The organism is Flavobacterium sp. LB2P53 (genome assembly GCF_003970305.1).
Classification (GTDB): Bacteria; Bacteroidota; Bacteroidia; order Flavobacteriales; family Flavobacteriaceae; genus Flavobacterium.
Window position 1 is genome coordinate 115,344 of record NZ_RYDG01000004.1, and the last position, 115,343, is coordinate 230,686.

At 35.4% G+C, this 115,343-nt stretch carries 103 protein-coding genes, 3 tRNA genes and 2 pseudogenes (2 of these 108 cut by a window edge); 53 read left to right on the plus strand and 55 right to left on the minus strand.

Going from position 1 to position 115,343, the window contains the following annotated elements; genetic code table 11:
• From gldM to EKL95_RS06720, 3 genes are all read left to right on the plus strand, one after another.
• Positions 1-899: the 3' portion of a gliding motility protein GldM gene (gldM, locus tag EKL95_RS06710; protein ID WP_126562703.1), read on the plus strand. 646 nt of this gene lie to the left of the window's left edge; the window shows 899 of its 1,545 coding nt (coding positions 647-1,545); the start codon falls outside the window, past its left edge; the stop codon is at positions 897-899.
• 50 nt (positions 900-949) lie between these two features.
• Complete coding sequence (gene gldN / locus EKL95_RS06715) at positions 950-1,840, plus strand: gliding motility protein GldN (protein WP_126563882.1); 891 nt, start codon at positions 950-952, stop codon at positions 1,838-1,840.
• 102 nt (positions 1,841-1,942) lie between these two features.
• Positions 1,943-2,995: an NAD(P)/FAD-dependent oxidoreductase gene (locus tag EKL95_RS06720; RefSeq protein WP_126562705.1), complete on the plus strand. Its 1,053-nt coding sequence runs from the start codon at positions 1,943-1,945 to the stop codon at positions 2,993-2,995.
• Positions 2,996-2,997: 2 nt separating this feature from the next.
• Here the strand turns inward: EKL95_RS06720 and EKL95_RS06725 are convergent, their stop codons facing one another.
• Complete coding sequence (locus EKL95_RS06725) at positions 2,998-3,381, minus strand: DUF983 domain-containing protein (protein WP_126461936.1); 384 nt, start codon at positions 3,379-3,381, stop codon at positions 2,998-3,000.
• A 73-nt stretch (positions 3,382-3,454) separates the two neighbouring features.
• Between EKL95_RS06725 and EKL95_RS06730 the strand changes: the two genes are divergently transcribed.
• Positions 3,455-5,362, plus strand: a complete 1,908-nt coding sequence (locus tag EKL95_RS06730) for an ABC-F family ATP-binding cassette domain-containing protein (protein ID WP_126461939.1) — start codon at positions 3,455-3,457, stop codon at positions 5,360-5,362.
• 32 nt (positions 5,363-5,394) lie between these two features.
• Here EKL95_RS06730 and EKL95_RS06735 read toward each other — a convergent pair whose 3' ends face one another.
• Positions 5,395-6,363 (minus strand): App1 family protein, encoded by a 969-nt coding sequence (locus EKL95_RS06735; protein WP_126563822.1) that lies wholly within the window; start codon positions 6,361-6,363, stop codon positions 5,395-5,397.
• Between the two features lie 64 nt (positions 6,364-6,427).
• Between EKL95_RS06735 and EKL95_RS06740 the strand changes: the two genes are divergently transcribed.
• On the plus strand, positions 6,428-7,327 hold the full coding sequence (locus tag EKL95_RS06740; RefSeq protein ID WP_126556103.1) for a diacylglycerol/lipid kinase family protein: 900 nt from the start codon (positions 6,428-6,430) through the stop codon (positions 7,325-7,327).
• Here EKL95_RS06740 and EKL95_RS06745 read toward each other — a convergent pair.
• On the minus strand, positions 7,320-8,468 hold the full coding sequence (locus EKL95_RS06745) for a GNAT family N-acetyltransferase (RefSeq protein ID WP_126461947.1): 1,149 nt from the start codon (positions 8,466-8,468) through the stop codon (positions 7,320-7,322). The genes EKL95_RS06740 and EKL95_RS06745 overlap by 8 nt on opposite strands.
• Positions 8,469-8,642: 174 nt before the next feature.
• Here EKL95_RS06745 and EKL95_RS06750 point away from each other — a divergent pair, with 174 nt between their 5' ends.
• A complete protein-coding gene (locus tag EKL95_RS06750; protein ID WP_126563823.1) occupies positions 8,643-8,918 on the plus strand; it encodes a 4a-hydroxytetrahydrobiopterin dehydratase in 276 nt (91 codons plus the stop codon).
• A gap of 375 nt (positions 8,919-9,293) precedes the next feature.
• Positions 9,294-10,148 carry a leucine-rich repeat domain-containing protein gene (locus EKL95_RS06755; RefSeq protein ID WP_126461956.1) on the plus strand — a complete coding sequence of 285 codons (855 nt, stop codon included), beginning with the start codon at positions 9,294-9,296 and terminating at the stop codon, positions 10,146-10,148.
• A gap of 766 nt (positions 10,149-10,914) precedes the next feature.
• Here EKL95_RS06755 and EKL95_RS06760 read toward each other — a convergent pair.
• Together EKL95_RS06760 and EKL95_RS06765 are read right to left on the minus strand one after the other, a co-directional pair.
• Positions 10,915-10,987, minus strand: a tRNA-Met gene (locus tag EKL95_RS06760).
• A 34-nt stretch (positions 10,988-11,021) separates the two neighbouring features.
• A tRNA-Met gene (locus EKL95_RS06765) sits at positions 11,022-11,094 on the minus strand.
• A gap of 118 nt (positions 11,095-11,212) precedes the next feature.
• Between EKL95_RS06765 and era the strand changes: the two genes are divergently transcribed.
• Entirely contained in the window at positions 11,213-12,094 is an 882-nt protein-coding gene (gene era, locus EKL95_RS06770; RefSeq protein ID WP_126452863.1) for a GTPase Era, read from the plus strand.
• 272 nt (positions 12,095-12,366) lie between these two features.
• Complete coding sequence (der, locus tag EKL95_RS06775) at positions 12,367-13,677, plus strand: ribosome biogenesis GTPase Der (RefSeq protein ID WP_126461959.1); 1,311 nt, start codon at positions 12,367-12,369, stop codon at positions 13,675-13,677.
• Positions 13,678-13,799: 122 nt separating this feature from the next.
• On the opposite strand, the gene EKL95_RS06780 is transcribed toward der, so the two are convergent.
• Both EKL95_RS06780 and EKL95_RS06785 read right to left on the minus strand, forming a co-directional pair.
• On the minus strand, positions 13,800-13,964 hold the full coding sequence (locus EKL95_RS06780) for a hypothetical protein (protein ID WP_233589391.1): 165 nt from the start codon (positions 13,962-13,964) through the stop codon (positions 13,800-13,802).
• Between the two features lie 113 nt (positions 13,965-14,077).
• Complete coding sequence (locus EKL95_RS06785; protein WP_126563824.1) at positions 14,078-14,830, minus strand: DUF2490 domain-containing protein; 753 nt, start codon at positions 14,828-14,830, stop codon at positions 14,078-14,080.
• 627 nt (positions 14,831-15,457) lie between these two features.
• Here EKL95_RS06785 and EKL95_RS06790 point away from each other — a divergent pair.
• The gene (locus tag EKL95_RS06790; protein WP_126563825.1) at positions 15,458-18,280 is read left to right on the plus strand and encodes a T9SS-dependent M36 family metallopeptidase; all 2,823 of its coding nucleotides are present in this window, start codon (positions 15,458-15,460) and stop codon (positions 18,278-18,280) included.
• 259 nt (positions 18,281-18,539) lie between these two features.
• Here the strand turns inward: EKL95_RS06790 and EKL95_RS06795 are convergent, their stop codons facing one another.
• The 7 genes from EKL95_RS06795 to EKL95_RS06825 form a co-directional block, all read right to left on the minus strand.
• Positions 18,540-21,083 carry a TonB-dependent receptor gene (locus tag EKL95_RS06795; protein ID WP_126461968.1) on the minus strand — a complete coding sequence of 848 codons (2,544 nt, stop codon included), beginning with the start codon at positions 21,081-21,083 and terminating at the stop codon, positions 18,540-18,542.
• A gap of 243 nt (positions 21,084-21,326) precedes the next feature.
• Positions 21,327-21,740, minus strand: a complete 414-nt coding sequence (locus EKL95_RS06800) for an RrF2 family transcriptional regulator (protein WP_126455363.1) — start codon at positions 21,738-21,740, stop codon at positions 21,327-21,329.
• A gap of 187 nt (positions 21,741-21,927) precedes the next feature.
• Positions 21,928-22,722 carry a TPM domain-containing protein gene (locus EKL95_RS06805; RefSeq protein ID WP_126461971.1) on the minus strand — a complete coding sequence of 265 codons (795 nt, stop codon included), beginning with the start codon at positions 22,720-22,722 and terminating at the stop codon, positions 21,928-21,930.
• Entirely contained in the window at positions 22,722-23,159 is a 438-nt protein-coding gene (locus EKL95_RS06810) for a TPM domain-containing protein (RefSeq protein ID WP_126455359.1), read from the minus strand. Before EKL95_RS06810 ends, EKL95_RS06805 begins: the two co-directional genes overlap by 1 nt.
• Before the next feature lie 149 nt (positions 23,160-23,308).
• Positions 23,309-23,896 (minus strand): LemA family protein, encoded by a 588-nt coding sequence (locus EKL95_RS06815; protein ID WP_126461974.1) that lies wholly within the window; start codon positions 23,894-23,896, stop codon positions 23,309-23,311.
• A 69-nt stretch (positions 23,897-23,965) separates the two neighbouring features.
• Entirely contained in the window at positions 23,966-24,298 is a 333-nt protein-coding gene (locus tag EKL95_RS06820; protein ID WP_126461977.1) for a MerR family transcriptional regulator, read from the minus strand.
• Positions 24,299-24,374: 76 nt separating this feature from the next.
• The gene (locus tag EKL95_RS06825; protein ID WP_126461980.1) at positions 24,375-25,352 is read right to left on the minus strand and encodes a M23 family metallopeptidase; all 978 of its coding nucleotides are present in this window, start codon (positions 25,350-25,352) and stop codon (positions 24,375-24,377) included.
• A 338-nt stretch (positions 25,353-25,690) separates the two neighbouring features.
• On the opposite strand from EKL95_RS06825, the gene alaS reads away from it, so the two are divergent.
• The 5 genes and pseudogenes from alaS (at position 25,691) to EKL95_RS06845 (ending at position 30,403) form a co-directional block, all read left to right on the plus strand.
• Positions 25,691-28,384 carry an alanine--tRNA ligase gene (gene alaS / locus EKL95_RS06830; protein WP_126461983.1) on the plus strand — a complete coding sequence of 898 codons (2,694 nt, stop codon included), beginning with the start codon at positions 25,691-25,693 and terminating at the stop codon, positions 28,382-28,384.
• Positions 28,385-28,474: 90 nt separating this feature from the next.
• A complete protein-coding gene (locus tag EKL95_RS15365) occupies positions 28,475-28,600 on the plus strand; it encodes a GxxExxY protein (protein ID WP_317125143.1) in 126 nt (41 codons plus the stop codon).
• Positions 28,601-28,656: 56 nt separating this feature from the next.
• A pseudogene (locus tag EKL95_RS15370) lies at positions 28,657-28,803 on the plus strand (GxxExxY protein).
• A gap of 26 nt (positions 28,804-28,829) precedes the next feature.
• Complete coding sequence (locus EKL95_RS06840; protein ID WP_126461986.1) at positions 28,830-29,780, plus strand: GSCFA domain-containing protein; 951 nt, start codon at positions 28,830-28,832, stop codon at positions 29,778-29,780.
• Positions 29,781-29,782: 2 nt separating this feature from the next.
• Positions 29,783-30,403, plus strand: a complete 621-nt coding sequence (locus tag EKL95_RS06845) for a DUF4230 domain-containing protein (protein WP_126455347.1) — start codon at positions 29,783-29,785, stop codon at positions 30,401-30,403.
• A gap of 104 nt (positions 30,404-30,507) precedes the next feature.
• Here EKL95_RS06845 and EKL95_RS06850 read toward each other — a convergent pair whose 3' ends face one another.
• The 7 genes from EKL95_RS06850 to EKL95_RS06880 form a co-directional block, all read right to left on the minus strand.
• Entirely contained in the window at positions 30,508-32,265 is a 1,758-nt protein-coding gene (locus EKL95_RS06850; RefSeq protein ID WP_126563826.1) for an aromatic amino acid hydroxylase, read from the minus strand.
• Between the two features lie 373 nt (positions 32,266-32,638).
• The gene (locus tag EKL95_RS06855; protein WP_126563827.1) at positions 32,639-33,136 is read right to left on the minus strand and encodes a hypothetical protein; all 498 of its coding nucleotides are present in this window, start codon (positions 33,134-33,136) and stop codon (positions 32,639-32,641) included.
• Positions 33,137-33,235: 99 nt separating this feature from the next.
• Complete coding sequence (locus tag EKL95_RS06860) at positions 33,236-34,372, minus strand: esterase-like activity of phytase family protein (protein ID WP_126563883.1); 1,137 nt, start codon at positions 34,370-34,372, stop codon at positions 33,236-33,238.
• Positions 34,373-34,432: 60 nt separating this feature from the next.
• Positions 34,433-34,834, minus strand: coding sequence for a group III truncated hemoglobin (locus EKL95_RS06865; protein WP_126462002.1), 402 nt, complete (start codon positions 34,832-34,834; stop codon positions 34,433-34,435).
• 59 nt (positions 34,835-34,893) lie between these two features.
• Positions 34,894-35,430: a DUF4136 domain-containing protein gene (locus EKL95_RS06870; RefSeq protein WP_126462005.1), complete on the minus strand. Its 537-nt coding sequence runs from the start codon at positions 35,428-35,430 to the stop codon at positions 34,894-34,896.
• Between the two features lie 49 nt (positions 35,431-35,479).
• The gene (locus tag EKL95_RS06875; RefSeq protein WP_126462008.1) at positions 35,480-37,516 is read right to left on the minus strand and encodes a urocanate hydratase; all 2,037 of its coding nucleotides are present in this window, start codon (positions 37,514-37,516) and stop codon (positions 35,480-35,482) included.
• A 17-nt stretch (positions 37,517-37,533) separates the two neighbouring features.
• Positions 37,534-37,722: a DUF5522 domain-containing protein gene (locus EKL95_RS06880; protein WP_126462011.1), complete on the minus strand. Its 189-nt coding sequence runs from the start codon at positions 37,720-37,722 to the stop codon at positions 37,534-37,536.
• Positions 37,723-37,847: 125 nt separating this feature from the next.
• Here EKL95_RS06880 and EKL95_RS06885 point away from each other — a divergent pair, with 125 nt between their 5' ends.
• The 4 genes from EKL95_RS06885 to hemL all read left to right on the plus strand — a co-directional run bounded on the left by EKL95_RS06885 (position 37,848) and on the right by hemL (position 41,459).
• The gene (locus EKL95_RS06885; protein ID WP_126462014.1) at positions 37,848-38,126 is read left to right on the plus strand and encodes a hypothetical protein; all 279 of its coding nucleotides are present in this window, start codon (positions 37,848-37,850) and stop codon (positions 38,124-38,126) included.
• Positions 38,127-38,327: 201 nt separating this feature from the next.
• Entirely contained in the window at positions 38,328-39,242 is a 915-nt protein-coding gene (locus EKL95_RS06890) for a 1-aminocyclopropane-1-carboxylate deaminase/D-cysteine desulfhydrase (protein WP_370274312.1), read from the plus strand.
• Positions 39,235-40,140, plus strand: a complete 906-nt coding sequence (locus tag EKL95_RS06895) for a glucosaminidase domain-containing protein (RefSeq protein ID WP_126462017.1) — start codon at positions 39,235-39,237, stop codon at positions 40,138-40,140. Before EKL95_RS06890 ends, EKL95_RS06895 begins: the two co-directional genes overlap by 8 nt.
• 32 nt (positions 40,141-40,172) lie before the next feature.
• A complete protein-coding gene (gene hemL / locus EKL95_RS06900; protein ID WP_126462019.1) occupies positions 40,173-41,459 on the plus strand; it encodes a glutamate-1-semialdehyde 2,1-aminomutase in 1,287 nt (428 codons plus the stop codon).
• 212 nt (positions 41,460-41,671) lie between these two features.
• Here hemL and EKL95_RS06905 read toward each other — a convergent pair whose 3' ends face one another.
• A complete protein-coding gene (locus EKL95_RS06905; RefSeq protein ID WP_126462022.1) occupies positions 41,672-42,115 on the minus strand; it encodes a hypothetical protein in 444 nt (147 codons plus the stop codon).
• Between the two features lie 510 nt (positions 42,116-42,625).
• Here EKL95_RS06905 and EKL95_RS06910 point away from each other — a divergent pair.
• Positions 42,626-43,480: a helix-turn-helix domain-containing protein gene (locus EKL95_RS06910; RefSeq protein ID WP_126462024.1), complete on the plus strand. Its 855-nt coding sequence runs from the start codon at positions 42,626-42,628 to the stop codon at positions 43,478-43,480.
• Between the two features lie 88 nt (positions 43,481-43,568).
• A complete protein-coding gene (locus EKL95_RS06915; RefSeq protein WP_126556148.1) occupies positions 43,569-44,120 on the plus strand; it encodes a carboxymuconolactone decarboxylase family protein in 552 nt (183 codons plus the stop codon).
• A 330-nt stretch (positions 44,121-44,450) separates the two neighbouring features.
• Here the strand turns inward: EKL95_RS06915 and lysS are convergent, their stop codons facing one another.
• Positions 44,451-46,160, minus strand: coding sequence for a lysine--tRNA ligase (gene lysS / locus EKL95_RS06920; RefSeq protein ID WP_126462030.1), 1,710 nt, complete (start codon positions 46,158-46,160; stop codon positions 44,451-44,453).
• 268 nt (positions 46,161-46,428) lie between these two features.
• Here lysS and EKL95_RS15290 point away from each other — a divergent pair, with 268 nt between their 5' ends.
• Together EKL95_RS15290 and lipB are read left to right on the plus strand one after the other, a co-directional pair.
• Positions 46,429-46,563, plus strand: a complete 135-nt coding sequence (locus EKL95_RS15290) for a hypothetical protein (RefSeq protein WP_255416231.1) — start codon at positions 46,429-46,431, stop codon at positions 46,561-46,563.
• A gap of 920 nt (positions 46,564-47,483) precedes the next feature.
• Positions 47,484-48,215 (plus strand): lipoyl(octanoyl) transferase LipB, encoded by a 732-nt coding sequence (gene lipB / locus EKL95_RS06930; protein ID WP_126462033.1) that lies wholly within the window; start codon positions 47,484-47,486, stop codon positions 48,213-48,215.
• 25 nt (positions 48,216-48,240) lie between these two features.
• Here lipB and EKL95_RS06935 read toward each other — a convergent pair whose 3' ends face one another.
• The gene (locus tag EKL95_RS06935; RefSeq protein WP_126462167.1) at positions 48,241-48,900 is read right to left on the minus strand and encodes a ribonuclease HII; all 660 of its coding nucleotides are present in this window, start codon (positions 48,898-48,900) and stop codon (positions 48,241-48,243) included.
• A gap of 199 nt (positions 48,901-49,099) precedes the next feature.
• Here EKL95_RS06935 and EKL95_RS06940 point away from each other — a divergent pair, with 199 nt between their 5' ends.
• The 4 genes from EKL95_RS06940 to EKL95_RS06955 all read left to right on the plus strand — a co-directional run bounded on the left by EKL95_RS06940 (position 49,100) and on the right by EKL95_RS06955 (position 59,075).
• Positions 49,100-52,204 carry a SusC/RagA family TonB-linked outer membrane protein gene (locus EKL95_RS06940; protein WP_126462036.1) on the plus strand — a complete coding sequence of 1,035 codons (3,105 nt, stop codon included), beginning with the start codon at positions 49,100-49,102 and terminating at the stop codon, positions 52,202-52,204.
• 4 nt (positions 52,205-52,208) lie between these two features.
• Positions 52,209-53,759, plus strand: coding sequence for a RagB/SusD family nutrient uptake outer membrane protein (locus EKL95_RS06945; protein WP_126462039.1), 1,551 nt, complete (start codon positions 52,209-52,211; stop codon positions 53,757-53,759).
• Between the two features lie 731 nt (positions 53,760-54,490).
• Positions 54,491-57,526 carry a SusC/RagA family TonB-linked outer membrane protein gene (locus EKL95_RS06950; RefSeq protein WP_126462042.1) on the plus strand — a complete coding sequence of 1,012 codons (3,036 nt, stop codon included), beginning with the start codon at positions 54,491-54,493 and terminating at the stop codon, positions 57,524-57,526.
• A gap of 19 nt (positions 57,527-57,545) precedes the next feature.
• The gene (locus EKL95_RS06955) at positions 57,546-59,075 is read left to right on the plus strand and encodes a RagB/SusD family nutrient uptake outer membrane protein (protein ID WP_158614847.1); all 1,530 of its coding nucleotides are present in this window, start codon (positions 57,546-57,548) and stop codon (positions 59,073-59,075) included.
• 527 nt (positions 59,076-59,602) lie between these two features.
• On the opposite strand, the gene EKL95_RS06960 is transcribed toward EKL95_RS06955, so the two are convergent.
• Positions 59,603-60,742, minus strand: coding sequence for a DUF4105 domain-containing protein (locus tag EKL95_RS06960; protein WP_126462048.1), 1,140 nt, complete (start codon positions 60,740-60,742; stop codon positions 59,603-59,605).
• A gap of 218 nt (positions 60,743-60,960) precedes the next feature.
• Entirely contained in the window at positions 60,961-61,947 is a 987-nt protein-coding gene (locus EKL95_RS06965; RefSeq protein ID WP_126462170.1) for a PorV/PorQ family protein, read from the minus strand.
• Positions 61,948-62,478: 531 nt separating this feature from the next.
• On the opposite strand from EKL95_RS06965, the gene EKL95_RS06970 reads away from it, so the two are divergent.
• Complete coding sequence (locus EKL95_RS06970; protein ID WP_126462173.1) at positions 62,479-63,195, plus strand: CDP-alcohol phosphatidyltransferase family protein; 717 nt, start codon at positions 62,479-62,481, stop codon at positions 63,193-63,195.
• A 7-nt stretch (positions 63,196-63,202) separates the two neighbouring features.
• Positions 63,203-64,066 carry a glycoside hydrolase family 25 protein gene (locus EKL95_RS06975; RefSeq protein WP_126563828.1) on the plus strand — a complete coding sequence of 288 codons (864 nt, stop codon included), beginning with the start codon at positions 63,203-63,205 and terminating at the stop codon, positions 64,064-64,066.
• On the opposite strand, the gene EKL95_RS06980 is transcribed toward EKL95_RS06975, so the two are convergent.
• The 5 genes from EKL95_RS06980 to EKL95_RS07000 all read right to left on the minus strand — a co-directional run bounded on the left by EKL95_RS06980 (position 64,067) and on the right by EKL95_RS07000 (position 67,321).
• Positions 64,067-64,303, minus strand: a complete 237-nt coding sequence (locus EKL95_RS06980; protein ID WP_126462054.1) for a DUF5808 domain-containing protein — start codon at positions 64,301-64,303, stop codon at positions 64,067-64,069.
• Positions 64,304-64,359: 56 nt separating this feature from the next.
• Positions 64,360-65,100, minus strand: a complete 741-nt coding sequence (gene lptB, locus EKL95_RS06985; RefSeq protein WP_126453458.1) for an LPS export ABC transporter ATP-binding protein — start codon at positions 65,098-65,100, stop codon at positions 64,360-64,362.
• A gap of 94 nt (positions 65,101-65,194) precedes the next feature.
• Positions 65,195-65,548 (minus strand): carboxymuconolactone decarboxylase family protein, encoded by a 354-nt coding sequence (locus EKL95_RS06990; protein WP_126563829.1) that lies wholly within the window; start codon positions 65,546-65,548, stop codon positions 65,195-65,197.
• Positions 65,541-66,356 (minus strand): twin-arginine translocase subunit TatC, encoded by an 816-nt coding sequence (gene tatC, locus EKL95_RS06995; RefSeq protein WP_126563830.1) that lies wholly within the window; start codon positions 66,354-66,356, stop codon positions 65,541-65,543. The genes EKL95_RS06990 and tatC overlap by 8 nt, the downstream gene beginning before the upstream one ends.
• On the minus strand, positions 66,356-67,321 hold the full coding sequence (locus EKL95_RS07000; protein WP_199736789.1) for an SIS domain-containing protein: 966 nt from the start codon (positions 67,319-67,321) through the stop codon (positions 66,356-66,358). The genes tatC and EKL95_RS07000 overlap by 1 nt, the downstream gene beginning before the upstream one ends.
• An 85-nt stretch (positions 67,322-67,406) precedes the next feature.
• Between EKL95_RS07000 and EKL95_RS07005 the strand changes: the two genes are divergently transcribed.
• Entirely contained in the window at positions 67,407-69,602 is a 2,196-nt protein-coding gene (locus EKL95_RS07005) for a RecQ family ATP-dependent DNA helicase (RefSeq protein ID WP_126563831.1), read from the plus strand.
• A 9-nt stretch (positions 69,603-69,611) separates the two neighbouring features.
• Entirely contained in the window at positions 69,612-70,007 is a 396-nt protein-coding gene (locus EKL95_RS07010) for a hypothetical protein (RefSeq protein WP_126462059.1), read from the plus strand.
• A gap of 95 nt (positions 70,008-70,102) precedes the next feature.
• Here EKL95_RS07010 and EKL95_RS07015 read toward each other — a convergent pair whose 3' ends face one another.
• A complete protein-coding gene (locus EKL95_RS07015; protein WP_126462062.1) occupies positions 70,103-70,342 on the minus strand; it encodes a hypothetical protein in 240 nt (79 codons plus the stop codon).
• 213 nt (positions 70,343-70,555) lie between these two features.
• On the opposite strand from EKL95_RS07015, the gene EKL95_RS07020 reads away from it, so the two are divergent.
• On the plus strand, positions 70,556-72,121 hold the full coding sequence (locus EKL95_RS07020) for an NAD(P)/FAD-dependent oxidoreductase (RefSeq protein WP_126563832.1): 1,566 nt from the start codon (positions 70,556-70,558) through the stop codon (positions 72,119-72,121).
• 307 nt (positions 72,122-72,428) lie between these two features.
• On the opposite strand, the gene EKL95_RS07025 is transcribed toward EKL95_RS07020, so the two are convergent.
• The 5 genes from EKL95_RS07025 to msrB all read right to left on the minus strand — a co-directional run bounded on the left by EKL95_RS07025 (position 72,429) and on the right by msrB (position 76,849).
• Entirely contained in the window at positions 72,429-73,517 is a 1,089-nt protein-coding gene (locus tag EKL95_RS07025; protein ID WP_126462068.1) for a glycoside hydrolase family 130 protein, read from the minus strand.
• A 220-nt stretch (positions 73,518-73,737) separates the two neighbouring features.
• The gene (locus EKL95_RS14910; RefSeq protein WP_156063255.1) at positions 73,738-73,902 is read right to left on the minus strand and encodes a hypothetical protein; all 165 of its coding nucleotides are present in this window, start codon (positions 73,900-73,902) and stop codon (positions 73,738-73,740) included.
• Positions 73,903-74,153: 251 nt separating this feature from the next.
• Positions 74,154-75,461: an amidohydrolase gene (locus EKL95_RS07030; protein WP_126462070.1), complete on the minus strand. Its 1,308-nt coding sequence runs from the start codon at positions 75,459-75,461 to the stop codon at positions 74,154-74,156.
• 211 nt (positions 75,462-75,672) lie between these two features.
• A complete protein-coding gene (gene msrA / locus EKL95_RS07035) occupies positions 75,673-76,287 on the minus strand; it encodes a peptide-methionine (S)-S-oxide reductase MsrA (RefSeq protein WP_126462073.1) in 615 nt (204 codons plus the stop codon).
• A gap of 1 nt (position 76,288) precedes the next feature.
• Positions 76,289-76,849 (minus strand): peptide-methionine (R)-S-oxide reductase MsrB, encoded by a 561-nt coding sequence (gene msrB / locus EKL95_RS07040; protein ID WP_126462076.1) that lies wholly within the window; start codon positions 76,847-76,849, stop codon positions 76,289-76,291.
• 289 nt (positions 76,850-77,138) lie between these two features.
• Between msrB and idi the strand changes: the two genes are divergently transcribed.
• From idi to EKL95_RS07075, 7 genes are all read left to right on the plus strand, one after another.
• Positions 77,139-77,699, plus strand: coding sequence for an isopentenyl-diphosphate Delta-isomerase (idi, locus tag EKL95_RS07045; RefSeq protein ID WP_126462079.1), 561 nt, complete (start codon positions 77,139-77,141; stop codon positions 77,697-77,699).
• 12 nt (positions 77,700-77,711) lie between these two features.
• The gene (locus EKL95_RS07050; protein ID WP_126462082.1) at positions 77,712-78,122 is read left to right on the plus strand and encodes a 6-pyruvoyl trahydropterin synthase family protein; all 411 of its coding nucleotides are present in this window, start codon (positions 77,712-77,714) and stop codon (positions 78,120-78,122) included.
• Positions 78,122-78,577 (plus strand): peroxiredoxin, encoded by a 456-nt coding sequence (locus EKL95_RS07055; RefSeq protein ID WP_126462085.1) that lies wholly within the window; start codon positions 78,122-78,124, stop codon positions 78,575-78,577. The genes EKL95_RS07050 and EKL95_RS07055 overlap by 1 nt, the downstream gene beginning before the upstream one ends.
• Before the next feature lie 148 nt (positions 78,578-78,725).
• Positions 78,726-79,688: a type I phosphomannose isomerase catalytic subunit gene (locus EKL95_RS07060; RefSeq protein WP_126563833.1), complete on the plus strand. Its 963-nt coding sequence runs from the start codon at positions 78,726-78,728 to the stop codon at positions 79,686-79,688.
• A 68-nt stretch (positions 79,689-79,756) separates the two neighbouring features.
• The gene (locus EKL95_RS07065) at positions 79,757-80,023 is read left to right on the plus strand and encodes a hypothetical protein (protein WP_126453511.1); all 267 of its coding nucleotides are present in this window, start codon (positions 79,757-79,759) and stop codon (positions 80,021-80,023) included.
• A 78-nt stretch (positions 80,024-80,101) separates the two neighbouring features.
• Positions 80,102-80,175: transfer RNA gene (locus EKL95_RS07070), tRNA-Thr, on the plus strand.
• Between the two features lie 130 nt (positions 80,176-80,305).
• The gene (locus EKL95_RS07075) at positions 80,306-80,770 is read left to right on the plus strand and encodes a hypothetical protein (RefSeq protein WP_126555133.1); all 465 of its coding nucleotides are present in this window, start codon (positions 80,306-80,308) and stop codon (positions 80,768-80,770) included.
• Between the two features lie 188 nt (positions 80,771-80,958).
• Here EKL95_RS07075 and EKL95_RS07080 read toward each other — a convergent pair whose 3' ends face one another.
• From EKL95_RS07080 to EKL95_RS07130, 11 genes are all read right to left on the minus strand, one after another.
• The gene (locus tag EKL95_RS07080; RefSeq protein WP_126563834.1) at positions 80,959-81,669 is read right to left on the minus strand and encodes a DUF4369 domain-containing protein; all 711 of its coding nucleotides are present in this window, start codon (positions 81,667-81,669) and stop codon (positions 80,959-80,961) included.
• Positions 81,670-81,882: 213 nt separating this feature from the next.
• Positions 81,883-83,751: a peptidase M61 gene (locus EKL95_RS07085; protein WP_126563835.1), complete on the minus strand. Its 1,869-nt coding sequence runs from the start codon at positions 83,749-83,751 to the stop codon at positions 81,883-81,885.
• A 55-nt stretch (positions 83,752-83,806) separates the two neighbouring features.
• A complete protein-coding gene (locus EKL95_RS07090) occupies positions 83,807-84,754 on the minus strand; it encodes an alpha/beta hydrolase (RefSeq protein WP_126563836.1) in 948 nt (315 codons plus the stop codon).
• Position 84,755: 1 nt separating this feature from the next.
• A complete protein-coding gene (locus EKL95_RS07095) occupies positions 84,756-85,100 on the minus strand; it encodes a hypothetical protein (RefSeq protein ID WP_126462104.1) in 345 nt (114 codons plus the stop codon).
• A gap of 62 nt (positions 85,101-85,162) precedes the next feature.
• A complete protein-coding gene (locus EKL95_RS07100) occupies positions 85,163-85,441 on the minus strand; it encodes a DUF2805 domain-containing protein (RefSeq protein ID WP_126462107.1) in 279 nt (92 codons plus the stop codon).
• 118 nt (positions 85,442-85,559) lie between these two features.
• Entirely contained in the window at positions 85,560-86,387 is an 828-nt protein-coding gene (locus tag EKL95_RS07105; RefSeq protein ID WP_126462110.1) for a sterol desaturase family protein, read from the minus strand.
• A gap of 45 nt (positions 86,388-86,432) precedes the next feature.
• Positions 86,433-87,041 carry an alpha-ketoglutarate-dependent dioxygenase AlkB family protein gene (locus EKL95_RS07110; RefSeq protein ID WP_126563837.1) on the minus strand — a complete coding sequence of 203 codons (609 nt, stop codon included), beginning with the start codon at positions 87,039-87,041 and terminating at the stop codon, positions 86,433-86,435.
• Positions 87,042-87,045: 4 nt separating this feature from the next.
• Positions 87,046-87,399, minus strand: a complete 354-nt coding sequence (locus EKL95_RS07115; protein WP_126462116.1) for a MauE/DoxX family redox-associated membrane protein — start codon at positions 87,397-87,399, stop codon at positions 87,046-87,048.
• A 68-nt stretch (positions 87,400-87,467) separates the two neighbouring features.
• Positions 87,468-88,364, minus strand: a complete 897-nt coding sequence (locus tag EKL95_RS07120) for a DMT family transporter (RefSeq protein ID WP_126562268.1) — start codon at positions 88,362-88,364, stop codon at positions 87,468-87,470.
• Between the two features lie 109 nt (positions 88,365-88,473).
• Positions 88,474-88,620, minus strand: a complete 147-nt coding sequence (locus EKL95_RS07125) for a DUF2721 domain-containing protein (protein ID WP_126563838.1) — start codon at positions 88,618-88,620, stop codon at positions 88,474-88,476.
• 99 nt (positions 88,621-88,719) lie between these two features.
• A complete protein-coding gene (locus EKL95_RS07130; protein ID WP_126555109.1) occupies positions 88,720-89,640 on the minus strand; it encodes a LysR family transcriptional regulator in 921 nt (306 codons plus the stop codon).
• 89 nt (positions 89,641-89,729) lie between these two features.
• Here EKL95_RS07130 and EKL95_RS07135 point away from each other — a divergent pair, with 89 nt between their 5' ends.
• From EKL95_RS07135 to EKL95_RS07160, 6 genes are all read left to right on the plus strand, one after another.
• Positions 89,730-91,166 carry an NADP-dependent isocitrate dehydrogenase gene (locus EKL95_RS07135; protein ID WP_126555107.1) on the plus strand — a complete coding sequence of 479 codons (1,437 nt, stop codon included), beginning with the start codon at positions 89,730-89,732 and terminating at the stop codon, positions 91,164-91,166.
• A gap of 301 nt (positions 91,167-91,467) precedes the next feature.
• Positions 91,468-91,770, plus strand: coding sequence for a hypothetical protein (locus EKL95_RS07140; RefSeq protein ID WP_126462128.1), 303 nt, complete (start codon positions 91,468-91,470; stop codon positions 91,768-91,770).
• A complete protein-coding gene (locus EKL95_RS07145) occupies positions 91,763-92,599 on the plus strand; it encodes a DUF6671 family protein (RefSeq protein ID WP_126555104.1) in 837 nt (278 codons plus the stop codon). Before EKL95_RS07140 ends, EKL95_RS07145 begins: the two co-directional genes overlap by 8 nt.
• A 3-nt stretch (positions 92,600-92,602) precedes the next feature.
• On the plus strand, positions 92,603-93,562 hold the full coding sequence (locus tag EKL95_RS07150; protein WP_126462134.1) for an L-threonylcarbamoyladenylate synthase: 960 nt from the start codon (positions 92,603-92,605) through the stop codon (positions 93,560-93,562).
• Positions 93,563-93,565: 3 nt separating this feature from the next.
• The gene (locus EKL95_RS07155) at positions 93,566-94,918 is read left to right on the plus strand and encodes a dihydroorotase (protein ID WP_126563839.1); all 1,353 of its coding nucleotides are present in this window, start codon (positions 93,566-93,568) and stop codon (positions 94,916-94,918) included.
• 36 nt (positions 94,919-94,954) lie between these two features.
• Positions 94,955-95,920, plus strand: a complete 966-nt coding sequence (locus EKL95_RS07160) for a sodium-dependent bicarbonate transport family permease (RefSeq protein WP_126563840.1) — start codon at positions 94,955-94,957, stop codon at positions 95,918-95,920.
• 212 nt (positions 95,921-96,132) lie between these two features.
• On the opposite strand, the gene EKL95_RS07165 is transcribed toward EKL95_RS07160, so the two are convergent.
• A complete protein-coding gene (locus EKL95_RS07165) occupies positions 96,133-96,687 on the minus strand; it encodes an REP-associated tyrosine transposase (protein WP_126563841.1) in 555 nt (184 codons plus the stop codon).
• 83 nt (positions 96,688-96,770) lie between these two features.
• Here EKL95_RS07165 and EKL95_RS07170 point away from each other — a divergent pair.
• Positions 96,771-96,977: pseudogene (locus EKL95_RS07170) on the plus strand (RNA pseudouridine synthase); the annotation flags it as partial.
• A 50-nt stretch (positions 96,978-97,027) separates the two neighbouring features.
• Here EKL95_RS07170 and EKL95_RS07175 read toward each other — a convergent pair.
• The 4 genes from EKL95_RS07175 to htpG form a co-directional block, all read right to left on the minus strand.
• On the minus strand, positions 97,028-97,444 hold the full coding sequence (locus EKL95_RS07175) for a YybH family protein (protein WP_126563842.1): 417 nt from the start codon (positions 97,442-97,444) through the stop codon (positions 97,028-97,030).
• Between the two features lie 416 nt (positions 97,445-97,860).
• Positions 97,861-98,427, minus strand: a complete 567-nt coding sequence (locus EKL95_RS07180; RefSeq protein WP_126563843.1) for a hypothetical protein — start codon at positions 98,425-98,427, stop codon at positions 97,861-97,863.
• Positions 98,428-98,840: 413 nt separating this feature from the next.
• On the minus strand, positions 98,841-100,139 hold the full coding sequence (locus EKL95_RS07185) for an erythromycin esterase family protein (protein ID WP_126563844.1): 1,299 nt from the start codon (positions 100,137-100,139) through the stop codon (positions 98,841-98,843).
• Between the two features lie 408 nt (positions 100,140-100,547).
• Positions 100,548-102,449: a molecular chaperone HtpG gene (gene htpG, locus EKL95_RS07190; RefSeq protein WP_126563845.1), complete on the minus strand. Its 1,902-nt coding sequence runs from the start codon at positions 102,447-102,449 to the stop codon at positions 100,548-100,550.
• A gap of 180 nt (positions 102,450-102,629) precedes the next feature.
• On the opposite strand from htpG, the gene EKL95_RS07195 reads away from it, so the two are divergent.
• The 3 genes from EKL95_RS07195 to EKL95_RS07205 all read left to right on the plus strand — a co-directional run bounded on the left by EKL95_RS07195 (position 102,630) and on the right by EKL95_RS07205 (position 104,870).
• Entirely contained in the window at positions 102,630-103,106 is a 477-nt protein-coding gene (locus tag EKL95_RS07195) for a lipocalin family protein (RefSeq protein ID WP_126461565.1), read from the plus strand.
• Between the two features lie 17 nt (positions 103,107-103,123).
• Positions 103,124-103,819, plus strand: coding sequence for an OmpA family protein (locus EKL95_RS07200; RefSeq protein WP_126563846.1), 696 nt, complete (start codon positions 103,124-103,126; stop codon positions 103,817-103,819).
• 103 nt (positions 103,820-103,922) lie between these two features.
• A complete protein-coding gene (locus tag EKL95_RS07205; RefSeq protein ID WP_126516102.1) occupies positions 103,923-104,870 on the plus strand; it encodes an ABC transporter ATP-binding protein in 948 nt (315 codons plus the stop codon).
• Between the two features lie 205 nt (positions 104,871-105,075).
• Here the strand turns inward: EKL95_RS07205 and EKL95_RS07210 are convergent, their stop codons facing one another.
• A complete protein-coding gene (locus tag EKL95_RS07210; protein WP_126563847.1) occupies positions 105,076-107,487 on the minus strand; it encodes a prolyl oligopeptidase family serine peptidase in 2,412 nt (803 codons plus the stop codon).
• 291 nt (positions 107,488-107,778) lie between these two features.
• Here EKL95_RS07210 and EKL95_RS07215 point away from each other — a divergent pair, with 291 nt between their 5' ends.
• The 3 genes from EKL95_RS07215 (at position 107,779) to EKL95_RS07225 (ending at position 110,614) form a co-directional block, all read left to right on the plus strand.
• Positions 107,779-108,786: a 3-oxoacyl-ACP synthase III family protein gene (locus tag EKL95_RS07215; RefSeq protein ID WP_126563848.1), complete on the plus strand. Its 1,008-nt coding sequence runs from the start codon at positions 107,779-107,781 to the stop codon at positions 108,784-108,786.
• Positions 108,787-108,937: 151 nt separating this feature from the next.
• Positions 108,938-109,933 (plus strand): isoaspartyl peptidase/L-asparaginase family protein, encoded by a 996-nt coding sequence (locus EKL95_RS07220; RefSeq protein WP_126461556.1) that lies wholly within the window; start codon positions 108,938-108,940, stop codon positions 109,931-109,933.
• On the plus strand, positions 109,934-110,614 hold the full coding sequence (locus tag EKL95_RS07225) for a copper homeostasis protein CutC (RefSeq protein ID WP_126461553.1): 681 nt from the start codon (positions 109,934-109,936) through the stop codon (positions 110,612-110,614). It abuts the gene before it with no gap.
• A gap of 197 nt (positions 110,615-110,811) precedes the next feature.
• Here EKL95_RS07225 and EKL95_RS07230 read toward each other — a convergent pair whose 3' ends face one another.
• Positions 110,812-115,098 (minus strand): T9SS type B sorting domain-containing protein, encoded by a 4,287-nt coding sequence (locus tag EKL95_RS07230; protein WP_158614848.1) that lies wholly within the window; start codon positions 115,096-115,098, stop codon positions 110,812-110,814.
• Between the two features lie 229 nt (positions 115,099-115,327).
• Between EKL95_RS07230 and argS the strand changes: the two genes are divergently transcribed.
• On the plus strand, positions 115,328-115,343 hold the beginning of the coding sequence (gene argS / locus EKL95_RS07235) for an arginine--tRNA ligase (RefSeq protein ID WP_126555075.1). 1,775 nt of this gene lie beyond the right edge of the window; only the first 16 of its 1,791 coding nucleotides appear in the window; the start codon lies at positions 115,328-115,330; its stop codon lies off the right edge, out of view.

The following is a 115,343-nucleotide window of genomic DNA, read 5'->3' on the forward strand; positions in this document are numbered from 1 at the left end:
AATCAGATGTGTACAGTACGGCATTAGGTAAAGCGGCGGTTGCAGCGGCATCTTACAGTAATTATCAAGCTATCGTTGTATTGGATAAAAATGCTTATTTCCAGGGCGAACAGGTTACAGGTAAAGTAGTTTTGGGACGTTATGACGAGAATACCAAACCAACAAGTGTTACTGGTGCTAGGTTAGATCCGGCTACGGGACAAGCTAAGATTGCTTTAACAGCTGGTGGTGTAGGTGAACAAAATATTGCAGGACAATTTACGTTTGTAGAGGATGGTAAAACAATCCCTTTAACATTCGCTGGAAAATATGTTGTTGTGCCAAGACCTAATTCTGCAACAATTTCAGCAGATAAGATGAATGTCGTTTATAGAGGCGTATCCAATCCTATGACTATTTCCTTTGCAGGTATTCCGGATAATGCTGTTAATGCTTCTGCTCCAGGTTTATCAAAGGTAGGCAACGGTAAATACGTTATGAATCCTGGTGGTGGTAATGAAGTTATTGTCAGCGTATCAGGAAAAATGTCGGATGGAAAAGTGGCTACTGATAAAAAAGTTTTCAGAATCAAAGGTATTCCGGGGCCAGCTGGAACTATTAGGGGAGAAACAGGTGTTGTAAAAGGACCAAAATCAAATCTTGAAATTGCAACTATTGGAGCTAAATTGGAAGATTTTGATTTTGAAGTTGGTTTAAATGTAGTTGGTTTTAATTTAAAAGTTACCGGACAGCCGACAGTAGTTGTATCAGGAAACAGATTAAATGCACAATGTAAGGCCGTATTATCAAAAGCAGGAAGAGGTGATCAAGTGACCATTTCTGAGATTAAAACCAAACTTGTTGGTGCAGGAAGCTACTTATTGCCAAGAACAGCTCCAGTAATTTTTGAAATACAATAATTAGTACGGTTTTATATAAACCTACTTCAATATCTTATAATGATACTATGATGAATGTAAGAAATTTTTTAATCGCTATAGTCTGTTCCACAGGAAGTCTTGCTTCGGTTGCACAATCTAATTTGCTTAATGCAAAAACTCCTGACGAAATAGGTCTAAAATCTGATGCACAATTAATTTCAGATAACGATAGGCCTTTGTCCTATGGATATGTGCATGATAGAGATGTTTTAATGGGAAAAACAACCTGGGAAATAATCGATTTAAACGAAAAGATTAATTTTTCATTGTATTTTCCTGTAGATACTGCAAATATTGGTTCGGATAGGCGTTCGTTATACGATGTGCTGACTAAAGCCATAAAAAGTGGTGAATTAACAGAAGTGTATACAGATAGTTATTTTAACACTAAAAAATCATTTAAAGACATCCAAGCTTCATTAACTCGAATAGATACTACAGACGCCGGTAGAGAACAAATAAATGCAGGGAATCAAATATCAGAAGAGTATATTCTGAGACAGGATCTTTCTGCTCAGGACGTAACACAGTATAAAATTAAGGGGTATTGGTATTTTGATAAAAGGCAGAGTGAATTAAAGTATCGTTTATTGGGTATTTGTCCAGTGACTCCGGATGTTTATACGATGAATAGTGATCAAAAAGATTATATTGAGTTGTTTTGGGTGTTTTTTCCAGCAGCAAGAGATGTGTTGAATGATGCCAAAGCATTCAATGATAAAAACTCAGCGATGCCGATTTCATTTGATCAAATCTTAAATTCAAGACGTTTTAATAGTTTTATTTACAAAGAAGAAAATGTTTATGGAGACAGATCCATTGAAGAGTATATGAAAGATAATGCCCAGAATCAGTTGTTAGAATCCGATCGAGTGAAAGAGAAAATTCGCAATTTCGAATCTGATATGTGGAATTATTAATTTCAGTTTTTTTACTATAAACACAAAACTCTTACTGTGATGGTAAGAGTTTTGTGTTTTAATGTATTTACTTTGTCTTTAGTTTAAATTATATTTCTTCAAATGATTGATTATTTAATAATTGGTTCAGGTTTAGCGGGTATTTCATTTGCAGAGGTTGCGCTGCGAAATGATAAAAGTATTTTAGTACTGGATAATAATTCTCAAAATTCTTCAAGAATCGCCGGGGGGTTGTATAACCCTGTTATTTTAAAACGATTCAGTGAGGTTTGGCAGGCACAAGAGCAATTAGTTTTGATGAATGAATTTTATGCGCTGTTGGAAAAAAAATTAGAATGTACCGTAGATTTTAAGAGACCTATTTTGAGAAAATTTTTCTCCGTAGAAGAACAGAATAATTGGTTTATAGCTTCGGATAAAATAAATCTTTCGCCATTTTTATCCACAAAATTGATTTTTGAGAAATTTTCTGGAATTGATTCTCCCTTTGGATACGGTGAGGTTTTGCAGACGGGTTATGTTGATACCGCATTGTTGTTGCGTAAATACAGAGACTATCTTATCCATAATAAGATGTTTCAGGAGGAGTCTTTTGATTATGAGGCGCTTCAGGTTGACTCAAATGGTATTCGGTACAAAGACATTCAAGCGAAACATATTGTTTTTGCCGAAGGCTTTGGAATGCATGGAAATCCTTATTTTAAACATTTGCCATTAGACGGTACAAAAGGGGAGCTTTTTGTCATTAGAGCACCTAATTTACGTTTAGATGTGATCGTCAATACAAGTGTCTTTATTTTGCCTCTTGGAAATGATTTGTTCAAGGTAGGAGCCACTTACAATTGGAAAGATAAAACAGATTTACCTACTCCAGAAGGAAAAACGGAATTAGTGGAAAGAATAAAAGAGATTATTACTTGTGATTTTGAAATTGTGGCTCATTTTGCTGGAGTTCGCCCCACGGTAAAAGATAGAAGACCACTCGTAGGAACACATCAAAATTATAATTCAGTACATATTTTGAATGGTTTGGGCACACGAGGAGTTATGTTAGGTCCTGCAATGGCAAAAGCTTTATTTGACACTATTGAAAATAAAATTCCTTTAGACACTGTAATTGACATCAATCGATTTGTATCTAAAGGAAAAAAATAGTGTTATTTTTTATTTAATTTGTGATCATACGAAACAAACATGTTGATGTAAATATTCCTTGCCCATCGCAAAACAAAAGGGAATAAAATAACCAGTGATACTATTATTGCAAGGAATGCAACTTTTAGACTGGATTCGAAGAGAACAAAAGAGATGACAAAAGCAGCAATTCCTATTGCTACATTTAATCCGTAACTAACGTACATAGCGCCATAAAAAAAAGAAGGTTCAATTTGATATCTTAAACCACAATGACTGCAATTTTCGTGCATTTTCAATATTTTGTTTAGATGTAACGGATTTTTATCTAAATACATACTCTCATTCTGACATTTAGGACAAGTTCCTGTTAAAATGCTATATAATTTGGATCCTTTTTTTAACATTTGCAAAAAATTTAATTTTTCCTTTTTTGGAGTTACAAATTTACGCATTCAAAAAGGAATAAAATCACAATACATGCTTAATATACACAATTTATCCGTTTCATTTGGTGGTTCCTATTTGTTTGAAGAAGTTACCTTTCGATTGGGTGCCGGAGACCGCGTGGGTCTTGTAGGAAAGAACGGAGCGGGGAAATCGACCATGCTTAAAATGTTAGCAAAAGATTTTGCTCCAGATTCAGGTGTTATTTCTCAAGAGAAAGACCTTCGTATGGGATTCTTGCGTCAGGATATTGACTTTGAACAAGGAAGAACGGTTCTGGAAGAAGCATATGAAGCGTTTACAGAGATTAAAATTGTAGAGAAAAAGCTCGAAGAAATCAATCACTTATTGGTTACCAGAACGGATTATGAAAGTGATGAATACAGTCAAATCATTGAAGACTTATCGGATTACACCCATCGTTTTGAATTATTGGGCGGTTATAATTATGTGGGGGACACGGAGAAAATTTTACTTGGTTTAGGATTTAAAAGAGATGTTTTTGATAATCAAACCGAAACTTTTTCTGGTGGATGGAGAATGCGTATCGAATTAGCCAAGTTATTATTGCAGGCCAATGATGTTTTGCTGCTGGATGAGCCCACGAATCACTTGGATATTGAGAGTATCATTTGGCTGGAAAGTTTTCTTCGCAATTATCCCGGTGTGGTGGTAATTGTTTCGCACGATAAAATGTTTTTAGATAATGTGACAAACAGAACAATCGAAATTTCCCTTGGTAAAGCCTATGATTTCAATAAACCATATTCTCAATATTTAGAATTGCGTCATGAGATTCGTGAAAAACAATTGGCTACGCAAAAAAATCAAGCAAAAAAAATAGAAGAAACAGAGAAATTAATCGAAAAATTTCGTGCCAAAGCCTCTAAAGCCTCCATGGCACAATCGATGATTAAAAAACTTGACAAAATAGAACGTATTGAAGTAGATGAAGATGACAATTCCGTTATGAATATTACTTTTCCAGTTTCGAAAGAACCGGGACGAGTAGTTATAGAAGCTGAAAATGTGACCAAAAGCTACGGGGACAAAACGATTTTGAAAGATATCAATCTATTAGTGGAGCGTGGAAGTAAAATAGCCTTCGTAGGGCAAAACGGGCAAGGAAAATCAACTTTTATTAAGGCTATTGTTGACGAATTCGAGTATAAAGGAAATATCAAGTTAGGACATAATGTACAATTGGGGTATTTTGCACAAAATCAGGCTGAATATCTGGATGGCGAAATCACTTTGTTGCAAACGATGGAAGATGCGGCGGCAGATACGAACCGAATGAAAGTACGCGATATGCTGGGTTCTTTCTTGTTTCGTGGTGACGATGTAGATAAAAAGGTAAAAGTCCTTTCCGGAGGCGAAAGAAACCGTTTGGCGTTGTGTAAATTATTGTTGCAACCTATTAATGTTTTATTGATGGATGAGCCTACTAATCACTTGGACATCAAATCGAAGAATGTGTTAAAAGCCGCTCTTCAAAAATTTGGCGGTACTTTATTACTGGTTTCTCACGATAGGGATTTCTTGCAGGGCATGTCAAATTTAGTATATGAATTTAAAGACCAAAAAATAAAAGAATATTTAGGGGATATCAACTATTTTTTAGAACAACGCAATATGGAAAACATGCGTGAAGTAGAAAAAAAAGAGGCTCAGAAAGTAGCATCACCTAAAGAAAGCAATAAAGCATCATACGAAGATCAGAAAAAAGGAAAAGCATTACAAAACAAGTTAAGCAAGATCGAAAGCCAAATCAAGCAATTAGAAAAAGACATTCAGCAAGATGATAAAATGCTGGCTTCTAATTATGATAAACATATTGAGGATGCTAAGTTTTTTATGGCGTACAATAAGAAAAAGGCTGAGTTAGACAAATTTCTTTTAGATTGGGAAGCTGTTCAGGAAGAAATTGATACTGTGTAAAAAAGAAGAGTTCCGGTTTTGGAGCTCTTTTTTTATTTAATAATCCCAATAGATTTTGAATGTGCAATAGCTTCACTACTGTTTTTGAAATAACAAATAGAAACTTTTAAGGTTTCTAAATTTTCCATAATTGTAATTATTTTTTCTTTTTTAGAAGTCCCAGTTTGTCGGATATAAACTGCTTTTACGGTAACTGGGAAAATTTTACAAATAGCTTCGTATAAATAGGGGTCATGTTGTGAATCATCCCCTAGAAGTACATACTCTAAATTGGGATAAAACTCTAGAATGTGTTTTATTTTGTCAAACTTGTGGTTGTGATCCCCACTTCCGGTGATGAAAAAATCAGCCAGGCTCGTCTTGATGTCTTTCAGTAATAAAACGGCTTTTGGAAGCTTATGAATTTCAGTGAATTGTATGATAAAACGATATAAATTCCATTCACTGCTGGAAACATAAAAGAACGCATTTAACTCGTGTTTGTTTGTTCTTCCTGCCGAACTCAAGGCTTGATAATGGGTAACTACATCATCAAAAGTTTTTCTTTTATATATGTTTTTAAACAATAAAACATATAATTTTTTTAAAGGATTCAGCGTGTGAGAAACTAAAAAAGTATCATCAATGTCAGAGATGATTCCCAGATTTCCTTTGTGTGGACGAATATAACTGTCTTTGGCTGTAATGGTTTCGTTATTATGAGTAATACTCACTTTATAATCAATCCAGCCATACTTAGAATCCTGATCTAGTGGCACGCAAAACTTAAAATAACCATCATTTAGTGTTCTGGTATGGATTTTGGAATTGTTTTGTTCTAAATACACATCAGCATTTGCTTGTGTCTTTATTTGAAACATTTTGATTACTGAAGTAGCATTTTTAAAGTTCTTTTTTTGAAAATTATATTCTTTAACTGTTGTTGGTTTGAACACATGCCCCATGACAATTAATTCTTGCTCATTAGCGTATCCACGATATAATTTTAAAATTGGTTTCATTTATTGTAGTACTTTTGATTGGAGATGAATTTAATTAATTTTAATTGATAAAAGAAGATAAAGTTTGAGAAATAACATTATTGTTGTTGTTAATCCTATTTCCGGTGACATTGATAAATCTGAATTTATTGATGCTGTGGCACTTTTTGCTGAAAAAGAAAATTTTAATCCGGTAATTTATAATACCTCGGGAGTAAATGATATTGATAAAATAAAGTTGCTGTATCAAACCTACAAACCACAACGAATTATTATTACAGGGGGTGACGGAACCATAAAAATGGTAGCCGAAGCAATGGAAAATCAAGATGTAATTTTAGGAATTTTACCCGCCGGATCAGCTAATGGATTGGCAGTAGACTTGAATTTACCTGCCACACTTGAGGAAAACTTAGAAATTGCTTTTCACAATGAGTACATGATGATTGATATGATTTCTATTAATGGAAAAAAAAGTGTTCATCTAAGTGATATTGGACTTAATGCAGAATTGATTAAGAACTATGAAAAAAGTACGATTCGGGGAAAACTGGGGTATGCTTTGCAAGCGGTGTCTACTCTGATTGATTTAGATGAGCCTTTTTTTGCCACAATAACAGGTGATTTTCCCACTATTGAATGTGTAGCGAGAATGATTGTTATTGCCAATTCAAAAAAATATGGAACAGGAGTTTCTATTAATCCTAACGGACTAATGGACGATGGGAAATTTGAATTAGTGATCTTGAAAAATTTAGATTTAGTAGTGCTTGGGAAAATTATTACCGGAAATATAACAACAGATGATGCAGAAGATATAGAAATAATATCAGTAAAAAATGCTTTAATCACGACTAGTGTGCCGGTTAGCTTTCAAGTTGACGGTGAATATTGTGGATCCGAAACTAAGCTAAATGTCGAAATTTTACCCAAACACATGAAAGTTGCCGTACCATATACTGATCCAGATTATGGATTTATTTGAACGGATTGCGTTCTTGCCATTTGATTTTAGGTTCTAAATATTTGAATATCTTTGGCATAAAATGATTGGCAACCCTATTGCTGTGGCCTATTAATCCATACATTTTTATGGGCTTAGCGCCAACAGAACTTTTGATTTCCAAAGCAGTTCTTGCAAAGATAATTTCCTGAAAGCCTTTATTAATTGAATAGGCAATCATGTCATATAACATATTCAGGTACAGCATTTTCTCGCGCTGAACACTTTCATCATATCCCAGAAAGTAGGTATCCATTATGGAACCGTTTTTAATCAAAGTATTGAAACCTATTAGTCTGTCCTTTGAAAAATAACCATAAAAAAGAAATTTGTCTTTGAAAATTTCTTTAAAAATCCTAAAATGATTTTTTGGAAGAAAAAAAGTATTAAAGGGAGCATTTTTAGCCACATGAAGGTACAAATCATAAATCGTTTCTTCCAAGGCAATGATGTCTTCCAGGTGTAATTTTCTTTTTTCAATCTGATCTGCCTTCTTTCTTGCTCTTTTATATTGATCCCGGTATTTTTTTGAAAGAGAGTCAATATAATTTTGTTCTGTTTTCCAGGCTTCATTAATGGTGAAAACCATATTAGGCTGTGTCGAAAACGGATATTCATTTTTGAATTCCGGAATACGGAAGGTTTTGATTTCCTCGCAATTGAAATCTTTGTAGGTGGTAATGTGAATTTTTTTGCCTTTGGATTTAAAGCGTTGTTTTAATTCAGTTACAGCAGTATTCAATACTTGTAAAGCTCTCTTTTTATCAATGGTGTCTAACAAAGCAAAAGAATTTTGTCCGGTTAACATATTGTTGCCAATAACCAGTACATGAGATCCAAAGTTCCTGAAAACAAAATTTCGTACCGCTGTCTTGATACACTTATCGCGTTCTCCAAAAGATTCCAGTTTGTTTAAATCCAGAAATTGGGAAAGCGCAATCCCTACTAAAGTGTCATTTTCAAAGAGTCCAATATAATGACAAATCATGTTCTCAGGGGATGATCTTTCTAAAACATCCAGATATTTTTTGGATAAAAAAACAGTCGAAATCGCCATGTCATCCCAGTTTGAATGGAGCTGCGCAGTAGTAGTATAAATTTTAAAGGAGTATGCTGAATTCAAATTAAAAAGAAATATTTTTCGCCAAAATTAGTTAATAAAGTTAAATTATTTTTCAATATATCAAAATTTACTAACTTTATATTCCTGAAATTTGGATCTTCATAATTGTTTTAATCTGAATATTGTTTTACATCAGCAAGTTACAGGCAGATCAACCCATAAATAAATAAAAGTATGAAAACGTACACCGAACAATCCATTCAATCAGAGTTGAAAAAATTGAAAGACTGGCAGTATATTAATAATGGAATTGAGAAAAAGTTTATGTTCCTGGATTTTACTCAAGCCTTAGGTTTTATAGTTCAAGTAGGAATAAAAGCGGAGAAAAAAAATCATCATCCGGAATTATGCAACGTGTATAATAAAGTAACCATTCGGCTGACTACTCATGATGCAGATGGTGTAACGGATAAGGATCTTGATTTGGCAAAAGCCATCGAAGAGCTTTAGGGAATGTAGTTTTATTGTTGTTGTTGTTGTTGTTGTTGTTGTTGTTGTTGTTGTTGTTGTTGTTGTTGTTGTTGTTGTTGTTGAATTTTGGGGCAAATTACTACTCTCATATTTGTGAAATATCCATCCAAAATATACTGCCAGTCAGGTGTTTTGTAATTTATTTTGTCCTGATGAAGCTAAATTTAATTAGAATTGTTCTAAGAAAAAGGAAGTTCAATCATTGACAGAGTAGTTATAGAACGCACTCTAAAAAATATTTTGCTGTAAGACATATCTCTATTTAAAATTATAAAACATGTATTTCATCGGTTTTATTTGCTGATTAACTAGAAACCATCTATTTTAGGAATGTAAAAGACTAAATTTAAAGGGATGAAAAGTGTAACTACTCTGTTTTTAATCATTTTTTTTTCATGTTCAATGTTGGCCGATGTATCTGATCAGGAGAAAGATGCCTTAGTAAAACTGTACCAGTCCACTAGTGGAAGTCAGTGGCATGTCAAGTGGGATTTATCATCACCTGTTACCACTTGGTATGGCATAAAAGTACAAGACGAAAAAGTGATTGCAGTACATCTAGCTGATAATAATTTAGTGGGTGAAATTCCAGCTGAAATTGTTAATCTCGTAGGTCTTCAAGAGTTGGATTTACACAAGAACCAAATATCAGGGTCGATTCCTTTTTTTATTGGAAAATTAAAAGAAATGAAAGTATTGAACCTTTCTTTTAATAAGTTGTCAGGAACAATTCCTTCCTCTATTTGTGAAATGAGTAATTTGAAAGACTTAGAGTTGTATATGAATGCGCTTTCAGGGGAATTGCCCATGCAAATAGGATCCTTGAAACAGTTAGAAATACTATCATTATTTAACAACGAAATTATAGGGGAAATTCCAAATTCTTTATATGATTTAAAAACGTTAAAAATATTGCTCTTAAATAGTAATAAACTTTCGGGAGTATTAAGTAGTGAAGTGGTAAACATGACAGCACTTGAAAATCTTAGTTTATTTGACAACAAAATGAACGGTCAAGTGCCAATAGAATTAGAAAAATTAGAAAATCTTAAAGAAATGAATATTTCATACAATAGATTTAATGGAGTAGTGTCTAAAGATTTAGCAGTTTTAGATGTGTTAAATATGACAATGTTGAATGACAAAGGCGTTGCAGTGCTATTAGAAGTTACGACCAATAGAAACTCAGCTATTGTTTCGGAGGATTAATTTTAAATAAAATAACCGCTTAGTATCTTTTAATAAATTGAATTTAGTTGATTTTGGATAGGTTGATTTTAGTAAACGTAGTTGGTAAAAAACCTGTGTGACTTATCACGCAGGTTTTTTTTAGTTTTAAAATGCTTTACGGATTCGTGTATTAGTTGTCTGTTTTGATCTATTCCTTTTAAATATTTGGGAAGTTTTTTGGATCTCTATTGTTTGAATTTCTTAGTTGTTTTTGGTTATTCTAATGAAAAAACAAATCGGTCAACACCTTTCTTGATGTTTCCATTTCAAAATGAGTTCTCCATTAGTTAGCTTAGACTTATTTCTTTAGTGGATAGGTTTCTTACTCCATGAGGTTCTGTTTTGAAGTTCAAAAAGTAGCATTCCGAAAAATAAATTAAAAACTAAAAAAAGCATATTCTTAAGACAAAAGCCAGTCTGTATTTTCAAATGACCTTTTTTAATTTTCCCCGTGTGTCTTTATCTAACAATTACCTGGCGCTCTTTATCCAGTAATTGTTCCTCGCCTTGTTCTAGTGATTTAAATAAGGAGTTCTCTAAATGCAAATTGACATTTACTTCATACCATCGACCAAGGAATAAAATCTCTTTATAATAGAGCCTTTCGTGCAAGGTCTGATTGCTGTCAATAGAGGAACTTTCCTTGTAGGGCTTGCCATATTTGAGTTAATCTCAGTGTTTGTAGGGGTTGAGGAAGGTAGTAAAAATCAAAAAACCCATCAAAATGTTGATGGGTTTTTCTTAGTAGCGGGAACTGGACTCGAACCAGTGACCTTCGGGTTATGAGCCCGACGAGCTGCCTACTGCTCTATCCCGCGATGTGCGTTTGTAATCTCAATACGATTAACTTAGTAGCGGGAACAGGACTCGAACCTGTGACCTTCGGGTTATGAGCCCGACGAGCTGCCTACTGCTCTATCCCGCGTTGTTTCGAGTGCAAATGTACAACCAAATTTAATAAATTCAAACATAAATTTTAAAAAATGTTTTATTTCGTCTATTGACTTGATATGTCTACCTTTGCACAATAAATTATATTAGAAATGTCACATAAAGCAGGTTTTGTAAACATCATAGGAAATCCAAATGTTGGGAAATCAACATTAATGAATGCCTTTGTTGGAGAACGATTGTCCATAATTACTTCAAAAGCACAAACAACACGCCATAGAATTCTTGGAATTGTAAACGGGGAAGATTTTCAATTGATCTTGTCAGATACGCCAGGAATTATAAAGCCTGCCTATGAAATGCAGGCATCTATGATGAATTTTGTGAAGTCTGCTTTTGAAGATGCTGATATCTTGATTTATATGGTCGAAATTGGAGAGCAGGATTTGAAAGATGAAGCTTTCTTTAATAAAATTATTCACGCCACAATCCCGGTTCTGCTTTTATTGAATAAAATTGATACTTCAAACCAAGTACAGCTAGAAGAGCAAGTTGCTTTTTGGGCAGCGAAAGTTCCAAACGCAGAAATTTTTCCAATATCTGCTTTGCAGAATTTTAATGTGCCGGAAGTTTTTGGACGTATCATTGAGTTATTACCGGAATCACCGGCGTATTACCCGAAAGATCAATTGACAGACAAACCAGAACGTTTCTTTGTGAATGAAACCATCCGGGAGAAAATATTATTGAATTATAGTAAAGAAATTCCATACGCTGTAGAAATTGTTACCGAAGAGTTTTTTGAGGATGAAAACATCATCAGAATCCGTTCTTTGATTATGGTGGAGCGCGAAACTCAAAAAGGAATCATCATCGGACATAAAGGAGCTGCTTTGAAGAAAGTAGGAATGGAAGCTCGTGCCGACTTGGAGAAGTTTTTCGGAAAACAAATCCATATTGAATTGTACGTAAAAGTCAACAAAAACTGGCGTAGCAACGTTAATATGTTGAAACGATTTGGGTATAATCAATAAGTTCAGTGTTCAGTTTATTAGCGCTCAGCTCTAAAAACTTTCCGATAAATAATATTAGAATTCGAAATGCCCTAGCCCAGATGGGAACGGTATCCTTTTATGTTTTTCTTTAAAACATAAAAGATAGAGTGGACAGCTGGAAATAGCTCCTAAAAAGGCATTGAAATTTAGTTTGAAGGCGTGCAGTTAGTGTGCTTTTTTGCTGAATACTCAAAACTAGTCACTACAAACTAAAAAAAGCATACCTTTGCAAAATATTTGAAAATAGGATTATGAATAACATTGTTGCGATAGTAGGAAGACCTAATGTAGGGAAATCAACCCTTTTTAATAGGCTGATACAAAGAAGAGAAGCTATTGTAGATTCTGTTTCGGGAGTGACCCGTGACAGAAACTACGGAAAAAGCGAATGGAACGGAAAAGAGTTTTCTGTAATTGATACCGGCGGATACGTGCGTGGTTCTGATGATGTTTTTGAAGGAGAAATCCGTAAACAAGTCGAACTTGCAATAGATGAGGCTGATGTTATCATTTTTGTGGTAGATGTAGAGGAAGGAATTACTCCAATGGATGATGCCGTTGCACGATTGTTGCGTAAGGTGACAAAACCAGTTTTACTGGCTGTAAACAAGGTAGATAATTCCATGCGTGAGAAAGATGCGATTGAGTTTTACAACCTTGGTTTAGGAGAATATTATACATTTGCCAGTATTTCAGGAAGTGGAACTGGTGATTTATTAGATGCATTAATTGATGCTTTTCCTATAAAACCAGAGCCTACGCAGGAAGAAGTTGTATTGCCTCGTTTTGCAGTGGTTGGACGTCCTAATGCTGGAAAATCAAGTTTTATAAATGCTTTAATTGGTAAAGACAGGTATATTGTTACAGATATTGCGGGAACAACTCGGGATGCAATTGATACAAAATTTGACCGTTTTGGTTTCGAATTTAACTTAGTGGATACTGCGGGTATTCGTCGTAAAGCGAAAGTGAAGGAAGATTTAGAGTTTTACTCAGTAATGCGTTCGGTTCGTGCGATTGAGCATGCGGATATTTGCATTTTGATTATTGATGCCACGCGTGGATTTGAAGGTCAGGATCAAAGTATATTCTGGTTGGCTGAGAAAAACCGTAAAGGAGTTGTAATATTAGTAAACAAATGGGATTTAGTCGAAAAAGAAACGATGTCAACTCGGGATTATGAAGCTAAAATCAGAGAAGAATTGATGCCATTTACGGATGTGCCTATTCTTTTTGTTTCGGCTTTGACCAAACAGCGTTTGTTAAAAGCATTAGAAGCAACCGTCAAAGTATTTGAAAACAGAAAACAGCATATTGCAACTTCAAAATTCAACGAATTTATGTTGAAAGTGATTGAAGCCTACCCGCCACCGGCAACAAAAGGGAAGTATGTAAAAATTAAATACTGCATGCAGTTGCCAACACCAACACCACAATTTGTATTTTTTGCTAATATGCCACAATATGTAAAAGAACCATACAAACGTTATCTGGAAAATAAAATTAGAGAAAACTGGGACTTTTCAGGCGTTCCAATCGATATTTATATTAGAGAAAAATAAAAAAAATCCCGATAAAATCGGGATTTTTTTTGCATAAAATGGATTTGAGCAATTAACGTTTTTCTTCTTCAAAAGTTTCCGTAGGATGGTCACTGTACCAATCTTTGAATGTTTTTGTAGTTTTAATCGTCAGTTAGAACGGTATAAACCATAAATAGGATTAATGGTATACTTACGCAATGTCGGATCATTAAAATTGGCAAAGGAATAGTGGTCTGACATAAACCGGCAAATACAAAAACGTAAATGGTGGTAAACCACACGAGTTTAATTGCGAAATTTTTCATGGCTATATCTTTTAATTAAAGACACATCTTAAATTCTAAATATTTAGTTAATATACTTATAATCAGTACTTAAAATATGATTATTTAGTATTTTTAGTAAAAATATATACGTACTAATAGTTCTTTCGGTTCTTTTTTTGGAGTCTTATTTTATGCAATATACTGAATCGGATAATATTTCTATTGAAATAATCAATTCCGTTGGATCGCTGCTGAAAACTGTTTAAATAGCCCAATTCTAAAGCAATATTCGGATTAAAACCATATTGCAGAGCGATGTAAATTCGGTTTTGGTCAAACGTATTTTTGATGATTTTTTTTCCAAAATTAACCATTACTTCATCAGATAATATTGCTTTGACAAAGTGTTTTTCTTTTTTCCAAAAGGTATAATCCCCTTGAAGTCTATATCTGAACCTCCATGAAAACGAGGTTCCCGGCGATAAAGCAGTCTTGCTAGCGTTATGAATAAAACGTTCTTCTAATTGAAAACGTTGATGGAAAGTTACTTTACCTATGATTTTTTTCCATGTAATGTCCTGTTGCCCTCTATATTCCGGGATTTCAAAATCAAAATTAATTTCAGGAACCTGCGTTTCAACAGAGAAATAAGCAAAACCGACTCCAGTTTCCAGATGATCATTAATTTTATAACGTCCTTGAACACGAATAACATATAAATTTTCAGCAATAGGCTTTACAAAAAGACGATTGTCAAATTCAGAATGCAGAGACCACTTCTCGTTTAACGATAATTGGTTGTAATAGCGTGTCCAAAGAATACTTTGATGATCCACTATTTTGCTGCTTTGTCCTTGGCAGCCCAGTGACACAAATAAAAACAAGATAATTCTAATGGTTTTCACTAAATTTTATTTCAATTAAGGCAAATTTAAACAAAGTCTAGTATTTCTATAGGAGATATTTTATTTTATTTTATGAAATATTTTAAAACTGGTATGCATTCAAAATAAGGTACTAACAATCTGGTTATAATTAAGTGCGTTAATGTTTTTGTAAGTAATTCATCAATACTTTTTTACTTCGTTATAGTGCAGGTAAAACTTATGAAAACTTGGGTGTAGAACCTAGTGGTTTTATGTCATTTGTACTCATTGAGGCCAAGTATATAGCTGTTTAACACTGTTGCATTAGATATGGATAGCATTTTGTAGTCTTCAAAACAGTATAAATCAGTTTGTTTTTAAAAGAAATAAAACGGATAGGTAAGTTTAGCCTTTAGTTTTAATCGCTAGAATTTTGAATAGCCTAAAATTGCCTTTTATAAACGTGTACAAATATGTTTTTGGGATTGCTGAAAAATATTTTTTTCTTTTATTTTAGTGTAATAAATTGCTATTTACCTGATTTTTTACGTTTAAATATAAATTATTAGTTTTTTATTTCAAATTATACGCTAAAATTTATTAAATCAAATTTCATAATTTACATTCGTTTTAGATTTGAATTAAGTAATTAAAAATCTGCTAATTATGAGAAACCTTTACTCTGTTTTTTTGTTTTGTTATTTTTTAACACTGAGCACCATAGGTCATGGTCAAGATAAAAAAGATATTATAAAAAACTATCTGCTTGTGAATTTTGCAAGTTTAAATTTATCTGCTACAGATGCCAATCAATTTACCATAACCAGTTATGGGACGCTTAAAAACTCGGATTATTTAATTGCGTATCTGCAACAAGAGGTAGGAGGGGTTAAAATTGCAAATACAGCAGCCACAGTGCTTTTAAAAAACAATGTGGTTACTAGTTTTAAGCATACTTTTGTGAAAAATATATACGGAAACATCAGTAGTAGCAATGCTAGTTTGACCGCAGCTCAGTCCGCACGAAAGGCGATCAGTGAGTTAGGATTGAGCAATACTGCCGGAGTTAGTGTAGTGAATTATGCTACTAAATCAGATCTTAAGCCTTCGGAGCTAGAGACAAGCAATTTTGAAGCTCCATTAAATTATTTTAAGAATTCTACCGGTACTTTCGTATTGTCCTATGAGATTATTGTTAAAGATCCAGCCTCGCATTGGTGGCAAACAAAGATCAATGCTTCTAATGGGACACTTTTAGAGAAATCCGATTTAATGATCAGTTGTAATTTTGATATACCTGTTGTAACTGATGAGAAACCTGTGAATCAAAGGAGTCACAAGAATCACAGCCATAGCTATGAAAAAGACAATCTTTTTTTTAATTTTAAAAAAGATAGTAAAAATGTTATTGTACTCGATTCGAAATCTAATGCAGCACTTTCTGCTACGGATGGATCTAAATACAATGCTTTTCCTTTGGGTGTTGAGACTCCCAATCATGGCAGCAGGACTATGATTAATAATCCAGCACGTATCGGTACACAAAAAACAGGAAGTGCTGTCCCTTCACCGGAAGGCTGGCATGAATTTGGTGGAAAAATAGAATCCAAGACGGTTGGTAATAACGTCCAGTCCTATGAAGATGGGGGCAAGATTAACGGGCCAGCGACCGAAGATTCTTTTGCTGCGCCCAGCAGTATAGGTACGCTGAGTTTTGACTACCCTTTAGATTTAGGCAAGGCTCCGATAGCCTATCAAAAAGCTGCAATTGTCAATTTATTTGTTTGGAACAACTACATGCATGATGTTTCCTATGCCTATGGTTTTGACGAAACGAATGGGAATTTCCAGGAGGGTGATTACGATCGTTTTGCTGGACCTACCAGCGCAACCATTAATGATTGGGATGGAGATGAAGTACAGGCTGAAGCTCAGGACGGTAGTGGGCTTAATAATGCTAATTTTGGTACTTTGATTGATGGATTTGAGCCAACAATGCAAATGTTTTTATGGGGCGCATCTCCTTTTGGGGAGTTTCTTGATGTCATTCCTCCAAGTGCAACTGAACTTCGGAAATCATATGCTTCCGTGCGCTTTCCATTTGTAGCTATTCCTAGAGAAGGGGATCCTTCTATTGACAGCAGATTAGTTCTTGTAGAAGATGACGGGACTCCATGGGTTTCAACTAACTCCACTCCCCCCGGTACACCAGCGCAGAGTCCTGATCCTAGGGATGGATGTACAGCTTATACAGCTGCTGGTGCGGTTGCAGTTAAAGGTAAAATTGCTGTTATCATCCGTGGTAATTGTCCATTTGTTGATAAAATTACAATAGCGCAGGACAATGGTGCTATTGGTGTCATAATCATTAACAACGCTCCAAACGCTGGTCCAGTAAATGGAGGCGGTGTACCATACAAAACGATTACAATCCCCACAGTAGGTTTGTCTTTTGAGGACGGAAAGATATTACTAGACAAAATGGCAACAGAACCTGTTTTCGGTCGGTTAGTTGACAGAGGTCCTCTTGCTAATTTGATCAATAGAGATGGTGATTTGGATCAAGGAATAATTGCTCATGAATATGGGCATGGAATATCAACACGGTTAGTTGGAGGTCGAAATCGTTTTGATTGTTTATTGAGTCAAGCTTATGAAGAGCAAATGGGAGAAGGTTGGTCTGACTTTTTTGGACTTATAATGACCCAAAAAATAAACGATACCCCCGAACAAAAAAGAGGGATTGGAACCTATGTACAGTTTCAGGGTATCGAAGGGCCTGGTATACGTCCTTCTCCATATTCTACTGATATGTCAATCAATGATTATACTTATGCTGATATTGCGAATCCTGCAATAAGCGTACCTCATGGTGTAGGATTTGTTTGGTCAACTATGATTTGGGATATGTATTGGGCTTTTATCGGTAAGTATGGTTTTGATCCGGATATTTATTATGGTACAGGTGGAAATAATATGGCTATCCAATTAGTAATGGATGGTTTAAAATTAATTACATGTGGTAATGTTGGATTTGTAGAGGGAAGAAATTCAATTATACAGGCTGATGCTGTGCTCTATGGTGGTGCAAATGAATGCTTGATACGTGCGGTATTTGCCCGACGAGGGGTTGGGGCTTTAGCGCAACAAGGAACCTCAGAAAGAAGGAATGATCAGGTGGAAGATTTTACTGTTAACGTTCCTTTAATAGGGGTTTGTGGTAATTTAACCCTTTTGGACAACACAGAAATTTTATTCAGCATTTATCCTAATCCAATGAGTTCTGAGCTGTTTATCAGATCAAATAAAAATGCGGGGAAGGCTGTAGTCTCTATATTTGATATGAACGGAAGACAATTAATAGAGTCTAAAATGGACTTAGGTTTCCAATCTAGGGTAGACACGGGTAATCTGGTTCAAGGGGTTTATATTGTCACTATAAAATTAGAAGATGGTACAAGCTACAGTCAGAAGTTAATTAAAAAATAAGAACCTTCAATGGTTTTTTCAATGAGCCTATGTATATTGAACTGCCCTCAAAAAGTTAGTCGCTTTTTTGGGGCAGTTTTTTTGTATTACAAATGCCGCACAAAAAAAACAGAGTATATGCTGCTTTAGAGGACAAAATAGTTCAACATTAAAGGTTTAAAAATGTAAAAGAATTAATACGGTTCGTTTTATTTGCATATCTAGCACAATCAAAACTCAGTTTTACTGGTGCTGTTATGCTTGTTTATATTTAGTGCTACTATAACGAATAACGAAGTGTAATACCATACGTTCTTTGATCGCCTAATACCCCTGCATATTGTCCTGAATTTCCACCCGCCGGTAATAGTTGTTCGTAGTACTCTTTGTCTAAAAGGTTACGTCCCCAGAATTGTACCGACAAACCATCTGTTGCCCGGAAACCTACACGAGCATTAAATAAGGCATAACCCTGAACGACTAAATATTTTGAAGCTGATGGACTAGAAGAGAATTCAGAACGGGCATAAGAATCGATTCCAAAGAATATTTTTCCTGTATTTCCAAAAAATTTGGCATTATCTGAAAGTTCACCTCCTAAAGATCCTGCCCATTTTGAAGCACCAGGTAAAGCAGTTCCGGAAACATCTTTAAAGGATACTGCTGCTCCTGTTTGTTCTAACGGAAGGGGTGCATTTATAAATTTGACATATTTACCGTCTGTATAGGTCGCTGCTCCATTGATGGTTAAATGTTTGTTGATTACAAAACTGGCGTCTAATTCTACCCCTTTTACCTCTACTTTATCTGCATTGGCAAGATAGCCACGGTTTATACCTAATTCAGCGGCCTGTACATTGGTTTGAAAATCTTTGATATCGGTATTAAAGAAGGTAAAATTGAATATTGAGTTTTTAAACGGTGCTGTTTTTACTCCAATTTCATAATGATTTACTTCTTCCGGTTTAATTACTGCAAGTTCAAGAATTGGTTGCCCGGCAAGAGTAGGTAATCCAGCTACGTTTACTCCAACGGGTTTGTAGCTTTTTGCAAAAGTCGCATACACATTAATCTTGTCAGTAGCTTTAAAAGAAACGGTTATATTTCCAGAAAAATTAATATTATTTGTATTAGATAAAAAAGACTGATCCGTATAAACTAATTTTTTCAAGGCAATTAAGGCTGGATCATTCGTTTGAAGTCCTCCATATGTGATACGGTTGTAAGTAGCGTCTTTTTTGTCAAAATTATAACGTAAACCTGGTAATACATGTAAACGTTCTGTTATTACCCAGTCTAACTGACTAAATACTGCCGCACTGGAAGCTCTAATGCGGGCATCGGTTTTGATCCCATATCCTTCAAATAGGCCAGGTGTCTTCCATAAATTACTGGTAGTACTTTGCGCAAATCGCCATTGTGCATTACCGGATTCTTCTGTACCATCTGTTTGTGATGTTTGGTCAATAAAAAATAAACCTACTACACCGCTTAATTTTGAGGTAAGCTGACCTGCATAGCGTACTTCTTGTGTTATTTGTGTCTGTCTGGTTGGGTTTTGCGATTTGGCTAATACTTGTAATCCTGTAAAATCCCTATCGTTTGATGGATCCCAATTCCAAAAACGCCAAGCTGTTGTTGCCGTAAGTGTCCCATTACCAATTTTTGTATCTATGTTAAGAGATATTCCTCCCATATCTTGTCCTGAACGCCATGGCGTATCGTGATCAATTTTACGATCAAACGCATTTAAACTTGGCAGTTGATAATTCAAATCAGCAATAATAGCATCAAATTGACGGTAAGCCGCTCTTTCTGTTGGTGCGACACCCGCAACTACCTGAGCATATCCATCTGGACGTTGTATTGTTATATCTGCAGCTAATATGATATTTGTTCTTTCAAAAGGAGTATAAAGTAATTGTCCTCTAATTCCTTGATTGTTTAATGTGTTTGTAGGTTTTTCAGTAACAACATTATGGATTAAACCGTCACGTTGCGTACCGGAAAATGAGATTCGACCGGCGATTTTTGAACTCAAAGCTCCAGTAACCGAAGCTTTAGCTTGCAAAAAGTTGTAATTTCCGTAGGTCACTTCAAAGGTAGCATCTGGAATAAAACTTGGTTTACGTGTAGTAATGTTAAAGGCACCCGAAGTGGTGTTTTTACCAAACAAAGATCCTTGTGGACCACGCAATACCTCAATTTGTTCGACATCGATAAAATCTAAAGTGGTTGCAGCTGGACGTGCATAATAAACGCCATCAACGTAGAAACCAACACCCGGATCGATTCCGTCATTTGTAAGTCCAAAAGGAGAACCTAGGCTTCGAATATTAATTCCGGTATTCCTGGGGTTTGATGAATACAATTGAACGGATGGGACAAGTTCTTTTATGCGATTAACGTTAAAAGCTCCAGATTGTTCTGCCTGTTTTCCCGTTATTACGGAGATTGCAATTGGCACATCTTGTACTTTCTCTATCCGGCGTCTTGAAGAAACGACCACCTCGACCAATACATTTTCTTCAGTAAGATTTATTTGTAATGTAGATATCGGTAAGGAAGTAATTTCTATTTCTGCGGTTTTATATCCCACATATTGAACTAAAAGAGTTAAAGGGAATTTTCCTTTCGAGTCAATCGTAAATTTTCCGCTAGAATCTGTAATTGTGTTAGAATCTGTTTCTTTTAGTACAATATTTGCGGCTTCTAATGGTATGTTTAGGTTTGTTGTAATTACACCTTCAATGTTTTGCGCAAATGATATTGAGAACGTTAAAACGGATAGTATTACAAGGGTATTATTTATATAATTTTTCATTTAAAGTAAGTATATGTAATTAGTAGAATTTAATTTAAATTTTTTTTACTAACACATACACATCATTTGAGAGCTCTTTTTTGTAATTATAATTAGTTGATTTTTGCGGGATTTTCTATTCAAAAAAGCAAACTTACTTCGGTACGTTTTCATACTTTTAAATTTGTATTGTTAATGATATATTAAATTCGAGGCAAATATATAATTAATTCTATAAAATTAGTAGAGTTTAAATGATGTTTTTTATTTTTTTACCAATGAAGCAATAGTGATGCCTTCCATAGCCTTTAAAGTTTCTTCTCTAATACTAATCAATCCGTGTCTTAGTAGGCATTCCGATTCATTAACGCAATCAGAACAACGTTCGTAAAAATTCAATGAGGCACAAGGTAGCAGGGCAATTGCACCATCAAAAAGCCTGTGAATATCGGCTAAAGTAATGTCATTTTTAGATTTTAAAAGATAATAACCGCCAAATTTCCCTTGTTTGCTCCCTACGAAATGGCCACGCTTTAAATCCAATAGAATCTGTTCCAAAAACTTTTTTGGAATAGAGGCTGCCTCGGCAATTTCGATAGTTCGAGAAATATGGGTTTCTTCTTGTTGCGCTAAAAACAGCAGTGCTTTTAGCGCATATTTGGCTTTATGTGAAAGCATGTAATGTCATTGATTGATTAATTTGGCTACTAATTTGGATTATTGCTATTCTGTAAATAGGTTTCAAAAAAATGAGCTAAATTATTGGTATTTAAAAAGAAATCTACTTTTTTGGGTTGGGTATTAATCACGGTTGTATTTGTTTAATAAACAAGGTTTTAATGCGGAAACACATCCCAGCCCTAAGTTACCAACTACCACTTGATCCGCCACCAGAGAATCCCCCGCCACCAAAACCGCCACCAAAACCACCTCCAGAAGAGCCTCCACCGCCAAAACCGCCGCCACCTCTGCCACCGGCAAGACTGCTTAAAATAATAACGTCGAGTAGACTTGGACCGCCGCCACCGGAATTTCCTGAATTTCCACCCCCTTTATTTCGGGATATTAATACCAGTATCACGATCACAATAACTATAATAGGAAGGATCGGGAATTCTTTTTCTTTTGGTGTTTGTTTGCGAACACCTTTGTATTTGCCTTTAAAAACATCAATTAAGGCATCTGTTCCTTTGTCTAATCCACTGTAATAGGTTCCTTTTTTAAATTCTGGAATGATTATATTCCGGATTATTTCTCCACCAGTTCCTGCGGTAAGCCTGTCTTCTAGACCATAACCAGGGTTTATTGCAATTTTTCTTTCGGTTTTAGAGAGTAAAATAATGACACCATTGTCTTCTTTTGCAGTTCCTCCAATTCCCCAATTTTGTGCCCACCGGGTAGCTAATTGACTTACATCTTCCCCTTTTAGGCTTTCTATAGTGATCACTACAATTTGAGTTGTGGTAGAATCAGAGTATTTAATCAGTTTTTCTTCTAATTGTGCTTTTTCTGTGGCACTTAAAACCTTGGCATAATCGTAAACAGAGGTTTGTAACGTTGGTTTTTCAGGTATGGTAAATTGCGCAAAACTAACTTGTGTAAATAACAGATAAACAAACAACTTTAGGCAAATTAGGGTATTCTTTTTTTGTAATAGCATTATCCTTTAGATATTTCGTTTGATAATTCATTCGTGTCTCCCTCTTGCCAAGGAAAATAACTTTGTAATTGTTCACCGGCTCTGGTGATTCCGTCAATAAGTCCTTGCTTGAAATTCCCGGTTTTAAACTGAACGACCATTAGATCCCGTGTACAATTCCAAAAGTCATCTTGAACAACATCATTGATGCCTTGGTCTCCACAAATTACAAATTGGTGATCATCAACAGCTAAATATATTAAAACACCATTTTTAAGTTCGGTTTCATCCATTTTAAGTTCATGAAAAACGTCTCTGGCTCGTTCATACGCATCCATGGAAGTTGTTTTTTCTATGTGAACTCTAATCTCACCAGAAGTGTTTTTTTCAGCCATGCGAATAGCTTCAACAATCTCCTGTTCGTTTTCCGGGGTTAATAATTCTGCTACTTTTGACATTGAAATATTTTTGAGTTAAGATTAACGATTTTTGATTTCAGAATTGTTGAACCTGAAATCAAAAATTGTTAATTTTTAAAGGTTTTTTCTTTAATTTAAATTTATTTTATTTTGACTTCTAAAAAGATAAAAAGTCTAATAATCTAACTTTAGAATTTTACTTCAACAGGTGCATCCGCTCCCTCAACAGCAGTAAAATATGCTTTGTCTTTGAATCCAAACATTCCTGCAAATAAGCTGTTTGGAAACGTTTTAATGTGTGAATTATAAGGTTTAACTGCTTCGTTAAAACGCGTTCTTGACGTTAAAATTTGATTTTCTGTGCTAGCTAATTCATCTTGTAATTTCAAGAAATTCTGGTTGGCTTTCAGCTCAGGATAGCGCTCTACTGATACTAACAATCGAGACAAAGAACTACTTACACCACTTTGTGCTTTGTTGAATTCAGCTAATTTTTCCGGTGTGATGTTCGTTGGGTCAATAGTAGTTGAGGTAGCTTTGGCACGTGCCTCAATAACAGCAGTCAAGGTACTTTTTTCAAAATCAGCAGCACCTTTTACAGTATTTACTAGATTTCCAATCAGGTCATTTCTTCTTTGGTACGCCGTTTGTACATCTCCCCACGATTGTTCTACTGTTTGGTTCATTGTTACCGCAGTATTATTGATCCCTTTAATCCAGCTGTACATACCAATAATAATAACTCCTACGATAATCCAAGGCAAAAATCTTTTCATCTTTGTTTAATTTAATGTTTGTTGTTTAATTTTAATTGTAAATAGTAGGATCCCTGTTTTGTTTTGGGATTACAATTCGTTTTTAATATTTGTTAATTGTGTGCGTATCGTTTCTAATTTCCTGATTATTTCAAACTTGTCCAAAGCCTTCTTTTGTCCTTCCTTCAAATGGGTTTTAGCCCCTTCCAGCGTAAAACCTCTTTCCTTGACTAAATGATAAATCAATTGCAAATTAGTGATATCCTCGGGTGTAAACATGCGATTGCCCTTGGCATTTTTTTTTGGTTTCAAAATATCAAATTCATTGTCCCAAAAACGTATCAGCGAGGCGTTCACGTCAAATGCTTTGGCTACTTCGCCAATGCTGTAATATCTTTTGTCTTTAGAAAGTTCAATGTGCATATTTTTTATTTTAATCTTTTCTGAACACTTCTTTTATAAACTGTTACGACTGAATACTGAACACTTTGTTAAAGCATTAATCTAACGATTGATTCTCTTGATTCGCTAATTGTGCTATAGCAACATACTCTACTGCCGAAATGTTTCCATAATAAAAATTAAGCGGATTTACCACTTTGTTATCTTTATGAACTTCATAATGCAAGTGCGGTGCTTCAGATCTTCCGGTACTTCCCACATATCCTATGACATCTCCGCGTTTTACACGCTGTCCAGCTCGTATTTTATATTTACTCAAATGCGCGTATAATGTTACGTATCCAAATCCATGCCGAATTACAATATGATTTCCATATCCAGAGGCCCTATTGTCGGCGGTTATTACAATTCCGTCTCCAGTGGCATAAATTGGAGTTCCTGTTTTGGCCGTAAAGTCCATTCCCTCATGCATTTTTCTTACTTTTGTAAACGGATCTGTTCGATAACCAAAACCAGATGCCAGTCGTTTTAAATTTTCATTTCGCACTGGCTGAATGGCAGGAATGGCAGACAAAAAATCACTTTTAGCATCTGCCATTTTCAAAATGACATCCAGTGATTTGGATTGAATGGCGAGTTCCTTACTTAATACATCAATTCTTTTGGTGGTATTCAGTACCAACTGGGAATTGTCATATCCCTCTAGTACTTTATACCTGTTTATTCCCGGTAATCCCGCTTTCCGGACAGAGTCAGGAATTGCTGTTTTATTGAAATATACCCGATACAAATTATTATCTCTGTCTTCAAGAGCCTCAACTACGCTATTTACCTGATCCATTTTTTTATTTAAAATCGCATAATTCAATCTTAAATTTTCAATTTCACGAGCCTGCAACCGATCTTTAGGCGTTTCAAAATAAGGGGTGTTCAATAATACAATAAAACTCAAAAAACCAAATAATATCGAGGCCAGCAAAAACAGAATGATAACACCAAATTTTCTTCTTTTTCGAGTTTTTATTTTCCTATACGCTAAATTTTCAGAATCGTAATAATATTTTACTTTCGACATATTTTAAAATACCCTATTTTTGCACACTGTAAAAGGTTAGACGAACAAATTTAAGAAATGTTTCATTTGTTACACCCTTTTTTCAATAATAAATAAAATAATGTGCCTATTCCAGCTATTTGTTGCAAGTTCTCGTTTATACATTTTTTTTCTAATGAGCTAGCAGGAGCTTCCTTCGGTCGCTCTGCCACCTCAAGAAAAAATAAATGTATAAATCTCGAAGCTTTTCACTACTATCTGGGGCAAAAGAAATTAAAAGATTTAATGATTAAAAGATTAAAAAATTCAATTCTAACTAATCTTTAAATTTTTGAATCTTTAAATATTTAAATAAAAAAATGAAATCACAAGACGTACGCAAACAATTTCTAGATTTTTTCGCATCAAAGGGACACTTAATCGTTCCATCGGCACCCATAGTTCTCAAGGATGATCCAACACTAATGTTCAACAATTCAGGGATGGCCCAGTTCAAAGAATATTTTCTAGGTAACGGAACTCCAAAAAGCAACAGAATTGCTGATACGCAAAAATGCCTTCGTGTTTCAGGAAAACATAATGATCTGGAAGATGTAGGTTTTGATACCTACCATCACACCATGTTTGAAATGCTGGGAAACTGGTCTTTTGGAGATTATTTCAAGAAAGAAGCTATCAACTGGGCATGGGAACTTTTGACAGAAGTCTATAAAATTCCAAAAGAAAACTTATACGTATCCGTTTTTGAAGGTAATCCAAGTGAAAACGTACCATTCGATCAGGAAGCTTGGGATATTTGGGCGGCATTAATTGACGAAGACCGTATCATTCTTGGAAACAAGAAAGACAATTTCTGGGAAATGGGAGACCAAGGACCTTGCGGGCCGTGTTCAGAAATTCACGTTGACATTCGTTCTGCAGCAGAAAAAGCCTTAGTTTCAGGAAAAAGTTTGGTTAACAATGATCATCCCCAAGTAGTGGAAATCTGGAACAATGTATTCATGGAGTTCAACCGTAAAGCCGATGGTTCTCTGGAAAAATTGCCAGCAAAACACGTTGATACCGGAATGGGATTTGAGCGTTTGTGTATGGCATTACAAGGAAAAACATCCAATTATGATACGGATGTGTTTATGCCACTTATCGAAAAAGTAGAGCAAATTACAGGATTAAAATACACATCAAATTCCGTAGGTACAAGTCGAGACTTGTCCGTACCGAATGCAGATGAGGAAAAAATAAATATCGCTATTCGGGTAGTAGTCGATCACGTTCGTGCGGTTGCTTTTGCTATTGCCGATGGACAATTGCCATCAAACACAGGTGCTGGTTACGTAATTCGTAGAATTTTGCGTCGTGCCATTCGGTACGGATTTACGTTTCTTAATATAAAAGAACCGTTCATCAATCAATTAGTTACTGTTTTAGCGAATCAAATGGGAGAGTTTTTCCCGGAAATCAAATCGCAACAACAATTGGTTACGAATGTAATTCGTGAAGAAGAATCTTCTTTCTTGAGAACATTAGACCAAGGATTGCAATTATTAGAAAATGTGGTTGCCGAAACTAAAGGTTCAACAGTTTCTGGAACAAAAGCGTTTGAATTGTATGATACGTTTGGATTTCCAATTGACTTGACCGCATTAATTCTTAGAGAAAAAGGATTCGAACTGGACGAAGCTGGTTTTAACGCCGCCATGCAAGAACAAAAAAAACGTTCCCGTGCCGCATCAGAAGTTTCTACCGAAGACTGGTTGCTATTAGTTCCAGGAAATGTAGAAACATTCGTAGGCTACGACCAATCAGAAAGTGACGTAAAAATCACTCGCATTCGTAAAGTAGACAGTAAAAAAGAGGGTGTTTTATACCAAATCGTTTTAGATAAGACCCCTTTCTATCCAGAGGGTGGAGGACAGGTGGGTGATAAAGGAACGTTAGTTTGCTCCGCCAGTTCGCTAACGCTCGGGTCTGCAAATGAAACTATCGAAATCATCGATACGAAAAAAGAAAACAACCTGATTTTACATCTTGCAAAAAAATTACCGGAAAATATAAATGCTGGTTTTGTAGCCAAAGTAAATCAAGATTTGAGAAGTTTGTCTTCCAGAAATCACTCGGCGACACATCTAATGCACCAAGCCTTGAGAAGTATTCTTGGAACGCATGTAGAACAAAAAGGTTCGCTAGTAAATCCAAACTACTTGCGTTTTGACTTTTCTCATTTTGCTAAAATGACGGAAACCGAATTGCAGCAAGTGGAAGATTTTGTAAATGCAAGAATTCAAGAGCAATTACCACTAATTGAAAGAAGAAATATTCCTTTCGCGCAAGCAGTTCAAGAAGGAGCGATGGCACTTTTTGGAGAGAAATATGGAGATGAGGTTCGTGCGATTAAATTTGGCGAAAGCATGGAATTATGCGGTGGAATCCACGTGAAAAATACAGCTGAAATCTGGCATTTCAAAATCGTTTCAGAAGGAGCGGTTGCTGCAGGAATTCGTCGTGTAGAAGCGATTACAAGTGATGCGGTAAAAGCACATTTTGCTTCGCATGAAAGCACATTGAATGAAGTAAAAATAGCCTTAAAAAATCCTCAGGATATTCTGAAAGCCGTTCATTCTATGCAAGAAGAAAATGTCAAATTGACTAAGCAAATTGAGTTTTTGGTAAAAGATAAAGTCAAAAATCTTAAAGCGAGTTTAATCGCTGAGATACAGGAAATTAATGGCGTTCAATTCTTGGCAAAACAAGTCGATTTGAATCCGGAGGGAGCAAAAGATTTGGCGTATGAATTAGGAAATTTAGGAAATAACTTATTTCTAGTTTTGGCTACAGTGAATCCCGAAGCTTCGGGAGAAAAACCAATGTTGACCTGTTATATTTCTAAAGAATTAGTTGCGGAGAAAAACCTAAATGCAGGACAAGTGGTTCGTGAATTGGGTAAATTTATCCAAGGTGGAGGCGGAGGACAGCCGTTTTTTGCAACAGCAGGAGGGAAGAATGTCGCAGGAATTCAGCAAGCTTTAGAAAAAGCAATTGAGTTTGTAAAGTAATTATATCGTAATTTTTTTAATATATTAGCGAGAAATAAAAAAATGACTGAAAACGAGATTTCAAAAATTGTTGTTGATGTTTGTTAAAAGATGCACACTAAGTTTGGTCCAGGGTTATTAAAATCAGTTTATGAAGTTGTTTTGTTTTATGAGTTAACGAAAAGAGGACTACTAGTTGAAAGTCAAAAACCACTTCCCGTTGTCTGGATTAAGTAAAATTAGATATTGGATTCAGAACTGACTTAATCATAGAAAATAAAGTTATTTTAGAAATAAAATCAGTTGAACAAATTGCTAATGTTCATCCAATACAACTTTAAACGTATCTGAAAATTACAGGAATGAAATTTGGCTTGTTAATTAATTTCAACGAACCACTAATTAAAACAGGAATTACAAGAATTGTAAATAACCTTTAACCTATGCGGCTTTGCGAGAAATAGATATGAATTTCAGAACCCAAGTTCCCATTCCTAAAAGTAAGTTTCCTATTGATTATACTTCTAAAATCATGTCTTTGGGTTCTTGTTTTGCGGTAAATATGGCGCAGAAACTGGACTATTTTAAATTTCAAAATAGTTGTAATCCATTTGGCATTTTGTTTCATCCTATAGCGATTGAAAAACTAGTTGATTTTGCTGTTTCCGGAAAGCAACTTACAGAAAGCGACATTTTTTTTTACAACGAACGCTGGCATTGTTTTGATGTGCATTCGGATTTGAGCAGTTCTAGTAAAGAGGAATTGTTAGCTTCTTTAAATGCAATACTGATAGCTACAAAACTGCAATTGCAGCATGTTTCCCATATTATTATTACTTACGGAACTTCGTGGGTATATCGAAATATAGAAAGCAATTGTGTTGTGGCTAATTGTCATAAAGTACCGCAAAAGCTGTTTCAGAAAGAATTACTTTCTGTTGAAGAAATAGAAGAAAGTATAGTAAAGACACTGAAATTAATTCATGTTGTAAATCCTAGTTGCACCATTATTTTTACCGTTTCTCCAGTGCGTCACATCAAAGATGGTTTTGTCGAAAATCAATGGAGCAAAGCCAATATAATTAGTGCGCTTCATGGGACTTTTGACTTTCGACTTTCGACTATAAATTACTTTCCCAGCTACGAAATCATGATGGATGAACTTCGGGATTACCGTTTTTATACTGAAGATATGTTGCATCCCAATCCAGTGGCAATCGATTATATTTGGAAACGTTTCAAGGAAACTATAATTTCTGAAACTGCTTTTGCTACAATGGATGAAGTTTCAACTATTCAAAAAAGTCTTTCGCACAAGCCTTTTAATCCGAAATCTGAAAGTCATTTAAAATTTGAGTCTAAAGTCAGAGAAAAAATCACTAAATTGGAATCAGAATATTCATTTATGAAATTTTAATTATGTTAAGAAGAATAGGTATTGCAATAGTAGTTATCGGGGGAATATTTTTATTATTCAAATACTGCGATTTTAAGAAAAACGACGATGAAGATATCCAGTACAACACAAATCTCATTCAACAACAAATTCTAAATGTTGGAAAATTAGTAGTTACTGAAGGCCATTTCTCCGAAGTGATTACCTATAAAAATCAGCAAAAATATTTGTTGGATATGCTTTCTTTTGAGAAAAAAGCATTGGTAATAGTCAATGCTGATGTTACAGTTGCTTATGATTTGCGCCAAATGAAATATGAAATAGATGAAAAAAATAAAACCATCACTATTGTTAGTATTCCAAAAGAAGAAATAAAAATAAGTCCAGATATTCAGTTTTATAACGTAGAACAAAGCAAGCTGAATCCGTTTACGGGAGATGATTATAATAAAATCAATAAATCGGTCAAAGCAAATCTCGCCAAGAAAATAGAAAAGTCTTCACTGAAAACCAATGCTCAAAACCGATTAATCAGCGAATTGTCCAAAATATTAATTTTGAGTAATTCAATGGGCTGGAAATTACAATACGAAGGAAAAGTAATCGAAAGCGAAAAAGATTTTGGACAAAAAATAAAATTATAATAGTTTTTTTGTCAGGTTTAGCGCAGTCGAAACCATTTTTATAGCTGTTTAAGCCTATTGAAAAATCTCGACTGCGCTCGATTTGATAAACCTAAATTGGAAAACTAAGCTTTCTCTTTGTCAAAGATTAAATCCAAACCACCAGTAATCAAATGTGCTACTTCAGGTCTTTTTTGTTTTAATTGATCGAGATAAACCAATATTTCCTGTAATAATTTCATTTCATTTCTTTCTTTTAGCAGCTCTGTGATTTCAACAGCTAATAACCAATCCTTTGGGTGATTGGTTTGTAAATTTTCGAATATAGGCTTCAAGGGAGTTTCTGTATCCCTGGTTTCTCTACTATTTCTAACAGTTTGGTACAAAACCTCTAAGTCATCACGTTCTGCGGTATGCGTCACTTTGATGGTTTTGCTCGAGGGAAGGTGCGAAATCAAATCAAAACTATTCACATCAGCAGGGCCTGAAAAAGCCGAAATCACTTTTTTGCCCACAGCCATATCATAAATGCCCCATTTTGGTTGAAACAAAATCGTTTCTCCGTGTGACACAGTACAGTTTTTAAAGCGAATCAAAATAATTTCGCCTTGTAAGTTTCTGGAGCCGGTTATGATTTCACCTTCAACAGTGATGCCACCTTCAAACTCCAGTTTGACCGTTTTAGATTCCAGTATATCGTAGGCATTCAAATCTTTTGGACTCATGTCTTCAATTGCCAGATTGATTCCTTCTAGCTTCCCAATAGGGCTCCCAAAACCCTCAGGATGTGTCAAAGTTCCATGACCAACCAGTTCTTTTTGGCGAGAAGCTAAAGCCGTTTTTCCGGTGGTTTGTATATAAATAGGCTTGCCTTCGTGTGCAATTACGGTACTAAAAACGCCCGAAATTTGCAAGCCTGTACTCAATTCAATTGTTCCCAGAGCATTTGAGTCTATCAGTTTTTCTATTCCGGATAAACCGCCTGTTCGGAGTGCCATTTTATTCGCAAATTCCTCTAAAACTAGGTTTAAATAAGCAAATGTTGGTGTGACATAAAGTTGCGGTTGCAATTTTGTGATGTCAAAACTCTGGTTTGCTGCTGATAGGTCATACGGAATTTTCTTGACCTCGTTTGTCATGCAGTGCGCACTTTCGCCTATTGAAGATAACAAACCGGCACCATAAATTTTAGGATTTTCTACGGTTCCAATGAGTCCGTATTCGACAGTCCACCAATGCAGGTTTCTAATTTGCGCCATTTCTGATAATTCACCCATATTGTTTTGCAAATCTTCTACCGCTTTTTCGGCAGCATCAATAACAGCTTGGGGAGTTCCCTCAGCTTCTTTTACGATCGAAAGCAGTCGGATGGCTTCATACATTTCATAATCCTTATGTGAAGAGAGCGCTTTACAGCCTATTTCGCCAAAACGGCGTAAATATTCCGCATATTCCGGATTAGCAATAATGGGAGCATGACCTGCACCTTCGTGAATAATATCCGGCGCAGGCGTGTATTCAATATGTTCGAGTTGTCGAATGTCAGATGCAATTACAAGCACATTATAGGCCTGAAATTCCATGAAAGCATTGGGCGGAATAAATCCATCCACCGCAACCGCTGCCCAACCTATTTCAGTCAGAATGCGGTTCATTCCATACATGCTCGGAATGTTGTCAATCTCGATTCCTGTTTTTTTCAATCCTTCCAAGTAGGAACTATGCGCCACTTTTGATAAATAAGCTACATTTTTGCGCATCACATAACGCCAAACCGCTTGATTTATGGGCGTATAATCGCTGTAATCCTGAGGTTTAATGAATTGTTTTAAGTGCTTTGGCAATCGGTCTAATAACGGATTGCTTTCTATAGTTGAGTTCATATCGAAAACCTTGTAGTTCAACTGCAAAAGTACAAATTTCAGGAGCTATTTCCCGCTTTTCATTGCAAGTTTTTGCAAACCCGTTTGTTTTTCTAATGTTCCGGCAGGAGAAATAAAAAGGGGGTATTCCTCTTTTCTCCCTTTCCTTTGGAGAGGGTTGGGGAGAGGAGTCGCTTTTTATAAACAAGAAAAATCAAAACGGCTTTCACAAAAAGCTTTTCATTGCAATCGGGGCTAGGGGAGTTGAGGTTTAATTTGAGATTAGATAATTCAACATAATTTAGTTGCGTTCAGTCATTGCGAGGAACGAAGCAATCTCATCAATACATTACACGTACAAAGTCTGCTCAGTTCGTCACACTCTCGCTTAAGCTTATAAAAATTTTAAAGCTGTCAGTACAACAATAGAAATTGCTATGAAAATCCAGTTTTTTATGGTTGGGCTGTATTTCCGTTTGAATTCTATATTATTTAATGCGAATACAATAGCTATAAAAACAAATGTAATTATTCCTATAATAAATATAGAAATTAAATCTAACTCATTAGGATTGCTTTGGTTTAATCGATAGGAGTTAATTATCAATGTTATTGTAAGCATAATCCAAGTTATAACACTCATCACCCAGCCTTTAGATAGGTTTTTGATTAAAAGTATTGCTGATGAAATAGCAATAAGTGATAGAATTACTAAAGTTATATTTTTTCTGACAGCCATTTGAACAATGCTATGATGGTCTATTAATGGATTTTTCCACAAAAAAGTATAATATTGATTGCAAGTTAAATAGACAAAAAACCATATTAAAATACCGAGGCAAATCTGAATTCCAGATAGTATAATTTCAAACATTCTCCAATTATGTTTCATTGACTTCCGCTAAATTAAACATTGTGCATTCTCATTTTTGTTGGTACTGAATATGTTCTTTGGCGAACTGGATAGAGGATTGATAGCTATTTTTTGGATTTACTTCTTCGCCAACTCAAACACCAAAACCTGCGTTTTTTGTTTATCTGAAAAATTATTATCTGAAATGAAAATAATAGATTGATTACCATTTGCCAATTTTGGACCAAAAGTAAGTCCTTCGATATTATCAATAAAAATTCCCAAATCATCCATGTTAAGTACCAGTTTTTTAGAAGCCAATTCGAATTTTTGATTTTGCAAAGAGCTGTAGTTTTTTATATTAGTTGCTTTTTTTAAATCACACATAAATACTTTAACCGTACAGGCTTGTGTCCCGGTAGAATAGGAGCGTTCCACAACCAGCAATTGGTTTTTACCATAATACTGAATTGCCGAAACGCCATTTACACCAAAAGCACCTTTCGGAACAGGTTCATGAGCAATAGGTTCCAGTTTATAGCCGTATTGAGCGGTGTTCTTTTTTGTTTTGGCATCAAATTGATACAGCCGAATCAAACCGCCTTTGCTAGTATTGGCTTGGTCGCCATCTTCAAATAATGGTTCTTCAATATTGGTATAGACATTTTTATAGTTTTTGTCAAAAGTAATTCCTTCTAAAGTGCCGTTGTTTCGCGGACCTTTTTCCAGTTTCTGCATTTTTAAATTTTCCGGTAAGGTGACATTGCCTAGAAAATCACCTTTTAAATCCATGAAATTTAGAGAAGGATCTTGTAAAACTTCCTTATCTGCTGTTAGCACTCGAGCGCCTTCGCTACTCCAAACCAAAGTGTTCGTTTTTGGATTGAATCGGATGTCTTCCGGGTCTGCTGAAGTAGTTGGCATGGTGTTCCAATTGCCAAACGCTTTCCCAGTTGCATTTTTTAAAGTGGTGACACTTTGGAAATCAATACGTTCAACTTTATTTTCGAGCAAATGAATTTTTGCCGTATAAAATCTTGAATTGTTAAACATGGATCTATCGTCACTGATCAAATAATACAAATCATTCTTGGCATCATAATCGATTCCGGACAATCCGCCCACTTTTGTGTTTTGAAACGTTTCCTCAAAAGGAATTTCAATGGAACTGATTAGTTTTAAACTTGGGGTTGACTTGTTGTCAGCTGTTTGCTTTAAATTGGAACAAGAAATGAGGAAAGCTTGTAAAACGACAAGTAATAATAAATTGCGCATATAATAATTTGTTGCTGTTTGCAAAAAGGAACATATTTTGGATTAAACCCACTTTAAAAACTATGAATTGTCCGTTTGACTTTTCTCAAGATTGCGGAAGTAGTCAATTTTGTAATTAAACATTTCAGCCATATTTTTTGCCCGAAGTTTAGCTTCGTCGGCTAATGGACCAGAAAATAAGTTGTCAGTTGTTTCAGTGAAAATTTGCATCCAGCGGTCAAAATGTTCTTTGGCGACCGGTAATTGTTTGTGTGGTGGAAATGGACTTCCGGAATAGGAATGCACTTCAAGTAAAATAGTTTGCCAAAAGCGATACATTTTTTCTAAATGTTCCGGCCAGCGATTGCCTATTTTTTCGTTGAATATGGGTCCGATAAATTCGTCTTTTTGAACTTTAGAATAAAAAGTATTCACTAGTAATTTGATATCTTCGAGCGTAGTAATGTCAGTTTGTAGTGTCATGATTGGGTATAAAAAAGCCTACGCAAAGGTAGGCTTTTATGTTGAAATGTGATGGTAAACTATTTTACTTTGGGCGGAAATTGTTCAAGAATTTTTGCCACAAATTCATTAATTTGTTTTTCTTTTTCACTTCGGGTTTCGGTCAAATAACCAACTCCTTCGCCTTGCCAAACCAATTCTTTTTTCTTGGCATCAATTAAATCAATATACAATGTCCCTTCCGTTGATGAGGAAACAAAACTGCTGCGGCCTCCCCAAAAGTAAGGATTCCATCCCCAACCCCATCCGTAACCCCATCCTGCGTTGAACTGATTTACGTCAATGCGTTCTCTTTCTTTAGTTAATATATTAATCAGCAAATCTGGATTTTCACTTTTGGTCATTCCTTTTTTACTTAATTCTCGATCTATGGCATTGAGTATTCTTTTTTTGTCCAATTCTGATATTTCAACTCGATCGATGCCTTTTTTATGAAAAGCGTACGTTTTGTATTGAATAAAGTCCACATTATTATCATAATCAGAATATACTTTTACGGAAGCGCAAGAGGCAAATACTAAAAGTAGAAATGCGAGAAGGAGTTTAATTGCTTTCATGACCTGTTTTTTTGATTACTAAATGTTTATTAAAGATACGTTCAAATTTTTAAAAATCCAACAAATTGTCAGCGACTATATTAGGGATGGTTACTTTCAATAAAGGTTCCGTTTGCATCGCTCTTTTTATTGCAAATACTGCTCCTTCATTTCTAGCCCAGCTTCTTCTGGAAATTCCGTTGTTGACATCCCAGAAAAGCATTGATGCTAAACGTCTTGACGCTTCCTTTGAACCATCAAGAACCATACCAAATCCGCCGTTTATTACCTCTCCCCAGCCCACGCCACCGCCATTGTGAATGGATACCCAAGTGGCTCCACGAAAGCTGTCTCCAATGACGTTTTGTATCGCCATATCGGCGGTAAATCTTGAGCCATCATAAACGTTAGAAGTCTCTCTGTATGGAGAATCGGTGCCGGAAACATCATGGTGATCGCGACCTAAAATTACGGTTTCTATTTCGCCATTGGCAATAGCCTGATTGAAAGCTTCGGCAATATTTACGCGTCCTTCAGCATCTGCATAAAGGATTCGTGCTTGTGAGCCTACAACCAATTTGTTTTCTTGTGCGCCTTTTATCCAATGAATATTGTCTTGTATTTGTTGCTGAATTTCTTCGGGAGCTGTTTTGGACATTTCTTCCAAAACCTGGCAAGCAATTACATCTGTTTTGGCTAAATCTTCTGGTTTTCCCGAAGCACAAACCCATCGGAAAGGGCCAAAACCGTAATCAAAACACATGGGTCCCATGATATCCTGTACATAACTCGGATATCTGAAATCGATGTGATTCTCTGCCATGACATCTGCACCGGCACGGGAAGCTTCCAGTAAGAAAGCATTTCCATAATCAAAGAAATACGTTCCTTTGGCAGTGTGTTTATTGATTGCTGTCGTATGACGTCGTAATGTTTCTTGTACTTTTGTTTTAAATAAATCAGGAGTTGATGCCATCATTTCATTGGCTTCTTCAAAGGAAATGTCAGCAGGATAATAGCCACCTGCCCAAGGATTGTGTAGCGAAGTTTGATCTGATCCTAAATCAATATGGATGTTTTCCTGGTCAAATTTTTCCCAAACCTCAACCACATTTCCAAGATATCCGATGGACACAATTTCATTATTGGCTTGCGCCAAAGCGACTCTTTTTACCAGCGCATCAATATTTTCAATCACTTCATTAATCCATCCTTGACTGTGGCGAATATGTGTAATTTTAGGGTTTACTTCGGCACAAACGGTGATACAACCGGCAATATTTCCGGCTTTAGGTTGTGCGCCAGACATTCCGCCCAAACCAGAAGTAACAAATAATCCGCCCTTTGGACTGCGTTTTATTTTACGAAAACCATTCAAAACCGTGATAGTTGTTCCGTGTACAATTCCTTGCGGGCCAATATACATGTAACTTCCGGCGGTCATTTGGCCGTATTGAGAAACGCCTAAAGCATTCATTTTTTCCCAATCATCCGGTTTAGAATAATTAGGGATTACCATGCCGTTTGTTACTACAACTCGTGGCGCTTCTTTATGCGAGGGAAATAATCCCATTGGATGCCCGGAATACATCGTCAATGTTTGCTCATCGGTCATTTCTGATAAGTATTGCATCGTCAATAAATACTGTGCCCAGTTTTGGAATACAGCTCCATTGCCACCATAGGTTATCAATTCGTGCGGATGTTGTGCCACGGCGTAATCCAGATTGTTTTGAATCATCAGCATAATTGCTTTGGCCTGTTGGCTTTTTCCAGGATATTCATTTATTGGACGCGCACGCATTTCATAATCGGGACGAAAGCGATACATATAAATACGGCCGTATATTTCTAATTCTTGTCGAAATTCTTTTATTAGCTCATTATGATGTTTTGGTTCAAAATAACGCAAAGCATTACGAAGGGCTAATTTTTTTTCTTCATTCGAAAGGATTTCTTTACGCTTTGGTGCGTGATTGATGTCTATATCGTATGGTTTTGGTTTTGGTAAAACCGATGGGATTCCTTGTTGTATTTGTTCTTGAAAAAGGGTCCTGGTTTCTGAAATCGGAATTGTGGTAGGAGTTATGTGAGGTGAATTAGTCATAGTAATGTAAGCTTTTATTATTCATAATCTCTTCTTTTTCCCCCTTTGGGGGTTAGCGGGCTTTTATACGGACAATGGCGACAGCCACTTTTACAGCAATAACCCCGTTTTAAATGGTGTTTTTCAGTAAAACATTTATAGCCTTCGGGTGTGTAATAGAAATCTTCCCCTTCTATTAATTTATTTTCAGTACTTTGGTCCATCATATTTGGTATTGTGCGATTGCAGGCGTCATTCGATTTCGTTCAATTGCTAAATTGGGATTCAAATGATTGCGCTTTTTCATTAAAAAGCACCATTTTAGTAGTACAAATTTATAATTTTATAGCGAATGTTTCTGATTGTTTCTAAATATTTAATTCCAAAAGGATATCATGGATTAGAGATGAAAAACGATTTCCATGAGTTGTCACTTCCAGCTGGTGTCAATAATACCCAGTTTGAAATTACCTTTAAAAACAATTCCCGTTTAGGAGTTGAAGAGGCAGTGCGTAAAAATTTTGTAATTTATCAAAATAATTCTGCAAAAGATCTAAAAATCAGTAATCTCTTGTTATTGGATCTTGTTGCTTGTGGTTTATATGATGTAGCCGGAAAATTGATTTTTTAAGAAAGAAAATTCGGGAGTTAATACCTGCTATGCGTTTTCTACTGCGGGTCTTCGCGATGGTATTTACATTGTAAAATTAGCTACAAAAGACAAAATAGAGGTGGTCAGAAAATTATAATTGAAAATTAAATCCACTTGAAAAGAATTAATACAAAATGCAATCTATAAAGGTTGTATTTTTTTATATATAAATTTACCTTTGTGTCAAAAGATATTCGTTTGAATCAAAAGGTAATTACAGCATTTCCGAACTCTATTTCAGTAACCATCAAACGAGAAGATTTGATTCATCCTTTTGTTTCCGGAAATAAGTTTAGAAAACTGAAATACAATTTGCTTGAAGCCAAAAAAAACGAGCAGACCACATTGCTTACTTTTGGAGGTGCTTTTTCCAATCATATAGCAGCTGTGGCTTATGCGGGAAAAGAAAAAGGATTTAAAACCATCGGGATTATCCGTGGTGAGGAATTAGAAAGTAAAATCTCAGAGAATCCAACATTAATTTTCGCTCAAAATTGTGGAATGCAACTGGAATTTATTTCAAGAGACGCGTATCGGTTAAAAAGTGATGACTCATTTTTGGAGAAATTAAAACAACAATTCGGTCGTTTTTATCTCCTGCCGGAAGGCGGGACTAATGATCTTGCTATCAAGGGATGTGAGGAAATTCTAACTCAGGAAGATGCTCAATTTGATTATATTTGTTGTGCGATAGGAACTGGCGGTACCATTTCCGGTATCATAAACAGTGCTTTGCCGCATCAAAAAGTTTTAGGGTTTCCGGCCTTAAAAGGCGACTTTTTGAAAGAAGAAATTCGTAGTTTTGTACAAAATGAAAACTGGGAGTTCATTACAGACTATCATTTTGGGGGCTACGGAAAAGTTAATGAAGCATTAATCGGGTTTATCAATTCATTTTATAAGCAAAATAAGATTCCTTTAGATCCAATTTACACGGGAAAGATGGTTTTTGGTGTTATAGATCTAATTCAAAAAAACTATTTTCCTGCCCAATCAAAAATTTTACTAATTCATACGGGCGGAATTCAGGGAATTCAGGGAATGAATATGAAACTTCGGAATAAACAATTACCAATAATTGAGATCAATGATTAAGAAAATCCTACTGCTATTTATACTAATAACTTTGGTGAGTTGTAATGCCACTAAACCAATTATTGTTACTACCAAAAAAGCGCCTTCAAAATCAAAAATTGCTACGACGGCTAAAAAGGGATATGAAAAGAAAACCAAAACAGTACGTGCCACCGCAGGAAAATCATCAAGTAAAGAGCTGAATAATAGTGAAACGGAAGAGATTGTTTCAACTTCAAAAACAATAGTTACAAATGATGTGATTGTAACCTACGTTTCCATATTCAAAGATATTGCAATGGGCAATATGAGGAATTATGGTATTCCTGCAAGTATTATTTTAGCGCAGGCCATTTTAGAGTCTGGTGCCGGGAAGGGTAATTTGGCTTTAAATGCGAACAATCATTTTGGAATAAAATGCCATGTAGGCTGGACAGGTGAAAGTATCAGGCATGATGACGATGCTGCACAGGAATGTTTTAGAAAATATGACAATCCATCAGAATCATTTAAAGATCACGCTTTATTTTTAACAGGAAGAAGCCGCTATGCTGGATTATTTGAATTCTCAAAAGGCGATTATAAAGCTTGGGCCAAAGGCTTAAAAGCCGCCGGATATGCCACAGATCCTAAATATCCGGATAAATTGATTTCGTATATTGAACGCTACAATTTGCATGAATATGACAATCAGGTTCTAGATATTAATTATGTGTCCAATGAAAAACAAATGATAACAGAATTAACGGTTGAATCCAGAAATACAATCCCTAAGGGGCTGGATTCCTATGTGGTTCAAAAAGGCGATACGCTATATTCTATTTCGAAAAAATTCGAATTAAAGATTGAGGATTTAAAACAAAAAAACAACCTCTCGGACAATGCCCTTTCTATTGGACAAAAACTGGTAGTAAAATAATTTTAAAATAACGATAATTCATAATTTCATACATGTTATATAAAAGAAGTAGTCAGCTTTTTGCTGAAGCAGAAAAAGTAATTCCTGGTGGCGTAAATTCACCTGTAAGAGCGTTTAAAGCAGTGGGAGGAACTCCTATTTTTGTCAAAAGTGCCAAAGGTGCTTATTTGTACGATGAAGATGGCAACCGTTTGATTGATTATATCAATTCATGGGGACCAATGATTTTAGGACACGCTTACGAACCGGTTGTGAACGCCGTGATAGAGAAAGCGAAGTTGGGAACCTCGTTTGGGATGCCCACAGAATTAGAAACACAAATTGCTGCTTTAGCCGTTGCTATGGTTCCAAATATCGATAAAATTAGATTTGTAAACTCTGGTACCGAAGCCTGTATGAGCGCTGTACGGCTGGCTCGTGGTTTTACAAAAAAAGATAAAATAATCAAATTTGCAGGTTGTTACCACGGACATTCGGATTCGTTTTTGATACAAGCCGGAAGCGGAGCCATTACTTTTGGTTCGCCAAACAGTCCTGGAGTTACAGCAGGGACGGCCAAAGATACTTTGCTGGCACGATACAATGATTTAGAAAACGTAGCCACTTTAATAGAAGCGAATAAAAATGAAATTGCTGCTATAATCGTGGAACCTGTTGCGGGGAATATGGGTTGTATTCCGCCTAATAAAGGCTTTCTGGAAGGCTTACGCCAATTGTGTACCGACAACGGAATTCTCTTGATTTTTGATGAGGTAATGACCGGTTTCAGACTCGCCGCTGGTGGTGTTCAGGAATTATTGCATGTAACGGCTGATATCGTTTGTTTTGGGAAAGTAATCGGTGGAGGATTGCCTGTTGGTGCATTTGCCGCCCGAGAAGAAATCATGAATTATCTTGCTCCGTTAGGCCCTGTGTATCAGGCAGGAACATTGTCTGGAAATCCATTGGCAATGGCCGCAGGATTAGCCATGTTACAAGCTTTAGACAGTGATCGTACTATTTTTAAAAGACTAGAAGAGAAAACAGCGTATTTGGCGGCAGGAATTGATAAAGTGCTGAAAACAAATAATGTTGCATTTACAATCAATACTATTGGCTCAATGATTTCGGTTCACTTTGATGCGGCTCCGGTTGTAGACTTTCAAACGGCTGCAAACGGCGACAACGAAACGTTCAAGAAATTCTTTCACGGATTATTGCAGGAAGGAATTTATATTGCGCCATCCGCTTATGAAACGTGGTTTATTACGGATGCATTAACGTATGCAGATTTAGATTTCACCATTCAAGCGATAGCTAAAGTTTCGAAAACATTTTAAATCAAAAAAGCCCCAAATTTTGGGGCTTTTTTATGAAGTAAGATGAAACAAGTAAGTCGAAAGTTTAAAAGGCGTAAAGTCAAAAGAATTAACTTTAAGTAAAATAGTTTTAAATCAGATTGTTATATAATTTTATCCTGATTTTAAAATACGACATTATACCATGGTTATTACTTAGTTTAAGTGAAAGGATTATTTTTTATTACCCGTTTCTACTGGTTTTTGTTTTTATGATGCATCATTCTTTTTTTCATTCCGTGATGTTTGTTCCCTTTCATTTCATCCCATTTTTTATATTGGTCTGCTGAAAGAATTTTTTTTATTCGTTTTTTCATCACAATTTGTTCATCTAACATTTGGCTTTTCTTAGCAAAAAGTTCGTCAGAAGTCGGTTGTTTTTTAGCTGAATCTTTAGTTGCTTTTCGTTCGGCCATTTTAGCTTCTCTTTTAGTACTTTGTTCCGCGATGATTGTACTCATTTCTTTTTGTTGTGAAGCATTCAAATCTAATTCCAGAGTCATCTTTTTTAACTGCAGTTGATTTCTTTGATCAGGAGTTAATTGCTCCATTTGAGCTCTTTCCGGTCTTGCTTCTTTTTCTTGTGCAAAGCTTGTCATTCCGACAACTAATAATGCAACGATAAATAATTTTTTCATTTGTTTTGTTTTAAGTTTTATGTATATAAGATAACAATAGACCTAAAAAGTTTAATCCTTAACAAAAAATTATCGTTTGATTTTAGGGTAGTAAAGGTTTAAATCATATTTAAAATCCTGATTTGGGATAGCTTTACTTATAATTAATGCGATAACTCAATCGTTAATTTGTTGTGAAATTCTAAAAAACTATCACTATGGTTTATTATTTGTTTTTTTGCACCCCTAAAACAGTAGTAATTTAACTCTAGACTCGATGGTAAAGACTATCAAAAAAAAGCTAAATATCGTAGTAAAAGAGTTAGATATGGTTTTGAAATCTAAATTTTATAGTACTTTAGCTAATTATAAAGCGACAAACAAAAACGAATAGCCATTGACGGAAATCGCTAAAAAAGTGGAAGCTGGAATTTATAAAGGGATTAACTCCATTTGACTCTAAAACTAGGTTTTTGTTTTTCGTCTCGGAAAAAATAAACGAGATGTTGGTTTGCTCTTAACACTATTCAAATGATTACAGAAAGAAAACAATACCAATTATTCGGAAATATAATTTTTGAAAAAGTGACAATAGAAGCACCATTCAAAATCCCAAATCCAGTGCCTAATGAAGCTTGTTTTCTATACATGCTCGAAGGGCAAGTAGACTACAAAATGCAGCATCAAAGTATATCAGTACCCGTAAACGAAGCGGTTTTGCTCAAATGTGGTACTTACTTCAGTCAAATGAAAGGCAATACTCTTTCTAAAAAAAGTCAGATCGTATTTGTCCATTTTCATCCTGAAATACTCAAGAAAATTTATGAGACCGATCTCCCTAAGATTTTTCAGCAACCAAAATTAGTCGATCAAACTATTGATATAACCCAAATCAATAACGATTTTCTAATCCAAAAATACATAGAAGGCTTGCTTTTTTATTTTGACAATCCCACACTTATTAACGAAGATTTGTTAGTCATTAAATTAAAAGAAATAATTCTGCTTTTATGTCAAACCAAAAATGCGCCTGTTATTCAACAAATTTTATCTCAACTTTTTTCTCCTACTAGTTATACTTTTAAGCAAATTATAGAAAATAGTTTATACAATCCTATAAGTTCGGAAGAGTTGGCTCAAATGACCAACCTAAGTCTTTCATCATTCAAGAGAGAATTCAAAAAAAATTATGACGATAGTCCAGCCAATTATATTAGAAATAAAAAATTAGAAAAAGCAGCTGAACTTTTATTAGTATCTGATGAACGCATTACAAACATTGCTTTCGATTGTGGTTTCAATGATTTAGCCAATTTTTCGACACTTTTTCACGAAAAATACAGTCAAACGCCATCGAATTTCCGTTTGAACCAATTATCCAAATAGTTGAACGAATTACAAAAGTCTAAGCTTCTTATTTGTTGCACTTTTGTAATGTTGAATAACAAATACTAATTAATATAAAACAAAAATTATGGCACATTTAAAATTAGAAAATAATCCAGTTTCTCCAATATCTCAAGCAATTTTTGACAACACTCAAAAAACATTAGGATTTGTACCTAATATGTACAAAGGCATGGGGCAAAATCCAGCGTTGTTAGATATCTATATTTATGGATACAACAGCTTTAGAGCCAATTCAGGTTTTAATTCTGTAGAACAAGAAGTTGTTTTTCTTTCGGTAGCTTATGAAAATAATTGTGAATATTGTACGGCTGCTCACAGTTTTATTGCCGATAAAATGTCAAAAGTACCCACTGAAGTAACCAATGCCATTCGCGATGGAAAAGAAGTGCCAGATCTAAAACTAGCCGCTTTATCAAAACTAACGCGTTCGCTTACTGCAAACCGCGGGAATGTTGCACAAGAAGAAGTTGATGCCTTTTTAGCCGCAGGATATACAGAAACGCATGTTTTAGGTATTATTGCCGGAATTGCGGTAAAAACAATTAGTAACTATTCTAATCACAACACAAATCCTGAATTAGATGATGCTTTTGCCGGAAGAGCTTGGAAAAAATAATCAGACATCTTTTTTAATTGTCAATGAAGTTACTCACTGTGTTGGCTTTTACCACAAGTCGTAAATGGATGGATTCCTTGTATAGTAACCATTAGTCCTATTTAAACTATATGACTATCCGTTACTTGTATCAATGGCAAAAAAGTATATATTTGGGTCTGAATCAAAAAAGTAACTGCTATGAAATCCGCGATATCGGGTTAGATTGATGATTACTGCTTTAGAAACAACTTGGTATCAGTTACGGACAGTCATAAAAAATAATATTCTTTATAAAAAAGGAGCTTCAATTTGAAGCTCCTTTTTTATAAATATAGCTCTATAATACACTTAGGCTTTCAATCGACACGCTTTGCTGTCGCCATTTACCACAACTTCGGTCAATCCTAAAGAAGATAAATTTTTCATGGCTTTATCCCATTTTTTACCGCTCAGTTCCGATTTGATTTTTAGTAAACCAAAATCCATTTGGTTTTCATTGACTTTCAAAAGGTCAATAATCAATTTTTCATCGTCTTCCAATTCAATTTTAACTTGAGTTTTTTCTGGGCGCATTTGCGGGAACAACAACACTTCCTGGATAGAAGCATTATTTGTCAAATACATAATCAATCGATCCATTCCAATTCCCATTCCGGATGTTGGAGGCATTCCGTATTCTAATGCTCTCAAGAAATCTTCGTCAATTATTCCTGTGGCTTCATCATCTCCTTTTTCAGCCAATCTCATTTGGTCTTCAAAACGGGCTCTTTGATCAATTGGGTCATTCAATTCAGAATAGGCGTTTGCCACTTCTTTTCCGCAAACCATCAATTCAAAACGTTCTGTCAATTCTGGATTGTCACGGTGTTGCTTGCAAAGCGGAGACATTTCCTTTGGGTAATCCGTGATGTAAGTAGGCTGAATGTAATTTCCTTCGCATTTCGCGCCAAAAATCTCATCAATCAGTTTCCCTTTCCCCATGGTTGCATCTACATCAATTCCCATTCCTCTGGCAGCATCAAATAACGCTGTTTCACTTTTTCCTGAAATATCAAATCCAGTAAAATGTTTGATAGAGTCCGTCATTGTCACTCTGGCGTAAGGCGCTTTAAAATTGATGGTATGTTCTCCAAAAGTAACTTCTGAGCTTCCATTTACGGCAATCGCGCAATGTTCTAAAAGGTCTTCGGCAAATTTCATCATCCAGTTGTAGTCTTTGTAGGCTACATATATTTCCATGGCAGTAAATTCTGGGTTGTGGGTACGGTCCATTCCTTCGTTACGAAAATTTTTCGAAAACTCATAAACCCCTTCAAAACCACCAACAATCAATCTTTTTAAGTATAATTCGTTCGCAATACGCATGTACAAAGGCATATCAAGCGAGTTGTGATGCGTGATAAAAGGACGCGCTGCAGCACCACCGGGAATTGGTTGCAAAACAGGCGTTTCTACTTCAAGATATCCTTTGTCATTAAAAAAAGAACGCATTGCATTGAACAATTTTGTTCTTTTGATAAACGTTTCTTTTACATGATCATTCACGGTCAAATCCACGTACCGACGACGGTATCTTTGTTCCGGATCAGCAAAAGCATCGTGTGTTTTACCATCAGCATCCGTTTTTACAACAGGAAGTGGTTTCAAGGCTTTGGCCAAAACCGTCAATCCATAAACATGAACCGAGATTTCTCCCACTTGCGTTTTGAAAACCGTTCCGCGAATCCCAATAAAATCGCCAATATCCAACAGTTTTTTGAAAACGACATTATACATGGTTTTCTCCTCATCTGTCGAAATATCATCTCTCGAAACATAGATTTGAATACGCCCTTCAGCATCTTTCAATTCGGCAAATGACGCCTTTCCCATGATACGCTTCCCCATCAAACGACCTGCTAAAACCACTTCCTTACCTTCGTATTTTGCAAAATCAGCTAGGATTTCGCTAGAATATGAGGTTGTAATAAATTCGGCTGCAGGATAAGGCTCAATACCTAAATTGCGTAATTCTGTAAGTGCTTCTCTACGTAATATTTCTTGTTCGGATAATGCCATTTTATGCTGATTTTAAGAGCGCAAAGATACTATATAAGTTTTAAAATTTAAAGTTTAAAATGTACCGTTTTTTGGAGCAGAATATTTTGTTTCTTCAAGACGATCCGTCCCGCTATTCGTTCTATCTTTTTTCCTTGTTCAAAAAAAAACAAGAAAAAAAGGATGCCACTGCTATCGGGGCTATGCTACGACTTTTATTTTTTTAAATCAACATGAAAAATAGTACAAATAACATATATAGAAACCAATAAGTATTTTAAATTACCAAATGGAAAAACACGATTTACTGCTTTTAGTATTATTTTTGATCAGTTGCCAAGTAACAGAAACCATTTGTCTAAACCAAGACGGAACCGGAGAAATTGAAACAGAATTACTCCGCGATGAACATCGTTGTATGTAATTTATAGCTGAAAATCACTCCAAAGAAGACGTTTTTCTTGATACAACTTATGTTTTTAAAGATCTGATAACCAAAAATTCCGAGACGTTTTCCAAATTACCAGCATCCGAAAAAGCCATTTTTAAAAAAATTACTACGGTAAAAGTCCATAGTAAGAAAAGTTCCTTCGAGAAAGAATTTTGCATAATAATCAGTCAAAAATTTAATACAATAGCCGAAGTTGCTGATTTATACAAAACCGAAGAATAGGCGGATGATATAGAAAATAATTATGCATTGGTTGCCGAAGAACATTATTATAGTGTTAGCTTTACTTTTGATGGAAGTACTTTTAAAAGAATTGTCAAAATTACAGACGCAGTAGAATTAAAAAAGCAACAAGAAGAAATTGAAAGATTAAAAATACGCTTCCATAAATTTAAAGCCGTTCAAAATTTTATTTTGAAATATCATTTTCCTCGAAAAATAAAATCGGGTTCAAATATAAATTCAAAAATAAGCGATGACAAAAAAGCAATGGAAATGCAATTTCTAATCACAGATTGTTTAAAAATCCGGTGAGTATAAATCTTGAAGTTGTTTTGGAATAATAATATTGAACTTAAATAATCGCCTTATGGTCAAGTCGAGCGCAGTCGAGACTCATTTGGTTAGTCTCGACTGCGCTCAACTTGACAGAAATATGAGTTAATCCTTCAATGGTTTTTTCAAATCTTGTAGGTGACTTTTTTGGCGCAATGATAAAACATCGAAATTAGTTCAAGTCCGAGACTAATTATTTTTGATTCATAATTTTATATCATACCTGCAAGGTTTGAAAAAAAACCTTATAGGAAAAAACAGTAAACTCAAAACGTTGTACCTTTGTCATTCAAAAATAAGTGAACGAAATAGGATTGCTTCGTTCCTCGCAATGACACATGAATAAAAACATCCAACTTCAAGATTTAGGAACTAAAGATTACAAAGAAACTTGGGAATACCAAGAAGAATTGTTCAAAGAAATAGTTGACTTAAAAATTAAAAATAGGAGAGAAGAAACGAGTTTACAAACACCCAATTATTTCCTTTTTGTAGTACATCCGCATGTATATACATTAGGCAAAAGTGGTGATTTAAGTAATTTACTTTTGTCTGAAAAACAATTGGAAGCTAAAGGAGCTACTTTTTATAAAATCAATCGTGGTGGCGATATTACCTATCACGGACCTGGACAAATCGTAGGGTACCCTATTATAGACTTAGAAAATTTCTTTACGGATATTCATAAATACCTACGGTTTCTGGAGGAAGCTATTATTCTTACCCTTGAAGAATATGGAATTGTTTGTGGCAGAAGCGAAGGCGAAACCGGTGTTTGGTTAGGCGCAGGAACACCATTTGCCAGAAAAATTTGTGCAATGGGCGTTCGCGCTTCCCGTTGGGTCACTATGCACGGATTTGCTTTAAACGTAAATGCTGATTTGGGTTATTTTGACAATATTATTCCCTGTGGGATTCGCGGTAAAGCCGTAACTTCTTTGAACGTAGAACTAGGCGTATCCAAAGTGAATGAACAAGAAGTCAAAGAAAAAATCCTGAAACATTTTGCCATTCTTTTTGATGCCACTTTTGAGAAACCTGCACTCAAAAATCGTTACACGAGCCTGTAAGGCGAACTGGCGAAGCAATCTAAATTCAAAAATCAAAACAATACTGTTCCGGCAACAAACGAAATGTCATTCGGTGGTGTTTTGTAACCCCATATTTCCGAATGGCTTCCCGGTGTTCTTTGGTAGGATATCCTTTATTTTGTTTCCAATTGTACATTGGGAATTCCTCATGAATCCGATTCATATATTCATCCCGATACGTTTTTGCTAATACGGAAGCGGCGGCAATACTCATAAATTTTGAATCTCCTTTTATGATACTGGCATTCGGAATCGAATGTAGGATTTCAATTTCAGCATCGGTAAAAATCTTTCCTCCTCGATTTTTAATCCCACCCTTAGGAATCAATGGAGTATTTCCGTCTACAATAATGGATTCAGGTCTTGGATTTAGTTTTAAAATACTTTCCTGCATTGCTTTTATGGAGGCGTTCAAAATATTTATTTGGTCAATAATCAACGGTTCCAGATGGGTTACGGCAAATGAAACACATTCTTGTTCTATAATAGGTTTTAATTTTTCTCTTATTTTCTCAGACAATTGTTTGCTGTCATTTAATAACTCATTTTGGAAATGCGCAGGTAGTATTACGGCTGCTGCAGTCACGGGGCCCGCCAGACAACCCCGACCGGCCTCATCAGTTCCGGTTTCTAAATATGGCGTTAAAAAAAAAGGACTTAACATTAAATTGATTTTGACAAAAATAAGATTTTTGAAGTGATTATCCGCAGTTTGTAGTGTCATAATAACTAAATTTCATTGGTATGTTTATTTTTTGAAGAGGAATGGTGTCAAAAACACAAAGTGTTAAATTTTATAAAAGCTTGTTTATTTAAAGAATTATTAAGATTTTTGTGAAATAACTAATTCAAAACAAATTAATATGAGATCAAAATTTAAATGGATTTTTACGTTGCTGTTGGCTTTGTCAATGCAATTTGTGTTCGCACAAGAAAAGACCGTTACAGGAGTAGTGTCTGATGCTACAGGACCTATTCCTGGAGTGAATGTTATTATTAAAGGAACAAATAGAAGCACACAAACAGATTTTGATGGTAAATATTCCATTAAAGGAAGTAATGGGGAAGTTTTAGTATTTTCATTTGTTGGTATGAAAGATATGACAGCAAATATTGGAGCTTCATCCACAGTTAACATTAAAATGTTACAAGCAGATAATACCCTAGAAGAGGTTATTGTTGTAGGTTATGGTGTTCAGAAAAAGAAAGACCTTACTAGTTCGATTTCCTCCATTAGTGGAGAAGCTATAAAAGGTCTAATTACACCTAGTTTTGAAAGTCAATTAGCAGGAAGAGCTGCAGGTGTGCAAGTTACTACACAAAACGGGATTTTGGGTGTAGCGCCGAGGGTTAGAATTAGAGGTGTGGCTACCATTAATAGTGGTACTCAACCTTTGTATGTAGTGGATGGTTTACCAATTTACTCTGGAGATATTGGAGGTTCTGCTGACACCAATGGTTTGGCCGATATTAATCCTAACGATATAGAGTCTTTCGAAGTCTTGAAAGATGGTGCTGCGACTGCAATTTATGGTTCTAGAGCTGCAAACGGTGTGATTTTAATTACTACTAAAAGAGGTAAAAAAGGAACAATGAAAGTTTCTTATAGTAATGTTACTGGATTTGCTTCAGCAACAAAAAGATTTGATTTACTTAAAACTGCTGATTTTCTAGTTATTAATAACGAAAAAAGATTAAATGCTGGTCAAGCGGCTTGGGCAGCTGGAAGTAATTTTGATACTGATTGGCAAAGTCAGGTTTTGAATAAAGGTGCTGTTCAAACAGATCATTCTCTATCTTTTAGTGGAGGTTCTGACAAGACTAGATATTTCATGTCTTTAGGTTACTCTACTCAAGATGGTATTGCGAAGTCAAACAGTTTAGATCGTTATTCTCTTAGGTCAAATCTAGAACATGAAGTGACGTCATGGTTAACAGCCGGAGCTAACATTGGGGTTACCAAAACTAATACTTACGGATTGAATACAGGAAGGAACTCTATTTCAGGAAATATCTTTAGTGCAATAAGACAGTTGCCTAATACTTCTCCTTTTGATGCAACAAACCCAACAGGTTTTAACCTTAATGCATCCGGAAATATTGGTCAAGGTACAAATCTTACACAAGCCACGGATAATTTATCCAATATTAGCTTTGTATTAGCAAACAACAAGTTTGAATCTAAGGTAACTAGGATTATATCCAGTGCTTTTTTATCCGCTGATATCCTTAAAGGTTTAAATTATCGTTTCCAAATTGGAGTTGATAACGCTTCAACAAACGGATTTTTATATTGGAATCCATTACATGGTGATGGACGTGGAACTAATGGACGATTAAGTAATAATAATAATACTTTAACTCGTTGGAATGTTCAAAATGTTTTGTCCTACAATAAAACATTTAGTGATGATCACAATTTATCTTTGACAGCAGTTTATGAAGCTCAAAAAGAGAGAAATGAAGGTTTTTTTGGTACTGGTACCAATATAACTGATCCATTTTTTAATGAAAATGTGGTAACAGGGGCTTTTGGTACTCAAGAATCAGGGGGTGGTGTCAGCGAAGAAGGTATTATTTCTTATATTGGAAGAGCAAGTTATAATTATAAAGAAAAATATTTTGTTCAAGGTACTATAAGACGTGATGGACTATCGAAATTTAATTCAGACATTCGCTACCAAAGTTTTCCTGGTGTTTCTGGAGGTTGGAATATTGCGAATGAAAGTTTTATGGAAAATTTTAAAAGTGTCATTTCTCAATTCAAAATCAGAGGGTCTTACTCTTTAACGGGTAACACAAATGTGGGAAGAAGTAATTATCCTTATTTGAGTACATATTCTCCTTCATTTTATGGACCAAACAATGGTATCGCATTTACAACTTTTGCAAACAGAAATTTAAAATGGGAAACAAGTACTAAAATTGATTATGGAGTAGATTTGTCTTTATTTAATAATCGTTTGACTTTAAACTTTGATTATTTCAAGAATACCTCTGAAGATGTAGTACTTCAGTTTCCGATAGATCCTTCATTAGGCGTTCCAGGAAATGCAATAGATAGAAATGCTGCAAATGTATTAAACAAAGGGTATGAATTTGGAGTAGATTATAGTGTTATAAACACTAAAGATTTCAAGTGGAATGTCAATGCAAATTTAACCTTACAGAAAAATAAAGTTTACAATTTGCCAAATAATGGTGCAGATATCATTGGTGGAAGCTCAGGAGATATAAATATTCAGCCAAATATCATTATTCGGGAAGGTGAATCATTAAACTCGCTTTATGGATTTACATATTGGGGTGTAAACGCTGCAAACGGTAATCCGGTCTATTATAAAGCTGATGGTAGCTTGGTTCAAGGAAATATCGCAACAGCTAATTACAAAGTATTTAATCCAGCCGATCCCACAAATGTATCCGTTGCATCGTCTTTAACACAAGCCGATAAAAAGATTCAGGGAAATTCACTTCCTACTTATTTTGGTGGATTTAATTCTAGAATGAGCTATAAGGATTTTGATTTTAGCTTCTTGATTCGTTTCAGTGGTGGAAACAAAGTTTTTAATGGTACTAGAAGAGATTTACTTAATTTAGGTTTAAGCAACAATAGCACAGAAATCCTTGGTAGATGGCAAAGTCCAACAAATCCTGGTGACGGAGTTACGCCTAGATTAGTTGCTAACCAAAATCCATTTATTAACCAAGCAAGTAATCTAACAACTCGTTTTGTAGAAGATGCAGACTTTATTAGTTTAGATAACATAAGTTTAGGGTATTCGTTTCCAAAAATTTTAACCGAAAAAATAAGCGTTGAAGGAGTGAGATTGTCAGCTCAGGTACAAAATTTATTTTTAATAACGAAATACAAAGGATTAGATCCAGAATTAGAAACTTCTGGAGTTGATTTAAACGGTACACCAAGAGCAAGAATTTTTTCAATTGGTATTAACGTAAATTTATAAAAAAATGAAAAAATACATAAAAATAGTAACTAGTGTAATGCTAGTAATGGGATTGTTTTCTTGTTCAGATGAGAAAATATTGGAACTAACTCCTATAAATGCGGTAGCGTCTGATGTTGCATTCACAACACCTACTTTGATAACGGCTTCAATGAACGGTATGTATAACGCGGCTTCGGTTGGTATTTTTAATAATACAGCAAACAATCCGAATAGTGGTCGAGGTTATATCTGGGGTGCAGCTTTTGTTCAGCAAGGAGATAATAGAGGAGAAGATGTAATTAATTTAGCCGGATTTTATCAGTTAACATATACAGGTACATACGATGCTGGTACGGCAAACAACACCTATTATTTTGTTGATGGTTACCGATTAATTAACAGATGTAATCTAATTATTGAAGGTGTAACTGATGCTGTAAGTAAAAATGTTATTACAGCTCAGCTTGGAAATAGTTACATAGCGGAGGCAAGATTTTTAAGAGCAATAACACATTTTGAAATGTTGAATTATTTCGCAAGGCCTTACAATTTTACTGTCGGTGCTAGTCACCCTGGTCTACCATACAGAGAGGTAGGTGTTGATACTGACGCGGAAGTAGAGAGCGAAAAAGCGCAAGGAAGAAATTCAGTAGCGGAGTGCTATGCTAAAGTTTTAGCTGATTTGAATTTTGCTGAGAGCAACCTCATTGGTACTAATAAATTTAGAGCAACAAAAGAAGCTGCTATCGCTTTTAAAACTAGAGTGTATCTGCAAAAAAGAGATTGGGATAATGTTGTAGTTGAAGGGTCGAAATTATCTGCTCTTTCTTTAGCTCCAACTCCAGCCGGTGCTTTTACGTTAGGTACGAATGTTGAAACTATTTTTTCAATTCAACATGGTGCCACAGCTGGTCAAAACCCTGGTGTCAACGGTTCACTTGCGTCAATGTATAAAAATAGAGCTTTAATTTGTATTAGTCCAATCATTTGGAGAGACGCGATGTGGTTAAATGATGATAAAAGAAGAGAGAATGGTGTGATGACAACGATCAATGCGGGTAATGTTTTAACAAACAAATATACTGATATTACAAATTCAACTGATCCCGCTCCAGTAATTCGTTTCGCAGAAGTACTTTTGAATATGGCAGAAGCTAATGCTAGAAAAACTTCGCCGGATTTAACATCAGCTTTGACACAGTTGAATAGAGTAAGAAATAGATCATTAGCTGTTCCATCTACTCAAACTTATACTACAGCAAGTTTTGCAACAGCAAAAGATTTAGTTGGTGCAATATTAAAAGAACGCAGAATAGAATTTATTTGTGAAGGAAGAAGATGGTCAGATATTCACAGATTACAAGGGGATGATTTGTTTCCAATTGATGGAATTCCTTCTAAATTAGCTAATGGTAATCCTCCTGCTGGTTCATTTACTTTGGGAACATCGTACACAGGTCCAAGAACAAATGCTGCTATCCCAGGAAGTGATTTTAGATTCTTATGGCCAATACCATTATTAGTAACAACAACTAATAAAATTTTAGCTGCTCAGCAAAATCCAGGCTGGTAATGTAGATTCATATTTTAACAAGAGAGAGCCTTCCCCAGTCATTTTGATTGTGGAAGGTTTTTTTATTTAATGATTTTTAGTATTTCAGCGTTATAAAGGTAAAAATTCATGGCTTATTTGATAAGAAAATTCATTGAGTTATACCAAACGAAAATATAATATAGAAATAGTACTAAATACGGTAGGTGATTTTAACTAAGTTAACTTATGTTTTCAAGATGAAGCTCGTTTTGGTTTGTTCACTCAAAATGAAAAATCTGTTACTGATATTAAAGTTTGACCAATTTGTCTTTTCAATAAGTTTTTAAATCAACTTTTCTGTTTGGTTTTTCTAATGGGTTGTCAAGTTTACTATGTCGAGTGTCTTGATGAAAAACCCTTGATTTGTTGTCTTTTGAACTGTTTCAGGCATACAAGATTCAAATAGTCTCATGTTTAAAGAATAGTTTCAGTTTTTGGACCTAATAATTGTTGATAATTAAATCCGCTCCAGTTTCTAAATATGGCGTTAAAAAAAAGGACTTAACATTAAATTAATTTTGACAAAAATAAGATTTTTGAAGTGATTATCCGCAGTTTGTAGTGTTATAATAACTAAATTTCATTGGTATGTTTATTTTTTGAAAAGGAATGGTGTCAAAAATATAATATGTTAAATTTTATAAAAGCTTGTTTCTTTAAGAAATTATTAAGAAATTTGTAAAATAACTAATTCAAAAAACAAATTTAATATGAGATCAAAATTCAAATGGATTTTTTCGTTGCTGTTGGCTTTGTCAATGCAATTTGTGTTCGCACAAGAGAAAACTGTTACAGGTGTAGTGTCTGATGCCACGGGATCCTTACCTGGGGCGAATGTCGTAGTCAAAGGAACTACAAGAGGAATACAAACGGATCTAGACGGGAAATATTCTATCAGAGTAAGTGCTGGAGAGGTATTAGTGTTTAGTTTTATAGGCATGGAAAATGTCTCAAGAACGGTAGGAACTGCTAATTCAATCAACGTTAGTATGATTGATGGCGGAAATACTTTAGAGGCTGTTGTTGTTCAAGGATACAGAACGGTAACAAAGAAAACAGCCGTAACTGCAGCTGCCACAGTAAACAGCGAAACAATTGAAAACCGACCAAATGCAAATGTTTTGAATACAATTCAAGGACAATTGGCAGGTGTTAATATTACCGCAAGTACAGGTCAGCCAGGAGCTAAATCTTCAGTTATTATTAGAGGAGCAGGAACAATCAATGGGAATACAGATCCTTTGTATGTAATTGACGGGTTTCCTTCAAATAGTGATAACTTTAGATCGATTAACCCAAATGATATTGCAAGCTTAGACGTTTTGAAAGATGCTGCTGCAATTTCTCAATACGGTTCTAGAGGGTCTAATGGTGTAATTGTTATTACAACAAGAAAAGGAAGTTACAGTGAACCAAAAACTACTTTTAGATATTCTTCACAATTTGGTATTAATGATTTACAAACTCCAAGATATTCTTATGCCAATTCAAAACAATTGTTGAAAATTGAGAAGAATTTCGGAGCGGGTCGTGGATCTACGTTAACAGATGCTCAGATTAATGCGTATAATATTAATACAAATTGGGTAGATTATTTTTTTAACCAAGGGACTTCTACAAACCACAATTTTAGTATTGAGAATAATGGTAAAAACATAAATTCGTTTACTTCGGCCAGTTTCTTTGATCAAGAGGGGGTTTTAGAATCTACAGGTCTTAAAAGGTTTACAGTAAGAAATAATTTGAATGGAAAGTCAGATGATGGGAAATTTAAATTCTCTGTAAATTCAGCTTTTGGACATTCAAGAAATAATGAAGCAACGAACTTAGGAGAAGGTGCTATTAATAGAAATTATGTAACTGGGGCTTATTTAGGTGCGCCTTATGTTTCTCCTAATGAATATCAAAATTCTGCACAATTATTCAGTTTGTATCAGGCTAATGGTACATTGTTGTATACGCCACTGATGTTGGTTGATAAATTGAAAACGTATCAAAATAGTACTCAGGAAACCAGAATTGATCTGGCAACGGAGCTTTCTTATGAGTTTGTTGATGGACTAACGGGTAGAGTACGAACTTCAGGACAATTGTTGCAAAATAGATTTCATCAAGCGGAATTTCCAGGATCATTTAATGCGTTGTTGTTTTTAGCTCCTAGTCAAGTTTTTGGTGGTTTTGAGGATATCAATGAACGAAGAGAGTTTTTATTCAATAATTTGTTTATGTTGGATTATAATAAAACGTTTGGGAAACATACGTTTAATGTTTCTGCAGCGTCTGAGTACAATCATTCAAGATTAACGTCGAATAATATTAGACAAAGAGGCTTGGATCCAAAACTTTTTGTACCTAATACAGGAGCGGGTTATATTTCGGATACTTCAGCAAATGATTTCTACGTGCCTACTATTTCAGCCTCTCAATTGAGAAATGATTTGATTTCTTATTTCACAACATTTGATTATGATTTCAATAGTAAATATGGACTTGTTGCTTCCTATAGAATTGATGGAAGCAGTCGATTTATTGAAGAAAATCAATTTAATAATTTCTGGTCTTTAGGTGGTAGATGGAATATAGATGAAGAAGAGTTCATGCAATCATTAGATTTTATTAATGTTTTGAAACTTAGAGGATCAATAGGAACTTCTGGAAATCAGAGAATTGTAGATGGTACTATTTTCGCAGGAATAAATCCTCCCGCATTTGCAGATATTTATCCAGGTTCAAATAACGCTTACAATAATGGTACTGGATATAATCTTAACCTTGGTTTTCCTGCGTTGAAATGGGAAACTACTGAACAGTATAACGTAGGTGTTGATTTTGAACTATTAAGAGGCAGAATTAGAGGGTCTTTTGATTATTATAATAAAAAAACAATTGACTTATTTATAAGTGAACCATTAGTGCCTTCAACAGGAGCAACATCGCTTACGAAAAATTCAGATGCTTTTATTGTTAACAAAGGATTTGAATTAAGTATTGGATATGATGTTGTTAGAACCAATGACTTACGATTAACAGTTCGTGCTAACGGATCTAGTAATGACAATAGCGTTGGTGGAATTATAGCAAATAATGGAAGAATTATTACGGGGAATTTGATTACTCAGAACGGAGGTAGCATCAGAGAACCTTTTGTGTATCATTATTTAGGAGTTAATCCAGTAAATGGTAATTTATTATTTCAAGACATAAATGGTAACCCAACAGAAACTCCAGTAGCAGCTGACAGAAAGCCATTAGGTAAAAACAATGTTCCAAAGTATCAAGGTGGTTTTGGGTTTGATTTTGACTATAAAGGGTTCTTCGTGTCATCAACTTTTACTTTTGCTCAAGATGTTGTGCGTTATGATTTCGATTTATCTAACTTGTACAGTCCAGGTAATATTGGTACATTTAATGTAACGGATGATTTGTTGAACGCTTGGACAACGACGAATACAGCTACTGATGTTCCTTCTTTAAGAGCTGGAAATATTTCAGCTCAAAATCTTTCAGATCGATTTATCAAAGATGCTTCTTATGTTAGGCTTAGAAATGCTCAAATCGGATACAGAGTGCCAAAAATATTTTTAGCTAAAACATTCTTGACTGATCTCTCTTTCACTTTGCAAGGTGAAAACTTATTTAACATCACACAATGGCAAGGTTTTGATCCTGAAAGTTCAAGAGCTAGTGATGTATACCAATACCCAACTGCCAGACAATTTACTTTTGGGGTAGATTTGAAATTTTAATTTATAAAATCTTATGAAAATGAAAAAAATATTTATTTTATCAATATTAGCGGGTACTCTTTTTGTATCGTGCAATAATGATTTATTAGACCCTTTTACTCCGGGATCGCTAACAGAAGAAGTTGCGTTCACTAGTTCTACGGATTTACAAAGGTTGATGAACTCCACTTATGGTTTATTAACCAACAGAGAGGATATTATTTTTAGTTCTGTTTTTACTGATGAAGTTGGTATTGGATTTGCTAACGGAGGTCAGGGAATTAATGATGATTATGTTTTCTTTTTGAACGTAAGTTCTGCATCACCTTCTAATATCTGGACCGCTTCTTATTTCACTCTTTCAAGAGCTAATCGTGTAATTGTATTTGCGGATCAATTATTGGCAACTACAACTGATGCAGCTGAAAAAGCAAATTTGAACAGGCTTAAAGCAGAAGCTTTAACGGTAAGAGCACTATCTCACATGAAGTTGCTTTCTTATTTTTCTCCGGATCTTAAGAGCAACGATGCGTTGGCTGCAGTTTTAATTACCAGAGTAGTTACTTCAGCTGAACCGGGGATGCAAAGATCTACAAATGGTGTTTTTTATGCGTCTATTCATAGTGACCTAGATGCTGCTTTGGTGTTGTTTAATGCCGCCACTTCAAGTCCGTACTCAGGAGCTACTGCGAAATTATATGCAGGTAAGAATTTAGTAAAAGCGTTAAAATCTAGAGCATTTGTTCTAAAAGGCGATTATACTAATGCTGAAATTTGGGCTAATGATGTGATCAGTACATCAGGTCTAGTGTTAGCGGATGTCTCTAATTACAACAGTGTTTTTCACACGGATTCAGAACCAGCCAATGTAGAAGTAATTTTTAGACTGAAAAGAACATTGCAACAATCTTCTCAAGCAGCTAACCTTGGTAATGGTTATGCCTCTGTAAATCCTACGAAGGATGGTTCTCCATTCTATGAAATAGGTAGATCGTTGTACAATGCTTTAAGTACAACCGACATAAGAAGATCAACTATAGTGCACCCAACATCAGTTCCAGATGCTAATTATGCAACTTCTACTGATTATAGAAACACGGATGTATTAGTTTTAGCTAAACATCCAGGTACTTCTACAGTAGGTAATTTAAATAGTGATTTTAAAATCGTTAGATTATCTGAGATGTATTTTATCAAGGCCGAAGCGAGAGTGGCTGCGGGTGATTTAGCAGGTGCTGCTTCAGCAATAAAATCTATTTTAGATAAACGTTATTCTACTGCACAAACTTTACCAGTATATGCTAATGCTACGGCAGCTTGGAAAGCTATTTTAGATCAAAGAAGACTAGAATTCGCTTTTGAAGGATACCGTTTCATAGATTTAAAAAGAATAGGTGTTTTAGCAGGTGCAGGTGTCAATAGAGATCCTGCGGACTATAGTTCAAGTTCAGCGAACTATCCGGCTGGAAATCCATCTAATTTACCATTGACTAGTCCTAAATTTGCATTGCCAATTCCTCAGGTTGAGTTGAATGCAAACCCTACTATTCAACAAAATGCAGGATATTAATTAAATTAATATTCCCTATAGAAACCGGCTTTATGCCGGTTTTTTTATGTCTTTTGGTTTTCTTGACGTTTGATTTTTATCTCTTTTTATAGGATGATTTAGTTGCGATTTCTGTAATATCAAGAAAAACCAGTGTACATTAGGTGCTATTATTAAAACCCGTACAATTATCCCACACAAAAGCATTTCTTTGGGAGCTTCAAAGAAATACAAACGATCAGGCATCTGGTACAAATGACAATAAAGGATTCTTTTTTTTTCAAAAAGAAGTATTGATAAATATATTTTAATGAATATTGTATCAAATGAACAGACCAATTTACAACGACTCTGTTTTTGCTAATAGATCCAAAATAGTGGCGTCAAAGGCGCATTGAGCTTAAACTATTCTTTTAAGGTACTTTTGTTTTTACATTTATTTCAGTGACGAATTACATGTTTTTTTAAAATTTTAAAAAACCATTAAATTGGTAGTTAAAAAATTTTAATATTTGTTTAGAATAATTCAGGTATAGTAAATTAAGATGTTACAATAGTGTAGGAATTCTTTTTTTATTTTTAATGGCCAGTCGCACTAAGATAATTCCGCTGGTTACCATTAAGGGTAAAACTATTATTAAATGTGCTTTGTTGATTATCAAAAAGAAATAGAGTACAACCGAGAGCAGATTAAATAAAACCAAATTATAGATCCCTTTTTGGCTCTTTTTCCAATAAAAATACAATAACCCTATTAAGGTTGGGTTAAACAACAAAATATTGTAGTTGTAACCCAGCTCAAGATGATCTGAATAAAACCCAATAAACGTAAAGAATAGTCCTATTGTTGCCATTAGAATAAGGTACAACAAATTGATACCCTTTTTGTTTATAAAAATGATTAGAGCAAGCAGTAAAAAATAGGTATACGGATTGTTCCACCAAGAGAAGGGAACTTCATTTTTGAATTCGATTATGGTTTTGTTTTCCGGTGCCAGCGGACGGTTTTGAAAAAAAACTTTTTTTAGGCTTTTTTGCAATTCAAAGGGAAGAAATAATTGCGTGCCTAATTGATCTACTTTTTTTCCAAAAATGATACTTGTTCCTAGTTTCTCATAAAAATGACCGTCAAAATACGGATACAAAATAGTTCTGTAGGTGAGGTCAGTATCAGCATTTTTTACAATAGCGGTTGTATCTAGTGTTTTGTTGATAATGGCAACAACCATCGAGGTGCAGTTTTTATCGATAAACTTATAGGTGTAATAACTTTCTCCTGATGCTAAGGATGTATTGAGGTTGTCAAACAGTTTTTGTTTTAAATGTTCAGGAATATTCAGCTCCTGCTCATAAACAGATCTTCTTTCGTACTGATATTGATTGATGAAATCTGGATAGGAATTTGCTACAGCAAAATACTGTAGGTCTCCTTTTATAAATTTCATCACGAAATTAGGGGTGTTAAAATCAAAAGCTCCATAATTATATACCACATCAATTGCATTTATTGTATCCTGAACGCGAATTGCCGTGTGGCCAAAAAGAGAATACGATTCATTGCCTGTTCCACAGGTTAGTACACTGACCTTCGTGTTTTTTGATAATTGGATGTTTTGTCCAAAACTACACGGTGCCGTTAAAAATAAAAACAGGAAGAAAATTATTTTTTTGAAAGAAGAGGTTTGCATTCGTTAGCTTTTAAAGGGTAATAGGGCGCTTATGTATTTAAAAAATAAATTTGCGTCCGCATTGATTGTATTTGTTTTCCAAAGATACTCAAAGAAACAAAAATGAAGCAGAAAGTTTGGTGGTTAAAATCAGAATTCATGTTTTCTAACGTATCGTGAACTTTTAAAAAATGGAATCATAATCCACAGCATTATTTGATTATAAAGGTTCTGTTAAATTAATTTCGGAACATTCCCAAATCTACTTTCACTGAAAAAATATTTGAGTATAAAGCGGTACTTTGATTGCCTAAATCGGTCAATGCATAGTCAATCTGAATGCCTTTGTATTTAAATCCCAAGCCAATATTAGGTTGGAAACCTACTCTTTCCGTCTGATCTAATTGCTGTACATTCTGAAAATTACCCACTCCGGCACGAACGAAGACCAAATCAGTGTAGCCAAATTCCAGTCCTAAAGCGGGATCAATACTTATAAAATTAGTTGCAATTAAATCATTGGTTCTGGCAAAGCGCATATTCACATTGGCTGCAGCCTGAATGCTGTAATCATACCGAATGATGAACCTTTTAGCAAGTCCCAATTGTGCTTTTGGGGCAGTAATTTCAGTGCTTTCCGGTAATTCTTGGTTTTCTTCAGGAATGGCACCAGCAATTTTTTTATATTCGTCTTCGTCAATATTCCACACGTTATACGTCGTTGTAATGTCGCGGAGCATTAGCCCAAATTGCCAGTTGTTTTTTTCGAATTGGATTCCAGCATCAAAACCAAATCCCCAAGAATTAGCAAATTTCCCGATGATTCGGCGAATCACTTTAGCGCTTATACCATATTGAAATCCGGGAACGGGTAGTTTTCTGGCATAGGAAAAGGTAAATCCATAATCAGCCGTAGAGAAAAGACTGATCCGGTTGTAGTCAATATTACCCTGACTATCGATTAATTCAGTGGTGTTTAATATATCATCAACTCCAAAACGTATTAATGAAATGCCCCAAGCACTGTGATCATCAATTGGGCTGGCGTAGGCCAAGTAATCGTATTGGGCAATATTTGCAAAATAATTAGCATGCATTACTGAAACCTGATGGTCTTCCAGATGAATCAAGCCAGCGGGATTCCAATATCCTGAATTGACATCTCTGGTTGAAGCCACGACAGTATTTGACATGCCCAATGCAGCCGCATCAACCCCGATATTCATGAATTCATTGGAGTATTTTCTAACCGCTTGGCCATACGTGAGGGTGCTTGCCAAGAGGATTGCTACTAAAAAGCTTTTTTTTAAGGGCATCATTTTTACGAACTAAAAGTCTGTTTAATTTTTATCAAAAATATAATTTTTTACTGAGGATATTTCATTTTGCTGTTGAATTTAGTATTGCGGATCAATTTAGTGTGGATTAGTCCTGAATTTATTGGATCTTCTAGTTCCTTGAGCTGAAAAATTTATGGGTAACAATGGTCGTAAAGAATTAAACTAACACGCGGATAGTACTTGAAAAGTTTGTTTTTATTCATTTTTTTAGAATCATAGTAAATTACAAAAGGAAGAATACCTTTTTTACAGCTGTAGTTTGAATTATTTGTACATAATTTAGAAATGGCTCTTTCAGAGTTTTGAGTCCTTAAAAAGCTACTTGGCTGTAGCGGTTTAAATCTCTATTACAAAACGTACTTTTCATTCACTTATTATGTTAAATTTGCCATCTTTGTGTACTTAAACTTTATTATGATGACTATTAAAAAGCATATCCCGAATTTAATTACGTTACTGAATCTTTTTTGTGGGTGCATTGCGCTGGTATTTGCTTTTAATAAAGATTTTGAAATGGCCTTTTATTTTGTTTGTCTGGGTATATTTTTGGACTTTTTTGATGGTTTTTTTGCCCGATTATTCAGGGTGTCAAGTCCGCTTGGCTTGCAGTTGGATTCTTTGGCAGATATGGTGACCAGCGGAGTTGTTCCGGGTTTAGTGATGTATCAAATGATGATTAGTCATGCAACAACAGCACCAGCAGGTTATTTGCAGTTTTTCCCTTATTTGGGTTTTGTAATTGCGTTGGGCTCTTGTTATCGTTTGGCTAATTTTAATATCGATACCCGTCAAACAGATTCTTTTATTGGTTTGCCAACGCCTGCCAATGCACTGTTTATTCTGAGTCTGCCGTTGGTTTTGAAATATACCGATTCTATATTTATTGTTGAACTATTGACCAACCCATGGTTTTTATTAGTGCTAACCGTATTGAGCGCCTTTATGCTAAATGCGGAAATTCCGTTATTTTCTCTGAAAATCAAGAAGTTCAGTTTCAAAGAAAACACCCTTCAAATTGTCTTTTTGATCTGTGCTTTTCTATTGTTGGTTTTCTTTCGCTATTTAGGAATTCCATTACTGATACTGTTTTATGTTTTACTGTCGGTTTTGAATAATAAAGTAGTCAAAAAGTAATTTTTGAATGAGAAAACAAACCGTACGAAGAAAAACTACCCTTGTCCGTAAACATAAGAAGAAAGCAACTGTTTTCTCCGGAAAGTTTTTACGCTATTCTATTGGTACTCTTTTAGTAGCACTGATGGCTGCTGTTGGATATCATTATAGAGATGGTTTAGCGTATTATTTTAGTTTTAAATCGGATAAAATTCTACAAGAAGAAACTGAAGCCAAGCGCATTTCTGATGTTCGAAATTTTCAGGTTTTAGAAAAGCACGAAGGAAAAAGTATCGGTTTAGATGTTTCAGAATACCAAGGTAAAATCAGATGGACTTATGTGGATACTTTAGAAAATAAATATCCACTACATTTTGTGTTTATTCGCGCTACGGTTGGGAAAGACCGGAAAGACAGAAATTTTGAGCGGAACTGGCTGGGTGCCAAAGAAAATAAAATGATTAGAGGCGCCTATCATTATTATCGTCCTAACGAAAATTCAATTGAACAAGCCCAACTTTTTATCAAAACCGTCACCCTTCAAAAGGGAGATTTACCGCCTGTTTTGGATATTGAAAAATTACCTAAAAACCAGTCGATTGAAAATCTTAAATTAGGCTTGAAAAGGTGGTTAAATACTGTAGAATCCCATTACGGAGTAAAGCCTATTATCTATACCGGCGAGCGCTATTACGATGATTTTTTGAAAGAGGAATTCGGCGATTATCTTTTTTGGATAGCCAATTATAATTTTTACAGGGAGGAAATAGCCAAAGACTGGTTGTTTTGGCAATTTACGGAGAAAGCTTCTGTTCCAGGAATAAATGGCAATGTAGATGTCAATATTTACAATGGAGATTTGGAGCAGTTGCGGTTTATTACTGTGGAATAATTATTTATTTTTCACTATCGAAAGGACTACAAATACAAAAAATGATAAGGCTCCAATCATAAAAAGTACCGATTTTGGACTAGCAAAGTTTATGGTGTTTCCCATCCAAGCAATTTTTTTAGGGGGCAAAATGCGTTTGTCTTTTTTGTTATAATAAAACAGGTCCCAGATCCAGTTGTCGGGGTCTTTACTCCATCTTTCTAATGCTTCTTGACTTGGTTTATCTTGATTTTCCATTTTTTTTTTTTTGATTTTCCATTCTCAAATAGGAACACTAAAAACGAAGCACTCTTTTAAAACTCCAACTTTCTTTTTCGAAGCTCGAAATTTTGCCCCAGATACACGCGACGTACCATTTCATCCTCAACTAATTCTTCTGGAATTCCGGCTTTAAGGATGCCACCTTCAAACATTAGGTAGGTTTTATCAGTGATGGCTAAGGTTTCCTGAACGTTGTGATCTGTAATAAGAATTCCGATATTTTTATTTTTTAATTGCGCTACAATTCGCTGAATGTCTTCAACGGCAACAGGATCGACACCGGCAAATGGTTCATCTAATAAAATGAATTTTGGATCTGTAGCCAGACAACGGGCTATTTCAGTTCTGCGGCGTTCACCGCCGGAAAGTAAATCCCCACGATTGGTTCTAATGTGTTCTAAACTAAACTCATCAATTAAACTTTCCATTTTTGCTTCTTGTTCCGCTTTGGATAATTTTGTCAATTGCAAAACACTTAATATATTGTCTTCGATGCTTAATTTTCTAAAAACGGAAGCTTCTTGAGCTAAATAACCAATTCCCTGCTGTGCTCTTTTATACATCGGGTAATCTGTGATGTTCAAATCATCTAGGAATATATTTCCGGAATTGGGTTTTACTAATCCCACAATCATGTAAAATGAAGTTGTCTTTCCGGCACCGTTAGGCCCCAAGAGTCCAACGATTTCGCCTTGATTTACCTCTACCGAAATGCCTTTGACAACACTGCGTCCTTTGTAGGTTTTGATTAGATTTTCGGCTCGTAATTTCATTTTTTTTGGTTTAATCGTTTAACGCATCAATCGTTTAATTGTTTAATCGTCAAATAAACGAATAAACAATTAAACGATAGAACTTCTTAACAAATTATTTTGTTGCGGTTTCCTCCAGTGCTTCCCAGAACTCATAGGCTCTGCGCAAATGAGGCACAACAATAGTTCCGCCAACAAGTGTAGCAATTCCCATCGCCTCCATCATTTCTTCTTTGGTGACACCTTCTTTGAAGCTTGTCTCCAAATGGTATTTTATGCAATCATCGCAGCGTAAAACGGCTGAAGCAACAAGGCCTAAAAGCTCTTTTGTTTTTACATCCAAAGCGCCTGGAGCATACGCATTGGTATCCAAATTAAAAATTCGCTTTACAATTTTATTATTGTCTGCCAATAATTTTTCGTTCATTTTCGAACGGTACTCGTTGAATTCATTTATGATATCAGCCATTTACTTTTTTTTGATTTTTTACAACTATTTTCGATATTAAGATACTTGCTTCATAGATTAACAACATCGGGATGGTTACAATTATTTGACTCACCACATCCGGAGGCGTTACAATTGCCGCTACTATAAGGATGATGACTACGGCATATTTCCAGTATTTCCTCAAAAATTCAGGGGTTACCAAGCCTAATTTAGTCAGGAAATAGATAATTATTGGTAATTCAAAAAACAATCCGCAAGCGATAACACTGGTTTTTACCATCCCAATGTAGGAATCAACGCTAAACTGATTTTTTACTACATCACTTATGGTAAACGTAGCAAAAAAGTTCATCGACATGGGGACAATTACGAAATAACCAAAAAGGACACCCATGAAAAAGAGCAAGGAGGAGGTGATCACAAAAAGCTTTGCGTGTTTTTTTTCGGTTTCATACAATGCTGGGCTTATAAATTTCCAGATTTCCCATAATACAAAAGGAAATCCCAATATAAAACCGGCGGTGATACAGGTCCAGATCAATACATTGATCTGTCCTTCCATATTGGTGTTTTGAATGATAAAAGCCATTTCGGTTACGCAAATACTATCTGCAAAACCCAAATAATGTGATAAATCACAAAAAGCACGGTAGGTAATAAAATTTGGATCGGTTGGTCCAAAGATGATAACGTCAAAAATATAGTCACTGATGAAAAATGTAACAGTGGCCAGGATTAATATAGCCACAGTACTTCGAACTAATAACCATCTTAATTCTTCAAGATGATCTAAAAAGGACATTTCGTTTAAATTTTTTTTTGCCATTATAGTATTCCTTCTTTTAAAATGTCGTGTATATGTAAGACTCCTTTGTATTCGCCATGATCAACCACTACTAATTGGGTGATAGAAAAATCTTCCATTATGTTGAATGCCTCAACTACCATAGCTTCCGAAGAAGTCATTTTTGGGTTTTTTGTCATAATATCTTTTGCGGTTAAATCGGTGAAATTATCTCGTTCATTGAGCATTCTTCTTATATCTCCGTCCGTAATGATCCCGATTACCTTATGCTGATCTACAACTGCAGTGACCCCAAGACGCTTCTCTGAAATTTCGAAAATAACTTTCTTGATTGAAGCATCCGGAGTAACCATCGGTTTGAGACTGTGCTCTAACATATCTTTCACTTTGAGCAATAATTTTTTTCCTAATGCGCCCCCAGGATGGTAGACTGCAAAATCTTCCGGTTTGAAATCGCGTATTTCCATCAGGCAAACCGCAAGCGCATCCCCCATGACAAGTTGTGCGGTAGTGCTGTTTGTAGGAGCAAGATTGTTTGGACAAGCTTCGGAGGTGACGGTAGTATTCAATACAAAATCAGATCCTTTGGCAAGAAAAGAGGACGTATTTCCAGTAATGGCAATCAAGGTATTGCCAAAACGTTTCAATAACGGAACCAGTACTTTTATCTCCGGACTATTGCCACTTTTCGAAATACAAATAATCACATCATCATTTTGTATCATTCCTAAATCACCATGAATGGCTTCGGAGGCATGAAGAAACAACGACGGAGTTCCGGTAGAGTTAAAAGTAGCCACCATTTTTTGGGCAATAATAGCGCTTTTTCCTATCCCTGTTACTACTAGTCTTCCGGCAGTATTATAGATGCTTTGTGTGGCACTAATAAAGTTTTCATCCAGAAAATCAGCGAGTTTTGCAATGGATTGGCTTTCCGATAAAATAGTTTTTTTGGCACTTGCCAATATATTTTCTGTAGTTATCAAAACTGAATAATTAAAATTTGTGTGTGTAAAAGAAATTTGTACCTTTAGATGATGCAAATTTATACAAAATACCACATAATAAAGAATGAATTCAAACGAAATTGAAATACACAAAGAATTAAAGAAATATTTTGGCTTCAGCCAATTTAAGGGATTGCAAGAACAAGTCATAAAAAGTCTGTTGAATAAGCAGAACACTTTTGTGATAATGCCAACTGGTGGGGGAAAATCACTATGTTACCAGCTGCCCGCTTTAATTCAGGAAGGAACTGCAATAGTAGTATCGCCTTTAATCGCTTTGATGAAAAATCAAGTTGATGCCATTCGAAGTTTATCCTCAGAAAACGGGATTGCTCATGTTTTAAATTCCTCCCTGACCAAAACTGAAATTGCGCAAGTAAAAAAGGATATTACCTCTGGATTGACTAAGCTTTTGTACGTTGCGCCGGAATCGTTGACAAAGGAAGAATATGTCAATTTTCTAAAAACCGTACCCATTTCTTTCGTAGCCATAGATGAGGCTCATTGTATCTCAGAGTGGGGACATGATTTTAGACCAGAATACCGGAACCTGAAACACATCATAAAACAACTGGGTGATTTGTCTATTATAGGACTAACGGCTACTGCTACTCCTAAAGTACAGGAAGACATTCTCAAAAACTTGGATATGTGTGATGCTACCACTTTTAAGGCATCCTTCAATAGACCCAATTTGTATTATGAAGTCCGTACTAAAACAAAAAATATTGAATCGGATATTATTCGGTTCATCAAACAGCATAAAGGCAAATCGGGTATTATTTATTGCCTGAGCCGTAAAAAAGTCGGGGCTATTGCCGAGGTGTTGCAAGTCAACGGGATAAGTGCCGTGCCATATCATGCGGGATTAGATGCTAAAACCCGTGCAAAACATCAGGACATGTTCCTTATGGAGGATGTCGATGTCGTAGTGGCCACCATCGCTTTTGGGATGGGAATAGACAAGCCGGATGTGCGTTTTGTAATTCACCATGATATTCCTAAATCATTAGAAAGCTACTATCAGGAAACAGGACGTGCCGGTCGAGATGGTGGTGAAGGCCATTGCTTGGCATATTACTCCTATAAAGATGTCGAGAAATTAGAAAAATTCATGTCCGGGAAACCCGTTGCAGAACAGGAAATTGGATTTGCTTTATTACAGGAGGTTGTGGCTTACGCCGAAACTTCGATGTCCAGAAGAAAGTTTCTGTTGCATTACTTTGGAGAAGAATTTGACGATGTCACGGGCGAAGGAGCAGATATGGATGACAACGTTAGAAATCCAAAAACAAAAACAGAAGCTAAAGCGGAAGTAGTACAACTGCTGGAAGTGGTGCGTGATACCAAACATTTATACAAATCAAAAGAAGTTGTTTTTACCTTGATTGGTCGTGTCAATGCAGTGATCAAGGCGCATAGAACGGATGCGCAGTCTTTTTTTGGATGCGGTTCAAAACACGATGAAAAATATTGGATGGCCTTGCTGCGACAGGTTTTGGTAGCTGGCTATTTATCAAAAGATATAGAAACCTATGGCATTGTCAAAATTACCGGCAAAGGACTGGATTTTATAAAAAAACCAAAATCCTTTATGATGTCGGAAGATCATCAATACAATGAGTCAGTCGATGAGGCTATTGTAACCGCATCAAAATCTACCGGAGTTGCAGATGAAATTTTGATGGGTATGTTGCGGGATTTGCGTAAAAAAGTAGCTAAAAAAGTTGGCGTTCCACCATTTGTGGTTTTTCAGGATCCATCACTAGAAGATATGGCTTTGAAATATCCGGTTTCTCAAGAAGAATTGATTAATATTCATGGGGTTGGAGAAGGAAAAGCCAAAAAATATGGAAAGGAATTTCTGGAATTAATCAGCCGCTATGTTGTAGAAAATGACATTACGCGTCCGGAAGATCTTGTCGTAAAATCGACAGGAGTCAATTCAGTAAATAAACTCTATATCATTCAGAATATTGACAGAAAATTATCGCTCGATGATATTGCTTCCGCAAAAGGGATTAAGATGGATGTTTTAATAAAAGAGATGGAACAAATTGTGTATTCTGGTACCAAGCTGAACATAAAATATTGGATTGACGACATGCTTGACGATGAACAACAAGAAGAAATTCACGAGTATTTCATGGAATCCGAATCGGATAATATTGAAGCAGCGCTCAAGGAATTTGACGGTGAATATGATCTTTGTGAATTGCGTCTGATGCGAATAAAATTCATTAGCGAAGTGGCGAATTAAAATAATTTTATGAAGTTTTTAAAAGTGTTTTTTGCTTTTTTAGTATCAGTCAGCTCATTTGCAACCGGTCAGGTTCCGGATTATTTAATTATCGAAAAAGATACTTTAGCCATACAATCAAATCCTTTAGAAGGGTATTTTAAAGATCATCCAATTCCAGAAAAATTAATAACTAACCTTTCCAGTGCCAATTGGAGAGGTTATGTTGCTTATTTTAAATTTATAGATGGAAAATTTGTTGTTGAAAACATTTATAAAGAAGATTATAAAGAAAATAGCAACGGTAAGACTGATTATTTTCTGACCTCTATTTATAAAGATGTTTTTGGGACAAATGTTACTTTTGAATGCAATTATTATTCGGGTTTATTAATATGTCCTTCAGGAAAAATAGTGCAAACTTGATTTAAAGTGATGTAAGGTTCTATGATTAGGCTTAAATTTTGATAACAACCGTTGTTTTGATTTTTTTGTACATTTAGACCTTCGGCTTTATGACTTTAGACTGTAAATAATTCTCCACGATGCGGTTTCAAAGCATCTCGTACCTGAATCATGTTTTCATCGGTGACCACCATAAAAGCAATGGCAAGCATTTCGCTTTGGATTTCGAACCCAGTGATATTCAATGGCAATTTTTCAATAGCGATGTATTCTTTTAAATGGATTTCATGGTGTTCGGCAGTTTTTGCGGAAGCTGGCCCACGGAAATCCCATATCAATTTTATTTTTCTGGACATTTTTCCTTAAGATTAATCGGTTAATGGTTTAACTGGGTAACTGTTTTAGCATACAAAGTTACAACCTCTAATTCGAAAACTAGTCAATTTTAAAAATTGAAAACGGATTCTGTTTTCTACAAGAAGAAGTCAGTACAAAATACTACTTTTGTACGTGGATTATTTTTGACATTTTAAAAGTCAAATAATCTGAAAATCGAATAATCTAAAAAAATGCCTCAAGAACTCTTATTACAAGTATCCCCGGAAATTGCAGCAAATGATGTGCTGCTAAAAAATCATTTGTCAAAACAAATTACCGTTTCTGTAACTGAAATTCAACATATTTCTATTTTAAAGAGGTCGATCGATGCCCGTCAAAAAGCCATTAAAATCAATCTTAAAGTTGTGATTTTTTTAAAAGGAGAGCCTTTTCAAGAGCAAAAAATACAACTTCCGGAGTATAAAAATGTTTCCTCAGCTCAAGAAGTACTTGTTGTTGGTGCCGGACCCGCCGGACTTTTTGCTGCTTTGCAATTGATCGAGTTAGGGTTAAGGCCTATAGTTATCGAGCGCGGAAAAGACGTTAGGGGCAGACGAAGAGATTTAAAAGCCATCAATCTCGATCATGTCGTCAATGAAGATTCCAATTATTGTTTTGGCGAAGGCGGTGCCGGAACCTATTCGGACGGGAAGTTGTATACGCGTTCTAAAAAAAGAGGTGATGTAACGCGTGTCTTGGAGTTGTTTGTCGCTTTTGGAGCCTCTGAAGATATTCTGATTGAGGCGCATCCGCATATTGGAACAAATAAATTACCTCAGATTATTCAGGACATTCGAGAGAAAATCATCGAATGTGGTGGACAGGTTTTATTTGAAACCCGATTGACCGATATTTTATTAAAAAATAATGAAGTTCAGGGTGTTGTTACTCAAAACGGCGACACCATTCTTGCCAATAAACTCATTTTGGCTACGGGACATTCAGCTCGTGATATTTTCGAATTGTTAGACCGAAAAAAGATTTTTATCGAGGCCAAACCTTTTGCCTTGGGCGTGCGGGCAGAACATCCGCAATCTTTGATTGACAGCATTCAGTACAGTTGTGATTACCGTGGGGAGTTTTTACCTCCCGCTCCGTATTCTATTGTGAAACAAGTAGGAGGCCGGGGAATGTATTCCTTTTGTATGTGTCCTGGCGGCGTGATTGCTCCTTGCGCCACGAGTCCCGGCGAAGTGGTTACTAATGGTTGGTCCCCATCCAAAAGGGATCAGGCTACTGCTAATTCGGGAATTGTAATCGAATTGCAACTGGAGGATTTTAAACCTTTTGCTAAATTTGGTGCTTTGGCCGGAATGGAATTCCAAAAAAGTATCGAGCAACGCGCTTGGCATTTAGCTGGCGAAAGCCAAAAAGTGCCAGCACAACGCATGATTGATTTTACACAAAACCGAGTTTCATCGGATATCCCAAAAACATCGTATGTTCCCGGAACTACTTCGGTAGAAATGGGACAGGTTTTCCCCGATTTTTTAACGCAAATATTACGGGAAGGATTTACTGAATTTGGAAAATCAATGCGAGGTTATTTGACTAATGAAGCCGTGCTTCATGCGCCAGAATCCAGAACGTCATCCCCGGTGCGTATTCCCAGAGATCCCTTGACCTATGAACATGTTCAAATAAAAGGGCTGTATCCTTGTGGAGAAGGCGCAGGTTATGCAGGCGGAATTATTTCTGCCGCTATTGATGGCGAGAAATGTGCGTTGATGATTGGAGCGATTTTAAACCAAAAATAATCTGAATAGGAATTTAGGTTTTACTACAGATTTTCCAGCTTTGAAATAAACTTCACTAATTGCCACCAATATCAATTATTATTAATTGGCATTGGTGGCTTATACTAAGAATTGCAGCCGTGCCAACTTTAAGTTTTCCCACTAAATCTAACCAGTTTTTTATAGCGTTCTTTATTTCTACTTTCAATGAATTTGAAAAAGTTAAAAAAAAAGAATTAATCCCCAAAATAAAAGGGATATAATATTCAGATTTTTGGCTTATTTAGGAAGTTTAGTAGTTGATTAATTAATGTCAACAAGATGGGTATTATCTGTTTTTGACAGCAACGGCAATTTTTGAATCAGCCGTTCCATAATACAAGAACCATTGTTTTTTAAAGTAAACTAATCCTTCTACAAAACAAACCTCATTTACTTCGCCTGTTTTTTCATAAGGCTTGTCCGGATGAAGGAAATAACTATCCATTCGGTCTATTAATTTATAGGGCTTTTCTTTGTCAAATAGCGCCTGGCTTGCTGCATAAGTGAATTTAGGTAAACTTGAATCATTATAATTTTCGGCATTACTTCCGTTGTAAATCAGCACGATACCTTGCTTTTGAAGTAATGCAAAAGGACCGGGTTCTACTAAACGACTATCAAAATATCCCATTCTGGGATGTAAAACAGTAATCATTTTTTTGTTTTCATTATTTTCGGCTACTTCCCAATGGATGAGATCTTCAGAGGTTGCTATATACAAATCAGTATCCCCAAAATACATCCAGTATTTGCCTTTAATTTTTGTAGCTATGATTTTATCTTTGTATAATTTGCAAACTATAGCTCCGGATTTTGACCACAAGTCTTTGTATTTTTCTTCCCTTAATACTAAACCGTGTTTTGTCCATGTTTTTAAATCTTTTGAACTGGCTAAACAAAGACGCGCAGTTTTACCATCATAGGATGTGTAAGTCATAATGTAAGTCCCATTCTCGCTTTCTATAATTCTAGGATCTTCAACACCTCCTTTCCATTCGTATTGTTTCATCGTGTCGTTGTCCGGATAGAATATTGGTGTGGGTTGTTTTTTAAAGTGCAGTCCATCATCGCTGATAGCTAGGCCTAATCTTGATGTCATGTCTTTGTCTTGCGCTCTGTAGATGAGGTATACTTTTCCGTCTTTGACAATAGCGGATGGATTAAGAACATTTCGTTCTTCCCAGTGGACTTTTTTGTTGCTTATTGGAGATTGAAAAACAGGATGTAACTGTGGTTCTAAAATAGGGTTTAGGCTATCTACTTTTACAAAGTCGAGCATCGCCCAATCCTTACTTTTACTTTGTGATTTATAGATAGAATTACCGCCGCAACTCAGTAGGATAAATGCGAATATGAGCATGATGGTTAGTTTCATAATGGTTATATAAATATGGTTTTAAGTATTCTTGAAGGAGTTTATGATTCCTAGCGTTATTTAGTATTTATTTGTCTCCGATAGGTGTGAAAGAGTCTTGTACGGTAAAGTTGCATCTATTTTATTAAACAACAATTCTCTTTTTGAAGTTACTATGATTTTAATGCTTTTAAGATGTTTTTTTTACATGTATTATGCTCATAAGATGAAATTGTTTGGCTTATTTTTTTGTTACAAAAGGCAACCAATTCAAATAAAGCTCTCTGTTTCTTGATTTCAACCCGCAACTCATGGAAAGTTTTAACAGTATAGGAGTCAGACGTTTTTTATAAGACGAGGTTCTACGCCCTTTTTGGTATTTAAAATAGGTTTCAAGTGCTTTCATTTTACAGCTTTTTAGTTGGCAATTTTCCTAGAGATTTCTTTTGAATATGTTTAGTGTTTCCTTGACAGAATCAACTTTTAAGATGCAGACATAAATTTACTAAAAATCGTTAAAAAAAAACAGGTTAAGTTGCTTTAAATAAATCATTTGAATATTATTTTTTTGAATCATACAAAGGTGTAAAAAAACCGAAAATTTCTTTTCGGTTGTAGTTTTAAAAACTTTTTAAAATTGTCTATTCAGGTACTAATTTATTTTTTAGCATTCATTTCCATATAATCTATAGTTAGGTCGGACATTGCTTTCATTCCTAATACAAAACTACCCTCGTCGATATAAAAATCGGGGGTATGATGTGAGGCTGTTTCGGCAGGATTTTTGCCTTTTGGCATTCCACCCAGGAAAAAGAAAAGTCCGGGAACTTTGTCTTGATAGTACGAAAAATCTTCGGCTCCAGTTGCTGCAGGAGTCAATACCACATTGTTTTTCCCCGCTACAGTTTCTAATGTAGGGAGCATTTTTTCAGTCAATATAGGATCGTTATAGGTAATCAGGGTTTGTTTAGTGATGATCACCTCGGCAGTAGCTCCGGCACTTTCTGCAATATTGGTGGTAATTTGTTTCAATCTATTATGGATCATTTCCTGAACTTGTTTGTCTAGGGTCCGAATCGTTCCTGCCATTTCAAGTTCTTCCGGTATAATATTACTTCTTACGCCAGATGTAATTTTTCCAACACTAACCACGGCCGCGGACTCCGTTAAATCTACATTGCGACTCACAATAGTTTGTAATCCCAATATTATTTGGGAAGCCGCAACAATAGGATCTACGGATTGCCATGGGCTGGCTCCGTGTGATTGTTTTCCTTTTATTTTTATCTTGAACCAGTCTGAGGAAGCCATCGCTCCTTTTGGACGGTAATTGATTTTGCCGACTTCGGTGTCTGCGCTAATGTGTAAGCCAAAAATCACATCTACTTTTGGATTTTCCAGAACGCCTTCTTTTACCATTAGTGCAGCTCCACCTTCTTCACCATCGGGAGCGCCTTCCTCAGCAGGTTGAAAAATGAATTTAACCGTTCCTTTTAATTCACTTTTGATAGCGGCCAGAATTTCAGCAGTTCCCATCAGCATGGCTATATGCGAATCATGTCCGCAAGCATGCATGACACCTACTTCCTGACCGTTGTATTCTCCCATTGCTTTTGAGGCAAAAGGAATGGCGACTCTTTCTGTTACAGGCAAGGCATCCATATCTGCCCTAAGTGCTACAACCGGACCGGGTTTTCCGCCTTTTAAAATTCCTACCACGCCAGTTTTGGCCACACCAGTTTGTACTTCCATGCCCAAAGAACGCAAATGTGTTGCTATTTTTTCGGCAGTTTTAAATTCTCTATTGCCTAATTCAGGGTTTTGGTGAAAGTCTCTCCGCCAGGTACTGACTTTAGATTCTAAGGAGGCTGCTTTTTGGGCAACCGTGGCTTTAAGAACGGAATTTTGTGCAGTAGCAAAAAAGGAGAAGGAGCATAAGCCAGCAAAAAGAATAATTTTTTTCATTAGTTGGTAGTGTAAAATTTGGTTGCTAAACAGCCTTTATTTTAGTTAAAAACACAGCTGTTTCGATTCTAAAGAAGGTCAGTTAGAAACAAATATAGCAAAATTATTTCGTCTGGCATTAATTTTAAATAGGGGTGTAAAGTGTCTTTTTTTTGAGTAGGATATAAAAAAACCGTCTTGTTATTTCAAACAAGACGGTATTCTTACTCTTTTATTTTTGTTTCTTCAATCGGTTTTTAAAAAGCTTTTCGAATTTCTCCATTTTAGGTTGAATTACCATTTGACAATAGGGTTGGTTCTTATTGTTGGCGTAGTAATTTTGATGGTAATCTTCTGCTTTGTAAAATTTAGTCAACGGTTCTAGTGTTGTTACTATCGGACTATCATAAATCTTGGCCTTTTTCATTGCGTTGATTATCGTTTGCGCTGATTTTTTTTGTGCTTCATTTTTATAAAAAATGGCGGAACGGTATTGTGTTCCTACATCGGCACCTTGCCGGTTAAGTGTCGTTGGGTCATGTACCGTAAAAAAGACTTTGAAAATCTCATCTAGATTCGTTACGTTTTTGTCATAGGTAATTTTTACCACTTCTGCATAACCCGATCTTCCAGTTGACACATCTTCATAGGTAGGATTGGTATTTTTGCCGCCTGCATATCCTGAGATTACCGATTGTACTCCAATGAGATTCTCATAAACGGCCTCAACACACCAGTAACATCCACCGGCTAAAGTAATGGATTCAAGATTGGATTGCTTTGGTGTTTGACCTTGCGCAAACAAGCTACTGGTCGTTAAAATACATACTAAAAATAATTTTTTCATGTTATTTGGTATCAGGTATAAAGTCCAGTGCGATTGAATTCATGCAGTATCTTTTTTTGGTTGGTTCCGGTCCGTCATCAAAAAGATGACCTAAGTGACCGTTACATCTTCCGCAGAGCGCTTCAGTTCTTTCCATTCCCAGTGAATTATCGGTTTTATAAACCACACTGTTTTTATTGTCTTGTTCGAAAAAGCTTGGCCAGCCGCAAGTGCTGGAAAATTTGGCGCCGGAACGAAATAATTTGTTGCCACAGGCGGCACAATAATAAGTCCCCTTGTCATCTGTATTCCAGAATTTTCCTGTGAAAGGTCTTTCCGTATCCGCATTACGAGTTACTTCATAGACATCTTCGGGTAGAACTTTTTTCCATTCGGCATTACTTATTTTGAGTTTTGCAGTATCCGTATTGGAGTAATATGGGTTTCCAGGTTTTTCAATTGTGTTTTTCATTGTGACAGTTTTTTTTATAGGATCTTGTTTCTTTGTTGTTTGTGCACAGGCAGTGAACATGAATAAAGAGGTTAAAAATAATACACTTACGAATTGGTTTTTTGTTTTCATCTTTTTTTTATTTACAGTACAAATGTAAAGCGCTTTTTATTTTAAAATGTCGGCTACTTTGCAATTGAATTTTCTTTTATTTAAGTTTTTGATTCCTCTATATTTACGAAAAAAACAGCCTTTTAGTTTTGCGGGTCTTACCCACGCTAAATTGTAAATTAGAAGACTAATACAAAGAATATAAAATTAGAATATTAGGGTATTCAACACTCGTTAAACTTTTCACAAATTCAAAAACGGTATAGATACCCGTTCTTTTTTTGTATTTTTGACCTAATTATAAATCCACATGTTAGAAGAAAATGTAATCTTAGTTAATGAAAATGATGAGCAGATAGGGCTGATGCCTAAGCTTGAAGCGCATGAAAAAGCAGTTCTGCATCGTGCCTTTTCAGTTTTTGTTCTAAACAGTACGAATGAAATCATGCTGCAGCAGCGGGCAGGTCAAAAATACCATTCCCCGTTATTGTGGACTAATACATGTTGCAGTCATCAACGCGAGGGAGAAACAAATATTCAGGCGGGAAACCGAAGGCTATTTGAGGAAATGGGTTTTAAAACAGAACTCAAAGAACTTTTTCATTTTATTTATAAAGCGCCGTTTGATAATGGCTTGACGGAGCATGAACTCGATCATGTGATGATTGGCTATTATAACGACGCACCGGTCATCAATCCGGAGGAAGTGGAAGACTGGAAATGGATGAAAATTGAGGATGTTAAAATGGATATGGAATTGCAGCCGGCCTTATACACCGTTTGGTTCAAAATAATTTTTGACGAGTTTTATTATTTTCTGGAAGAACATAAAAGCCCTTTGTCTCTGAACTCGAGCACAGATAACCCCTAATTTATACGTTTTATGAAAGTGACTATTTCACGAAAAGCCCATTTCAATGCGGCTCACAGATTGCATAGGAAAGATTGGACTTTTGAACAAAATGATGCCGTTTTTGGCAAGTGCAACAATCCAAATTTCCACGGGCATAACTATGAACTGATAGTAAGTGTGACTGGGGAAATTGATCCGGAAACGGGTTATGTAATGGATGTGAAATTTCTGAGTGATATTATTAAAGAGGAAGTTGAGCATCAGTTTGATCATAAAAATCTGAACTTGGATGTTCCGGAGTTTCAGGATTTGAATCCAACAGCTGAAAATATTGTAGTAGTCATTTGGAATAAAATTAGAAAAAGAATCAAGGCAGAGTTTGAATTAGAAGTGGTTTTATACGAAACACCTCGGAATTTTGTAACTTATAAAGGAGAATAATGGAGCTAAAAGTAGGAGATACTATTCCCCATTTCATGGCGAAAGACACCAATGGAACTGATTTTGACAGTGGAAACGTAGTAGGCCAAAAACCGCTTGTAATTTATTTTTATCCTAAAGATAATTCGCCTGGATGTACTGCGCAAGCCTGTAGTTTTAGGGATCAATACGAAGATTTTAAGGATTTGGGTGCAGAAGTGATAGGGATTAGCAGCGATAGCGTTGCCTCACATCAAAAATTCAGCAAACAATTCAAACTGCCTTTTATTCTCTTGTCCGATTCTGATAAAAAAATAAGAAAACTTTTTGGGGTTCCCTCTGGAATGTTCGGGTTGCTTCCAGGACGAGTGACTTATGTAACGGATAAAAACGGAGTAGTACAAATGATTTTTGACAGTATTCTGGCAACAAAACATATTCCTAAAGCACTTGAAGCCATTAAAAAATTAGTATAATCAATTACAAGATGTGATTTGCTACCTTTCTGATTGGAATTAATTTATACTTTTTTCGGTAGTTTAACGGACTCCTGTAAATGGAAACCTATTTTGGTGGAAAACAATATTGATTTGTTTACATTTGGGACTCAAAAAAAATAGTTACATGACATTTTATCCCTTACAGTTTAAACCCATTTTGAAAGAAAGAATCTGGGGTGGTGAAAAATTAAAAACAATACTTAATAAACCCATTGCCTCAACGCATATTGGCGAAAGTTGGGAGTTATCGACTGTAGCAGGAGATGTCAGTATTGTGGCTCACGGAGATTGGAAAGGCAGTGCATTGACAGATATTATTAATGAGTTTCCTGAGAAAATCCTAGGGACAGCAGTTTATAATCGCTTTGGAAAGCAATTTCCGTTGCTTTTTAAATATTTAGATGCCCGTCAAGATTTGTCTATTCAAGTACATCCTAATGATGCCTTAGCAAAAAAACGCCACAATTCTTTTGGTAAAACAGAGATGTGGTATATCATGCAAGCAGATGATGACGCCCGAATTATTGTAGGTTTCAAAGAAAAGTCGAATCCCGAAGCCTATTTAGAAAACCTAAAAAATAAAACCCTGCTCTCTATTCTGGATGATATAAAGGTACAAGCAGGAGATGTTTTCTTTCTGGAAACCGGCACTGTTCACGCTATTGGTGCTGGATTAATGGTGGCCGAGATTCAACAAACTTCGGATATTACGTATCGATTGTATGATTTTGATCGAGTAGACACGAATGGGAATACCAGAGAATTGCATGTGGATTTGGCATTGGAAGCGATCAATTACAACACAGTTGAAACTAAAAAAGAATACTCTAAGAATAGCAATGAGTCTAATCCAGTGGTTGATTGTCCTTACTTTACCACTAACTTTATCCCGCTAGATGGAGCTATTTCAGTTTCTAAATCTGGAGAAAGCTTTACCGTATATATGTGTGTGGAAGGAGCATTTGAAATAGAATTTGACAATTCAAAACTAGAATATAAAAAGGGAGATACCGTTTTGATTCCTGCTGCCATGCATGCATTCATTATCAATGGAAAAGCTTCAATTTTAGAAATTTACATTTCATAGTCGGTAATAGAAAGATTATGTGTACTTTTGCAGACGCAAATTAAAATTCAAATTTTAAAAAAATAAAAATGGCAAACATTAAGAATTTAAAAAAAGACATCAACTACGTTTTAGGAGATATTATTGAAGCAGTTTACTTGTTCGAAATTTCTACAACAGGAAAACCAACAACAGAAACGAATGCTTTAATTGACGAAGCGATTGCTGCTTTTGACACTTTAATCACAAAGGTAAATGTTAAAAAAGTAGAAAATAAAAAAGCACACTTCAAACAAATTAATGTTGAATTGGAACAAACTGCTAATCAATTGATTGCTAAAATCAACGAATTGTAGTCAAAAAAAAAGCAAAAAAAGTTTGAATTTGTTTTGGAAAACAGAAATTCAGACCTATATTTGCACCCGTAATGAGTCGCCAGCGTAGCTCAGTTGGCTAGAGCAGCTGATTTGTAATCAGCAGGTCGTGGGTTCGAGTCCCTCCGCCGGCTCTTTGATAAAACCATCCCGTCTTAAGCGGGATGGTTTTTTGTTTTTGGGGACATGACAATTGATTCCTATTTAATGCTTTTCATAATTTTTTTTGTTAAATTTGGGTTCTAACAAAAAAAACAAATACATATGGAAGAGCATTCAGTGATTGAAAGTTTCGAAATGAAACTTAGCGCCTCTGCTAAGGGCTTTTTGAAAGAAACCGCAAAGTGGGCCTATTTTTTGTCCATTCTTGGTTACATCGGAATTGGGTTTATTATTTTTGCCGCTTTATTCGCCGGAACGCTATTCTCTGCTATGGCTAAGGTGAATCCTGCTATGGGAATGATGGGATCTTCTTTTGGGTTTGTAATGGCTTTTGTATACTTTTTGATAGCCATTCTTTATTTTTTTCCAGTATATTACTTGAATAAGTTTGCTTCAAATGCCAAAGCAGCATTCCAAAACAATGATTCAGATGCCTTGACTACTTCGTTAGAATACCTAAAGTCACATTATAAATACATTGGAATTATGACTCTGGTTGTTTTCTCTCTTTATCTTTTACTATTTGTAGGAATGATTGTTGCTGGAATAACTTCTAGTGCGCTATAGTGTGTTTTTAGGTTCTTAAACTGCTTTTATTCAGTATATTAATCGGACTGTAATTATAAAACAAAAAACCATCTTGCCTTAACAAGATGGTTTTTGTTTCATTTTTTTTTAGAACATAAATTATGAAAAAACACTACTCAGGATAGAATACGAGGAGGTTCTAATAGTACTTCTCTTAATTTGTATGATTATTGCTGTTTTTTGATTGTTGCTACATACTCTGTTAATTGCTTTCCATAAAGAGATTTTGCCACTTTAGGAGACATTGATTTTTGAATCGTATCTAAGTATTTTATGTTGATGTCGTAAATCTGGGATAAGGCAATATAAGGTGCCACTTCGTAGTGTCTATTGTTTAGAGCGAAATTTGTGGCAAATAAGTATTTTCTTTTCAAGTTAGAATCCTGTTTTGCTCCTATGCTATCAATGGTTTTTATGTTTTGACTTTTTACTGCATTGAATTTTTTTTCTATTAAAATAAGACTTTCATCGGTGAAGCGGCTGTTTATTTTTTTAAATTCTTCAAAGATTTCATTGTTTTTAGAACCTGTAATTGTAGCATCAGATAAGTAGCGATCTAAACTGGTTTCAATAGTTATTTTTCCCGGCTCAGCAAAGAAAGGCAGGTTGTTGTCCATGGAATTACTCACGCCTCTGTCTAGAAACAAGTATAGCATTTCAGGTGATTTTAGATCTAAGTGACTTTCAAAAACGGCGCTTCCGTCAATATGAATCGTGTCAATTGCAACCAGCATTGTATCAACGACTCTTTGGATGTATAAAGTTCCTTTTTTTAATCCTTTAATATTTCCGGTAATGTGTACATTCCCTCCAGGTTCCTCCTTATTACAGGACGATAAAAGGATTAAAGTGATAAATGCTAGAATAGTTTTTTTCATGTGAAGTTAAAATTTGTTTTTTAGGACATGGCATCGTCATTTTTTATGATTTGTCCTGATATCTCGGGATAGAATCCTGGCGATTTGATTAGTGTTTAGATTTTGGCGCAAAATAAAGAAAATTGTTGGAATGATTTTGCTAACACATTCAAATTTATCAAAAAAAATCCCAATTTATTTCTAAATTGAGATGTTCCTCATTAAATTATCAATTTAAGCTTTTAACCAGGCTTCTTTTAAAACGGTTTTGGACGTATCAGTGGCTTTAAGAACTTCTTTTTCTTCGTAAGGAAGTGTAACTTTTCCTTTGATTATTTGTTCTTGTCCATCCCGTTTTATCTTAATTGTGATTGTATCGTTCTCTTTCCAGTTTTGACTTTCAGCAATCATTTCATAAATATTGTCTAACGAATAAGGTTTTTCATTTATAGAGATGATGATGTCACCTCCTTTTAGCTCTAAAGTGGTATAAAAATCGTTTAGTTCTATAGTTGGAATTACGATAATTTCCTTTGTTTGTTGGTTCACGGTTATGTACGGGGATTGTCCTTTTAAGAACACATTACCAGGTACTTTTGCCATAGCTTTTGTGATGCCTACTTTAGCTAAGTACGTTTCATACGGTATTGGTGTTGGTCCGGAAACATAAGTTGTTAAAAAAGTCCCTACTTCAGGGTAGGTAAATGAAGTTATTTTTGCAAAAAGGTCCTTGTCATTAAACGGTTTTGAAGCGCCATATTCATTTGATAACTTTTGCATCAAATCAAGAATTCCTCTTTCTCCGTTGCTTTTTTCTCTGATAATGATATCCAGACACATTCCAATAAGAGCTCCTTTTTCATATACGTTCAAGTATTGGGCTTTGTAAGGTTCAGTCAACACATTTGCGCTCATCGTTGTGAAAGGCATCGTGTCATTCATTGCATTTGCATGTGCAATTTTTTCAGACATACGCGTATAAAATTCCTCTTCTGTAATTAATCCTTGATTAATCTGAAAAAGATTGGCAAAATATTCCGTCACCCCTTCGTACAGCCATAAATGTTCTGACATTTTAGGCGTGTTGTAATCAAAATAGTGAATTTCTTTAGAATGAATGGTTAAAGGAGTTACGATATGAAAAAATTCATGCGAAACTACATCTTTCATTGATTGTACCAATTCTTCTTTTGGCATCATTTCCGGTAAAACCACTGTAGTGGCTGTAGGGTGTTCTAAGGCTCCAAATCCCTTTGCATCAGTATCTTTCATGCTTGATAAATACAACAAGACGGTATATTTTTTGGTAGCGTTTATTTTTCCTAAAAATGTTTTTTGAGCAGTCATCATGGTTTTCATCTGTGGAGTAATACTTTCAGCAGTTACTTTTCCGGTAGGCGAAAAAACACTGATCAATATTTCCATACCGTCTACAGTAAAAGTAGTGTAGTCCGGTTTAGCATACATAATTGGATTTTCAACTAATTGAGCATAACGAGCTGTTGTAAATACATCATTTGTAGTACTTGCGTCTTGATCTGTCATGGAAGTTGCTCCCCAAAGTGTTTCCGGATGGGCTATATTTACCGTATAAGCAAGGTCTTTTTTGTCTTGAAAATAGCCCACAAAGCCATGCATGTTTAGCATGAAATTGACTCCTGCGTCTATATTTGTTCCGGCAGGAGAGAAAACATCATTCTTGCCAAAGCCGCTTCCCTTTTCAGTATCAAATGTGTCGTTAACCCAATAGGTTATTTTAGTGACAGTTTTGGCATTCTTGATATTCCAGGTGTTGTCATCCGTTTTGTTAACCGGAAGTATATTGCCCTTACTGTCAAAAGCTTTTAGATCTTCAATGTATTTTCCATAATCATCAATAGAGTAGGTGCCAGGGACAATTTTAGGAATGCTGTAAGTGACTTCATCAGTGCTAATTTTTGGTGCGGTAATCGTAACCATTACTTTGTCCTCTTTAACATCATTTAAGTTGATTGCTACGTGTACTACATCGGTAATTGATTTTGAAACATTTGCTGAAGTGCCAACAGTTTTACAGCTCCAAAGAAGAGTAGCAAATGCTATTGCAAAAAATATTTTTTTCATTTGTATTGTTTTTTGTTTATTGTATAGGTTTTTTACAAGAGGGAATTGTTGCCCCTTATAACGATTTTATAAAGCCAGTTATTGCTGTCACCACTTTTGGAGCAATGGGTAAGTCCGGATTAGAATAGGATTTCATATTTACAGAATCATCTCCATTTATCTCTTTGAAAATATGATTCATTTTCTCGATCAGAACTAGCTCTGCTTCCGGTTTGGCTTTTTTTAACAGTTCTGCTTCAGCAACTGACACCTGTAAATCTGCAGTTCCGTTTAGCAGTAGTACGGGTATTTTTAACTTTGCAATTTCAATTTGCGGATTGTATTTTATCCATGAAATCATATAGGGCTGGATGCTTGCTCTAAAAAGGGAATCTAACATGGGGTTTTTTAACTCGAAAGTTTCTCCGTTTTTAAGAATGTCTAGGTTTTTCTGAACTTCTTCTTTGAGGTAAGGGGCTTGTTTTGCTATTTGTTCCACCAGAACAGCATCAATCGTTCTTCCGGCTCCAGCTAATGAAATAAAAGCATCCGCTTTGCCATTTGCAGCAATCATTCCTATTAAGGAACCTTCGCTGTGTCCGGCAATTATTATTTTGTTGTACTTTTTTTGATTTTTAAAAAACAGCAAAACGGTGGTTGCGTCAGTGATGAAATCATCAAAAGTAAGGGTAGCTTCATTTACCGTTCCACTCTTCATTTGAGCAAAGATTCTTTTATCATAGCTAAAAACGGCAATATCATTTTTAGTTAATTCTTCGGATAAATATTTCAGGGAATTATTGGGGAGTCCTTTTTGATTTCCGTCCCTGTCTGTAGGGCCTGAACCTGCAATAAGGATGACAAGATTCGTCTTTTTGTTTTGTTTTAAAGGAGAGTACAACGACCCATTTAACAATGGATTTATAGTAACTTCATCCTTATTAAAAGATTGAATTGCTGTTTTTGTTTGTGAATGGCAGAGTATTGAACACGAGATCAGGAGTACGAGTAGTAATTTTTTCATTTTATTTCGCATTTAATTCGTTTATTGTTTCTTCCGGATTTTCGACTTCAATAATTAGTTTATTGTAATAGGAATCTTTGAGTTCAACAATAATTGCATTTTTTTTATTGCAAACGTCCCAAAAGTTGCGTTTTCCTTTTTTGATATAAGTGCCAGCAGTTATAACCCATGGTAATTGGGTGCCTGGCATTTTCCAGCCGATCCAAAATGTAAATTCATCGTTGCTTTGATACGCTCGGATTATTTTATCTTTCGGTACACGAATCTTATTTTCGAAAGCCCAAAATGTATGACTTCCTAGAATATCAAAAATAAATTCGTTTTCGTTTGATGTTACTGAAACCATAAATGTATGAGTTGAGACTGCTGTTTTAAAACAGAAAACTCCCGAATATCAGGAGTTTTATTTTAATCTAGTTTGTTTTTTATGTAATATTTACCGTCTAAGTCTTCGTCAAAATCATCCACTTTTATGGGTTTTGGTTTTGGTTTATTTGCGGTAGCTTTCTTTTTCCACATTTCAAATTTTTCTGCCGGCATCTTCTTCTTCATTATCTCTAGGATCTCTTTTTCGGCCAAACCAAATTCTTTTTTAATGATTTCAAAAGGATTTTTTTCTTCTAAAGCCATTGTAACAAGTTTTTCTGTTTGCTCCCAGTTCAATTCTTTGCGGTTACTCTTTTTCATCACGTGAAAATTAATTCAAATAGGTGTTAATGATTATTAAATTAAATTTTTTAATTTCATTCAATATTAAGAAAAATTATAATTACTTTTTCTCAAAAGATGATTTTTTTTAATTTTTTTAATTTTTTTTCTTTAATGGCTGTTTTTGAAACGGTATTTTCAATAAATTTTTTAATGCATTGTGTTCCTCAGGATTAGGATGGGTATCAATTCCGTAAATAATTTCTTCTTTTGGAAGTGTCATAAATGTGCCAAATAACCGATCCCAGATTGAAAATATATTGCCATAATTACTATCGGTATAGGGCAAAACATGATGGTGGTGTACTTTGTGCATGTCTGGCGATACGATAAAATAGCTCATAATAGTATCTATTTTTTTAGGAAGTGAAATGTTAGCATGATTGAATTGCGTTGCTACTACAGATAATGTTTGGTATAGAAAAACCATCCACATGGGGCTTCCAATGATTAAAACACCCAAAGCGGTAAATGTAAATCGGATCACACTTTCTCCCGGATGGTGTCTATTGGCGGTTGTGGTGTCAATCCAGGTGTCTGTATGATGAATCAAATGAAAACGCCACAGGAACTTGGTTTTATGTTCGACTAGATGCACCAGATAAGCGCCTATTAAATCCAATAAAAGCAATCCAATAAGGGCGTAAAGCCATAGCGGCATTTCAGGAAGCCATTGTAAAATTCCAAAATTTGTAGCAATTGTCCAGTCAGCCGCTTTTAATAAAATAAAAGCTAGGCAAAAATTGACAGCAATAGTCGTGAAGGTCATAAAAATATTGATGCCGGCGTGATGCCATTTTTTATAGGTGAAGTTAAAAAGCGGAAAAGCATTTTCGATCAGCCAGAAAAAAGTGATTCCGCCCACAAGAATTAAACTTCGGTGTGACGATGGAATGGTAGAAAAATAAGTAATGATATCATTCATAATTCAGATATTTATTCCAAATTTAATAATTTTTTATGAAAGTAATTATTTGATTACCCGGAAAGTGCCATTTATTCTGGGGCCAATAGGTTTTGTGGTTTTTGGAATCTGGTGTTTCCAGAAATGTTGTGTCGTTCCTTTCATCAGCAACAAACTTCCATGTTCCAGTATGATAGTTTTTTTTAGGTCTTTATCTAAATTATGTTTGAGTTGAAAGGTTCGTTGGGCTCCAAAACTCAACGACGCAATTATGGGATTGATTCCTAATTCTTTTTCGTTGTCAGCATGCCAACCGTTGCTGTCTTTTCCGTCGCGATATTGGTTGAGTAAGACGGTTGTAAAAGTAGTATCAGCACTTTTTTCGACTTGAGATTTTAGCTTTTGCAAAAGCAAATTCCAAGGATGTGGCTGCATCGTTATATTCGAATACGAGTAAGGTTTTCCTTCGTTTCCAAATAAAGCCGTCAAACGAGGCTGCGGATGAATTTTCCCGTATACACGAATATCGTCTTGTTGCCAAGGAATATCTTGCATTAATTCGGCAAAAATAATATCGGCTTGTTCTTGGTCAAAAAAATGAGGATAGTAGATGATCTCCGCATCTGGCAAGTCAATAAATACGGGTTCTGATGTGGATTCGAAAAGTGATTTCACGAGATTAAGTATATTGGTACGCCCAGTAAATTAAAAATAATTGTAGTGGCATTCGCAATAGTAAGGCCCATTTTGGCAGACCCATTCTTGCTTTTTCATCAAAATACATATACAAATGTGTTGGAAAAATAGCAATCAACAAAGCGATCACCCCCCAAGCGGCATAGTTGGAGAGTAACGGAATACAAAGCGAAATTCCCAGAAATATTTCTGCTAAACCACTGATGTAATTTAATAATTTTGGATTTGGAAAGTACGAAGGAATGATTTTCAAGTACAGTCTGGGATTCCTGAAATGGTTTAATCCTGCGATAAAGTAGACGAAAGCCATCACATATAAATGCCAAGGTAAATTCATAGTAAAGTTATTTAGTACGAATTTATAAAAATTTTATTAAAATCAGTGCAAATGGATTGAAACTGCAATTAGGAGGTTCGCTTCAGGTTTACATTCATTATGATAATTGCTAAAATAATTAAAATAATGCCAAGCCATTGGATCAGGTTTACCTGCTCATTCAATAATAGATATGCCATGAGTACCGATACGGGAAGTTCCAGTGCCGAAACAATACTTCCCAGTCCGATTCCAGTCAGCGGGAAACCGGCATTCAATAATAAAGGTGGAATTATGGTTCCGAAAAGGGCTAAAATGATTCCCCATTTTATGAAAATTTCAAAGTTAAAAGGAGTAGTTTGTGTTGAGATTGCAAAAAAGGTCACGATGACAGCACCTCCCAACAACATGAATAAACTGCGTTGTGCCGAGGAAATATGAGTTGCCACACGATTAGCGGTAAACATAGTTGTAGTAAAAGAAGCTGCTGCTAAAAGCCCTAAAGCAATACCGCGCCAGTCTAAAACGATACTATTCTCGAAGACATTGGTAGCAAGGATAGTTCCGGTTAAGACAATAAATACGGAAACTATTTTTTGAGTAGAAGGAATTTTTTTTTCTAAAATCATTTCGAATAAAACACCCATCCAGACGGTTTGCATCAATAAAACAATCGCAATAGAAACAGGAATGTATTTTACTGCCAAATAATAAAAGATACTCGTAAATCCTAAAGAAGTTCCGGCAAGCATCAGCTGAGTGATGTTTTTTTGGGATGCTTTTATAACGGTTTTTCCTTTCTTAGCTTTTTGAAACATATTGATCAGCAGCATTCCCATGATTCCATATACAAATTGGGCAACGGTAACTTCGGGTGTAGTGTAGCCTTGACCGTAGGCTATCTTTACAAAAGTAGCCAGCATTCCGTAACTCGTTGCGCCGAGACCAACTAAGAAAACTCCTTTTAAGACACTATTTTTTATCATTTTTTTAATTTTAAAAAGCGGGCAAAGATAGGGTTTTGTTCCTAGTTATAAGGTGTAAATTGGTAGATAATATCAGAGTCAACCATAAATTCAGGTTTTTGATTTCCAATTAAATTACATCATTTTGCTTTTCGTGGTAGGTTTTTTTTAATCCTCTTATGATTGCAGCATTAGCCAAAAACCGGTTGGTATACACCAATAAAATCAACGAAGTTGCGCTAAAAAGTAATGCTAGAGTTTCTATTTGTAAAATCATAATTTAATCGAATCATTGTAAAGGCAAATATTGCTAATCTTTTGATGCATTTTAGTATTGCAATGAATAAGAGGAGCTTTCCTTTACTGACTTAAATTTTTAAAGTGTAATCCAGTTAAAGGTTTGTTCGATGATTCTTGTTTTTTCTTTTTGAATAAATTTTAAATAGGCATCGGCTACAGGTGAAAACTTTTTGCCTTTTAACCAAATTAAATTCCAGTTGGATTGAATAGGCAAGCCTTTTACCGGAATAATTTGTAGGTCTCCATTATTAAGCTCGTTTTTTATACCAATTAAAGGCATGATCGAGCATCCGAGTCCAGCCAGTACGGCTTGTTTTACCGCTTCATTTCCGGTCAGCACCATTTTTTTTGAAACTGTTAATTGATTCTGTTCTATAAATTTTTCCATCACATATCTTGTTCCTGATCCTTGCTCGCGATAGATGATGGGTAAGGTTTCTATGATTTTTTTTTCTTGAATTCCTTTTCCCATTTTTTGATCACTATTAGCAACAAGGAAAAGGGAATTAGGCATAAGCTCCACTTTCTCGATTTGCAGGGTTTCTGGTAACACGGAAACCAGAGAAAAATCTACTTCATTTCTTTCTAAGTTTTTCAACACTTTAGTTTTATTGGTCACATCCAGAATCAATTCGACACCTTGATTTTGTTTCAAAAAATCAGATAAAAAATAAGGAATTACATATTTCCCGGTTGATACGACAGAAATTTTTAATCGTCCTGTCAGTTGTCCCTTGAATGCCATTGTTTTATAATTGATCGCATGTACTTCATTTAGAATTTTTTCTGCAGCCGTGGCGATTTCTTTGCCAAAATCAGTAACAAACAGCTTTCTTCCGATTACTTCTGTTAACGGTACATCAAATTGATCTTGAAAATTTTTTAATTGAATGGATACTGCGGGTTGTGTAAGGTGCAGTTCCATTGCGGCTTTAGTGATGCTTTTATTTTGGGTAATTTTTAAAAAGACATGCAGCTGGTGTAGTGTATAATTCATAAATAATTTTTATGTTTTGTATTACAAATATAAATAAAAATATATGGATAGCCCGTTTTACTTTTGTAAAAAAAAATAAACAAAAAGATATGCAAAGAATAACAATAGCAAAAGGAGACGGAATAGGACCTGAAATAATGGATGCTACTTTGAAAATTATTAAGGCAGCGGGCGCACAGCTTCAATTTGATGAAATTGAAGTTGGTGAAAAAGTGTATTTAAAAGGTAATACCTCCGGAATTGAAAAGTCATCTTGGGATTCTATAATAAACAATAGAATATTTCTCAAAGCTCCAATTACTACTCCGCAAGGTGGTGGTTATAAAAGTTTGAATGTTACCACTAGAAAATTCTTAGGATTATATTCTAATGTTAGACCATGTATGAGTTTGCACCCTTTTGTGGAAACAAAACATCCAAAAATGGATATTGTCATTGTTCGTGAAAATGAAGAAGATTTATATGCGGGAATAGAACATCAGCAAACGGATGAAGTTGTGCAGTGTTTGAAAATCATTAGTCGTCCCGGCTGTGAAAAAATTGTCCGCTATGCTTTTGAATATGCCAAACAGTATGGAAGAAAGAAGGTAACTTGTTTCACAAAAGACAACATCATGAAGCAGACGGACGGATTATTCCATGAAGTGTTTGATGAGTTAGCGAAAGAGTATCCTGAAATTGAAAACGAGCACTGGATTATTGATATTGGTGCTGCAAAAATGAGCGATACACCAGAGAATTTTGATGTTATTGTAACCTTAAATTTATACGGTGACGTGATTTCTGATATCGCTGCACAAATTGCCGGTTCTGTGGGGCTGGCAGGCTCAGCAAATATTGGAGAAGAATGTGCAATGTTTGAAGCAATTCACGGATCTGCACCCAGAAGAGCCGGGCAAAATGTTGCGAATCCGTCGGGATTATTACAAGGAGCAGTAATGATGCTGAATCATATTGGGCAAAACGAAGTGGCTAGTAAAGTACAAAATGCATGGCTGAAAACGCTTGAAGACGGAATACATACCTATGATATCTTCAAAGAAGGCGTAAGCACTGCAAAAGTAGGGACTTCAGAATTTGCCGACGCAGTAATCCTAAATTTAGGGCAAAAACCAAAACAGCTTCCTGCTGTAGATTATAAAAATGTTCAAGCCTTAGATCTCCCGAAATATAAGAGAAGACCAGCTGCAAAAAAAGAATTGGTAGGTCACGATGTATTTGTGCATTGGAATGGAACCGATCCTAATTCGCTAGCCGAAATTCTAAAAAATATAGGGACTGAAAATCTAAAACTGAATATGATTTCCAATAGAGGAATCAAAGTTTGGCCCGAAGGATTTAAACAAACCTTTTGTACGGATCACTGGAGATGCCGTTTCAAAGCTGAGGATGGAGTACTAGTTAACAAAGAGGAGATCATTGGATTATTGCAGCAATGCATCGACCATAATATCGATAGCATCAAAACTGAAAATTTATATAAATTTGACGGGAAAATGGCTTTTTCATTGGGTCAAGGACAGTAAGAAATGCGTTAACTTCTCCTTTATTTAATTGGTACTCTTTCACTAAATGTGCTGTTTCCTTTAAAGAATTTAATAAGGTGAGTTATTCCTAACACGCTCCATTAAGTAGTAAAAAAAATTAGTCCCTATGAAAAATAAAAATAAAAAAATTAGTTTGGTCTTTGGAATAGTTTGGTTGATTGGTGGAATACTATTGACAATCGTAGCACCTAATAACTTATTTTTCACACTGTTTCTAGGTTTGGGAATATTTTTCACGATCTACACATTACAAAAAAATAAAATTTCATTATAAAGTATTATGGAAAAAGAATATCAATTTAAGCTAGTTGAAGGTCAGTTTGCACCATCAGAAGCAGGAAAAGTACTGTTTTCGTTAATCAACAATAAGATTAATTATCATAATTTAGAAAAATTTAGCAATCAAATTCGATTTGATGAAGACTGTTCGCATTCAAAAATAAGGCTTGAAACTCTTTTAGAAGCCTCTGAATACATCAAGGAACTCATCAAAGAAGCGTCGTCAAAGGATTTGGAACTGAAAATTGACAGTGTAATTCAAATTGTACTGTGTCCTAAAGTAAAAACTGAATTGAATGTTTGAGGGTAGACAATTACTCATTGCCACCAAGCATCACAAAGAAAAAGTGATTGCTCCAATTTTTGAAAAAGGATTAGGTGTTCACTGTTTTGTTCCTGAAAGTTATGATTCGGATATTTTCGGCACTTTTTCAGGTGAAGTGGAGCGGAAAAATACGGCAGTTGAAACCGTCAGGGCTAAATGTTTGGCGGCAATGGAAGAATTTGACTGCGATTTGGCTATTGCCAGCGAAGGCTCTTTTGGTTCACATCCTTCTATCTTTTTTGCCCAGGCCGATGATGAGTTTTTAATTTTTATCGATAAAAAAAACGACTTAGAAATCATTGCCAGAGAACTCAGTTTGAAAACTAATTTTCATGGAGAAAATATTTCTAGTAAAGAAATGCTTTTGGATTTTGCAAATAAGATTCAATTTCCTGCCCATGCCATAATTTTGCGAAGCAAGCCTGATGATCTAACAACACTAGTTAAAGGGATTACCACAAAAAGTGAATTGGAAGATACTTTTCAGCACCTTGTGAACAAATATGGGAGTGTTTATGCTGAAACTGATATGCGTGCGCTGTACAACCCCACTCGTATGGGTGTGATAAAAGTAGCGGCGCAAAAATTATTGGAAACTATAAAAACGGAATGCCCAAGCTGTAAAGCACCGGGTTATTGTGTGATAGATGCGAAACAGGGCTTGCCTTGTTCATGGTGTTCAGCGCCCACACGATCTACCTTGAGTTTTATTTATAGTTGTAAAAAGTGTTGTTTTAGTTCCGAAAAAATGTATCCCCATCAAAAAATAACCGAAGAACCAGGATTCTGCGATTCCTGTAATCCATAAGATATGAGTGTAATCAGTAGTTCGATTCCAAAAGCTGTTGCGCTTTTAAATCAGGAGCAAACCATAGGAATTCCTACCGAAACGGTTTATGGTTTAGCCGCCAATATTTACAGCTCAAAGGCGGTAGAGCGTATATTTTCGATTAAAAAACGTCCGTTTTTTAATCCGTTAATTGTTCATATAAAATCGGCAACTGTCCTTTCTGAAATAGCGAGAGACATTCCTGAAAAAGCGAACTTGTTAGCAAAAGCTTTCTGGCCGGGACCTTTAACTTTGGTTTTAAAAAAGCAAATTTCCATTCCGGATTTGGTTACCGGTGGTAAAGATACCGTAGCGATCAGAGTTCCAAATCACCCAGTAGCCTTAGCCCTGCTGAATCAGTTAGCCTATCCTCTAGCGGCTCCGAGTGCTAATCCGTTTGGCTCTCTTAGTCCCACTACAGCAATACATGTTGCTGACTATTTTGAAGAGGTGTTACCAATGGTTTTGGATGGTGGAGCTTGTCAAAGGGGAATAGAGTCAACAATCATCGGATTTGAAAATGGGGAGCCTATTTTATATCGCTTGGGTTCTTTGGCTGTAGAGGATATTGAAGCAATTGTTGGGCCGGTAAAAATGATTACCCATGATGATATTGCTCCAGCGGCACCAGGCATGTTTTCTAAGCACTATGCTCCTTCGACGACGACTTTTTTGACAGCTGATGTGACGGAGAAGCTAAAAATGTTTCCGGATCAAAAAATTGGAGTTTTAGTATTCCAAAAAGGGATTGATGATCCAAAAATTGTACAACAGGAAATTCTATCGACAACAGGCAATTTAGCAGAAGCCGCATCGCAATTGTATGCTGCCTTGCATAGATTAGATAAGTGCCATCTCGACTGCATTATAGCGGAACGATTTCCAGATGTGGGTTTAGGCAAAACGATAAACGATCGTTTAAAAAGAGCCACCAAAAAATAAAATATGGATACCATCATAAGAAATGCAAAAGTGGTCAATGAAGGACAAATACTTAATTTAGATCTTCTGATTTCAGGAGAAAGAATTGAAAAGATAGCACCATCAATTGGACTAAATCCTGCAAAAAAATATATCGAAATTGATGCGACAGGACTTTATCTGCTTCCGGGTGTAATTGATGATCAGGTTCATTTTAGAGATCCGGGACTAACACATAAAGGCACTATTTTTTCAGAGTCGGTTGCCGCTGTGGCTGGCGGCATCACCTCCTTTATGGATATGCCCAACACGATTCCCAATACGCTGACTCAAGAGTTATTAGAAGAAAAATACAAGATGGCGGCGGAAAAATCAATTGCTAATTATTCGTTTTTTATGGGAATTTCAAAAAATAACTTGGAAGAAGCTTTAAAAACAAATACCGAAAATGTATGTGGAATTACGGATGATGGGCTTTATTTTAATAATGACGAGGGAATTTTAGCCAACTATCCAGAATTTTTGGAGCAACTTTTTTCAAGAACCGATACCTTGGTAGCTTTGCACAGCGAAGATGATTCACTGATAAAAAAGAATACGGAGGATTATAAACTAATTTACGGAACTGAAATTCCTTTTTTTTATCATTCTCTTATTCGGGATGAGGAAGTTTGCCTAAAAGCAACTGAACGAGTATTGAAAATTGCTAAAAAACACCAAACACGCTTGCATCTCTTTCATATTTCAACTTTGGCGGAAGCCAAATTATTTGATAATCATACACCGATCAGAGAAAAACGAATCACCGCCGAGGCTTGTATACATCATCTTTGGTTTTCGGATGCCGATTATGAAAGACTGGGCTCCAAGATCAAATGGAATCCCTCCATAAAAACAGAGCAAGATAGAAAAGGTTTACTGCAGTATTTGCTCAATAATTCAATAGATATTATTGCAACGGATCATGCTCCTCATACTGTTGCCGAAAAAGCAGGGAATTATTTTCAGGCGCATTCCGGCGGACCATTAGTACAACATGCTCTTTTAGCAATGTTAGAATTATTTCATCGTGGTGAAATTCCGTTGGAGAAAGTAGTGGAGAAAATGAGCCATAATGTAGCCGAAATTTACAGAATAAAAGAACGAGGCTATATACGGGAGGGCTATTTTGCCGATTTAGTTTTAGTCGATTTAAATAAAAAACAGGAAGTAACCACAAGCTCTCTTTTATACAAATGCAAGTGGTCTCCTTTTGTAGGACAGGTTTTTAAAAGCAGCATCAATTCAACTTTTGTAAATGGAAATATAGTTTATGAAAAAGGACTTGTCCAAACGGATGTAAAAGGAAAAAGATTGCGATTTGAAAAGATAAGATAATCAAAATGTATAAAATAATTTTAAAATAATTAAAATATGAATCTTAGTTTATTACTGGATAATTTAACTAATCCTGCCTTGTTGTTTTTTGTGTTGGGAATTATAGCCGTCTATGTCAAAAGTGATTTAGAAATTCCGGAGAATACCTCTAAATTTATATCGCTGTACCTGCTTTTTTCCATTGGTTTTAAAGGCGGACAGGAACTAGCGCACAGTCACTTTACTGTTGACATACTTTGGTCTATTGTTTTTGGGGTATTGATTGCGGTATTAATTCCACTTTATACTTTTTTTATTTTAAAGAAAAAGTTTAGCATTGAGAATTCGGGAGCCATTGCTGCGGCTTATGGATCCGTGAGTGCAGTGACCTTTGTAACGGCCATCTCTTTTTTAGAAATTCAAAATTTCAATTTTAGCGGCCACATGGTTGCTGTTATGGCGCTGATGGAAGCTCCTGCAATCATTATCGGAGTGATTTTAATCCGATTATTTAGTAAGGAAAAAGTTCAAAAAACGAAGATGACCACGATTATCAAACATTCATTTACTAATGGAAGCGTGCTCTTGATTCTAGGTAGTTTGGTTATTGGGTTTTTGGCCAGTGAGCAACAGGCTTTAGGAATTAAGCCGTTTACTACTGATATTTTCAAAGGGTTTTTGGCTTTATTTTTACTAGACATGGGAATTGTTAGTGGACGAAAATTAAATGATTTTTTCAAAAGTGGCTGGTTTAGCGTCTTTTTTGCTATTGTTTTCCCATTGATCAACGGGTGTATTGTTGCTTTCTTAAGTCAATTCGTTACCGATGATGTTGGGAATCGTTTTATTTTTGCTGTCTTAGCGGCCAGTGCTTCTTATATTGCGGTTCCGGCAGCAATGAAAATAGCCGTTCCAAAGGCGAATCCAGGAATATTTTTACCCATGGCTTTGGCAGTAACGTTTCCTTTTAACATTACTTTTGGGATGCCCATTTATTTTTCAATTGTATTGTGTCACCTTTAGACAGTTGCTTTGACCAATGTAGTAGTACTTATTAATTGTTTCAAAAACTATTGGTAATAACATGAATGTTCTTTACAGAGAATCGTTAGCGCAGTTTTGCAAACTGTGCCCATTTCAATTGGCAACTAAAATAAATCTAATAAATCCAATCGCTATTATTTACAGACAATCGTTAGCGCAGTTTTGCAAACTGTGCCCATTTCAATTGGCAACTAAAATAAATCTAATAAAATCACCTCTAATTCATTTTCTAATGCAGCATAATTTCTTGCAGAACTGAAATAATAATCTTCCGGCATCGTTACAATTTTTTCATTTACAGGATTGTTGTGTATGTAATCCATTTTTTGTCTAATAAATTTATTGCTGTAAATATGTTCTGCATGATAGCCGTTTTGCCAAACTTTGTATTGTTGTTCTTGTTTTAAATGCTGACAAGCTTTTTTAAAATAATCCAACATCCATTCTCTCCTGCTTTCCGGTTCTTCAATAATAGCCTGAATAATTTTTTTAGATGTATATTTTTTAAAATCACGCATCACATCGGATAATATAAAACCGTTTGTTGCTTTGCAAAGCAGATGAATATGGCTGTGCATAATACAATATCCATAAATTTCTAAGCCCTTTTGATCTTGACAATAGTGTAACGCTTGTATAATAATTTGTTTTTGATTTAATCGTGTAAAAATATCTACCCAACCCATTGTAGTTATAGTAATAAAATAAGCGTCTTCAGTTGTTGTGGCTTTATACTTTGTCGACATTTTTTGTGTTATTTGTATTGTTTGCTCACTATTGTGGGCACACTTTGCAAAACTGCGCTAACGATTGTGGTATGTCGGCGCGATCGGGCAGACACCATCAAATTCGCGCACAGCTTTCGGCTATTGGCTCACCCATAAAAGGCGATTTAAAATATGGTTTTGATCGAAGTAATTCAGATGGAGGCATTCATTTACATGCTCGAAAACTAGTCTTTACCCATCCTGTTACCAAAGAAAATATGGAAATCTTGGCACCAACTCCTGATGATGTAATTTGGAATGCAATTTAGAAAACTCATTTCATATAAATATTTCGTCACAACCTTTCACTAAAAAAAAACTAACTAGAATGGTCAACTACGATTTTCCAACCTTCTTTAAATTTTTCTACTATTAAAGTAAAAAATCCTTTTTGTTCTCCTTTTTCCATTTGCAAATTCCAAGCACCTAAAACAAAGGCATGTTCGCGATCAATCATTTTTATTTGTTTGATATCAAAAGTTAGAATACCCATTGAAGCTTTGTCAGGATAAACTTGTTGATAGATCTCTAAGTTTTTTTGCCAGCCGTAAAATGGTCCTGTTTTTCCAACAAATAGTAAAGAATCGGATTTTAAATAACCTTGCATATACCCAATCATATCCCCATTATTCCAATCTAAACGTTGTTTTTCTAAAACTGCTTTAATTTCTTTCTCTTGAGCAATTGATAAATGACTACAAAATAAGAGCACTATTGATAATATGATTTTTCTCATTTTTTTTACGATTTGATTGATTTTAACTTTATTGTGGACTACCTTTATCCCTTTTCATAAATCAAATGTATTCAAAAAATCGTGTTCATTCCCATTTAATTTTATGAAATATTGTACTATAAAATACTTGAACTACTTTTTAATTTTTGTACAATTTTACCCCAATATAAAATGCAGCGTTAATTATTTATTCCTGTACGTCTCATGAATTCATTTTCAGGATAAAAAATTAGTTTTTATTTATACTTCTCTTAAACAAAATATGAAAATCCGTTAGCGCGGATTTGCAATCCGTGCCTATTCCAATTAATCAATTAAATATGTTACAGGATACTTTTTTTGAAATTTTGAAATTGCAAATTCCCTTTGTAGATATTCTATGTGCGCACGGATTGCAAATCCGCGCTGTTGCTGTTTTATTTGATTAATATTTTTCTGTTTTCATTTGCATTTAGAAGCAATACTAAGCCTAAAGCAAAAATAGCACAGCTTAAAAGCATTAAATTCCCATTTTTTAATACGAAAAATGAAATACCGACTAATGGAGCTCCAATAATTACCATTAACGAACTTATAGTGTGAGTTTTGATAAAATTTAATGCGTGAACAGACAATCCCACAAAGAGCAATGACGGGCCAATAATAACAAAAGGATATAAAATTGATGGAGTATTACTTATATGATTACTTAATTCAGTTTTAGCAATTTCGTTATTTCCAAAACTCCACATTATGAAGTCAATTGTACAAAGACCTATGTGAGCAATAACCCCTAAAATTGTTAAAAAAGACGCTACCGTATTAAGTCTATTCTTTGGAAAAACTTTGTTAAATGAAATCAGCAATATTACACCAATTAAGTTAAACCAATGTGCAAAATCTATAGGTTTTTTAAAGTATTCTAGTATTGAACCTTGAGAAAACATAATATAACTTATTACAAAAAAAGATAATCCGACTAAGCAAATATTTTTTGGTTTCATAATTTATTTTTAATATTAGACGTTTTATTTTAGTATTTGTTACTTCTCTAATTTACGTTCTACATGTTGCTTACTACCAACTTGTATATACTTGCTACTCTATAGCCAGTATTTACCCAAAATTGGGTAGATTGTCACTATTAAATTGAGGGTTATACACAAATATATAAATAATTCTTTACAAAATAGTATTTCTTTTCTCCTGCTGCTAAACGAAGTTTTAACCTTAAAACGCTCTAAATAGCCGCGATAGAAGTGAAAATCCTTTGCTTTGGCGGGAGCCAAAAGCAAAGATTGTAGCGCATAGCGGGATATATCGGCGCGATCGGGTTTGCCACATCATCCTAAATACAGAACCAACAATAGTATAAGTTAATTGCCCAAAAGCCGTTGTAATGCCTATTGTAAAACGTTTATTTCGTAATCAAAATATTAGTTGGAAGTGTAATATTTTTTACAAAGATTAATCCATCGTACATTTCTGAAAACTTTTTTTGATAAAGATGATTATTTTTGAAATTGAAACCTCCACCACCTGCAACTAGTTGTTTATTTTTCCCTTTAAAGAAATTGGAGGAATTACCATCCAAAGCTTTAGACATATCAATAAAGTAAATATCGTCCTTTGCTTCAATAAGTGTTTCGGCATAAGTTTTGGCAAATGGTTCACTTAATTCAAATTTTTTCCAGCTGGGTTTTTCGTCCTTATTGGAAAAATAACCGGCTAATGTACCTGTACCAAAGTCAAAACCAACACTATAATAATCGTTTTTATAATATTCTTTCAAATGTCTGCCTAAATTATAAATGTTTCGTACGCTATAATTTCCAGCTTTCTTATTATTGATATGTTCGTTATGAGCCCAAATAAAAGCTTTTCCATTTTTTGATTTATTTTCTACTATCCATTTCGCATTTTCAAACATTAGCAAATCTCTATCTTGGCTATGATGATTTTGTACATAGTAAGTATATTTTGATAAATAATTCAATGCTCTTATTGCTGAATTGAACTCATCAATATTTTCGTTTTTAATACCTTTTCTAAAATCAAATAAAATACTCTCAATTTTATTTAGCTTAGGAATTTGAATGTCTGCCCAATCAGTTTTTCCAGAGTATTTCACTTCTTTTTCTACACAATTGTCAACTACTAAAAGAAGTTCTTCACTTAAAGGAATATTATATTTTTGTACTAAATTTCGTATTTCATGATTGATTTTTTTTACAACTTGAATGTCCATACCATAAAAGCGAATTTGCTCGTCCTTAGTTTTATTAAGGTTATAATTTCTCATCCATTCCAAAAGATTGACCACTTCTTTGCAACACCAAAATCCGATGCTAAAATTGTTGGCAATAGTTTCTGCATTTCCTTTTCCACCACTAATCCATTCATTTATTCCAGCTTCTGAAGTGTATGAATCCTCAATAATAAACACTTTGATGCCTTGGTTTTCAACCAGATATTTGAAGAATTTAGCCTTTATATCAAAAAATTCTTTTCCTTGATGAGTACTTTCTCCAAATCCGAATATTTTTGCATCAGCGAACTTTTGAGGGATATTGTTGTTAAATATACTTAGGTTGGTATCTGGATTTGCATCTTCAAGTTTAATTGCATTTTCATTAATCCAGTTTACAGCTTTTTGATTTTGGGCATATGTTTGAAATAATAGAAAAAATGAAATGGCAGAAATAAATATTCTCATATGTTTAATGTTTGTTTAAATGTTTTACAACTTGCTTATGTTTATGATAGAATGATGCAAAGTCAGCCAATTTTGGGTATTGAGGTATGATAAACTACAGACTTTACTTTATTTCAAATATATAAATAATCCTTTACAAATCATCAATTGGTTAGTCCTTTTTCTGAACGAAATTATAACCTTAAAATGTTGTAAATAGCCCCGATAGAAGTGAAAATCCTTTGCTTTGGCGGGAGCCAAAGGCAAAGATTGCAGCGTATAGCGGGACGAAAGTGATTCTGGAAAACAATCGTTCTGCTCCAAAAAAAAAGCTGCCCAAGATTGGACAGCTTTAGTATGTTGGATATTCCGAAGCACGTTCGGAATCAGCGATTCACATAATTTTAGTTGATAAAATGGGTTCGCTGCTTATTTGATCAGCTCAAAACTTCTTTTCACGAAAGCGGTTAATGCTTCTCCTTTCAGTAGGTTTTGTGATAATTTAGCTAAGTCAAGCGCTTGTTTGACCAAACTTTCCTGAGCGTCTTTGTCTTTGTTGTTTAGAATGCTTGTTGCCAACTCAGAATTAGTATTTACAACCAAATTGTACATTTCGGGCATATTTCCCATTCCGAACATTCCACCGCCGCCAGACTGACTCATTTCTTTCATTCTACGCATGAATTCCGGTTGCGTGATGATAAATGGCGAAGCATTGCTATCTAAAGCTTCCAGTTGAACCGAATAATTTTGTTTAGGAACAATGGCTTCTAAAACGGTTTTTAGGTTGGTTTGCTCTTCCTCCGATAATTTAGAAATAGTAGTTTCCTCTTTCTTGATTATATTATCAATATGATCCGAATCCACACGTACAAAAGTCATGTTGCTGTTGTCGCCTTCAATTTTTTGAATTAAATGCGAGATAATTGGAGAATCCAACAATAAAACTTCATATCCTTTGTCTTTTGCAATTTCGATATAAGAGTGTTGTGCTTCTTTATTTCCAGCATATAAAACCACTAATTTCCCGTCTTTATCCGTTTGATTTGCAGCAAGGTTTTCTTTTAATTCTTCTAATGTGTAATATTTGCCATCCACTGTTGGATACAAGACAAACGCTCCAGCTTTTTCGTAGAATTTATCTTCGGAAAGCATTCCGTATTCTAAAACAATTTTGATATCGTTCCATTTTTGTTCAAAATCCGCGCGGTTTTCAGTGAACAACGATTTTAATTTATCGGCAACTTTACGCGTAATGTAATTAGAGATTTTCTTCACCGCAGCATCTGCTTGCAATCCAGAACGAGATACATTCAACGGAATGTCCGGTGAGTCTATAACTCCTTTTAACATAGTCAAAAATTCAGGTACAATTCCTTCAACATTATCCGTTACGTACACTTGATTTTGGTACAACTGGATTTTGTCTTTCTGAATTTGTAAATCCGAACCTAATTTTGGGAAATACAAAATACCGGTTAAGTTGAACGGATAATCAACATTTAAATGAATGTGGAATAACGGTTCTTCAAATTGCATTGGATATACTTCTCTGTAGAAATCCTTGTAATCAGCATCTGATAACTCCGTTGGTTGTTTCGTCCAAGCCGGGTTTGGGTTGTTGATGATGTTGTCAACTTCTACTTCAGTAAAAATTTTGTCTTTATCTTCTGCAGCAACTTCTTCACCCTTTTTTTGCTCTATTTTCTCTGTTTTGGTTCCAAATTTAATTGGAATAGGCATGAACTTATTGTATTTGTTCAGTAACTGATTGATTTTTGAATCTTCTAAAAATTCCAAAGAATCTTCGGCTATATGCAAGATAATTTCTGTTCCACGAGTAGTTTTGTCAGCAGGTTCTAAAGTAAATTCCGGGCTACCATCACAAGTCCAGTGCGCAGCTGGCTCGTCTTTGAAAGATTTAGTGATGATTTCCACTTTTTCAGCAACCATAAAAGCAGAATAGAAACCTAGACCAAAATGGCCAATAATTCCAGAATCTTTAGCAGAATCTTTGTATTTATCCAAAAATTCTTCAGCTCCAGAAAAAGCAACTTGATTGATGTATTTTTCCACTTCATCAGCTGTCATTCCCAGACCTTGATCGATGATGTGCAGTTTTTTGCCTTCCTTGTCGATTTTTACCTCGATAATTGGGTTTCCGTATTCTACTTTGGCCTCGCCAATGCTGGTTAAATGCTTCAGTTTTAAAGTTGCATCTGTCCCGTTCGAAATCAATTCACGCAAGAAAATTTCGTGATCGCTGTATAAGAATTTCTTGATTAAGGGAAAGATGTTTTCTACCGAAACATTAATTTTACCTGTTGTCATATTTTGAATTTTTAAGTTTATTTTTATGGATAAAATCCTTTCAAATAGAATACCAATTATTGTTGAAGTGACAAATTGGCGCAGGCGTTAATTATGATATAAAATAATTTAATTTTGAAACTATTTTGTTTTTATTGCTTTGTATCTTTGTTAAAACATTAATTACATAAATTTCAAACGATGAAAAAAATCATTTTATTATGCACATTAGCGGTTTTAATGTTTGCATGTAAGTCAACATCGGTAACGAGTACGAACACCGATAGAAAAGCTCAGGTCATGATGAAAGGAGACTGGGTGATTAGCGCAGTAACCTATCCAGGTTCACAATATATTAAAGTGAATACGTTTCAACTTGCGGATTCCGAATGCTTTATTGGAAGTACGTGGAAGTTTATTTCGAATAATAACAAAGGGAATATGGCTTTGACCAAAGCAAATTGTGTTTCGTTTAGTTCACCAATTACATGGTTTGTTAACAATGACGAGCAATTTGTATTGAAAGTACTTGATGCAGGTGAAAAAGCGCGAAAAGTGAGAGACGGTTATATTTTACGCCTTGCAAACCAAACGGAAACTTCTTTTCAATTGATCGATAAAATCGATGTAGGAGGAAAAATGACGGATGTCGTGTATCAGTTCCAGAAAGTTAATTAATTAATAAAAATAGCGATATGAAAAAGATTTCAATAGTTGCAATGGCAACAATAATGATTATAGGTTCAATGTTTACCAGTTGTGAAGCAATCAAAAACACCAATAAAACCCAAAGAGGAGCTGGAATAGGTGCTGTTGCCGGAGCCGTTCTGGGAGGTGTTCTTGGAAACAATCTTGGAAAAGGCGGTAATGGAGCAATGGGAGCTGTACTTGGTGGAGTTGTTGGTGGAGTTGCCGGTGGAGTTATTGGTAACAAAATGGACAAACAAGCAAGAGAAATAGATGCAGTACTTCCTGGAGCTGAAGTCGTTCGTGTAGGAGAAGGTATTAAACTGGTTTTGAATGAAAATGCAGTGCGTTTTGATACTAATAAATCTTCATTGACGGCCAGTGCTAAAGCAAATTTAGATAAATTAGTTCCTGTTTTTTCAGAATATCCGGATACTGATATTACGATTTACGGATATACTGACAGCACAGGTCCAGCGGATTACAATTTGAAACTTTCAGGAGAAAGAGCGGCATCAGTTAGAAATTATTTAACTAGCAAAGGGGTTTCTTCCAATAGATTTCAAGTGACTGGTTTAGGAATTGCAGATCCAATTGCCTCCAACGAAACAGTTGATGGCAGAAGTCAAAACCGTCGTGTTGAATTTGCGATTACTGCAAACGATAAAATGATTAAAGATGCTGAATCCGAAGGAAAAAATTAAGTATAAAATACCAAAAAACAAAGGCTGTTTCGTCAAGAAGCAGCCTTTTTTTGTGTCCAAATTGCAATAAAACATTGTAAATTTGCAGTCTTAATTACAGATGATGCTCGAGATAAAAAACATATCCTTTACTTACATTGAAAAGCCCGTAATAGAAGAGGTTAGTTTTGCCATTGCAAAAGGGGAAAACGCCGCTATTATTGGCGAAAGCGGTTGCGGTAAAAGTACGTTGCTAAAACTCATATACGGATTATATGATTTGGATAACGGAACAATTACTTATAATGACAAACCTATTTTGGGTCCCAAATACAATCTGATACCGGGAGAAGATTATATTAAATATTTAGCACAAGATTTCGATTTGATGCCGTACATAACCGTTGAAGAAAATGTGGGCAAGTTCTTGTCAAATATGCATCCGGAACAAAAGCAAGCTCGAGTCCAAGAGCTGTTAGAAATGGTCGAAATGACTGCTTTCGCAAAAGTAAAAGCAAAGTTCCTAAGCGGCGGACAGCAGCAGCGAGTAGCCTTGGCAAGAGTTTTAGCATTAGAACCCGAAATTATTTTGCTCGATGAACCGTTCAGTCAAATTGATTCTTTTCGGAAAAATTCGTTGCGTCGCAATTTATTTAGGTATTTAAAAGACAAAGAGATTACCTGTATTATTGCCACACATGACAGTACTGATGCGTTGTCTTTCTCTGATGAAACTATTGTAGTTCAAAACGGAAAAGTAGTGGCAAAAGGAGATTCTAAATCCTTGTATGAAAACCCGGCTAATAAATATATAGCTTCTCTTTTTGGAGAGGTCAATGAACTGAAATTGTCGCAATTAATTGAACTTGTGGATGAAGCGGATCAGCCGCTTTTATTGTATCCGCATCAATTAAAAGTGGTGGACAACGCCATTATGAAAGTAGTCGTAAAACAATGTTATTTTAAAGGAAGTCATTATTTAGTCAAAGCAGCTTTTGAAAGAAGAGCGATTTTTTTTGAACATGATTCGGAATTAGCATTAAATCAGGAAGTATATTTGATGTTATCCTGATGATTAGTATTCAGTAAACAGTGCTCAGTATTCAGTGATTTTCAGTTCTGATAACTATCGAAAGTAGAAGTCGTTTTCAACTTTTATAAAAGTAGTAATAAACAAAAACCCCAAAGTCAAAGTGAATTTGGGGTTTTGTGCTATGTTAATTTTTTTGTACAACTTACTGATCACTCAATAACTGATCACTGAACCCTTTTTAGAATTAATTCTTTAAATACTTTTCTAAAAACTGGTCTTGTTCCCAAAGCAAATGCAAAATATTTTCTTTGGCTACATAACCGTGTGCTTCTTTTGGCAGAATTACCATTCTTGCCGGAGCACCCAACCCTTTCAAAGCTTGAAAATAACGTTCGGTTTGCAAAGTGAAAGTACCCGGATTATTATCTGCTTCACCGTGTACCAAAAGCATGGGCGTTTTCATTTTATCCGCATTCATAAATGGGGACATCGTGTTATACACTTCAGGAGTTTCCCAGTAGTTGCGTTGTTCGGTCTGGAAACCAAAAGGTGTTAGCGTTCTGTTGTAAGCACCACTTCGAGCGATTCCACACGCAAAAAGATTAGAATGCGTTAGTAAATTAGCGGTCATAAAAGCACCATAGGAATGACCGCCCACAGCTACTTTTTTTCTATTGATGTATCCTAAAGCATCCACGGCATTGATGGCCGCTTCAGCATTGTCAACTAATTGCGTCATGAAATTATCATTGGGCTCCGTTGTTCCTTCGCCAATTATGGGGAAAGCTGCGTCATCAAGAACTACATAGCCTTTGGTTACCCAATATACGAACGATCCATAACTAGGAAATGTAAATTCGTTCGGGTTTTGTGTGCTTTGTCCTGCTGATTTTTTGTCTTTATATTCAGCTGGATAAGCCCAAATCAACAATGGCATTTTCTCTTTTTTGATTTTGTCATAACCAACAGGTAAATATAACGTTCCGGATAATTCAACACCATCTTTACGCTTGTATTTAATCACTTCTTTACTCACGTTTTTGATACTTTCAAAAGGATTTTTGAATGCGGTAATTGGTGTTAGTTTGTTTTTTTGTTTAATATTTCTAAGGTAATAATTTGGGTATTCATTTTTAGACTGGATTTGGACTAAAACCGTTCCTTTTTTGAAGTCTTCAATCTCCAAAACGTCTTCTTTTTTATCGGTGTAAGTCGAAGTATACAACCGTTTTGCTTGCAACGTTTTCAGATTAAATTCACTTATAAACGGGAATTGCCCGTTTTTAGTAAATCCATTACCAATAAGATATGCATTGTCATTTTCGATAGCCAAAACATACCTGTTGTATTGGTTTTTTCTGGTTTCAAAATTTCCAGGATCAGAATATACATCCTGTGAATTTCTGTCGAAAATTACTTTTGGAGCCTGACTTGGATTCGAGGGATTTATTGCATACGTTTTGGTATTACGGGTATCATACCATTCATCTGTAATTATAGCCACGGTATCATTTCCCCAAATTATTCGGTCGTAGCGTTGTGGTGTTTTTACCAATGAAGTAGCGGAAAGATTAAAAGGTGCGTTCCAAAGAAAAACTTCATCTCTGAATTCCACTTTGTTTGCAGGATCTCCACCGTCTAAAGCTTCAGCATAAGTTAATGTTGCGGGTTTGTCGGTTCTCCAGCTCATGTTTCTTTTTCCTTTTCGAACGGCCATAAATCCTTTAGGAATAATCTCCGTCAGCGGCACTTCATTGACTACTTTTACTTCGTTTCCAGCTTTGTCATAGATTACTGATTTTGAAGGAAAACGACTCAACGGGACAATGTATGAAAAGGGTTTTTGAATCGTAGTCAGCATTAGATAATTGCCGTCAGGGGAAAAACTTTCTCCCGCATACATAGCTGCATTTTTGAATAAAGTTGCTGTTCCGTTCAGGTTTACTTTGTACAATTCAGAAGTCATGATGTTCTCAAAATTGATTTCATCATTCTTGTTTTTCAACATATCCGGATAAGTTCTGTTCTGCGATTTTACACCATCGGCGTTTGAAATTATCGGACCGGTTGGTAAATCTTTTTTGGCATCCAAAAGAGCTGCTCTGTTTTTTGGTAACATTTTCACCAAAATAGTTTCGTTGTCATTCATCCAGCTGAACGGACTTCCAATATTAGCATTCACTGTTGCTTCCGTTAATTTGGTGGCTTTCGCCGAAGCAACATCGATAACCCAAAGTTCTACTCCGGAAGCTGTGGTGTGCGAAAATGAGATTTTTGTATCATTTGGAGACCAACCGATAGTACTGATACGAGGATTCGTTGGCAAACCTGTAACCTGTACTTCATTTTTGTCTTTTATTTTGCGTAATTTCAGGTTGTTCACGTATGTAACAGTACTGGAAATATTTGTAATTGGATTAATCCGCAATCCACCCAAACGCAGTTCTTCTTGGTTTAAATCGTCCAGTGATTTATACGTATTTCTGTACGTAAGCAACATGTATTCTTTTTTAGTATCCATCGATACTGAAGGTGCTCTTTCATAATCCGCTAAATCCAATATGGACTGAGATGGTTTTTGATAGGTTAAGTTTTCTTGTGCAAAAGTGGTTAAGCTCAGTCCAAGAAATAAAAAAAATGGAATTTTTAACTTCATAATTTGAATGATTTTAAATTAGCATTGGCAGTATCAATAATTGGTCTAAAATAAATGAATCTTGTTACATTTGGAAACAAAAACTTTTTTTTAACGTTTGAGTCAGATCCGGATGAGGTCACAATAGTATTATTTTTAAGCACTTCAACAGATTGTATTTGTAAGTATAACAAGAAATTGCGCAAAAAAGCATAAAAGTTGTAAATTGCTAAAAAAGTAGTAATTTGTGTGCTCATATTTTCAAGTATGTTTTAAATTTGTACTCGTATTTTAATAAAATAACAATAATATATGTATCATTCAAAAATAGCAGGATTGGGTTATTATGTTCCCGAAAACGTAGTGACTAATGACGATTTGTCCAAAATTATAGACACTAATGATGAATGGATTCAGGAAAGAACTGGAATTCAGGAGCGAAGACATATTATAAAAGGAGAAGACACGACGACTTCTATGGGAGTGAAAGCTGCCAAAATTGCTATTGAGCGTTCTGGTGTTGCTAAGGAAGACATCGATTTTGTGGTTTTTGCCACATTAAGCCCTGATTATTATTTCCCTGGTCCAGGCGTTTTAGTGCAACGGGATTTAGGGTTAAGAACCGTAGGCGCATTAGATGTAAGAAATCAATGTTCTGGATTTGTTTATGCTTTATCAGTGGCAGATCAATATATCAAGACTGGCATGTATAAAAACGTATTGGTAATTGGATCAGAAGTTCATTCTACCGGATTGGATATGACCTCGCGCGGAAGAGGGGTTTCAGTAATTTTTGGAGATGGTGCAGGAGCGGCTGTTTTGAGCAGAGAAGAGGATTTGACCAAAGGAATTTTATCCACACACTTGCATTCTGAAGGGCAGCACGCCGAAGAATTAATTGTAAAAGCGCCCGGAATGGGAGGCCGTTGGATAACAGATATCTTGGCAGATAATGATCTGGATGATGAGAGTTATTTCCCGTACATGAACGGACAATTTGTATTTAAAAATGCAGTGGTTCGTTTTAGCGAAGTAATTAATGAAGGATTACAAGCGAATAATTTGCAGGTTTCGGATATTAATATGTTGATTCCGCATCAGGCAAATTTGAGAATTTCACAGTTTATCCAAAAGAAATTTAACTTGACCGATGATCAGGTCTATAATAATATTCAGAAATACGGTAATACTACCGCCGCTTCTATTCCAATCGCTTTGACTGAAGCATGGGAAAAAGGCAAAATAAAATCAGGAGATACGGTTGTATTAGCCGCTTTTGGAAGTGGATTTACTTGGGGAAGCGCGATTATTAAATGGTAAATAGTAGTACAATAAATCGTATGTCGATTCCAATTGTTCTTTGATAAATAGTCTAAGCCTGCGCAAATTATTGTGCAGGTTTTTTTTATTTAAAGAGGAACCGTTATATTTATAGTTCAAAATTGATGCAACCAATAGTAATACAATCAAAATGACTAATCGTAGAAATTTTTTAAAAACAGCTGCTTTCGCTTCCGCAGCTATGGCTTTACATTCATTCAAAGGGAAACCAGAGGAAGAAAATGATTTTTCATCTAAAAAAGGAAGTAAACCTATTGTGCTTTCGACATGGAATTTTGGAATCCAAGCGAATGCAGCCGCTTGGGAAATTTTAAAAAATAACGGACGAGCTTTAGATGCTGTCGAAGCCGGAGTAAAAATTCCAGAAGCCGATCCTACGGAACGGAGCGTAGGCTATGGCGGAAGACCAGATCGAGACGGTCGCGTCACACTTGATGCATGTATCATGGATGAAAACGCCAATATAGGCTCAGTAGGATGTTTGGAGTTTATAAAACATCCCATTGCGGTGGCTCGCGCTGTGATGGAAAAAACACAGCATGTCATGTTGGTAGGTGATGGTGCTTTGCAGTTTGCGTTGTCGCAAGGTTTTGTAAAAGAAAATTTATTGTTGGAAGAATCTGAAAAAGAATGGAAAGAGTGGTTGAAAACCAGCCAATACAAACCCATTGCCAATATTGAAAATCATGATACCATTGGGATGATTGCATTGGATGCTGACGGTAATCTTTCTGGCGCATGCACCACTAGCGGAATGGCTTTTAAAATGCACGGACGTTTGGGTGATTCCCCGATTATTGGCGCTGGATTGTATGTAGACAATGAAATTGGTGCGGCCACGGCCACAGGACATGGAGAAGAAGTGATTCGGATTTCTGGTTGTCACTTAGTGGTTGAGCTGATGCGCCAAGGAAAATCACCACAAAAAGCGTGTGAGGAAGCGGTTGCCCGAATCGTAAATTTGACCCGTAAAAGAAATAAAAATGTAAAAGATATCCAAGTTGGTTTCATTGCCTTAAATAAAAAAGGAGAATATGGCTCGTATTGCATTCAGGGCGGTTTCAACTATGCTGTCCATGATACATCTGGAAACCGATTAATTGATGCCGATTATTTTTTGAAATAAATGAAAAAAGCACAACTGGAAATTGCCTGTTTTAATTTAGAATCGGCTATAATTGCTGAAAATAGTGGTGCTGACAGGGTTGAATTGTGTGTCAATAGAACAGCGGGCGGAACAACGCCAGATTTAGAACTTACTAAAATTGTTCGCGATAAAATCACCATCGACTTGAATGTTATGATTCGGCCTCGTGGTGGGAATTTCGTTTATTCTGATTCTGAAGTGGCACAAATGAAATCAGAAATCTTGGCATTCAAAAAACTTCAGGTTGATGGTTTTGTTTTTGGAATTTTAAAAGAAGACGGTAGTATCAGTGAACAACAAAATAAGGATTTAGTTGCTTTGGCAAACCCATTGCCTTGTACGTTTCATCGTGCTTTTGATGGAGTAGAAAATAAATTTCAAGCACTTGAATCGCTAATCGGATGTGGTTTTAAAACCATTTTGACCTCTGGACAAGAAACAAATGTAGTTGACGGTATCGATGTTTTGGCAGCCTTAGTTAGAAAAGCAACTGACCGAATTATAATTATGCCGGGCGGCGGTTTGCGTTCTGTTAATATTACCGCATTAAAACAAAAAACAAAAGCTATTTTCTATCATTCTTCCGCAATTATTGATGCAGGGGAACTAGCAAATCAGTTGGAGATCCAAGCCCTAAAAGCAAATTTAGAATCCCTGTAAAACTTTATAAATCAAAAAACCCAGAGTTGGCATACTCCGGGTTTTTCTTTTTGTAACAAACTATTAAAATGAGTTTCTTTTGATTTAGAGTAGACTAAGGAAAGGCTAGTTTGTTACAAGCATTTTGCTTTTTTTATTTAAATAACAAAAAAAAGGTTTTATATTAATAAAAACCTTATAAAATAATAGAGAAGTTTTTATCGTTTCAAAGAAAAATGGGATTTATATTCTTTTAAAACAGAGTCCTCAGTATAGGAAATTGAAAACCAGTAATCATCCGCTGGGAGTGCATATCCATTGAAAGTTCCATCCCAACCGGAACCGTTAGGCAATAGTTCTTTCAATAGTTTTCCATAACGATCGAAAATATATAATTTTAAATTTTCTTGATTTGGTATTCCGGTGATGTTCCAGGTATCGTTAAATCCATCTCCGTTTGGAGTGAAGAATTTAGGACTGTTGATAAGTTTCACTGTTACTGGAATGGTGAAAGTTCCGCAATTGGCATCGCTGACCGTTATTTCATGAATTCCGGAACTCACATTGGTGAATACATTACGCTCTTGAGGGGAACCTCCATCTAATGAATATAAGAAATTGCTTCCATCACCTACAAATGGGATGGCAATAACAGTTATGGTTTGGTTGTCCGTGAACCACCCACTGGTTGTATAAGTTACAGAGGCTGGTTTTGAAGATTCAATAACCGTAAAAGGGACGCTGTCAGCAGTACAGCCAAAAATGGATAAGTTCGTAACAGTGAGCGTATAGTTTCCAGGTTCATTTGTTGACAAATTCTCAGCTGTACCTACTAAAGTTCCATCTTCACTTTTCCATTCAAAGGAATATTGTGGTGCAGTAAATCCACTTTCAATCAAGGCATCGGTAGTGATTCCGGTATCAATATCGATACAAATGGTAGGAACGATAAGGACTGGTTTTGGTTTTTTGGTGATAGTAATTACCATCGGTTTTTCGGCAGGACAAATCACTGTTCCTGATGTTCCTGATTGGGCATAGCCATAAATAGTGGTTGAAACAGTGATGAAATCCCCTGGGAATTTTTCAGTGTTGTTGCTTCCTGGACCACCTGGATTAGTGAAATATCGTGTTACAGGAGCTGTATACGAAGGAAGTTCAAAAGATTCACATCTGGTGACAGGAGTAATAGGTGTTATAATTGGAGTGTTATAAATGGTGACAATAAAAGGGTCTTCATCAATGCAGGTAACTCTATTGTTGTTTTCTACATATACAAAAAGCGTTGCTGTGGTAGTTATTGGGGAATAAGGAGGCAGTAATTGCACTCCAGTTCCATAGGGACCATTTGAAGCGGTGTAATAACTTCCAATCCCTACTATGGTTGGTAAATTAAAACTATTGCAGGCATATTGATCTGCTATGTCATTTACAAAAGTGACTAAAACATATATGCTGTATTCCGATACACAGCTGTTAGTGACGGTAGCAGGAGCATAAACATAGATTGTTTTTGAGGTTTTCAAAATGGTACCGGGAGGTAAAACAGGATTTGTGGGCGATGGTCCGCCTGCAAATTCGTAATATTCTCCGTTTATCAAATTATCTAAAATATAATTTTGGCCACATCGAATAACTTCAACCGGTTTTGCATCAATTGCAGGCGATTTATTAATGGTAATTAAGAACTCTTCTTGCACATAACAGGGTCCGGAAGTAGCTTTGTCATAAAAATACATGATTTGCGTTGTCGTTACAGGATAGCCCACTGGCCGAAGCGCACCGGTTCCTAAAGTTCCCGTGAAATAATTTCCTGAATGTGCTACTGCAGGTAAATAATAGACGTCGCAATGCGGATCTGTATCTGCTAATACTGGTAAAGGAGTAATATTTACCGTAATGGTAAAACGTAAATTATCGGTACACGTTTGACCTGTGACATAAAACCAAAGTGTTGTAGTGGCATTAATGAATGTTCCGGCAGGAATAACTGTTCCGCCACCCGCAGGAGCAGTTCGATATTCTCCTACTGTTAATGCAGGCAGTTTGTAGGCAGAACAGGAATTTACATCTGTTGGAGGCGTTATGCTTAATAGATTAATAAAAACTTTAAATGTTTTTTCATCAGCACAATTTTTTGGAGACGTAGCTGTTTCTTTATAGACGTAGATTTGAGTAGTTGTATTTATTACTGTTCCTGCAGACAAAAGAGATCCGCTCTTGCTACTGCCTGTATAGTAGACGCCGCCATTGAGATCCGCCGGCAGGATATAGGATGTACATGCAAATTGATTTACATAATTCGGCAATGCAGTAAAGGGTATTATTGTGATGTCAAAAGGGTTTTCTTGTGTACAAGACGGGGTAACCGTAGTATCCTCAAACCATACATATATCCTGTTTATTCCCGGAGTATTTATTGTGGATCCAGCAGCTAATTGTGTGTTTCCTGGGGCGCTACTGCCTCCGCTTTGAGTGAAATATTTACCATAGGGCAAAAGCGGAAGCTTATATTTTGTACAATAGGTTTCAGAAGCGGGTGTGATAGTACTTAAATTTGCAATAGTAATATTAAAAGAATCTTGGTTGGTACACACTCCGGATTGATTGAAAACATATAAATTAGTTGTCGTTGTAGATATCACGTTTCCGGCAAAAAGTTGTGTTCCAGTTCCACTAGTTCCAGTCCAATATTGTGCTCCGGCATTTAGCAATACAGGTAAGGTATAAGACGTACAAACAAACACATCGTTTAATACATCGACTTTAGGTAATGGAGATACTAATAATTGAAAACTAGTAACAACATAACAATTAGGATTTGTAATATTTTGTAAACGCACCCACAACGTTGCACTTGGCGATAACAATTGGTTGCTCGAATTTAGAGTTATGATGTTTGCATTGTTATTAGCTCCTACTAATGAGGAGTGAAAAGTAAGTATCTTGTCCGAGGTATTTTGAGAACCTATGATCGATGCAATTTGTGACGTCAAATTGAAATTAGCTTTTAAAGGGCTTTCAGATAAATTTCTGGAGCATAATGTTGCAGCTGCCGGGGTATTTGCAATTTGTGGTGGCGGAACAATAAGCAATTGGAAAGACCTGATTTCATAGCATAATGTATTTGGGTTTTCAATTCTGACAAAAATTTGCTTGCCACTTTCAATACTCGCAATCGTCTGAAGGATTGGTACTGCGCCAGTATTCCCAATGGCATCTCCATTAGTTAGGTGATAGGAAATAATAGTGTCTGCGGGCAAATCATCTAAAACACCAGCTGTTCCGGACGATTGGTTAACGCCGGCTAGAATGATTATGCTGTTTTTATTTAAATCAAAATCAGAGGATGAAGCTCCGGTATCACAGGCGTAAATGTTAGGAACGGTATTTAATACACCAATCTTAGGATAAATTTCTATAATGATTTCATCGGTAACCGCGATGCATTCAGGTTCTTTATACGTGACACTGTAGGTATGAATTCCGGAACTAACCAGTGGAGTAATTGTGTTGAGGTCTAATGTTTCTCCTGTTTGTGCCGGAGAAAATGCTATTCCTTGTTTTTTCCATACAAAAGTGGTTCCGGGACTTAAACCCATTGCAGATAATGTTGGTAAAGTATTTCCAGGACAAATAGCAGTATTGTTCGCCACTGTGTAATCAAGTCCTAATACATCTTGTCCGATGTTAAAGCTATTTGCTTCTAAAAAAATGGCAGAATCATAACCTGTATTATTTCCTCCATCGGCAATAACTAATTTGATGCGATAAATATGGTTGATATCTAAACCGGTCGCTGAAGCTAACATTGAAACAGTTTGTCCATTAAAATTTATTGCAGGACCAAATCCACTGCCGTTAAAAGCTCCAAAATAGTTAGGATTGGCAGAAGGACAATTCTGATTATAGGCATCATCTCTTATTGTCTCCACAGAAACCGGAACAGTTGTATTTGGAATTACGGCTAAATTTATATTTGAACTTCCAGCCGTTACATCTTTTAAAAGAAATGCAAATGCATCAGAGAAGTTACATTGGGAGGTTCCGTACTCTTCTGAAGCAAAAACAAAGGAGAAATTAAAATTAGGTGTTTTTGGTTGAAAATCAAATTCAATGTAACTCGCATTTATAGAATTAATAGTTATTCCTGATTGAGAAAGTAAATTTCTTTCCAAATCAGTATCGCCCAGCCAAGCTGAATTACCATCACTTAAAATAGTAGTATTGGGACTGATAATTTTATTAACATCTCCGGTACTCAAAACGACACCATTTGCGAACGGGAAATTTGCATTGCTGTTTTCAAAGTAACCAATACCATTTGTTGAGCCATAAAACGAACCGGATTTATAAGTGACATTGGTTCCGGATACACAAGGTGAATTGATTAAGATATCATTAATCAATTGATCCGCCGTGTAAGTAGATGTATTGATTGTTACCGATTGTGAAAAACAAACGGCATTAAATAATAATAAAAACAGGAGTTGAATTTTTTTCATATTATTAATTAATTGCATATTTCAAATATACAAAAAACCGATAAAAAGTAAATTAATACGATGCAATAGTATTTTTAAACATATTTGTAATTTTAATCCTATAATTTACTAAAAATTCTTCTCTGAAGAATAGAATCTTTAGTAATGCTATTATGAGTTTCCATATCGATTTTCTAAATGATTTTTCTAATTAAATACTATATTTGTAACCTTAAAATAAACACATAAAATGACATTATCACAAA

Coding starts and splice junctions, on each gene's coding strand:
- gldN (WP_126563882.1), top strand. CDS start 950: ATGAATGTAAGAAATTTTTTAATCGCTATAGTCTGTTCCACAGGAAGT.
- EKL95_RS06720 (WP_126562705.1), top strand. CDS start 1,943: ATGATTGATTATTTAATAATTGGTTCAGGTTTAGCGGGTATTTCATTT.
- EKL95_RS06725 (WP_126461936.1), bottom strand. CDS start 3,381: ATGTTAAAAAAAGGATCCAAATTATATAGCATTTTAACAGGAACTTGT.
- EKL95_RS06730 (WP_126461939.1), top strand. CDS start 3,455: ATGCTTAATATACACAATTTATCCGTTTCATTTGGTGGTTCCTATTTG.
- EKL95_RS06735 (WP_126563822.1), bottom strand. CDS start 6,363: ATGAAACCAATTTTAAAATTATATCGTGGATACGCTAATGAGCAAGAA.
- EKL95_RS06750 (WP_126563823.1), top strand. CDS start 8,643: ATGAAAACGTACACCGAACAATCCATTCAATCAGAGTTGAAAAAATTG.
- EKL95_RS06755 (WP_126461956.1), top strand. CDS start 9,294: ATGAAAAGTGTAACTACTCTGTTTTTAATCATTTTTTTTTCATGTTCA.
- era (WP_126452863.1), top strand. CDS start 11,213: ATGTCACATAAAGCAGGTTTTGTAAACATCATAGGAAATCCAAATGTT.
- der (WP_126461959.1), top strand. CDS start 12,367: ATGAATAACATTGTTGCGATAGTAGGAAGACCTAATGTAGGGAAATCA.
- EKL95_RS06780 (WP_233589391.1), bottom strand. CDS start 13,964: ATGAAAAATTTCGCAATTAAACTCGTGTGGTTTACCACCATTTACGTT.
- EKL95_RS06790 (WP_126563825.1), top strand. CDS start 15,458: ATGAGAAACCTTTACTCTGTTTTTTTGTTTTGTTATTTTTTAACACTG.
- EKL95_RS06795 (WP_126461968.1), bottom strand. CDS start 21,083: ATGAAAAATTATATAAATAATACCCTTGTAATACTATCCGTTTTAACG.
- EKL95_RS06800 (WP_126455363.1), bottom strand. CDS start 21,740: ATGCTTTCACATAAAGCCAAATATGCGCTAAAAGCACTGCTGTTTTTA.
- EKL95_RS06805 (WP_126461971.1), bottom strand. CDS start 22,722: ATGCTATTACAAAAAAAGAATACCCTAATTTGCCTAAAGTTGTTTGTT.
- EKL95_RS06810 (WP_126455359.1), bottom strand. CDS start 23,159: ATGTCAAAAGTAGCAGAATTATTAACCCCGGAAAACGAACAGGAGATT.
- EKL95_RS06815 (WP_126461974.1), bottom strand. CDS start 23,896: ATGAAAAGATTTTTGCCTTGGATTATCGTAGGAGTTATTATTATTGGT.
- EKL95_RS06820 (WP_126461977.1), bottom strand. CDS start 24,298: ATGCACATTGAACTTTCTAAAGACAAAAGATATTACAGCATTGGCGAA.
- EKL95_RS06825 (WP_126461980.1), bottom strand. CDS start 25,352: ATGTCGAAAGTAAAATATTATTACGATTCTGAAAATTTAGCGTATAGG.
- alaS (WP_126461983.1), top strand. CDS start 25,691: ATGAAATCACAAGACGTACGCAAACAATTTCTAGATTTTTTCGCATCA.
- EKL95_RS15365 (WP_317125143.1), top strand. CDS start 28,475: ATGCACACTAAGTTTGGTCCAGGGTTATTAAAATCAGTTTATGAAGTT.
- EKL95_RS06840 (WP_126461986.1), top strand. CDS start 28,830: ATGAATTTCAGAACCCAAGTTCCCATTCCTAAAAGTAAGTTTCCTATT.
- EKL95_RS06845 (WP_126455347.1), top strand. CDS start 29,783: ATGTTAAGAAGAATAGGTATTGCAATAGTAGTTATCGGGGGAATATTT.
- EKL95_RS06850 (WP_126563826.1), bottom strand. CDS start 32,265: ATGAACTCAACTATAGAAAGCAATCCGTTATTAGACCGATTGCCAAAG.
- EKL95_RS06855 (WP_126563827.1), bottom strand. CDS start 33,136: ATGAAACATAATTGGAGAATGTTTGAAATTATACTATCTGGAATTCAG.
- EKL95_RS06860 (WP_126563883.1), bottom strand. CDS start 34,372: ATGCGCAATTTATTATTACTTGTCGTTTTACAAGCTTTCCTCATTTCT.
- EKL95_RS06865 (WP_126462002.1), bottom strand. CDS start 34,834: ATGACACTACAAACTGACATTACTACGCTCGAAGATATCAAATTACTA.
- EKL95_RS06870 (WP_126462005.1), bottom strand. CDS start 35,430: ATGAAAGCAATTAAACTCCTTCTCGCATTTCTACTTTTAGTATTTGCC.
- EKL95_RS06875 (WP_126462008.1), bottom strand. CDS start 37,516: ATGACTAATTCACCTCACATAACTCCTACCACAATTCCGATTTCAGAA.
- EKL95_RS06880 (WP_126462011.1), bottom strand. CDS start 37,722: ATGATGGACCAAAGTACTGAAAATAAATTAATAGAAGGGGAAGATTTC.
- EKL95_RS06885 (WP_126462014.1), top strand. CDS start 37,848: ATGTTTCTGATTGTTTCTAAATATTTAATTCCAAAAGGATATCATGGA.
- EKL95_RS06895 (WP_126462017.1), top strand. CDS start 39,235: ATGATTAAGAAAATCCTACTGCTATTTATACTAATAACTTTGGTGAGT.
- hemL (WP_126462019.1), top strand. CDS start 40,173: ATGTTATATAAAAGAAGTAGTCAGCTTTTTGCTGAAGCAGAAAAAGTA.
- EKL95_RS06905 (WP_126462022.1), bottom strand. CDS start 42,115: ATGAAAAAATTATTTATCGTTGCATTATTAGTTGTCGGAATGACAAGC.
- EKL95_RS06910 (WP_126462024.1), top strand. CDS start 42,626: ATGATTACAGAAAGAAAACAATACCAATTATTCGGAAATATAATTTTT.
- EKL95_RS06915 (WP_126556148.1), top strand. CDS start 43,569: ATGGCACATTTAAAATTAGAAAATAATCCAGTTTCTCCAATATCTCAA.
- lysS (WP_126462030.1), bottom strand. CDS start 46,160: ATGGCATTATCCGAACAAGAAATATTACGTAGAGAAGCACTTACAGAA.
- EKL95_RS15290 (WP_255416231.1), top strand. CDS start 46,429: ATGGAAAAACACGATTTACTGCTTTTAGTATTATTTTTGATCAGTTGC.
- lipB (WP_126462033.1), top strand. CDS start 47,484: ATGAATAAAAACATCCAACTTCAAGATTTAGGAACTAAAGATTACAAA.
- EKL95_RS06935 (WP_126462167.1), bottom strand. CDS start 48,900: ATGTTAAGTCCTTTTTTTTTAACGCCATATTTAGAAACCGGAACTGAT.
- EKL95_RS06940 (WP_126462036.1), top strand. CDS start 49,100: ATGAGATCAAAATTTAAATGGATTTTTACGTTGCTGTTGGCTTTGTCA.
- EKL95_RS06945 (WP_126462039.1), top strand. CDS start 52,209: ATGAAAAAATACATAAAAATAGTAACTAGTGTAATGCTAGTAATGGGA.
- EKL95_RS06950 (WP_126462042.1), top strand. CDS start 54,491: ATGAGATCAAAATTCAAATGGATTTTTTCGTTGCTGTTGGCTTTGTCA.
- EKL95_RS06955 (WP_158614847.1), top strand. CDS start 57,546: ATGAAAAAAATATTTATTTTATCAATATTAGCGGGTACTCTTTTTGTA.
- EKL95_RS06960 (WP_126462048.1), bottom strand. CDS start 60,742: ATGCAAACCTCTTCTTTCAAAAAAATAATTTTCTTCCTGTTTTTATTT.
- EKL95_RS06965 (WP_126462170.1), bottom strand. CDS start 61,947: ATGAATATCGGGGTTGATGCGGCTGCATTGGGCATGTCAAATACTGTC.
- EKL95_RS06970 (WP_126462173.1), top strand. CDS start 62,479: ATGACTATTAAAAAGCATATCCCGAATTTAATTACGTTACTGAATCTT.
- EKL95_RS06975 (WP_126563828.1), top strand. CDS start 63,203: ATGAGAAAACAAACCGTACGAAGAAAAACTACCCTTGTCCGTAAACAT.
- EKL95_RS06980 (WP_126462054.1), bottom strand. CDS start 64,303: ATGGAAAATCAAGATAAACCAAGTCAAGAAGCATTAGAAAGATGGAGT.
- lptB (WP_126453458.1), bottom strand. CDS start 65,100: ATGAAATTACGAGCCGAAAATCTAATCAAAACCTACAAAGGACGCAGT.
- EKL95_RS06990 (WP_126563829.1), bottom strand. CDS start 65,548: ATGGCTGATATCATAAATGAATTCAACGAGTACCGTTCGAAAATGAAC.
- tatC (WP_126563830.1), bottom strand. CDS start 66,356: ATGGCAAAAAAAAATTTAAACGAAATGTCCTTTTTAGATCATCTTGAA.
- EKL95_RS07005 (WP_126563831.1), top strand. CDS start 67,407: ATGAATTCAAACGAAATTGAAATACACAAAGAATTAAAGAAATATTTT.
- EKL95_RS07010 (WP_126462059.1), top strand. CDS start 69,612: ATGAAGTTTTTAAAAGTGTTTTTTGCTTTTTTAGTATCAGTCAGCTCA.
- EKL95_RS07015 (WP_126462062.1), bottom strand. CDS start 70,342: ATGTCCAGAAAAATAAAATTGATATGGGATTTCCGTGGGCCAGCTTCC.
- EKL95_RS07020 (WP_126563832.1), top strand. CDS start 70,556: ATGCCTCAAGAACTCTTATTACAAGTATCCCCGGAAATTGCAGCAAAT.
- EKL95_RS07025 (WP_126462068.1), bottom strand. CDS start 73,517: ATGAAACTAACCATCATGCTCATATTCGCATTTATCCTACTGAGTTGC.
- EKL95_RS14910 (WP_156063255.1), bottom strand. CDS start 73,902: ATGAAAGCACTTGAAACCTATTTTAAATACCAAAAAGGGCGTAGAACC.
- EKL95_RS07030 (WP_126462070.1), bottom strand. CDS start 75,461: ATGAAAAAAATTATTCTTTTTGCTGGCTTATGCTCCTTCTCCTTTTTT.
- msrA (WP_126462073.1), bottom strand. CDS start 76,287: ATGAAAAAATTATTTTTAGTATGTATTTTAACGACCAGTAGCTTGTTT.
- msrB (WP_126462076.1), bottom strand. CDS start 76,849: ATGAAAACAAAAAACCAATTCGTAAGTGTATTATTTTTAACCTCTTTA.
- idi (WP_126462079.1), top strand. CDS start 77,139: ATGTTAGAAGAAAATGTAATCTTAGTTAATGAAAATGATGAGCAGATA.
- EKL95_RS07050 (WP_126462082.1), top strand. CDS start 77,712: ATGAAAGTGACTATTTCACGAAAAGCCCATTTCAATGCGGCTCACAGA.
- EKL95_RS07055 (WP_126462085.1), top strand. CDS start 78,122: ATGGAGCTAAAAGTAGGAGATACTATTCCCCATTTCATGGCGAAAGAC.
- EKL95_RS07060 (WP_126563833.1), top strand. CDS start 78,726: ATGACATTTTATCCCTTACAGTTTAAACCCATTTTGAAAGAAAGAATC.
- EKL95_RS07065 (WP_126453511.1), top strand. CDS start 79,757: ATGGCAAACATTAAGAATTTAAAAAAAGACATCAACTACGTTTTAGGA.
- EKL95_RS07075 (WP_126555133.1), top strand. CDS start 80,306: ATGGAAGAGCATTCAGTGATTGAAAGTTTCGAAATGAAACTTAGCGCC.
- EKL95_RS07080 (WP_126563834.1), bottom strand. CDS start 81,669: ATGAAAAAAACTATTCTAGCATTTATCACTTTAATCCTTTTATCGTCC.
- EKL95_RS07085 (WP_126563835.1), bottom strand. CDS start 83,751: ATGAAAAAAATATTTTTTGCAATAGCATTTGCTACTCTTCTTTGGAGC.
- EKL95_RS07090 (WP_126563836.1), bottom strand. CDS start 84,754: ATGAAAAAATTACTACTCGTACTCCTGATCTCGTGTTCAATACTCTGC.
- EKL95_RS07095 (WP_126462104.1), bottom strand. CDS start 85,100: ATGGTTTCAGTAACATCAAACGAAAACGAATTTATTTTTGATATTCTA.
- EKL95_RS07100 (WP_126462107.1), bottom strand. CDS start 85,441: ATGAAAAAGAGTAACCGCAAAGAATTGAACTGGGAGCAAACAGAAAAA.
- EKL95_RS07105 (WP_126462110.1), bottom strand. CDS start 86,387: ATGAATGATATCATTACTTATTTTTCTACCATTCCATCGTCACACCGA.
- EKL95_RS07115 (WP_126462116.1), bottom strand. CDS start 87,399: ATGAATTTACCTTGGCATTTATATGTGATGGCTTTCGTCTACTTTATC.
- EKL95_RS07120 (WP_126562268.1), bottom strand. CDS start 88,364: ATGATAAAAAATAGTGTCTTAAAAGGAGTTTTCTTAGTTGGTCTCGGC.
- EKL95_RS07125 (WP_126563838.1), bottom strand. CDS start 88,620: ATGATTTTACAAATAGAAACTCTAGCATTACTTTTTAGCGCAACTTCG.
- EKL95_RS07130 (WP_126555109.1), bottom strand. CDS start 89,640: ATGAATTATACACTACACCAGCTGCATGTCTTTTTAAAAATTACCCAA.
- EKL95_RS07135 (WP_126555107.1), top strand. CDS start 89,730: ATGCAAAGAATAACAATAGCAAAAGGAGACGGAATAGGACCTGAAATA.
- EKL95_RS07140 (WP_126462128.1), top strand. CDS start 91,468: ATGGAAAAAGAATATCAATTTAAGCTAGTTGAAGGTCAGTTTGCACCA.
- EKL95_RS07145 (WP_126555104.1), top strand. CDS start 91,763: ATGTTTGAGGGTAGACAATTACTCATTGCCACCAAGCATCACAAAGAA.
- EKL95_RS07150 (WP_126462134.1), top strand. CDS start 92,603: ATGAGTGTAATCAGTAGTTCGATTCCAAAAGCTGTTGCGCTTTTAAAT.
- EKL95_RS07155 (WP_126563839.1), top strand. CDS start 93,566: ATGGATACCATCATAAGAAATGCAAAAGTGGTCAATGAAGGACAAATA.
- EKL95_RS07160 (WP_126563840.1), top strand. CDS start 94,955: ATGAATCTTAGTTTATTACTGGATAATTTAACTAATCCTGCCTTGTTG.
- EKL95_RS07165 (WP_126563841.1), bottom strand. CDS start 96,687: ATGTCGACAAAGTATAAAGCCACAACAACTGAAGACGCTTATTTTATT.
- EKL95_RS07175 (WP_126563842.1), bottom strand. CDS start 97,444: ATGAGAAAAATCATATTATCAATAGTGCTCTTATTTTGTAGTCATTTA.
- EKL95_RS07180 (WP_126563843.1), bottom strand. CDS start 98,427: ATGAAACCAAAAAATATTTGCTTAGTCGGATTATCTTTTTTTGTAATA.
- EKL95_RS07185 (WP_126563844.1), bottom strand. CDS start 100,139: ATGAGAATATTTATTTCTGCCATTTCATTTTTTCTATTATTTCAAACA.
- htpG (WP_126563845.1), bottom strand. CDS start 102,449: ATGACAACAGGTAAAATTAATGTTTCGGTAGAAAACATCTTTCCCTTA.
- EKL95_RS07195 (WP_126461565.1), top strand. CDS start 102,630: ATGAAAAAAATCATTTTATTATGCACATTAGCGGTTTTAATGTTTGCA.
- EKL95_RS07200 (WP_126563846.1), top strand. CDS start 103,124: ATGAAAAAGATTTCAATAGTTGCAATGGCAACAATAATGATTATAGGT.
- EKL95_RS07205 (WP_126516102.1), top strand. CDS start 103,923: ATGCTCGAGATAAAAAACATATCCTTTACTTACATTGAAAAGCCCGTA.
- EKL95_RS07210 (WP_126563847.1), bottom strand. CDS start 107,487: ATGAAGTTAAAAATTCCATTTTTTTTATTTCTTGGACTGAGCTTAACC.
- EKL95_RS07215 (WP_126563848.1), top strand. CDS start 107,779: ATGTATCATTCAAAAATAGCAGGATTGGGTTATTATGTTCCCGAAAAC.
- EKL95_RS07220 (WP_126461556.1), top strand. CDS start 108,938: ATGACTAATCGTAGAAATTTTTTAAAAACAGCTGCTTTCGCTTCCGCA.
- EKL95_RS07225 (WP_126461553.1), top strand. CDS start 109,934: ATGAAAAAAGCACAACTGGAAATTGCCTGTTTTAATTTAGAATCGGCT.
- EKL95_RS07230 (WP_158614848.1), bottom strand. CDS start 115,098: ATGAAAAAAATTCAACTCCTGTTTTTATTATTATTTAATGCCGTTTGT.